General features: G+C 62.4%; 95 protein-coding genes, 4 tRNA genes and 1 other RNA gene (2 of these 100 cut by a window edge). 57 read left to right on the forward strand and 43 right to left on the reverse strand.

Annotated elements, in window-relative coordinates:
• The 7 genes from ACDC66_RS03225 to ACDC66_RS03255 form a co-directional block, all read left to right on the forward strand.
• A protein-coding gene (locus ACDC66_RS03225) for a hypothetical protein (protein ID WP_376695239.1) crosses the window boundary here: on the forward strand, nt 1–213 show its 3' end. 1,071 nt of this gene lie to the left of the window's left edge; the window shows 213 of its 1,284 coding nt (coding positions 1,072–1,284); its start codon lies off the left edge, out of view; its stop codon occupies nt 211–213.
• Entirely contained in the window at nt 210–1,757 is a 1,548-nt protein-coding gene (locus ACDC66_RS03230; protein ID WP_376695240.1) for a hypothetical protein, read from the forward strand. The genes ACDC66_RS03225 and ACDC66_RS03230 overlap by 4 nt, the downstream gene beginning before the upstream one ends.
• Nucleotides 1,758–1,790: 33 nt before the next feature.
• Nucleotides 1,791–2,822 carry an MraY family glycosyltransferase gene (locus ACDC66_RS03235; protein ID WP_376695241.1) on the forward strand — a complete coding sequence of 344 codons (1,032 nt, stop codon included), beginning with the start codon at nt 1,791–1,793 and terminating at the stop codon, nt 2,820–2,822.
• A gap of 184 nt (nt 2,823–3,006) precedes the next feature.
• Complete coding sequence (locus tag ACDC66_RS03240) at nt 3,007–8,664, forward strand: DUF7933 domain-containing protein (protein WP_376695242.1); 5,658 nt, start codon at nt 3,007–3,009, stop codon at nt 8,662–8,664.
• A gap of 60 nt (nt 8,665–8,724) precedes the next feature.
• Nucleotides 8,725–10,248, forward strand: a complete 1,524-nt coding sequence (locus ACDC66_RS03245; protein WP_376695243.1) for a hypothetical protein — start codon at nt 8,725–8,727, stop codon at nt 10,246–10,248.
• 113 nt (nt 10,249–10,361) lie between these two features.
• Nucleotides 10,362–11,420 (forward strand): hypothetical protein, encoded by a 1,059-nt coding sequence (locus tag ACDC66_RS03250; protein WP_376695244.1) that lies wholly within the window; start codon nt 10,362–10,364, stop codon nt 11,418–11,420.
• The gene (locus tag ACDC66_RS03255; protein ID WP_376695245.1) at nt 11,417–13,081 is read left to right on the forward strand and encodes a sulfotransferase family protein; all 1,665 of its coding nucleotides are present in this window, start codon (nt 11,417–11,419) and stop codon (nt 13,079–13,081) included. The genes ACDC66_RS03250 and ACDC66_RS03255 overlap by 4 nt, the downstream gene beginning before the upstream one ends.
• Nucleotides 13,082–13,551: 470 nt before the next feature.
• Here ACDC66_RS03255 and ACDC66_RS03260 read toward each other — a convergent pair whose 3' ends face one another.
• The 4 genes from ACDC66_RS03260 to ACDC66_RS03275 all read right to left on the reverse strand — a co-directional run bounded on the left by ACDC66_RS03260 (nt 13,552) and on the right by ACDC66_RS03275 (nt 17,801).
• Nucleotides 13,552–14,529: a hypothetical protein gene (locus tag ACDC66_RS03260; protein ID WP_376695246.1), complete on the reverse strand. Its 978-nt coding sequence runs from the start codon at nt 14,527–14,529 to the stop codon at nt 13,552–13,554.
• Nucleotides 14,530–14,583: 54 nt separating this feature from the next.
• On the reverse strand, nt 14,584–15,558 hold the full coding sequence (locus tag ACDC66_RS03265; RefSeq protein WP_376695247.1) for an IS30 family transposase: 975 nt from the start codon (nt 15,556–15,558) through the stop codon (nt 14,584–14,586).
• A 240-nt stretch (nt 15,559–15,798) separates the two neighbouring features.
• Nucleotides 15,799–16,713 (reverse strand): glycosyltransferase family 2 protein, encoded by a 915-nt coding sequence (locus ACDC66_RS03270; RefSeq protein ID WP_376695248.1) that lies wholly within the window; start codon nt 16,711–16,713, stop codon nt 15,799–15,801.
• A 1,001-nt stretch (nt 16,714–17,714) separates the two neighbouring features.
• Nucleotides 17,715–17,801 (reverse strand) — tRNA-Leu (locus ACDC66_RS03275).
• 404 nt (nt 17,802–18,205) lie between these two features.
• Between ACDC66_RS03275 and ACDC66_RS03280 the strand changes: the two genes are divergently transcribed.
• From ACDC66_RS03280 to ACDC66_RS03300, 5 genes are all read left to right on the forward strand, one after another.
• Nucleotides 18,206–19,369: an acyl-CoA dehydrogenase family protein gene (locus ACDC66_RS03280; RefSeq protein ID WP_376695249.1), complete on the forward strand. Its 1,164-nt coding sequence runs from the start codon at nt 18,206–18,208 to the stop codon at nt 19,367–19,369.
• Nucleotides 19,370–19,453: 84 nt separating this feature from the next.
• Nucleotides 19,454–24,400 (forward strand): NAD-glutamate dehydrogenase, encoded by a 4,947-nt coding sequence (locus ACDC66_RS03285; RefSeq protein WP_376695250.1) that lies wholly within the window; start codon nt 19,454–19,456, stop codon nt 24,398–24,400.
• Nucleotides 24,401–24,502: 102 nt separating this feature from the next.
• Complete coding sequence (locus ACDC66_RS03290) at nt 24,503–25,261, forward strand: NAD kinase (RefSeq protein ID WP_376695251.1); 759 nt, start codon at nt 24,503–24,505, stop codon at nt 25,259–25,261.
• A gap of 211 nt (nt 25,262–25,472) precedes the next feature.
• Nucleotides 25,473–26,402, forward strand: coding sequence for a 5'-nucleotidase (locus ACDC66_RS03295; protein WP_376695252.1), 930 nt, complete (start codon nt 25,473–25,475; stop codon nt 26,400–26,402).
• 125 nt (nt 26,403–26,527) lie between these two features.
• Nucleotides 26,528–29,851: an amidohydrolase family protein gene (locus ACDC66_RS03300; protein ID WP_376695253.1), complete on the forward strand. Its 3,324-nt coding sequence runs from the start codon at nt 26,528–26,530 to the stop codon at nt 29,849–29,851.
• 49 nt (nt 29,852–29,900) lie between these two features.
• Here ACDC66_RS03300 and ACDC66_RS03305 read toward each other — a convergent pair whose 3' ends face one another.
• The 4 genes from ACDC66_RS03305 to ACDC66_RS03320 form a co-directional block, all read right to left on the reverse strand.
• A complete protein-coding gene (locus ACDC66_RS03305) occupies nt 29,901–30,380 on the reverse strand; it encodes a hypothetical protein (RefSeq protein ID WP_376695254.1) in 480 nt (159 codons plus the stop codon).
• Nucleotides 30,381–30,424: 44 nt separating this feature from the next.
• Entirely contained in the window at nt 30,425–31,786 is a 1,362-nt protein-coding gene (gene rimO / locus ACDC66_RS03310) for a 30S ribosomal protein S12 methylthiotransferase RimO (RefSeq protein ID WP_376695255.1), read from the reverse strand.
• Between the two features lie 410 nt (nt 31,787–32,196).
• Entirely contained in the window at nt 32,197–32,964 is a 768-nt protein-coding gene (locus ACDC66_RS03315; RefSeq protein WP_376695256.1) for a cobalamin-binding protein, read from the reverse strand.
• A gap of 216 nt (nt 32,965–33,180) precedes the next feature.
• A complete protein-coding gene (locus ACDC66_RS03320) occupies nt 33,181–34,506 on the reverse strand; it encodes an MFS transporter (protein WP_376695257.1) in 1,326 nt (441 codons plus the stop codon).
• A 231-nt stretch (nt 34,507–34,737) separates the two neighbouring features.
• On the opposite strand from ACDC66_RS03320, the gene ACDC66_RS03325 reads away from it, so the two are divergent.
• Nucleotides 34,738–35,073, forward strand: coding sequence for a TraR/DksA family transcriptional regulator (locus ACDC66_RS03325; RefSeq protein ID WP_376695258.1), 336 nt, complete (start codon nt 34,738–34,740; stop codon nt 35,071–35,073).
• Between the two features lie 52 nt (nt 35,074–35,125).
• Entirely contained in the window at nt 35,126–35,923 is a 798-nt protein-coding gene (locus tag ACDC66_RS03330) for an SDR family NAD(P)-dependent oxidoreductase (protein WP_376695259.1), read from the forward strand.
• An 11-nt stretch (nt 35,924–35,934) separates the two neighbouring features.
• Here ACDC66_RS03330 and ACDC66_RS03335 read toward each other — a convergent pair whose 3' ends face one another.
• The 5 genes from ACDC66_RS03335 to pspF all read right to left on the reverse strand — a co-directional run bounded on the left by ACDC66_RS03335 (nt 35,935) and on the right by pspF (nt 40,817).
• Complete coding sequence (locus ACDC66_RS03335; RefSeq protein WP_376695260.1) at nt 35,935–36,417, reverse strand: ion channel; 483 nt, start codon at nt 36,415–36,417, stop codon at nt 35,935–35,937.
• Between the two features lie 22 nt (nt 36,418–36,439).
• On the reverse strand, nt 36,440–37,633 hold the full coding sequence (gene kbl, locus ACDC66_RS03340; protein ID WP_376695261.1) for a glycine C-acetyltransferase: 1,194 nt from the start codon (nt 37,631–37,633) through the stop codon (nt 36,440–36,442).
• Between the two features lie 236 nt (nt 37,634–37,869).
• Entirely contained in the window at nt 37,870–38,916 is a 1,047-nt protein-coding gene (tdh, locus tag ACDC66_RS03345; protein WP_459117380.1) for an L-threonine 3-dehydrogenase, read from the reverse strand.
• A gap of 85 nt (nt 38,917–39,001) precedes the next feature.
• The gene (locus ACDC66_RS03350; RefSeq protein WP_376695262.1) at nt 39,002–39,784 is read right to left on the reverse strand and encodes an SIR2 family NAD-dependent protein deacylase; all 783 of its coding nucleotides are present in this window, start codon (nt 39,782–39,784) and stop codon (nt 39,002–39,004) included.
• A gap of 40 nt (nt 39,785–39,824) precedes the next feature.
• Nucleotides 39,825–40,817, reverse strand: a complete 993-nt coding sequence (gene pspF / locus ACDC66_RS03355) for a phage shock protein operon transcriptional activator (RefSeq protein ID WP_376695263.1) — start codon at nt 40,815–40,817, stop codon at nt 39,825–39,827.
• Between the two features lie 278 nt (nt 40,818–41,095).
• On the opposite strand from pspF, the gene radA reads away from it, so the two are divergent.
• The 8 genes from radA to ACDC66_RS03395 all read left to right on the forward strand — a co-directional run bounded on the left by radA (nt 41,096) and on the right by ACDC66_RS03395 (nt 49,194).
• Nucleotides 41,096–42,463 carry a DNA repair protein RadA gene (radA, locus tag ACDC66_RS03360; protein ID WP_376695264.1) on the forward strand — a complete coding sequence of 456 codons (1,368 nt, stop codon included), beginning with the start codon at nt 41,096–41,098 and terminating at the stop codon, nt 42,461–42,463.
• Nucleotides 42,464–42,554: 91 nt separating this feature from the next.
• Nucleotides 42,555–43,136, forward strand: a complete 582-nt coding sequence (locus ACDC66_RS03365) for a YdbL family probable chaperone protein (RefSeq protein WP_376695265.1) — start codon at nt 42,555–42,557, stop codon at nt 43,134–43,136.
• 82 nt (nt 43,137–43,218) lie between these two features.
• Complete coding sequence (rlmD, locus tag ACDC66_RS03370; protein WP_376695266.1) at nt 43,219–44,544, forward strand: 23S rRNA (uracil(1939)-C(5))-methyltransferase RlmD; 1,326 nt, start codon at nt 43,219–43,221, stop codon at nt 44,542–44,544.
• Nucleotides 44,541–45,557 carry a beta-N-acetylhexosaminidase gene (gene nagZ, locus ACDC66_RS03375; protein ID WP_376695267.1) on the forward strand — a complete coding sequence of 339 codons (1,017 nt, stop codon included), beginning with the start codon at nt 44,541–44,543 and terminating at the stop codon, nt 45,555–45,557. The genes rlmD and nagZ overlap by 4 nt, the downstream gene beginning before the upstream one ends.
• Before the next feature lie 8 nt (nt 45,558–45,565).
• Nucleotides 45,566–46,885, forward strand: a complete 1,320-nt coding sequence (locus tag ACDC66_RS03380) for a mechanosensitive ion channel family protein (RefSeq protein WP_376695268.1) — start codon at nt 45,566–45,568, stop codon at nt 46,883–46,885.
• Nucleotides 46,878–47,432 (forward strand): phosphoribosyltransferase family protein, encoded by a 555-nt coding sequence (locus tag ACDC66_RS03385; RefSeq protein ID WP_376695269.1) that lies wholly within the window; start codon nt 46,878–46,880, stop codon nt 47,430–47,432. The genes ACDC66_RS03380 and ACDC66_RS03385 overlap by 8 nt, the downstream gene beginning before the upstream one ends.
• Nucleotides 47,429–48,166: an S-methyl-5'-thioinosine phosphorylase gene (locus ACDC66_RS03390; RefSeq protein WP_376695270.1), complete on the forward strand. Its 738-nt coding sequence runs from the start codon at nt 47,429–47,431 to the stop codon at nt 48,164–48,166. The genes ACDC66_RS03385 and ACDC66_RS03390 overlap by 4 nt, the downstream gene beginning before the upstream one ends.
• Nucleotides 48,167–48,270: 104 nt before the next feature.
• Complete coding sequence (locus ACDC66_RS03395; protein ID WP_376695271.1) at nt 48,271–49,194, forward strand: hypothetical protein; 924 nt, start codon at nt 48,271–48,273, stop codon at nt 49,192–49,194.
• A 32-nt stretch (nt 49,195–49,226) separates the two neighbouring features.
• Here ACDC66_RS03395 and dnaE read toward each other — a convergent pair whose 3' ends face one another.
• From dnaE to ACDC66_RS03420, 5 genes are all read right to left on the reverse strand, one after another.
• Nucleotides 49,227–52,724, reverse strand: coding sequence for a DNA polymerase III subunit alpha (dnaE, locus tag ACDC66_RS03400; RefSeq protein WP_376695272.1), 3,498 nt, complete (start codon nt 52,722–52,724; stop codon nt 49,227–49,229).
• Between the two features lie 127 nt (nt 52,725–52,851).
• Nucleotides 52,852–54,513: a Na+/H+ antiporter NhaC family protein gene (locus ACDC66_RS03405; RefSeq protein WP_376695273.1), complete on the reverse strand. Its 1,662-nt coding sequence runs from the start codon at nt 54,511–54,513 to the stop codon at nt 52,852–52,854.
• Nucleotides 54,513–57,188 carry a DUF349 domain-containing protein gene (locus tag ACDC66_RS03410; RefSeq protein ID WP_376695274.1) on the reverse strand — a complete coding sequence of 892 codons (2,676 nt, stop codon included), beginning with the start codon at nt 57,186–57,188 and terminating at the stop codon, nt 54,513–54,515. The genes ACDC66_RS03405 and ACDC66_RS03410 overlap by 1 nt, the downstream gene beginning before the upstream one ends.
• Before the next feature lie 73 nt (nt 57,189–57,261).
• Entirely contained in the window at nt 57,262–58,467 is a 1,206-nt protein-coding gene (locus ACDC66_RS03415) for a TraB/GumN family protein (RefSeq protein WP_376695275.1), read from the reverse strand.
• A gap of 67 nt (nt 58,468–58,534) precedes the next feature.
• Nucleotides 58,535–59,758, reverse strand: a complete 1,224-nt coding sequence (locus ACDC66_RS03420; protein ID WP_376695276.1) for a patatin-like phospholipase family protein — start codon at nt 59,756–59,758, stop codon at nt 58,535–58,537.
• Nucleotides 59,759–59,779: 21 nt separating this feature from the next.
• Between ACDC66_RS03420 and ACDC66_RS03425 the strand changes: the two genes are divergently transcribed.
• On the forward strand, nt 59,780–60,229 hold the full coding sequence (locus ACDC66_RS03425; RefSeq protein ID WP_376695277.1) for a peroxiredoxin: 450 nt from the start codon (nt 59,780–59,782) through the stop codon (nt 60,227–60,229).
• On the forward strand, nt 60,226–60,960 hold the full coding sequence (locus tag ACDC66_RS03430; RefSeq protein WP_376695278.1) for an FFLEELY motif protein: 735 nt from the start codon (nt 60,226–60,228) through the stop codon (nt 60,958–60,960). The genes ACDC66_RS03425 and ACDC66_RS03430 overlap by 4 nt, the downstream gene beginning before the upstream one ends.
• On the opposite strand, the gene ACDC66_RS03435 is transcribed toward ACDC66_RS03430, so the two are convergent.
• Together ACDC66_RS03435 and ACDC66_RS03440 are read right to left on the reverse strand one after the other, a co-directional pair.
• Nucleotides 60,951–61,892, reverse strand: coding sequence for an FHA domain-containing protein (locus tag ACDC66_RS03435; RefSeq protein WP_376695279.1), 942 nt, complete (start codon nt 61,890–61,892; stop codon nt 60,951–60,953). The genes ACDC66_RS03430 and ACDC66_RS03435 overlap by 10 nt on opposite strands.
• 23 nt (nt 61,893–61,915) lie before the next feature.
• A complete protein-coding gene (locus ACDC66_RS03440) occupies nt 61,916–62,875 on the reverse strand; it encodes a GGDEF domain-containing response regulator (RefSeq protein WP_376695280.1) in 960 nt (319 codons plus the stop codon).
• A 159-nt stretch (nt 62,876–63,034) separates the two neighbouring features.
• Here ACDC66_RS03440 and ACDC66_RS03445 point away from each other — a divergent pair, with 159 nt between their 5' ends.
• From ACDC66_RS03445 to ACDC66_RS03460, 4 genes are read left to right on the forward strand one after another with little or no spacing between them, the layout of a single operon-like run.
• Nucleotides 63,035–63,535: a pilus assembly FimT family protein gene (locus ACDC66_RS03445; RefSeq protein WP_376695505.1), complete on the forward strand. Its 501-nt coding sequence runs from the start codon at nt 63,035–63,037 to the stop codon at nt 63,533–63,535.
• Nucleotides 63,516–63,965 (forward strand): type II secretion system protein, encoded by a 450-nt coding sequence (locus ACDC66_RS03450; protein ID WP_376695281.1) that lies wholly within the window; start codon nt 63,516–63,518, stop codon nt 63,963–63,965. The genes ACDC66_RS03445 and ACDC66_RS03450 overlap by 20 nt, the downstream gene beginning before the upstream one ends.
• Nucleotides 63,965–64,426, forward strand: coding sequence for a pilus assembly FimT family protein (locus ACDC66_RS03455; protein ID WP_376695282.1), 462 nt, complete (start codon nt 63,965–63,967; stop codon nt 64,424–64,426). Before ACDC66_RS03450 ends, ACDC66_RS03455 begins: the two co-directional genes overlap by 1 nt.
• Entirely contained in the window at nt 64,420–65,358 is a 939-nt protein-coding gene (locus tag ACDC66_RS03460; protein WP_376695283.1) for a hypothetical protein, read from the forward strand. The genes ACDC66_RS03455 and ACDC66_RS03460 overlap by 7 nt, the downstream gene beginning before the upstream one ends.
• 152 nt (nt 65,359–65,510) lie before the next feature.
• Here ACDC66_RS03460 and ACDC66_RS03465 read toward each other — a convergent pair whose 3' ends face one another.
• From ACDC66_RS03465 to pilM, 14 genes are all read right to left on the reverse strand, one after another.
• A complete protein-coding gene (locus ACDC66_RS03465) occupies nt 65,511–67,463 on the reverse strand; it encodes a hypothetical protein (RefSeq protein WP_376695284.1) in 1,953 nt (650 codons plus the stop codon).
• Nucleotides 67,464–67,548: 85 nt separating this feature from the next.
• The gene (locus tag ACDC66_RS03470) at nt 67,549–67,914 is read right to left on the reverse strand and encodes a type II secretion system protein (protein WP_376695285.1); all 366 of its coding nucleotides are present in this window, start codon (nt 67,912–67,914) and stop codon (nt 67,549–67,551) included.
• 267 nt (nt 67,915–68,181) lie between these two features.
• The gene (locus ACDC66_RS03475) at nt 68,182–68,715 is read right to left on the reverse strand and encodes a hypothetical protein (RefSeq protein ID WP_376695286.1); all 534 of its coding nucleotides are present in this window, start codon (nt 68,713–68,715) and stop codon (nt 68,182–68,184) included.
• Nucleotides 68,715–69,848: a GGDEF domain-containing protein gene (locus tag ACDC66_RS03480; RefSeq protein ID WP_376695287.1), complete on the reverse strand. Its 1,134-nt coding sequence runs from the start codon at nt 69,846–69,848 to the stop codon at nt 68,715–68,717. The genes ACDC66_RS03475 and ACDC66_RS03480 overlap by 1 nt, the downstream gene beginning before the upstream one ends.
• Nucleotides 69,845–70,444: a hypothetical protein gene (locus ACDC66_RS03485; RefSeq protein ID WP_376695288.1), complete on the reverse strand. Its 600-nt coding sequence runs from the start codon at nt 70,442–70,444 to the stop codon at nt 69,845–69,847. Before ACDC66_RS03485 ends, ACDC66_RS03480 begins: the two co-directional genes overlap by 4 nt.
• Nucleotides 70,428–71,651 (reverse strand): type II secretion system F family protein, encoded by a 1,224-nt coding sequence (locus tag ACDC66_RS03490; protein WP_376695289.1) that lies wholly within the window; start codon nt 71,649–71,651, stop codon nt 70,428–70,430. Before ACDC66_RS03490 ends, ACDC66_RS03485 begins: the two co-directional genes overlap by 17 nt.
• Entirely contained in the window at nt 71,651–73,417 is a 1,767-nt protein-coding gene (locus ACDC66_RS03495) for a GspE/PulE family protein (RefSeq protein ID WP_376695290.1), read from the reverse strand. Before ACDC66_RS03495 ends, ACDC66_RS03490 begins: the two co-directional genes overlap by 1 nt.
• Nucleotides 73,414–74,574, reverse strand: a complete 1,161-nt coding sequence (locus tag ACDC66_RS03500; RefSeq protein WP_376695291.1) for a tetratricopeptide repeat protein — start codon at nt 74,572–74,574, stop codon at nt 73,414–73,416. The genes ACDC66_RS03495 and ACDC66_RS03500 overlap by 4 nt, the downstream gene beginning before the upstream one ends.
• On the reverse strand, nt 74,571–75,485 hold the full coding sequence (locus ACDC66_RS03505) for an ExeA family protein (RefSeq protein WP_376695292.1): 915 nt from the start codon (nt 75,483–75,485) through the stop codon (nt 74,571–74,573). Before ACDC66_RS03505 ends, ACDC66_RS03500 begins: the two co-directional genes overlap by 4 nt.
• A 22-nt stretch (nt 75,486–75,507) precedes the next feature.
• Entirely contained in the window at nt 75,508–77,262 is a 1,755-nt protein-coding gene (gene mshL, locus ACDC66_RS03510) for a pilus (MSHA type) biogenesis protein MshL (protein WP_376695293.1), read from the reverse strand.
• Nucleotides 77,263–77,270: 8 nt separating this feature from the next.
• Entirely contained in the window at nt 77,271–77,615 is a 345-nt protein-coding gene (locus ACDC66_RS03515; RefSeq protein ID WP_376695294.1) for a hypothetical protein, read from the reverse strand.
• A gap of 8 nt (nt 77,616–77,623) precedes the next feature.
• Entirely contained in the window at nt 77,624–78,277 is a 654-nt protein-coding gene (locus tag ACDC66_RS03520; RefSeq protein WP_376695295.1) for a hypothetical protein, read from the reverse strand.
• Nucleotides 78,274–78,879, reverse strand: a complete 606-nt coding sequence (locus tag ACDC66_RS03525; RefSeq protein ID WP_376695296.1) for a PilN domain-containing protein — start codon at nt 78,877–78,879, stop codon at nt 78,274–78,276. The genes ACDC66_RS03520 and ACDC66_RS03525 overlap by 4 nt, the downstream gene beginning before the upstream one ends.
• The gene (pilM, locus tag ACDC66_RS03530) at nt 78,876–79,763 is read right to left on the reverse strand and encodes a pilus assembly protein PilM (RefSeq protein ID WP_376695297.1); all 888 of its coding nucleotides are present in this window, start codon (nt 79,761–79,763) and stop codon (nt 78,876–78,878) included. The genes ACDC66_RS03525 and pilM overlap by 4 nt, the downstream gene beginning before the upstream one ends.
• Before the next feature lie 601 nt (nt 79,764–80,364).
• Here pilM and ACDC66_RS03535 point away from each other — a divergent pair.
• From ACDC66_RS03535 to ACDC66_RS03555, 5 genes are all read left to right on the forward strand, one after another.
• Nucleotides 80,365–81,219, forward strand: coding sequence for a glycine/sarcosine N-methyltransferase (locus ACDC66_RS03535; RefSeq protein ID WP_376695298.1), 855 nt, complete (start codon nt 80,365–80,367; stop codon nt 81,217–81,219).
• A complete protein-coding gene (locus ACDC66_RS03540) occupies nt 81,220–82,065 on the forward strand; it encodes an SAM-dependent methyltransferase (RefSeq protein ID WP_376695299.1) in 846 nt (281 codons plus the stop codon).
• 500 nt (nt 82,066–82,565) lie between these two features.
• Nucleotides 82,566–82,656: transfer RNA gene (locus ACDC66_RS03545), tRNA-Ser, on the forward strand.
• A 331-nt stretch (nt 82,657–82,987) separates the two neighbouring features.
• Nucleotides 82,988–83,077, forward strand: a tRNA-Ser gene (locus tag ACDC66_RS03550).
• Between the two features lie 168 nt (nt 83,078–83,245).
• Nucleotides 83,246–85,063, forward strand: coding sequence for a polysaccharide deacetylase family protein (locus ACDC66_RS03555; protein WP_376695300.1), 1,818 nt, complete (start codon nt 83,246–83,248; stop codon nt 85,061–85,063).
• Nucleotides 85,064–85,090: 27 nt separating this feature from the next.
• Here ACDC66_RS03555 and ffs read toward each other — a convergent pair.
• Nucleotides 85,091–85,188: signal recognition particle sRNA small type (gene ffs, locus ACDC66_RS03560), an RNA gene on the reverse strand.
• A 175-nt stretch (nt 85,189–85,363) separates the two neighbouring features.
• Between ffs and dnaX the strand changes: the two genes are divergently transcribed.
• From dnaX to recR, 3 genes are read left to right on the forward strand one after another with little or no spacing between them, the layout of a single operon-like run.
• Nucleotides 85,364–87,034 (forward strand): DNA polymerase III subunit gamma/tau, encoded by a 1,671-nt coding sequence (gene dnaX, locus ACDC66_RS03565; protein ID WP_376695301.1) that lies wholly within the window; start codon nt 85,364–85,366, stop codon nt 87,032–87,034.
• Nucleotide 87,035: 1 nt separating this feature from the next.
• Nucleotides 87,036–87,350 (forward strand): YbaB/EbfC family nucleoid-associated protein, encoded by a 315-nt coding sequence (locus tag ACDC66_RS03570; protein WP_376695302.1) that lies wholly within the window; start codon nt 87,036–87,038, stop codon nt 87,348–87,350.
• Between the two features lie 13 nt (nt 87,351–87,363).
• On the forward strand, nt 87,364–87,960 hold the full coding sequence (gene recR / locus ACDC66_RS03575) for a recombination mediator RecR (RefSeq protein ID WP_376695303.1): 597 nt from the start codon (nt 87,364–87,366) through the stop codon (nt 87,958–87,960).
• Between the two features lie 100 nt (nt 87,961–88,060).
• Here the strand turns inward: recR and ACDC66_RS03580 are convergent, their stop codons facing one another.
• Nucleotides 88,061–88,348, reverse strand: a complete 288-nt coding sequence (locus tag ACDC66_RS03580; RefSeq protein ID WP_376695304.1) for a ComEA family DNA-binding protein — start codon at nt 88,346–88,348, stop codon at nt 88,061–88,063.
• Between the two features lie 221 nt (nt 88,349–88,569).
• Between ACDC66_RS03580 and ACDC66_RS03585 the strand changes: the two genes are divergently transcribed.
• Nucleotides 88,570–88,815, forward strand: a complete 246-nt coding sequence (locus tag ACDC66_RS03585) for a hypothetical protein (RefSeq protein WP_376695305.1) — start codon at nt 88,570–88,572, stop codon at nt 88,813–88,815.
• Nucleotides 88,816–89,157: 342 nt separating this feature from the next.
• On the opposite strand, the gene sbcB is transcribed toward ACDC66_RS03585, so the two are convergent.
• Nucleotides 89,158–90,585: an exodeoxyribonuclease I gene (sbcB, locus tag ACDC66_RS03590; protein WP_376695306.1), complete on the reverse strand. Its 1,428-nt coding sequence runs from the start codon at nt 90,583–90,585 to the stop codon at nt 89,158–89,160.
• A 124-nt stretch (nt 90,586–90,709) separates the two neighbouring features.
• Here sbcB and msrA point away from each other — a divergent pair, with 124 nt between their 5' ends.
• Genes msrA through ACDC66_RS03610 form a run of 4 tightly spaced genes read left to right on the forward strand, consistent with a single transcriptional unit; the run spans nt 90,710 to nt 93,290 of the window.
• Nucleotides 90,710–91,183, forward strand: coding sequence for a peptide-methionine (S)-S-oxide reductase MsrA (gene msrA, locus ACDC66_RS03595; RefSeq protein WP_376695307.1), 474 nt, complete (start codon nt 90,710–90,712; stop codon nt 91,181–91,183).
• Entirely contained in the window at nt 91,158–91,886 is a 729-nt protein-coding gene (locus ACDC66_RS03600; RefSeq protein WP_376695308.1) for a histidine phosphatase family protein, read from the forward strand. The genes msrA and ACDC66_RS03600 overlap by 26 nt, the downstream gene beginning before the upstream one ends.
• Nucleotides 91,887–91,911: 25 nt before the next feature.
• A complete protein-coding gene (locus tag ACDC66_RS03605) occupies nt 91,912–92,670 on the forward strand; it encodes an SDR family NAD(P)-dependent oxidoreductase (RefSeq protein WP_376695309.1) in 759 nt (252 codons plus the stop codon).
• Between the two features lie 23 nt (nt 92,671–92,693).
• On the forward strand, nt 92,694–93,290 hold the full coding sequence (locus tag ACDC66_RS03610) for a transglycosylase SLT domain-containing protein (protein ID WP_376695310.1): 597 nt from the start codon (nt 92,694–92,696) through the stop codon (nt 93,288–93,290).
• 11 nt (nt 93,291–93,301) lie between these two features.
• Here ACDC66_RS03610 and ACDC66_RS03615 read toward each other — a convergent pair whose 3' ends face one another.
• Together ACDC66_RS03615 and ACDC66_RS03620 are read right to left on the reverse strand one after the other, a co-directional pair.
• Entirely contained in the window at nt 93,302–95,278 is a 1,977-nt protein-coding gene (locus ACDC66_RS03615) for an ATP-binding protein (RefSeq protein WP_376695311.1), read from the reverse strand.
• A complete protein-coding gene (locus ACDC66_RS03620; RefSeq protein WP_376695312.1) occupies nt 95,275–95,985 on the reverse strand; it encodes a response regulator in 711 nt (236 codons plus the stop codon). The genes ACDC66_RS03615 and ACDC66_RS03620 overlap by 4 nt, the downstream gene beginning before the upstream one ends.
• 158 nt (nt 95,986–96,143) lie before the next feature.
• Here ACDC66_RS03620 and ACDC66_RS03625 point away from each other — a divergent pair, with 158 nt between their 5' ends.
• From ACDC66_RS03625 to ACDC66_RS03645, 5 genes are all read left to right on the forward strand, one after another.
• Complete coding sequence (locus ACDC66_RS03625; protein WP_376695313.1) at nt 96,144–98,087, forward strand: marine proteobacterial sortase target protein; 1,944 nt, start codon at nt 96,144–96,146, stop codon at nt 98,085–98,087.
• Entirely contained in the window at nt 98,087–98,656 is a 570-nt protein-coding gene (locus ACDC66_RS03630; RefSeq protein WP_376695314.1) for a sortase domain-containing protein, read from the forward strand. The genes ACDC66_RS03625 and ACDC66_RS03630 overlap by 1 nt, the downstream gene beginning before the upstream one ends.
• 286 nt (nt 98,657–98,942) lie before the next feature.
• On the forward strand, nt 98,943–99,947 hold the full coding sequence (lipA, locus tag ACDC66_RS03635) for a lipoyl synthase (RefSeq protein ID WP_376695315.1): 1,005 nt from the start codon (nt 98,943–98,945) through the stop codon (nt 99,945–99,947).
• A gap of 6 nt (nt 99,948–99,953) precedes the next feature.
• On the forward strand, nt 99,954–100,313 hold the full coding sequence (locus ACDC66_RS03640; RefSeq protein ID WP_376695317.1) for a hypothetical protein: 360 nt from the start codon (nt 99,954–99,956) through the stop codon (nt 100,311–100,313).
• 239 nt (nt 100,314–100,552) lie between these two features.
• Nucleotides 100,553–101,761 carry an EAL domain-containing protein gene (locus ACDC66_RS03645; protein ID WP_376695318.1) on the forward strand — a complete coding sequence of 403 codons (1,209 nt, stop codon included), beginning with the start codon at nt 100,553–100,555 and terminating at the stop codon, nt 101,759–101,761.
• Between the two features lie 175 nt (nt 101,762–101,936).
• On the opposite strand, the gene ACDC66_RS03650 is transcribed toward ACDC66_RS03645, so the two are convergent.
• Nucleotides 101,937–102,029, reverse strand: a tRNA-Ser gene (locus ACDC66_RS03650).
• A gap of 192 nt (nt 102,030–102,221) precedes the next feature.
• On the opposite strand from ACDC66_RS03650, the gene ACDC66_RS03655 reads away from it, so the two are divergent.
• Complete coding sequence (locus ACDC66_RS03655; RefSeq protein ID WP_376695319.1) at nt 102,222–102,848, forward strand: class I SAM-dependent methyltransferase; 627 nt, start codon at nt 102,222–102,224, stop codon at nt 102,846–102,848.
• On the opposite strand, the gene mgtE is transcribed toward ACDC66_RS03655, so the two are convergent.
• The gene (gene mgtE, locus ACDC66_RS03660) at nt 102,819–104,174 is read right to left on the reverse strand and encodes a magnesium transporter (protein WP_376695320.1); all 1,356 of its coding nucleotides are present in this window, start codon (nt 104,172–104,174) and stop codon (nt 102,819–102,821) included. The genes ACDC66_RS03655 and mgtE overlap by 30 nt on opposite strands.
• A gap of 222 nt (nt 104,175–104,396) precedes the next feature.
• Between mgtE and rpsF the strand changes: the two genes are divergently transcribed.
• The 9 genes from rpsF to ACDC66_RS03705 all read left to right on the forward strand — a co-directional run bounded on the left by rpsF (nt 104,397) and on the right by ACDC66_RS03705 (nt 112,278).
• Nucleotides 104,397–104,903, forward strand: coding sequence for a 30S ribosomal protein S6 (gene rpsF, locus ACDC66_RS03665; protein ID WP_376695321.1), 507 nt, complete (start codon nt 104,397–104,399; stop codon nt 104,901–104,903).
• Between the two features lie 3 nt (nt 104,904–104,906).
• Nucleotides 104,907–105,131, forward strand: coding sequence for a 30S ribosomal protein S18 (rpsR, locus tag ACDC66_RS03670; RefSeq protein ID WP_376695322.1), 225 nt, complete (start codon nt 104,907–104,909; stop codon nt 105,129–105,131).
• A 16-nt stretch (nt 105,132–105,147) separates the two neighbouring features.
• Entirely contained in the window at nt 105,148–105,603 is a 456-nt protein-coding gene (rplI, locus tag ACDC66_RS03675; RefSeq protein ID WP_376695323.1) for a 50S ribosomal protein L9, read from the forward strand.
• 205 nt (nt 105,604–105,808) lie between these two features.
• Nucleotides 105,809–107,182 carry a replicative DNA helicase gene (dnaB, locus tag ACDC66_RS03680; RefSeq protein WP_376695324.1) on the forward strand — a complete coding sequence of 458 codons (1,374 nt, stop codon included), beginning with the start codon at nt 105,809–105,811 and terminating at the stop codon, nt 107,180–107,182.
• A 12-nt stretch (nt 107,183–107,194) separates the two neighbouring features.
• Nucleotides 107,195–108,304 carry an alanine racemase gene (gene alr / locus ACDC66_RS03685; RefSeq protein ID WP_376695325.1) on the forward strand — a complete coding sequence of 370 codons (1,110 nt, stop codon included), beginning with the start codon at nt 107,195–107,197 and terminating at the stop codon, nt 108,302–108,304.
• A 28-nt stretch (nt 108,305–108,332) separates the two neighbouring features.
• Nucleotides 108,333–109,676, forward strand: a complete 1,344-nt coding sequence (gene miaB / locus ACDC66_RS03690; protein WP_376695326.1) for a tRNA (N6-isopentenyl adenosine(37)-C2)-methylthiotransferase MiaB — start codon at nt 108,333–108,335, stop codon at nt 109,674–109,676.
• A gap of 266 nt (nt 109,677–109,942) precedes the next feature.
• Nucleotides 109,943–110,908: a PhoH family protein gene (locus tag ACDC66_RS03695; protein ID WP_376695327.1), complete on the forward strand. Its 966-nt coding sequence runs from the start codon at nt 109,943–109,945 to the stop codon at nt 110,906–110,908.
• Nucleotides 110,892–111,377 (forward strand): rRNA maturation RNase YbeY, encoded by a 486-nt coding sequence (ybeY, locus tag ACDC66_RS03700; RefSeq protein ID WP_376695328.1) that lies wholly within the window; start codon nt 110,892–110,894, stop codon nt 111,375–111,377. The genes ACDC66_RS03695 and ybeY overlap by 17 nt, the downstream gene beginning before the upstream one ends.
• A gap of 52 nt (nt 111,378–111,429) precedes the next feature.
• On the forward strand, nt 111,430–112,278 hold the full coding sequence (locus tag ACDC66_RS03705) for an HlyC/CorC family transporter (RefSeq protein ID WP_376695329.1): 849 nt from the start codon (nt 111,430–111,432) through the stop codon (nt 112,276–112,278).
• A 23-nt stretch (nt 112,279–112,301) separates the two neighbouring features.
• Here the strand turns inward: ACDC66_RS03705 and ACDC66_RS03710 are convergent, their stop codons facing one another.
• Nucleotides 112,302–113,498 (reverse strand): bifunctional alpha/beta hydrolase/OsmC family protein, encoded by a 1,197-nt coding sequence (locus ACDC66_RS03710; protein ID WP_376695330.1) that lies wholly within the window; start codon nt 113,496–113,498, stop codon nt 112,302–112,304.
• 78 nt (nt 113,499–113,576) lie between these two features.
• On the opposite strand from ACDC66_RS03710, the gene ACDC66_RS03715 reads away from it, so the two are divergent.
• A complete protein-coding gene (locus tag ACDC66_RS03715) occupies nt 113,577–114,731 on the forward strand; it encodes a lipoprotein N-acyltransferase Lnb domain-containing protein (protein WP_376695331.1) in 1,155 nt (384 codons plus the stop codon).
• 157 nt (nt 114,732–114,888) lie between these two features.
• Here the strand turns inward: ACDC66_RS03715 and cydC are convergent, their stop codons facing one another.
• On the reverse strand, nt 114,889–115,343 hold the 3' portion of the coding sequence (cydC, locus tag ACDC66_RS03720) for a thiol reductant ABC exporter subunit CydC (RefSeq protein ID WP_376695332.1). The gene runs 1,183 nt beyond the window's last position; only the last 455 of its 1,638 coding nucleotides appear in the window; the start codon falls outside the window, past its right edge; its stop codon occupies nt 114,889–114,891.

Raw genomic sequence — 115,343 nt, forward strand, 5'->3', positions numbered from 1 at the left:
ATCGCATGCCGTCGAAACCACAGTCTGCGGGTGCCGGTATTTACGGGGCTGGGCGGCGTCATCGCCCTTTTTGGAATTTATGCATTTTCGGACCTGGGGCATTCTGTTATCGATGGCACCAGCGTCAATCGGCTGCTTCTGCATCCTGTGCCCGTGCTCGGATTGATGTTGGCGCTGGTGGCGGAAAACTGGCGCCAAAGGCACTTCCCATGACCCCGGCGCGCTTCCTGACAGCCGCCGTTGCTTCCATGGCTAGTGTGTGGCTGATTTTTTGTCTCTGGTTTTACTGGGGAGACAACCATCGCAAGGTGCTCAGACCAATCAGTGTTCCGGCGGTAAGCTGGAGCATTCTATCCGGCGAAGGCGAGGCAGAGTCCGGTCGCCTGAGGTTGACTGGTGCCGGCAGCCGCGGTGGCATCCTGATGCAGGCACCGTTGCCGACGCCTCTGAGCGGCCAGGCGGTCGATCGGGTGGAGGTTCAACTCGACGAGCCCCGATCATTCCATGGCTTCTCGGTCGGACTGTCGCGGTCTCAAAGCGTGTCGGCGGGCAGGCGGGTGGCCGCTCGGTGGGTGGATGGCAGAACGGCTGTCGTGCGCGGACACAACCTGTTCATGGATAATCCGACACTCGCTTATGTAACGATTCAAGTGAGAACCGGGCTGAATGAGCCGTTCTCCATCACGAGTACCGAAGTTCACCGCGCGCGCCCGGATTTTGCCGGATTGCAGTCGCTCCTGGTGGACAGCCTGGTCGATTTCGGTGGCTGGACTCAGAGAAGTATCAACCACAACAGGCCGGAATATGCGCCGTTGAAGGTTTCCGCGGTGCCGGCGATCGTCGTTTGGGCCATATTGACCTGTATCTTGCTGCTCGGCCCTCGCATTCTTTCTCGTCGTATCGGCCGCAATCAGGTCGTGGCGACGGTGGTTGTGGTTCTTCTGCTCGGGACCTTTCTGCTCGATGCGGGCTGGCAGGTCACTCTCTGGGAGCGGCATGGCCAGGCTGTCGGTCGTTATTCAGTCGTTGACCCCCATGATCGACGTCGCAATAACGTCGATGGCGAACTGTATGGTTTCATTGAAGAGGTTAAGAGCAGGCTCGACTCCGACTCGAATCGCGTGGTGGTATTCGCTGATTCGCTGTTCGGATTTCTGAGGGCTCGTTACTTCGCTGTTCCGAATCCGGTCACCGGGCGGAAGGGCGCCCATCCACGGTGGCTTTATCGCATGCGGTCCGGTGATGTGCTTATTGCGATTGGGAACAATCAGAATCTGCATCGTGAATCCGTGGCAGAGACTCGCCGGGAGGCGCCTTCGGGGCGCTCCCGCCCCTGGCCGGTCGAATCGACCGAACGGAATGGGGAATGGGTGGCGCAATCGAACTGGATCGAGGGCGAAGGTTCGAATTTTGGTAAGCTGACATTGACGTTAACCGCACAGGCTGGTCAAGGGTGGGTCAGTGTTTTGATCGAAGGTCGGGGGGGTAATAACCCCGGACGCGTGCGGCGAGACGTTTATCTGACTGCGGGCAAGCAAACTGGCGTTACCCTGCCGTTCAAAAGCGAGGCTGGAGGGGAGTATCGATTCCGCGTCCGCGCTACGGACGCATTAAGCGTGAAAGCCGTCGAGAGTGAATTGTCTTTACTCAGCGACAACAGCGGAGTCGAACGGCTGAGCGTGGCCAGGAATTCACCTTACGTGCTGGCGCGCCGAATTGCCCTGGATTCGGAAAAGATCGCGTGGGAGATCCTGTAGATGGAGTGGTTGAGTCTCAACCTGATCGTAGCAATGACAACCGCTTTTCTGGTGGTTGTTTTCGTGATGCCGATTCTTCGCCCCGCGGCTCACAAGATCAACCTGGTGGATCGGGCCGGCGGGAGGAAACGCCACGAAACCGTCGTGCCCCTGATCGGTGGCCTGGCCATGTTCGCGGCCATCTGCATCGCGCTGATGCTCGTGGATGCGCCATTGCGCCCCTTCGCCAGTCTGGTCGCGGGCATGGGGATTCTGCTGATGATCGGGGTTGTCGACGACTTGATCGACATGACGGCGGGGGCCAAGCTGTTCGCGCAAGTGGTGGTCGCCGTCCTCATGGTGTCCTGGGGAGAAGTGCAGGTCCATTCGCTCGGCAATCTGTTTGGTGTCGTCCCGGTCGAGCTTGGTGAGTGGGATATCCCGTTCACGGTTCTCGCCACATTGCTGCTGATCAATGGCATCAATATGGCTGACGGCACCGATGGCCTCGCCGGCGGAATGACGGCGGTGGCGCTGGCGATGCTTCTGGCCGTGGCGGTTCTGGGCGGGGCGCATCGTTCCTACCTGGCGGTCAATGGCGTGTTTCTGGCTGCCGTAGTCGGTTTCCTCTGCTTCAATATCCGGGTTCCCGGTCGCCGCTTTGCCACGGTTTTCATGGGAGACTCGGGCAGCATGATGCTGGGCTTCGGGTTGGCCTGGCTGGCTGTCTATCTCAGCCAGGTCGAGGGGTTGGGCGTTTATCCGATATCCATCGCCTGGATACTGGTGCTTCCCATACTGGATGTGGTGATTCTCTATTTTCGGCGCCTGATGAAAGGGCGGAGCCCGTTTTCGGCCGACCGTGAACACCTCCACCACCTGCTGCTGCGCTCGGGTTTTTCCGTCACCCTTACTGTATGGCTGATTCTGGCGACCGCGGTACTGTTCGGTTTGATCGGCGTTCTGGGCTGGCAGTGGCGCTGGCCGGAATATGCGCTGTTCCTGGGGCTGGCCTTCGTTTTCGTTCTTCATTACGGGATATCCGTGTCGGCGTGGCGGATCATGCGGTATCTGAAGAAGCGGTAGTTTCGTCGTATCGTCGTTTTGTCGTTCCGGAAAAGTTCTCTCCGGGCCAGATTGTGCTCGCGAGTCTTTCCCCAAAAGCCCTGTAGTGGTACCTTAGATTCCAAGGGAGTAGAAATCTCGGGGCGATCGCGCAGGTTGCAGGCAGGTATGTATGCGACCGTCACTGCCGCAAGGCCGAGGGAACATGAATTACAAGATTTTCCGATCCGCACCCCGTGGCACGCCCAGTTTGGCCGTAGTTACCTTCCTGGCCCTGCTGGCGCTCCCAGGTTCGGCAGCGGCGCAGCCCTCGTTTTCAAAGTCTTTCGACCCCGCCACCATCGGGTCGGGCAGCGCGAGCCGTCTTGTATTCACGATCGAGAACGGCAGCGGCGCTCCGGTTACCGATATGGCCTTTACCGACATATTGCCGGCCGGGGTGACCCTGGCTGCCCCCGCGGTGCCGAACCACACCTGCGATAGTGGGACATTGACCGCGCCCGATGGTGGTTCAACAATCACCTTCACGGGTGGGGAGATTGCTGGCGAGGCCAGTTGTTCGGTGGAGGTTCTGGTAACGAGTACGGCTGCGGGTACGCACATCAACGTTTCAGGTGATCTGACATCGAACGCGGACAATAGCGGCAGCGCCACGGCTGATCTCACGGTAGTGACAGATCGACCGGGATTCACCAAGAGCTTCTCGCCGTCGTTAGTTCCATTTGGTGGCCGTAGCACCCTGACGTTCACGATCGACAACAGTGCCAACGGCTCTGCGGCGAGCAACCTCAGTTTCTCCGACGAGCTGCCGGCGGGCTTGGAGGTTGCCGATCCAGCCGGTGCCTCGACCACCTGTACCGGGGGAGTTCTCACGGCCAGTCCGGGATCGGCGACTGTGTCCTACAGCTTCGCCTTCTCCGGTGATGCAACGGTCGACGCCGGCTCGATCTGCACAGTGACCGTCGACGTCGTCCCGGTCGGGATCGGCTTCCTCGACAACTTATCCGACGACCTCGCCTCCGTAGTCAGCTTCACGGCCCGCTCTTCCGGCCTGGCCGTCGACACGCTTGAGAGCACGGCCGGCGACATCGTGCTTATCAAGGAATTCCTTGCCGATCCAGTACCGCCGGGCGACACCGTCGATCTCGAATTCACGATCTTCAACCGAACGCGTTCCGATGACGCCACCGACGTCAGCTTTGTCGACGATCTCGAAGCCGCCCTCTCCGGCCTGGAGGCCACCAGCTTGCCGATGTCGGCCTGCGGCGGCACGCTGAGCGGTACCTCTACCCTCACTTTCACCGGCGGCACGGTGGCGGCGTCAAGCGAATGTTCGTTCACCGTCACACTGCAAGTCCCCGCCGGGGCCGCCCCGGGTGTCTATCCCAATACGACCAGCAATATCGAGGCGGATTTCGGCTTCAGCGAGCCGAGTTTCGGCAACCAGGCAACGGACGATCTTTTCGTTTTCGCCGCACCCGTTCTGACCAAACGCATTCTCGACGCAGGCACCCTGAATCCGATTTCATCCGTGCCGGCCGGCGAGGATGTAATTCTGGAATTCGAGATCACCAACAGCAGCTCCACCTCCGACGCGACCGACATCGAGTTCGAGGACAATCTGACTGCATTCCTGCCCGGTCTCACCGTGGCCACGCCATTGGCTGAGGACCCCTGTGGTGGCGGGTCGGCGCTCAGCGCGTCCACCGACTTAACCGGAATTCTCACCCTCGCCCTGAATGGCGGCAGCCTCCCCACCGACGGCTCCTGCACTTTCCAGGTTACGGCACAGATTCCCGGCGAAGCCCCCGTCAATCTTTACACCAATGTCACGAGCGAGGTTACCGCCACGGTGGGCGGTGAGACGGTGGCGGGCCCGCCGGGCGAAGCCGACCTGACAGTGCTCGCGCCTCCGGCGTTCAGCAAGTCTTTTCTTTCCGGAGCGCCACCGGGTGGCACGGTGGACCTGCAGTTCAACTTGCAGCTCAGCGAGAATGCCCCGGGGCCGGCGACCGATATCAGTTTTACAGATGACCTTTTCGCCACACTGAACGGTCTGACCGCCGTGACCCTGCCGGCGGACGGCTTTTGCGGTGCCGGCTCCCAGATGACCGGTACCGACCTACTGTCGGTTACCGGAGTCACCCTCGAGCCGGGGGTGTCGTGCAGCTTTGAGGCAACGCTGCAGGTGCCGGTCGAAGCCATTCCCGGCGAGTATCCGAATACCACAAGTGCAGTCAGCGCCACCATGGATGGAACGGCGGTTGACGGGCCGGCGGCCACCGCCGACCTGCGGTTGATCGGCCTGCAATTGCTCAAGAGCTTCCCGGACAGCCCGTCGGTTGCCGGCGGTACGGCCACCCTCCGCTTCGTGCTCGACAATAGCGCCTCGTCCCTGGCCGCCAGCGGTATCAGCTTTAACGATGACCTCGGGAACGTCATTTCAGGCATGACTGCCACGGAATTGCCGGCGGACGACTTCTGCGGCACCGGCTCCCAGGCGACCCAGAGCGGCGATGTGGTGACGGTGAGCGGCGCGTCACTGGCTGTGGGTGACACTTGTACCTTCGAGCTGACCGTACAGGTGCCGGCCGGGACGGCGGCCGGTTTCTACAACAACCGGACCAGTCAAATCACAGCTAACATTAATGCCGAGACTGAGTTTCTGCCCCCCGCCGACGCCCAGTTAGAGATCATCGATCCGCTGGCTATTTCCAAGGCATTCATCGACGATCCGGTGGCCCCAGGGGAGACGGTGGCTCTGGAATTTACCCTGATGAACAATAGCCCGACGGACAGTGCCACGGGCCTGACATTTACAGACGATCTGGACGCCGTCCTGGCGGGCATGAGCGCCACCGGCGTGCCGGCCGACGGCTTCTGCGGCGCCGGTTCCCAGGCCACTGGTGGTGGCGTGCTTTCAGTTACCGGCGCCAACCTGGCGCCAGCAACTTTCTGCACTTTTCAGGTCACCGTGCTGGTGCCGGCGGGCGCTTCTGCCGGTACAACGGTAACCAACAACACCAGTGCCCTCTCCGGGGAAGTCGGCGGCACGGCGACATCCGCGTCGCCGGCCAGCGACGAGCTGCGCATCGATCTGGTGGATCTCTCCAAGTCCTTCGCCGGCCCGGTGGGCGCCGGTGGCACGGTGGTCCTGAGCTTTCAGGTCGAAAACCAGAGCACGTCGGCGGTAGGCGATCTCAGCTTCACCGATGATCTGGGCGCGACCCTGAGCGGCCTCCAGGCCGTCTCCCTGCCGGCATCGCCGTGCGGCGCCGGCTCCTCGATCACGGGCGCCTCAGTGCTGACAGTCACCGGCGGCTCCCTGGCTGCCGGGGAATCGTGCAGCTTTGACGTCACATTGCAGGTGCCCGCCGGGGCGGCACCGGGCATATACCCGAACACGACCAGCGGCCTTACCAGCCAGGGCCAGCCTCTGGGGACGGCGGCCAGCGCGGACCTCCAGGTCGAGCCGGCGCCGGCATTCGACAAGACCTTCAGCCCGACGACGGTGCTGGTAGGTGATGTTTCTGTGCTCACATTCAATATCGACAATGGCGCCAGCGTGATTTCCGCCGACGATCTGGACTTCACCGATAATCTGCCGGCGGGGCTTGAAGTGGCATCACCGCCCAGTGCGTCCACCACCTGCACCGGCGGTACTCTGACGGCCGTTGCGGGAGCGGCGAGTCTTTCCTATACCGGCGGTTCGGTGGCCGCAGGCGCCACCTGCACAGTATCGCTGGATATTGCCGGCAACACGCCCGGGAGCCAAATCAATACCTCTGGTGCCCTGACTTCGTCGCTGGGCAACAGTGGCACCGCCGGGGCCAGCCTCGAGGTGTTGGCGCCATTGCTCACGTTGCAGAAAGAGTTCCTGGGTACGCCCGTTGCCGGGGATACCATTGACCTGCGCTTTACCGTCACCAACGATTTTGCCGAACCATTGAGCGACATCGCCTTCAATGACGACCTGGATGCCGTGGTGCCGGGGCTGGAGGCGTCGGGTCTGCCGCAGACAGACGTCTGCGGTATCGGATCGCAGGTCGCCGGGACGTCGGTGATCTCCTTTACCGGCGGTGTCCTGCCGACAGGTGGCGAATGCAGCTTCACAGTCACCCTGCAGTTGCCGCCGGACCTGGCTCCGGGGCAGTACAGCAATGTCACCAGTGCGGTCAGCTTCATCCGCGAGGGCGTCGTGCTCGAAGTCGATCCAGCGGTGGCGGACTTGCAGGTCGAGCCGCCGCCGGCATTCACCAAGGCTTTTGCCCCCGATGTGATCGGTGTGGATGAAGTCAGCACATTGACCTTCACGATCGACAACGCCGAAAGTTCGATTGACGCCGGCGATCTGGCCTTCACCGACACGCTGCCCGCCGGCACCACGGTGGCTTCCACGCCTGAAGCCAGCAATGGCTGTGACGGCACCTTGACGGCGGCCGCCGATAGCGGAACCATCGAACTCAGCGGCGGCAGCGTGCCGGCCGGGGATGCCTGCACCGTATCGGTCGACGTGACGGCATCGACCGAAGGTAGCTACACCAATGTCTCCGATGCATTGACGTCTTCCCTTGGCGACAGCGGTACCGCCAGCGCCGTCCTGCAAGTTGCTGACACCGATATCAATGTCGGCAAGGCGTTCAGCAGCCAACCCGTCATTCCGGGTGGCCTGGTCGACCTGGAGATCACAATCGGCAACAGTTCCGAGTTTGCCCTGGAGGACATTGCGTTGAGTGACGACCTGGATGCGGTGCTTGCGGGCCTGGCTGCCGAAGGCCTTCCGCTGGACGACGTATGTGGAACGGGCTCACAAGTTACCGGTGCCGGCGTGGTGGATCTGGCCGGCGGCTCGCTGCAGGCCGGCGAGAGCTGCACCATCATCATTCCGGTGCGCGTGCCGGGCGATGCCGCTTCGGGTACCTATGCAAACACAACCGGCGCTGCTACAGGAACGCGCGAGGGACTGGCGGTTCAGGGGCCGACGGCCAGTGCCGATCTCGTCGTTGAAACCCTGGGCTTTGAAAAGACCATTGCACCGCAGGACGTGGGAGCCGGCGCCACGGTCGACATCACTTTCGTGATCAATAATCCGGACCCGGTCAACAGTGCCGAAGGCCTGACCTTCACCGATGATCTCGATGTCTTCGTGTCGGGAATGACCACCAGCGACATCCCGCAGCCCGATGCATGCGGTGCCGGCTCACTGCTTGACGGAAGCCCGGTTGTCCAGTTAAGCGACGGTATCGTTTCGCCGTCGAGCTCCTGCACTATCACCGTAACCACCAATGTTCCCGCTGACGCCACTTCCGGTGACTTCACGAATCAGACCAGTGCCCTTGAGGGGCAGGTCGGCGGGACGGCATTCAACGCCGCAAGCGCTTCCGCGCCCCTGGGCGTTCAGGGTGCGCCAAGCTTTACCAAGGCATTTACACCCGAGCAGGTCGGCCCGGGCGAGACATCGACCCTGACCTTCACCATCGATAACAGCGCCAGTACTTTTGACGCGGATTCGCTGGCTTTTGTCGACCCGCTGCCTTCCGGCATGCAGGTTGCGTCCGAGCCGAACGTCTCCAATGACTGCGGCGGAACGCTCAGTGCTACAGCCGGTTCCGGGTCAATCTCCTTGACCGACGGCAGCGTGGCCGCTGGATCGCAATGCACGATATCGGTCGACGTAATAAGCCGCGTGGGTGGAACCCGGGACAATGTGACTGATGATCTGACCTCCAGTCTTGGTAACAGTGGCTCGGCGTCCGCCTCGCTCGTCCAGTTCATTACCGTGCCGACCATCGACATCAGGTGGATGCTGGCACTGGCCATGCTGCTCATGTTCGCCAGCTGGATTCACATGCGCAAAAACTGACCCTTGATTTACCCACTGCCTTAAGCAGCGGGCCCTTACAAAGGAAATTGGGAGATCACTATGAAAATGAATAAAACAAACACACTGCTCTCGGCCATGGCGTGCGCGCTGATCGCCTCGGCTTCTGTTTTGGGTGCTACGCCGGAAGCGTCATCGTTCCAGACGCATATTTATCCGGAAACCCTTCTGATTGAACCTGCTGACGAACGGGCCTTCGAAACATCAGTAGACCTGATCGTCAAGGGACCGGACAATTTCCTGATGCGTCAACATTACCCGGCCGGTTCTCTTATTGAGTTCGATCCGCAGTCCCTGAATGACGGCACATACAATTACGAAGTCAGGGCTTCCGGGGCGACCGGAATGCGAACGCGTGGCGAGGAATCAAGCGGAGCTCAAAAGCCGAAATTTTCTACCCATAGCGGTGTTTTTACAATCAGCAATGGCCAGCTTGTGTCACCGGACTTGAAGGAGCCTGATACTGGATCCCAAAGCTATGAAAAGAGCAGCGGAAGCTCGACCCAGGCCGCTGCCACGGGCGGTGGAGAGCTGCTTGACCAGGTCATAGTCGATGACCTTATCGTCGACGGTAGCGCTTGCGTGGGCTTTGACTGTGTCAATGGTGAAAACTTTGGTTCTGATACCATTCGCCTTAAAGAAAATAACCTTCGCATTCATTTCAATGACACCAGTAACAGCGGCAGCTTTCCCGGCAATGACTGGCGTCTGGTCGCAAATGATCAGGCTAATGGGGGCGCTAACAAGTTCTCCGTCGAAGACGCAACAGCTGGCCGACCGCTCTTTACGGTGGAGGCTGGCGCTCCAAGCAATTCACTCTACGTCGATAATGGTGGCCGGATCGGTATGGGCACCAGCACGCCAGTTGTAGAAGCGCATGTCGTCGACGGCGATTCACCCACCCTGCGTCTGGAGCAGGACTCCTCTTCCGGCTTCCAGGCCCAGACCTGGGATATCGCCGGTAATGAGTCCAACTTCTTTGTCCGGGATGCGACTAATGGAAGTACGCTTCCGTTTCGGATTCAGCCGGGAGCGCCGAGTAGCTCTATTTATATTGCCTCTGATGGTGATGTTGGGCTTGGAACTCAAAGTCCAAAAGAGAGGCTACACATATTTGGTAGTGGCTCGATACTGCCCCGAGTTCGCTTCGACAATGATGATATCGGGCATGTATGGGATGTTGATGTAAGCGACAACGGAGACTTTCGAATTTCAGTTGACGGATCAGGTCAGCAGGAATTTTTATTAGAAGATGCATCAGGCGACTTGCGCATACAAGGAAGTTTTGTCTCTAGCGGCACAGCGTTAGACGTCCCTGACTATGTGTTCGCACCTGACTATAATTTGCGACCCCTTGAGGAAGTTCGGCAATTCATTTCAGAGCATCGTCATTTGCCAAACGTGCCATCAGCTAAGGATGTCGCAAAAAAAGGACTTGATCTCACCGAGTTCAATCTGCGCCTGCTTGAAAAAGTCGAAGAGCTCACGCTTTACACCATGCAGCAGGACCAGGAAATAAAGTCCCTTAAATCAGATCTCGAAGCTCTGGCCAAGCAAATCGATTAGGTGCAGCGCTAAGGGAGGGCCGGTCGGCCCTCCCTTTTTACCGCATCTCAACGCACTCAGTAACGCCACCTTTGACTGCCTAAGCAACCCCATGCACACTCAATGAATACCCGATGTCTAGCTCTATTTTATGGCTAATTGGGCCTGCGCTTGGCCACGTCAGCCGCTCGTGTCTGATCGCAGAAGCCCTGAAGGCCAACTGGCATGTGGAAGTTACTTTTGTTGGCAATGACAAGTTTGGATATATCAAAGAGCTTCTACCTCCCGATTTCAAATTTATAGAAGTTGAGCATCAGGATAGCGATGGCTTTTCAGCCGCCGTCGAGAAGGTGATTAGAAAACTTGGGCCTAGCGTGATTTGCCTCGACTGTTCGCCTATTCCATGGCTTGAGACATTGAGCACGTTCGATATTCCTACCGTCTATCTGACGAACTACTTTCTTACGAGATTGGGCGATGCAGAAACCTATCAAGATCAAGTCTTCAGGAACAGGTCGGATGAAATCAATGAACGAAGGGAAAGCAAAGGTCTTCCAATGCTGGACTCTGCGCGAGATTTATATGACCGAGATAAGATAATTCTTCTGGATCCTATGGAGCTTATCTCGCACAAAGAACTTTCGACGAACTACTTTCCAGCGGGTATCTGCTCTTGGGAGTTGAACGTAGCAATTCCGGCTGAACTGAGACGGTACACGCGGTTATTATTTGTCAGCACGGGATCGACAGGAAGAGGAGTTATGCCTCCCAAATTGTTAAATGGCATCGCGCGAGTGCTTAATGCTGAAAAAACTGTGCTCTTGGGTACAAGGCAGCGGTCCGATAATTATAGCGCCGAAATTCTGTGCTACAAACGGCTCCCTGCGAGACGTGTCCTTGAAAGGAGCGTATTCTGCCTGACCCACGGCGGGACGGGATCCGTTTACCAGTCCTTGACGGCACGATGTCCAGTCGGAATATGGCCTGGGCATAGGAATCATAGAATACTCGGGAGCGCAGTAAAAAACCGGGGGTTGGGTATGTATATTGACAGCGCAGATTCTATCGAACGGGAGCTTTTAGGACTGGAGCGGAATCTGGCCATGTATAAGAGTTCGCTTTCCAAACTAACCAGGACCAATTCCGATTTGAATGCCGCTTATGCGGCTCAAGAGATAGTTAAATTCGCATGAAATACGACTCGAAGACTTTTGTATTGATTGTTGGGTGCCAGCGCAGCGGAACTACTCTTTTAGGTGAGGTCCTTGGAGCGCATCCGAATGCTTTTCTGATCGATGAGAATGACGGTGTTATGCGTATTGTGAAGTCCATCACGGCAGGCGCTGGTCTGGAAAGAGCTATCGACTCATGCCTGGTTCATGCAAATGCTAAGTATAGAATGCCAGGCCGCGTTGAAGACGGCGTTTTACCGGATAAGGTCACTCACGTCATTCTAAAGGTTCCTAATGCGACATTTCTCGCGCATAGGTACCCGGATTTCACTTCATCAATAAAGTATGTTTTTGCGATTCGAGATGCACGCGCGGTGGTTGCTTCGTTTGCCCGTCTTACCCATATTCCGATGGTTGAAAATCAGCTACAAAGAATAAAAAGTGAATGCAACCAGGACAATTACAGGGAAGAGATTCGGGTTTTAGAGGATCAGAACACATCTGAGGCGATTAAGGGTTCTCTAATTTGGAGAATCAAGACGGGGTTATATCGTCAGTATGTCCAGAAGCCGTTTGACACATTAACGGTACGGTACGAAGACCTGGTTACTGGGCCCACAGCTTGGAAAACCAAGTTGCTTGACCATGTTGAGTTAGATCCATTCGCTGTTGATCATGGTCACGAAGATGAATTGCAGGGCGCAGGTCCAGGCTTTACGATGCGAAAGAGACCCATTGATTCATACACTCTAAACTCTTGGTCAAGGCGACTGACACAGCGAGAGCAGGGGGAGGTCTGGGGAATCTGTTGTAAACTGATGCATGAATTAGGGTATGAGATAAATTGCTATCCTATGCCATCCAGAGGGCATATATCAAGTTCTATAGTTTCCGCACCTGTATTGGCTATCGGCCGGGGAGGAAGTGGAACTCGTCTTCTTGCGGATTTGCTGCTTGGCTGTGACGTTTTCTTAGGTAACTCGCTCAACGGATCAAAAGATTCTATTGAATGGGTGGATCTTATTTATGAGCTATCTATTAAATCATTGCATGCCAAGAACAAGAACCCAGAGTCATTTTGGATAGAAGAGCTCCGGGAGCGCGCGAGGAATATTCTTGAACAGGCAGGCGTCTATAAATCGTTACATGCTAACGGATGGGGCTGGAAGTTGCCGGAGAGCATGCTAGTCCTCGAAACATTAATTGAGGCCTTCCCGAATGCTCGTGTTATACATCTTACGCGGCATCCGGTGAGCAGTAGTTTTCGAAGAACTCATATGACGTCTCGAATGAATAATCCGGTTGGGCGCGCTACGTTACTACGCGCATACTCTGATTTGGACTGGCAGGAGGATCCCGCTACCGACTCCGACTATCGACGGAATCTCGCATCATGGAAATTTCAGATGGAAAAAGTACGTGAACTTCGACCCAAGTTAGCAAATAGGTATTTGCAAGTAAGGTATGAGGATCTTTGTTCAAATCCTTATAAGGCTAGGGAAGAGATTGTCGATTTCCTGAACATTAATCAAAGTACAGGTGAAGAGGGATTGCCAAAAATTAATGTGAAACGGATGGTACCTTGCGATATTGACGATCGTCGGGCAAAAGAAGTATGGGACTACTGTCGTGAGACAGCTGCCGAGTTTGGGTATTATTCGCGCGATCCATTGAGGCACTAATACCCATTGGTCTTGAAAAAATGTTTATTGATTATGCCCTGGGAGATGGGCCGTTGCATACAAATATTAGTCTATCTATTTATTATGCTGTAAGGGCTTTCTGCGTGAGTCGACGTCAACCTCGTGCTTTCGGGCTTCAGCGACGTGAGATGATTCTTTTGCTCGGTTTCCGCGGTCTTCTATTGCCCTGTTGAGTGTTTATTTCCTGGCTTATCTAAAAATGCTGCGCGGTAGTTAAGGAAATGTCAGTTCAGGAGTGCCCCCGGGAGCCTGATGGTGGCATTTGGTCGTCTAAAACAGCTGCCGCCATTTGCGGCCCTGTTTCCCGGGGTATCCAGTTTATCGTCTTTCATTGCAGATCTATAAAACTGCGGTAATTCTTTTTTAGGGCGCTTAAAAAATCGCTCGTTCAATGCCCCGAAAACTGCAGTAATTCGGTTGATGCGCTTCTCTGGTAGGAGGCGGCGCCCTTAATCAAACGTGATAAAGTGCCGCTCCGTCGGATCAAGTGGCTCTGTGCTTGCCGTGTCAATACCGGTCGTGATCGGGTTATTAATCTTCACAGGAAGCCCTTCGGCTAGTGACTGGTTTGATTGACATGAACCCGTTACTCGCCGACTTCCAGTGCCGGTGCCCAAAGCTGTCCCGCTGAAGTCCGTCACATAGGTTGCGGTTTTAGGGATTGCGAAGATCCTATTGGCACCGAAGGGGTCTGATCTGTCCGTTGCACGGATCACCCATCCGGGCTGCCCGCCACTGACGAAGGCCTCGCCATCGCAGTATGCTGCAATACAGGTACAGTCACTCGATTGGTGGTAGATAATGTTGCCTCGCACGGATCCCCCGCTAACCAAACCTACGAAATAACCCTCTTTAGAAATTAGGCCATGATTAGAAGAGCCCTCCGTACCAGCATACCTCAATCCTAGAATTGAGATATCGATCCCATCCAGCTTTACAGTGTTTGACGATTCGAGGAAATAGCCGGAAACTATGAACATCAGGTGTGTGCCAGTGCGAAACGTCTTGACCTGAAAATCATTTGCCAGAGCTGGGTCACCCAGATTAACAACAACGCTACCGTTGTCAGCCGAATCATCTGTTGAGGTGTTCATGAATTTGGATGGTTCGGGTTGGCCCTCGGGCCATGCCTTGACGGCGCCATTACCGGTCGAACCATTTGCCACAACGTTAACCATGATAGCTCCGGCCTCGTCTGGCACTCCACGCCCGGTTGAACTTCCGCCCTGTGGAGAAAGATCCGTGGAGTCGCCTCGTATGAGAAAGCTACGACTCTCGTCAGCGCTAAATTCACCGCCCGATGAAGCAGTTCGCAGGACGGTGCAGGGCTCAATCGGGAAATAAGTCATTCCACTGGCCCAAGTAATTGTCGGAAGTAGAATGAGGAAGAGTAAGCTTAATAAGAAGTGACGTGCGATAATAGTCATGGCAGGGCTCCCAAGTACAATGCGCGTTGCACTGAAGAGAATGATACCGTGAATTCACACAATAACCGCGACACTCACGTTGTGGTGCACCTCGTAAGGTGTCTTCCATCCTAAGCACTTTCTCGGCTGATTGTTCATGCGCTCGACGGTCCGGCGAATCTTCTGGGGCCCAAAGGCACTCAGGTCCGTTGATCGCGGAATCCAGCGGCGGAGTCGGCCGTTGGTATTCTCATTGCTTCCTCGCTGCCATGACGCATAGGGATCTGCGAAGTAGATCTTCGTTGATGTCTTGGCCTCGATTCGCTGATGATCCGAGAACTCGACGCCGTTGTCGAGCGTTAGAGTCCTGCCAGGTTGATTGGCCAGCATGCTGATCACGGCTTTGGTGGTTGCCGCCTTGGTCCGAAGGGGAATGCGCCGAGCTAGCAGATACCGAGAGCGCCGATCAACGAGAGTGACCAAATGCCCCTGTTTGCCGTACATGGTGTCTCCCTCCCAGTCTCCGAGGCAGCTGCGCGTATTTGCTGATCCGTCTCGGTCGTGAATCGAGCGATTACCTTCGTAGCGATTCCGCCAGCGCGCCAGGCCATAGGCGCGTTTGTACGGTTTGAAGGCTCGCTGAAGGTGCTGATGCACTGTCCCGCCCTGTTGGTAGTCCCATCGTAGCCAGCGGTAGAGCGTGGCCGTCGAAACGCCGTCGAAAATGCCTTCAAGCGGCATTCGGCAGGCGATCATCTCAGGGCTCAACTGTCGCTCAATAGATCTCGTGACCGTGGCCCAGAGCTGGTCGTTGAACTTGGTTTGCTTGTAGGCGCACGTCCGACGGAGATCGCTGGCCTTCTGAGCTCTGCGCGCCCCGTAACAGGGGCCAGGGCATCGACTTAGCTCTCGGTACACCGTGCTCCGGTGACAGCCGATCCGGTTAGCCGTCTCGGAGGCGCTGAATCCTGCTGCTTTGTCGCTTTGTATCTGGTATCGTTGATCGAGAGTCAGTTGTCGGTAAGTGTTTGTCATAACACTTGAATCCATTGTGTGAGAGCTTTAGATTCTACCGGCGCTGGCTCTCATCGGTTCTGGTCTTCAAGTGTCGCGGTTATCCTGGGAATTCACGTACACCTTTGTTTGAGGACTAAAGGGGCAGTTGTTTGTAGTCTGATTGTCGCGAGCTGTTTCGGAGATACGCCCTAAATGTCTCTAACAAAGTCTCACACTATCACCCGGTACAGCAGCCCTAGGTGCCTCTTTCGTTTTGTTCTTGCTAAAGTCAAGTTATCTTGAATTCGAAATGAACCGCAAGGCGCTCTTTGGCATAGAACCAAAGTACAAGGGCTCCGGGGTGCTCGCGGCTTCGTAAGGCCTGCCATGAATCCGCTCATACTCGATTCGAAATTCTCGTAGTGGATGTCGTTCCTTGGGAACGTTGGTTGCGACTCCGCCATGGAACTGGTGGAAAACCCCTTCACCGAGTAGCATCAGGGGTTGGATCCTGGGAGTCATCATGAGTCTATTGCGAAAATCGTGGTTCACCATGCCACCGCCTTTGGAAGTAAATGCTTCGTTGAACCCTCCCAGAGTGGCGAATAGTGCCTTCCTTACGCAGATCCAACTGAATTCGCTGGGTACGCCTCCAAAAAAGCCACGTCCAGACGACTGGGCGAGAACCGATATATCAAAGAGCTTTCGGCCATTTTGTTTCCAGTTAACGGACTCCAGCAGCTCATCCTCAACCGACTGGTTATAGCCCGAAAGCATCGACAAGTTCTGAACCTCATCGCCCAGGTGCCAGGCTAGAGAAAATACCGCAGGCTCTGAAAGTTGCTTTGCCGACATCAGCGTTCGCGAAACAAGACCCGGTGAGGCCATGCGTGCACCGTCAACTATAATCGCGACATATGTTCCTTTTGCAAGTCGAATCCCTCTATTCACCGCAGCCGCAGGTGAAACTGAGGAAGTGTCGAAGTACTCATAGCGGAATTCCCCACCAAACGGCTCAACAAACCCTTTTCCCAGCTGTTTTTTCGAGCCATTGTCTATCGCTATCACTTCATACGGAACATCCTCGACGTACTCCTGGAACTTTCGGCTCAGCGAGAATAGCGTACGATTAGCCTCACGCTCCATTTCATGGAATATTACGACGATGGAAAGTTCCGGAATTTCGGTACCCGATTTATCTGTTGACATCAAAACGCCTAAGTCTCTTAATCAAATGTCTGCTAATCGCGGGTGACAGGTAATCTAATAGCTTCATTAGTTAGTTCTTGTTACTAACTGACCAATAACGTTGCTGCGCTCATTATACAGGCGTGGAGATTTGGCTGCGCCACTGGGGCTATCCTATTGTTGGGTGCCTTTATGCCGGTTACTATTCGTGTTCGCAACGTGCGGAGCGATATGAGTTTCTGAGGCATTGCGCCCAAAGAGACTTCAGTTTGTTTGGGCTTTTGAACTGAGAAGTTCGGTTACTGGCGGTTAAAGAGTTTCACCAACGCTCCTTCGTGCTGCACACGAAGGAGCGGCTAAGGAGCTATACGCGCGCTTCTTTGCGCTCGAGCGCGGAATCGCCCCTGCTCCGTGATCTGTTCAAGTCGCTTCAGGTGCACAAGGCTGCTGGAAGTGGGGGATTTAAGATGATGCCCCAGGGGGAGACTCGAACTGGGTTGGTGCTACGCGAGCCTTTCTTTGCGCTGTGCGCAAAACCAGACTCGCTCCGCCATCTGAATCATTTCCGGATCGAGTGGGTTCTCAACGGGGAGCGCTCGTATTGTGCGCAGATGGGGTAGTTGAGGGCCCACATCCTTTCGGACACCAGCGGTTAAAGAGCTACGCGCGCGCTTCGCGGTTTGTTCATGCAGCTTCAGGTGCACGAGGCGGAGAGCAGTGGGGGGATTAAATGGTGCCCAGGGGGAGACTCGAGCTGGGTTGGAACTTCGCAAGCGCTTTTTCGCGCTATGCGCGAAGCCGCACTTGCTCCATGATTTGAATCAAATCCGGATCCGACGGGGTTTATCTAGATTTGTGCCTGTAGACGCCTGAGGGGCTCCGAGAGGGCCCACATCATTTCGGATACTAGCGGTTGCGGTGCTCCGCGCGTGCTTCTTTGCGCTGGCGCGCAAAAGCGCCCGCGCTCCGCGATTAATTGATGGGCTTCAGGTGCAACAGGCGGAAAGCAGAGGGAAAAATAGTGGTGCCCAGGGGGAGACTCGAACTCCCACATCCTTTCGGATACTAGCACCTGAAGCTAGCGCGTCTACCAATTCCGCCACCTGGGCAGGTGGAAGCGCGGCATTATAGTGCAAGCTGCCGCGGTTTTCCAAATTTTTGTTCCCCCAAAATGAAAGCGGCCGGAGTGCGGGGACTCCGGCCGCCGTGATAGGTGTGGCCCGGGCAAGGGGGGAACCCGGGCCACGATCCGGATGGGGAAGGGGGGAACCCCGGTCCGGAGATTATGATTGTACGACGCTCGAAAGCCCTGTCAAGCGGGATTTTCGGCGTTCGTGAAGCAGTTCTCATTGGTGATTTGGGGCTGTCGAGGGGTTCAAGGAGTTCTTCAATGGCACGGTCTGGCGTCGGCGGTTCGAATTGGGGGGCTCGAACACGGCCCTGCCGCCTGCTCTTGATGCCCGGTGGCGTATAATCTGCGGCCTGTTCCCAACTTGCCAGGAAAGCGATAGTCATGGATTTTGCACTGACCGACGAGCAGCAGATGATTCAGGCTGCTGCGCGCGATTTCGCGCGTGACGAGATTGCCCCGATTGCCCCCGAATTCGACGCGTCCGGTGAGTTTCCCCTCGAAACGATCCAGCGCATGGGCGAGCTGGGCCTGATGGGCATCGAGGTGCCGGAGGAGTACGGCGGCTCCGGGCTGGACACGATCGGTTACGCGCTGGCGATGATGGAGGTCTCGGCCGCCGACGCGGCCCACGGCACCATCATGTCGGTCAACAACTCGCTCTTTTGCAACGGCATTCTCAAGCACGGCACCGAAGAGCAGAAGCAGCAGTACGTGCGCGCCATCGCCTCGGGCGAGGAAATCGGCGCCTACGCCCTGACCGAGCCGCAGTCGGGTTCGGACGCGGTCAACATGAAGTCGCGTGCGGTGCTCAGCGACGACGGCAGCCACTACGTGATCAACGCGCGCAAGTCCTGGATTACCTCCGGGCCGGTGGCGCGCTACCTGGTGCTGTTTGCCATGACCGATCCGGATGCCGGCGCCAAGGGCGTGACGGCGTTCATCATCGACGCGGAAACGGAAGGCTTTCATCGCGGCAAGCTCGAACCCAAGCTGGGCATCCGCGCTTCGGCTACTTGTGAAATCGAGCTCAACGACTACAAGTGCCCGGTCGAGTATCGCCTGGGCGAGGAAGGGCAGGGCTTCAAGATCGCCATGGGCGTGCTCGACGCCGGCCGTATCGGCATTGCCGCGCAGGCGGTGGGCATTGCCCAGGCCGCTCACGAGGCGAGCGTGGCATACGCGCAGGAGCGCAAGGCCTTCGGCCGGGAAATCGGCACGTTCCAGATGATCCAGTCGAAGCTGGCCGACATGAAAACGCGCCTGGAAGCCGCGCGCCTGCTGACACTCAAGGCGGCCTGGACCAAGATGAAGGCGATGGAGACCGGCGGGCGCTTTACACAGGAGGGCTCGATGGCCAAGCTGTTTGCCTCGGAGGCGGCCATGTGGATTACCCACCAGGCGGTGCAGATCCACGGCGGCATGGGCTACAGCAAGGAAATGCCGGTCGAGCGCTATTTCCGCGATGCCAAGATCACCGAGATCTACGAGGGCACCAGCGAGATCCAGCGGATGCTGATTGCGCGTATGGAAACCGGCCTCCGCTAGGAGCCTGTGGAAAACTACTGCGCGTGCGCCTGACGGCGTCCGGCAGCGTCATTCGGGGTAGACAAGAAAACAGGATGTGATGGGATGACCCAGCACAGCGAGAAGAAAGAGCAGATTCTGGAGCAGGTTGCCGGGATCGTGGCCCGGGGCGAGGGTCGCGAGTTGGGCCCCGGGTTCGTCCGGCGCTTCCTGCAGCGGGTTCCGGTCCACGAACTCGAAGAGCAGTCGACCGACGACCTGGCCGCCATGGCAACCGGCTTCCTCGACTTCGCCCGGCAGCGCGTGGGCGACGAGATTCGATTTCGCGTCTTCAATCCCCACGAAGACCGGCACGGTTGGGAGTCGAGCCATACCGTCATCGAGATCGTCAACGACGACATGCCGTTCCTGGTCGACTCGGTCGTGCTGGCCTTGTCCAATCTCGGCATTTCGGCCCACCTGATCATTCACCCGGTCATGCGCGTGGTGCGTGACCAGGGTGGCCACATGATGAAGCTGGCGGGTGAGGGCGACAAGGATACCGGCCACGCCGAGTCGATGATGCACCTGCAGGTCGACCGCCAGAACTACCCGGAAATGCTGGCGAAGATCGAGCGCCGCATTCTCGGCGCCCTGGCCGACGTGCGTCGCGCCGTGGCTGACTGGAAGCCGATGCTGGCGCGCTCGCGTGAAATCGCCGCGGAACTGCCGAAGAGCCATACCCACCTGTCCGAAGAGGCCCGCCAGGAAGCGCACGACTTTTTCGAATGGCTGGCCAATGATCACTTCACCTTCCTCGGTTACCGCGAGTACCTGATCGAGGACGGCGACGAAGGCCGCGTCCTTCGCGCCGTGGCCGACAGCGGGCTGGGCATCATGCACCCCGAGCACCGGGAAGCGCCGGTGCGTTCGCTCAAGGACCTGGGGCGGGGCAGCGACCGGCCTTCGGCGGACGATCCGATCATCATCACCAAGACCAATGCCACTTCCAGCGTCCATCGCGGTGGCTACATGGACTACATCTCGGTCCTGTACTTCGACAACGACGGCCACGTCACCGGGGAAAAGCGCATCATCGGCATGTTCACCTCCGGCGCCTATATCCGCCGCTGCCAGGACACCCCCCTGGTCCGGCGCAAGGTCGACGAGGTTGTCGAGATGTCGGGCCTGCAGGCCGGCAGCCACGCCGGCAAGGCGCTCATGCATATTCTGGAGACGCTGCCGCGCGACGAGCTGTTCCAGGCTTCCAGCGAGGAGCTGCTGGAGATGGCGATGGGCATTCTCGATCTGCAGGAGCGCAGCCAGACCCGCCTGTTCATCCGGCGCGAGCGCTTCGGCCGTTTCTTCTCCTGCCTGGTGTTCATTCCGCGCGACCGTTTCAACACCGAAAACCGCGAGAAGATCCAGAACATCATCAAGCGCGCGCTCAAGGGCGAGCGACTCGACTTCGCCGTGCAGGTCGGCGAGTCCAAGCTGGCGCGCGTGCACCTGGTGGTCCGGCCGAAGGGCGAAGCGGCGGTCGACTTCGACATCGAGGCCATCGAGGGCCGGATCAAGCAGGCCATCCGGTCCTGGGAAGACGAGTTGACCGAGATCCTCGTGCGCGAGCACGGCGAAGATCACGGCCTGGAGCTGGCGCGGCGTTTCGGCCGGGCCTTTCCGGTGTCCTACGCCGACGATGTCTCGCCCAACGTGGCCAGCTACGACGTGGTCAAGGTCTCGCAGCTGCGCGATCTCGATGATATGCGCATGAGCCTCTACAAGCCGCGTCGCCGCGGCTCGGGCCTGTTGCGTTTCAAGATCTTCAAGCACAGCAAGCCGCTGCCCTTGTCCGACGTGCTGCCCATGCTCGAGAACCTGGGCATGCGCATCGTCTCCGAGCGGCCTTACGAGTTGACCGTCTCGGACGGGCATCGGGTCTGGATCCAGGACTTCGACATGCGCCCGCCCAACGACAGCGATGTTCAGCTGGATCGCGTGCGCGACAAGTTCCAGGAGGCTTTTGAGCAGATCTGGCGCCGGCGCTGCGAAAACGACGGATTCAACCGCCTGATCATGGTTGCGGGGCTGGACTGGCGGCAGGTGAATCTGCTTCGCGCCTGCTGCAAGTACCTGCTCCAGACCGGCATGCCGTTTTCTCAGAACTACATGGAGCAGACCCTGGCCGCCTGGCCGCTGGTGGCCCGGCTGCTGGTTGAATACTTCGAATTGCGATTCGATCCGGCGCGCGAGACGGCCGGCAAACAGCAGCGCGCTGCGGCCGGCAAGCGCCTGCAGCAGGCCTGCGAGGAGCTTGCGGCGGCTTACGACGACGAGGTGCTCGATGAGTACCTGGGCAATGTTTGCAAAGCCCGCACTGCCGACGAGCCCGATCGCGGCGCCATGATCGTGCGCAAAGCCATTCTGCGTGCGGTCGACAGCGTCAGTTCCGCCGACCAGGATCGCATCCTGCGTGCTTTCTACGACATGATCCGCTCCATACTTCGCACCAACGTCTACCAGCGCGACGCGCGTGGCGAGTGGCACGAATATGCCAGCTTCAAGCTGGATTCGGCGATCGTTCCGGAGTTGCCGCAGCCGCGTCCCTGGCGCGAGATCTGGGTGTATTCGCCGCGGGTGGAAGGTGTTCACCTGCGCGGTGGCCAGGTTGCCCGCGGCGGCCTGCGCTGGTCGGACCGGCGTGAGGACTTCCGCACCGAAGTGCTGGGCCTGATGCGCGCGCAGAGCGTCAAGAACACCATGATCGTGCCGGTTGGCGCCAAGGGCGGATTCGTGGCCAAGCAATTGCCCGAGGGCGATGACCGCGAGGCGATGATGGCCGAGGTGGTCTACTGCTATCGAAGCTTCATTAACGGCATGCTCGACATCACCGACAACCTCGAAGGCGAAGCGCTGGTGCCGCCGCGTGAAGTCGTACGCCACGACGACGACGATCCCTACCTGGTGGTGGCCGCCGACAAGGGCACGGCGACGTTCTCCGATATTGCCAACGCGATTTCCGCCGAACACGGCTTCTGGCTGGGCGACGCCTTTGCCTCCGGCGGCTCCAACGGCTACGACCACAAGAAGATGGGCATCACCGCCAAGGGTGCCTGGGAGTCGGTCAAGCGTCACTTCCGCGAACTCGGACTGGACACCCAGAGCGAGGACTTCACGGTCGTCGGCATCGGCGACATGGGCGGTGACGTGTTCGGTAACGGCATGCTGCTGTCCGAGCACATCCGCCTGAAGGGTGCGTTCAACCACATGCACATCTTCCTCGACCCCGATCCGGATGCCGCGGCCAGTTACAAGGAGCGCAAGCGCCTGTTCGAGACCCCGGGGACGACCTGGGCGGACTACGACGAGAAGCTGATCTCCAAGGGCGGCGGCGTGTTCTCGCGCCAGGCCAAGACGATCAAGCTGTCCGATGAAGTGCGCGAGTGGCTGGGTGTGGAAGACGAGTCCCTGGCGCCGCACGAGATCATCAAGGCCCTGCTCCAGGCGCCTTCCGATTTGCTATGGAACGGCGGTATCGGCACCTACGTCAAGGGCGATGCCGAAGCGCACTCCGAAGTGGGGGATCTGGCCAACAACCTGGTGCGCATCAACGGCCTCGAGATCGGTGCGCGCGTGGTGGGCGAGGGCGGCAACCTGGGCCTGACGCAACGCGGGCGTATCGAATACGCCATGGCCGGCGGGCGGATCAATACCGACTTCATCGACAACTCCGCCGGTGTGGATTGCTCCGACCACGAGGTCAACATCAAGATCCTGCTCAACGAGGCGGTCGAGCGCGACATGATTACGCTCGACGAGCGTAACGACGTGCTGGCGGAGATGAGCGACGAAGTCAGCGACCTGGTGCTGCGTTCGAACTACCTGCAGAACCAGGCGCTGAGCATGATGGAGTCGATCACCAGCGATCGGCTCGGCGCCGAGGCGCATTTCATCGCCGTGCTCGAGCACCAGGGCGTCCTCGACCGTGATCTCGAGCAGTTGCCCGACGACGAGGAGCTGCGTGAGCGCGTCGCGCGCGGCCAGGGCCTGACCCGGCCGGAGCTTTCCCTGCTGCTGTCCTACAGCAAGATCACGCTCTACCAAGACCTGGTCGCCTCCGATGTGCCCGAGGACCCTTATCTCTCGGCCGAGTTGAAGGACTATTTCCCGACGCTGTTGCAAGAGCGCTTCAGTGATCTGATGCCGGAACATCGCCTGTGGCGCGAGATCATCGCCACGCGCGTGACCAACAGCATCGTCAACCGCATGGGCGCGCCGTTCGTGATGCGCATCCGCGAGGATACCGGCGCCAGTTCCGCCATGGTGGCCAAGGCCTATACGGTCGCGCGTGAAATCTTTTCGGCGCGGGATCTGTGGCAGAAGATCGAGTCGCTGGACAACCAGGTGCCGGCGCCGGTCCAGCTCGAAGCGCAGCTGGAGATGTGGAACCTGCTCCGCCAGGTCACTCGCCGGCTGATTACATTGCCCGGCGGCTATGCCATCGATATCTCCAGCAAGGTCGAGCGCTTCGCGCCGGGCATCGAGCGCTATCGTCACGCGCTGCCCGACATGCTCCACGGCGACCTCCGGGAAGCGCTGGATTCACGCCGGGACGAGCTGGTCGAGGCCGGTTTCCCGGAGGATGTCGCGCGCGAGGTCGCCGGCCTGCGCTATGTCTTCTCCGCGCTGGATATCGTCGACGAGGCGCGCATGCAGGAGCTCGAGGTCGAGGAGGTCGCGAAGGTCTACTTCCGCCTGTTCGATCACTTGTGCCTGAAATGGCTGCGGGCCCAGATCGAGGAACTGTCGGTCGAGCGCCAGTGGCACGCCCACGCACGCGGCCACCTGCGCGACGATCTTTACCGCTGCCACCGCGAATTGACCCGGCGCATTCTCGCCGAGGCCGGCGATAGTCCCGAGCCGGTCAAGGCCTGGATGGAACGCCACAGCGAGGCGGTCGAGCGCATCAGCCTGATGCTCGAGGAAATGCGCACGACCGGCACGCGCGACTACGCCGTGCTGCAGGTGGCGGTCAACGGGCTCGGTCAGCTGCTACACGCAACGTCTGAATGATCGGTTGGCTGGTTTGCTTGTTGGCTGGTTCGCTCGTTAAGACCAATGAGATAGACTGGTATTAGCGAACAAGCCAACAAGCGAACAAGCGAACAAGCCAACATGAAGTTCTCCATCCTCGCCAGCGCTCACCCCGGCTCCCAGGACGCCGCGCGGGCGCTGCGCGAGCGTTATGGCGAGGTCGAGCTCGACGACGCCGAGGTGCTGGTGGTGCTCGGCGGGGACGGGTTCATGCTGCATACCCTGCATGAGCACGTCGATCGCAACCTGCCGGTGTTCGGCATGCGCCTGGGCGAGGTCGGTTTCCTGATGAACCGCTTTGCCGAAGACGACTTGCCCGAGCGCATCGCCGCCGCCCGCGAGGTGGTGCTCAATCCGCTGCAGATGCTGGCCACCGACGAGGACGGCGCCGAGCATCGGGCGGTGGCCATCAACGAGGTCGCACTGCTGCGACAGACCAACCAGGCGGCGCATATCCGCATCCTGGTCAACGGCCGTGAACGCGTCGAGCAACTGGTCGCCGACGGCGTTCTTCTGGCCACGGCTGCCGGTTCCACCGCCTACAACCTCTCGGCGCACGGCCCCATCCTTCCGCTGGGCACCGAGGCGGTGGTGCTCACACCCATCTCGCCCTTCCGCCCGCGCCGCTGGCAGGGCGCCATCCTGCCGGCCTCCGCCGAGGTTCGTTTCGAAATCGTGCACCCCGAAAGACGCCCGGTCAGCGCCACCGCCGACTACGACGAGTTCCGCAACGTGGTCAGCGTCGACGTCAAACAGCAGCGCCATGTGACTCATCGGCTGCTGTTCGACCCCGAGCATTCGTTGGAAGAGCGGATTTTGTCTGAACAGTTCTTCCAGTGAAACGTTGGCTGGTTTGCTTGTTAGCTGGTTTGCTGGTTCGGCAAACGACAGCATTGCGGGGCGGCAAGGCCGCGAGAGCGTAAAGCCAGCCGACGAGCATCCGCCACTCATCCCGCGGCGAAGCCGCCCCGCAGACCTATCCGCGCCGAACCAGCCAACCAGCTAACCAGCTAACGAGCCAACCAGCGAACGCTGCCGTTATAATCGCTCCATGCCCGAAACCAAGACAAAGACTTCGGAAGTCCAGCCTGGCCCCCTGATCATCGGCATCTCCTCGCGCGCCCTGTTTGACCTGGATGAATCGCACCGGGTGTTCGAGAAGGAAGGTCTCGAGCGCTACATGGAGTACCAGCGTGAGCGTGAGGACGAGATCATCGGCAAGGGCGTGGCTTTTCACCTGGCCGAGAAGCTGCTGCGGCTCAACGACGACGGCATGGATCATCCCGGTGTCGAGATCGTGCTGATGTCGCGCAACAGCGCCGATACCGGGCTTCGCATCTTCAATTCCATCGAGCACTACGGCCTCAACATCGAGCGCGCGGTGTTCACCAACGGCGCCAGCCCGGCCGATTACATCGAGCCTTCGGGCGCGCAGCTGTTTCTCTCGGCCAACGAGGACGATGTCCGGCGCGTGCTGATGGCCGGCTACGCGGCCGCGACCATCCTGCCGACGGCCATTCGAGAAAACCGCTCCGAGCAGCTCAAGCTGGCCTTCGACGGCGATGCGGTGATCTTCTCCGACGAGGCCGAGCGCATCTACAAGGAACAGGGCCTGGAGGCGTTTTCCACCAGCGAGCGCACGCAGGCGGCCAGCCCGCTCTCGGCCGGCCCGTTCAAGCCGGTGCTCGAAGGCATCCAGCGCATCCAGGCGGCCTATCCGATGGAAGACAATCCGATCCGAACGGCGCTGATCACGGCACGCTCGGCGCCGGCGCACAAGCGCGTCATTCTCACGCTTCGCGCCTGGGGCATCCGCATCGACGAGGCGATGTTCCTCGGCGGACGCGAAAAGACGCCGTACCTGCGCTCCTTCGGCGCCGATATCTTCTTCGACGACCAGACCCTCCACACCGGCCCTGCCAGCCGTGAAATCGCCACTGGCCACGTCCCCCACGGCGTCGCCAACGAGACAAAAAGCTGAAAATCTTGAAACGCAAAGACGCGAAGACGCAAAGAATTCAAAAACTCCTTATTAACTTTGCGTCTTGGCGTCTTTGCGTTTAGAAAGGTTTTAATTCAACACATCTACTACCTGAGAGTTTAATAATGCTGTATAGGTTGCTACTGACGCTGTTCCTGCTCGTTCTGACAATGCCGCTTGCAGCCCAGGAGGACTGGGAGGGCGATGACGCCGATGGCGCCGACGAGAATCCGTATGCCGACTGGTCGGTGACCGAGCCGCCGGGGGACTGGGAGACGATCTCCATCGATACCGACGAGGTGACCTGGTCGGATGTCGACGTCCATCCCGACGGCGAGACGCTGGTTTTCCACATGCTCGGCGATATCTACACCGCGCCCATCGGCGGCGGTGAGGCGACGGCGCTGACCGGCGACCTGGCCTGGAATTTCCAGCCCCGCTACAGCCCTGATGGCTCGAAGATCGCCTTCGTCTCCGACCGCGACGGTGCCGAAAACGTCTGGATCATGGATGCCGACGGCGCCAACCTGACGCAGGTCACCGACGAAAGCGATCACCTGCTGCACAATCCGGCCTGGTCGCCGGATGGCGACTACATCGCCGCGCGCAAGGGCTATGTCTCAAGCCGTTCGATTCCGGCCGGCTCGATCTGGATGTACCACCGCGGCGGCGGTAGCGGTGTGACCCTGGTCGACCGCCTGCACGGCGAACAGTCGCAGAAGAACATCGCCGAGCCGCACTTCTCGCCCGACGGCCGCTACGTCTACTTCAGCCAGGACATGACGTCGGGCTCGGTCTGGGAATACAACAAGGACGCCAACAAGGGCATCTTCGCCATCCGCCGTCTCGATCGCGAAACCGGCGAGACCGAAACCGTCGTCTCCGGCCCCGGCGGCGCCATCCGACCGGTGCTCTCGCCCGACGGCAAGAAGCTTGCCTTCGTGCGCCGCAATCCCACCGAACTGGCTTCCCGGTTGATGGTCAAGGATCTCGAGTCGGGCATCGAGCGCACGCTGTTTGCCGAGCTCGAGCGCGACAAGCAGGAAACCTCGGGCGACATGGGCAACTTCCCCGGCTTTTCCTGGACGCCGGACGGCGAGTCGCTCGTGGTCTGGACCGGCGGCAAGTTCCATCGCATCGGCACCGACGGTTCGCATGAGCCGATCGAGGTTCGCGTTACCGCAGAGAAGAAGATCCATCCGGCGCTGAAACGCCAGGTCGAGGTCTCGCCCGATACCTTCCCGGTGCGCATGGCGCGCTGGACGCAGCGCAGCCCGGACGGGCGTTATGCCATTTCCCAGGCCATGGGGTACTTGTGGCTGCACGACCTAGAAAGCGACAGCCGGCGCCGCCTGACCGACCAGGACGAGCACTGGGAGTTCTACCCGCGGTTCTCACCCGACGGCCGTTCGGTGGTCTACACCACCTGGCACGATGAAGAGCTGGGCTCGGTTCGCGTTTCCCCGGTCGGTCGCGGCCGCGGCCGCACGATCACCGATGAGCCCGGCCACTATATCGAGCCTTCCTTTTCGGCCGACGGCGAGCGGGTGGTGTTCACACGCACCACCGGTGGCTACCTGACTTCGCCGGCCTGGTCCGAGCGGACCGGTCTGTACGTGGCCGGGGTCGACGGCGACGGCATGCAGCGGGTTCATGACGGCGGCAGCAATCCACAGTTCTCCGCTGACGGCGAGCGCATCCTGTTCTCGGAAAATGGCGGCGACGGCCTGGCGCTCAACAGCGTCAACCTGGAAGGCAACGACCTGCGCGAGCACCTGCAGGGCGAATGGGTGACGGAGTACCGAGTCTCGCCCGACGGGCGCTGGGTTGCCTTCACCGAGCACTACAACGCCTACGTCGCGCCGTTCTTCCCGGCCGGCGGCAAGCTCACGCTGGGCGGCAATGCCAAGGCCTTCCCCGTTCGCCAGGTTTCAGCACGGGCCGGCGATCACCTGCATTTCGACGACGACAGCTCGGCCATCGGCTGGTCGCACGGGGCGACGCTCTACCGGCGCGAGTTGACCGACGCCTTCGCTTTCCTGGAAGGCGCGCCCGAGGAGCTGCCCGAGCCCGAAACCGAGGGGATGGACCTGGGCTTCGAGGTCGAATCCGATCGCCATGACGGGCGAATCGCCCTGGTCGGCGGCCGCGTCGTGACCATGCGTAATGCGCAGGAAGAACAGGAAATCATCCTCGACGGCGTGGTGCTGGTCGACGGCCATCGCATCGAGGCGGTCGGCCCGCGCGAGGACATCGAGATTCCGTCGGGCTACGAAACCGTCGATGTGTCCGGCAAGACCATCGTGCCGGGCCTGTTCGACGCCCATGCCCACGGCCCGATGAGTTCGCGCCAGATCACGCCGCAGCAGAACTGGGCCCAGATGGCCAACCTGGCCTTCGGCGTGACCAGCATCCACGACCCGTCCAACGACAACGCCGCCATCTTCTCGATGGCCGAGCTGCAGCGTGCCGGCGAGGTGCTGGCGCCGCGCATCTGGTCCACCGGACGAATTCTCTACGGCGCGATTTCCCCTGGAGCGACGGCGAAGGTGGACGGCTACGAGGATGCCGAATTCCATGTCCGCCGCCAGAAGGAGCTGGGTGCGATTTCGGTCAAGAGCTACAACTACCTGCGGCGCGACCAGCGCCAGCAGGTGCTCGAGGCCGGGCGCAATCTCGACGTGATGGTGGTGCCCGAAGGCGGCATGCGCCTGGAGCAGAACCTCAATCACATCATCGACGGCCATACCGGGCTGGAACACAGCCTGTCGGTCAAGACCGCCTACGACGATATCCGACAGTTGTGGCGTCAGACCGAGGTGGTCTATTCACCGACCTTCGTCGTGGCCTACGGCGGCCTGATGGGCGAGGAGTATTTCTACGATCGCTTCGACGTGTGGAAAAACGAGCGACTGCTGAATTTCGTGCCGAAGTTCATCGTCTACCCGCGCTCGATCCGCCGCCAGAAAGCGCCCGACGAGCACTACAACCACATCTTCGTGGCCGAGCAGGCCAAGGCCATGAATGAGCTGGGTGTGCCGGTGGTCATCGGCGCCCACGGCCAGCTCGCCGGCCTGGGCGCGCACTGGGAAATGTGGTCGATGGTGCAGGGCGGGTTTTCACCCTGGGAAGCGCTCCGCGGCGCGACCATCGACGGGGCCGAGTACTTCGGGATGGGTGAGGACGTCGGCTCGATCGAGGCCGGCAAGCTGGCCGACCTGATCGTCATCGACGGCGATGTGCTCTCCGATATCCACCAGAGCCAGAACGTGGCCTACACGATGCTCAACGGCCGGCTCTACGATGCCGCGACCATGAACCAGGTCGCGCCCGAGCAGGTCGAGCGGGATGAGTTGTTCTTCGAGCGGGAGGGCGGTGACGCCTGGGTGCCGGAGACGATGGAGTACATCGAGAGTCTGGGGGAGAAGCACGGCTGGCACCATCATTGATGGGCAGAGACCCCGCCGGGGAGTCCCGGCGGGGTCGAATCGGTTTGGGCTAGTTACCCGAGCGTTCTTCGCGCTTTTTCTGTGCGCGTTCGATGATTTCCTCGCCGGTCATGCCGTCGAGCGTCTGGTACAGGTTCGGAAGGCCCTTCCAGGCTGCCGTGTCGTAGGTGCCCAGGAAGCGCAGGGCTGAGTCGAGTCGACGGTACTGATCTTTCGAAGTATCCATGGCGATCAGTTCCAGGCTTTCCTGGAACGCCTCCGGGGTGGAGCCGTCGACGACCATCGTCAGGCCGTAGCCTTCTTCTTCGGTCTCGCCTTGCACGCGGGGAATACGCTTTTCGGGGTCCTCTTCGCGGCGCGAGGGCGACTCCGGTTCTTCCTGCCTTTCGCTTCGGCGAACGATTTCCCGCTCGTTATCCGCCGTTTCTTCCTGGGCAGCCTGCGTGGTTTCCTCGGTCGGCGGCTGTTCGTCGGAGCCGCAGCCGATTGCCAGAAAGGCGACGCTCAGAATGCAGATGGTTTTCTTCACTGTGTTCTCCATGAGTTGGTGAATCGGGAAAGTGTTCAGATTGCTTAGATGGCTTCGGAGCGCTGCAGTTCCGACTCATCGACGGCCTCGGCCTGCAGGTCGTATTCGTCGGCGCGGGTGATGCGCACCATCAGGGCGTCACCGGGCCGCGGATCGGCCGCGCCGGAGACGATCACCTGGCCGTCGATTTCCGGGGCGTCGCCGTAACTCCGTGCGATGGCGGTGCTGCCCTCGACCGAGTCCACCAGGACCGGCTCGATGCCACCCACACGCCGCTGCAGGCGGCGGGCGCTGATGGCGGACTGATGTTGCATGAACCGGTGCCAGCGTTCTTCGGCGACTTCGTCGGGAACTGGATCGGGTAGTTCGTTGGCGGCCGCGCCTTCAACCGGTGAGTACTTGAAGCAACCGACCCGGTCGAGCTGCGCCTCGTCGAGCCAGTCGAGCAACTGCTGGAAGTCTTCTTCGGTCTCGCCCGGAAAGCCGACGATGAAGGTCGAGCGGATGACCAGCTCGGGGCACTGCTCGCGCCATTTGTGGATGCGCTCGAGCGTATTCTCGGCCGCGGCCGGACGACGCATTGCCTTGAGGACCGAGCGGCTGGCATGCTGAAACGGAATATCCAGGTAGGGCAGGATGCGCCCGGCGTTCATCAGTTCGATGATGTTGTCGACGTGCGGGTAGGGGTAGACGTAATGCAGCCTCACCCAGATACCCAGCTCGCCCAGGGCATCGCACAGGTCGTACAGGCGGGTCTGGTATTCGCGGCCGCGCCAGTAGTCGGTCTGGTATTTGAGATCGACGCCGTAGGCGCTCGTGTCCTGACTGATCACCAGCAGTTCCTGCACGCCGCGCTCGGCCAGTTGTTCGGCCTCGCGCATGACCATGCCGAGCGGCCGGCTGACCAGGCGGCCGCGCATCGACGGGATAATGCAGAATCTGCACTTGTGGTTGCAACCCTCTGAAATCTTTAGGTATGCATAATGCTGCGGCGTCAATTTAAGCCCGCCTGGCGGCACCAGATCGAAGCGCGGGTCGTGCGGCCGGGGCAGGTTCTGATTGACCGATCGCACGACCGCCTCGGCCTGGTGCGGGCCGGTCACGCCGAGCACCTTCGGATGGATGCGCGTGATGTCTTCGGGCTTTGCGCCCATGCAGCCGGTGACGAGCACCTTGCCGTTGGCATTGAGCGCCTCGCCGATGCTCTCGAGCGATTCGACCTTGGCCGAGTCGATGAAGCCGCAGGTGTTGACCACGACCAGGTCGGCGTCCTCGTGCGACGGCGCGATATCGTAGCCCTCGCTCTTCAGGCGCGAGACGATATCCTCGGAGTCGACCAGGGCCTTGGGGCAGCCCAGCGAGACCAGGCCGACCGACGGCCGCTTGTTGGAATGGGGTTGGGTCATGGGGGCGTATTCTACTCTGCTTGCGTGTGGTGTCGGCACCGGGAGGCGCCGTGAAAAATACCCCTCCCCAGGCTGACGCTGCTATTGGCGCGTCTGGCTATGGGGCTTTCTGGTGCCGTTGGCATTTCGGGAGTGCCGCGGGGATCGCTTTGGCTCAGGACGCCCGGTGCAAGCGGCTAGTGCGGTTGGACTGGAGCCTTCCGCCGAGCCTGGTCCGGGGCATTTTGCACGACACCACCCGGTGCTGAAAGGGTTGGAGTGTTCACGATTCAGGCCACGCCACCATTGCTGTCGTCCCGGCCGAAGAGCCGGGACCTCGCACCTCCGGACGCTGCACGGCCCTGGCTCATTGCCGTCCGAAACCTGCGAGGTCCCGGATCGGTGTCCGGGACGACCAATCGAGTAAGTGCTTAAAACGTAACACGTTCAACGAGTTCCCTCAGCTTCTTGATTCCGTCTATGAGCCTCGGTCCCGGCCTTCCCAACCACGCCTCGCTGATGGGAAAGATTCGCTCGTTCGCGATCGCAGGGATGTCCGACCAGCCCTCGCGACGGCGCACGACATGTGGCCGGTACTTGGCCTCGTCGACGCCGCACCAGCTCATCACCACGGCTTCGGGCGATGCGGCGCGGGCCATGTCGGTATCGACTTCCAGGCTTTCGGCGTCGCGGTCGTGCCAGGGATTGATGCCGCCGGCGAGCGCCAGCATCTCGTTCACCCAGGAGTGCTTGCCGGGGACGATCACGGGCTTGGGCCACCACTCGACCAGGATCGGAATCGGGTCGTGCGCCGGTGGATCGGAAGCCAGTGCAGCCTCGAATTGGGCTGCCAGTTCTTCGGCCCGGTGTCGGGCATCGATGGCCTCGCCGATACGCCGGATGTCGGCGACTACATCCGCCAGGCTGTGGGGGCGAGTCACCAATAACGGCAGCCCGGCTTTCTCCATTCGCTCGAGGCAATGCTCGTGGCCCGGCACCGTCAGGGAAGTGATCACCAGGTCCGGCTCGAGGGCGAGAATCTTTTCGACATCCACACCGAGGTCCGGCCCGATCCGCGGCAGGCGCTCGACCACCTCGGGCGGGTAATCGGAATGGTCGTCGACGCCGACGAGCCAGTCGGCCCGGCCCAGGGCGCAGACGATCTCGGTATTCGAACAAGTATGGCTGACTATCTTCATGTGGATAGTGTGAAGTGTTCAGTGTTAAGTGTGAAGCATGAGGAGTAAGAGCTACGATTCTGTCGTCCCGGCCGCAGCGAAGCGGAGAGCCGGGACCTCGCACGCAGCAAATCGGCACGGGCTAGGCCATTGCCATCCGGACAAGTGCGAGGTCCCGGCTCAAGGCCGGGACGACAGGATGAGGCCTCACGTTCTTCACACTTCACACTTAACACTTCACACCCTGAAGCTATCCGCAGCCCGATGCCCGCGGGCTTCGTCGATTGGCCAGGCGCAGGCGATCGCCGCGGCAAACAAGACCAGGCAGAAGACGATGGCGGTAGCCAGGCCGAGCCAGGCCTGGAGGAGGCCCAGGCCCAGGATGCCGAAGATGGCGGCGAGTTTGCCGGCGGTGCCCCAGAAGCCGAAAAATTCCGCGGCCTTGCCGCGTGGTGTGAGCATGCCGACCAGGGCACGCCCGGCCGACTGGGACGAGCCCAGGCTCAGTCCGGCCAGCAGGCCGGCGAACAGGAACACGTGTTGGGCCTGCCAGTTCAGGTCAAACCAGTCCCGGGCCAGGGCGGCCACCGTCGGCGTCTGCCAGATGGCGGCAATGGCCGCCAGCCAGAGGAAGAGCGTCAACAGGTAGGTGAAGCGAGCGCCCAGGCGATGCTGCAGAATGCCGAATGTGACTGCACCGAGTGCGGCGGTGACCTGGACGGTGACGAACATGGCGATGCGGATCGACTCGTCCCAGCCGATGACCTGGGCGCCGTAGATGAACGCGAAGCTGATGACAATGTATATGCCGGCCATCTTGAAGAAGATCGACAGCAGCAGCCAGCGCAAGTCGGGGAAATGCGTCGCCTGGGTGAAGGTGCTGGCCAGTCGCCGGAAGCCGGCTTTGACGGCGGAATCACCGGGTGCGAGTTGTCGTCGCCGGCCGCGGTCGCGCACCCAAAGGAAGGTCGGAATGGCCGTCACCAGGAAGAAAACGGCTGCGAAGGGCCCGACCCAGCGGACGCTGTCGTAGTTGGCCAGGCTGACCTCACCGAGAAAGAGCAGGGCGAAGGCCGTCGACACGAGCCCGCCGATGTAGCCGAGCGACCAGCCGAGTCCCGAGATCCACCCGATGTCCTTTCGCGGCCCCAACCCGGGCAGGAAGCTGGCGATGAAGCCTTCGCCGATGGCGTAGGCGAAGTTGGAGATGATCACCAGGATCATGGCCGTGGTAATCCAGCCCGGCTCGACGAACCAGAGCAGGGCGGTTGCGACCACGGTCAGGGCGTAGCTTGCGAACAGGAAGGCCTTGCGCCGCCGGCCGTGGTCCATGATCGCGCCGCAGATCGGGTTGGCAATGACCACCAGGGCGTAGGAGACGGCCAGCGCGATACTCCACAACAGGTTGCCCAGGCGGTAGTCGGGCCCGTCGCCGACGATCACGCGCGTGAACAGGTCGCCGAAGACCACCGTGATGATCAGCAGCGTATAGGCCTGGTTGGCGAAGTCGAACATGGCCCAGCCGAAGATCTCTCTGGCTGGCGCGCGTTTTCGGGAAACCATCGGTCGATTCCTTGAGGAGCTTGCCAAGCTTAACGGATTGAAATCTTAATCAGGGGCGTAATAACTGGAGCCACGGAAGACACGGAAAGCACGGAATGATTGAAAACCAAATGATGAGCAGGGATGTTCAGCAAATCGCTTTCGAGTAACCGTAGACTCGTTCCAGGCCACGTTTACTGGTTTTGCCGTGTATTCCGTGTCCTCCGTGGTTCTTGGTTTATGATTCCCTATATGTACGATTTCGATAAGCTCCTCCGCCAGCGCATTGCCGAACTCGAAGGCCGAGCCGAGTCCAGCAAGGAAGCGACAGCCACGGTGGAACTGGACCAGACGCGGCAGGGCCGACTCAGCCGGATGGACGCGCTGCAAGGGCAGGCCATGGCCCAGGCGGCAGAGCGGCGTCGGGGGCATGAGCTCCAACGACTGAAGGCGGCCCTGGCTCGTCTCGATCGCGGCGAGTTTGGCGAGTGCCTGGAGTGCGGCGAGCCGATCGCCGAGGCGCGATTGCGCGCCGATCCCGGGGCGACACTTTGCCTGGACTGCGCGAGCGAGGCCGAGGGCCTCTGAAAGGCAAACATTTGCGCCCGCCTATCACCCGATTTCGGAGACAACACTAACCATGAATTCCAAACGAGAACGAACCGCCCTGATCACGGGCGCCGCCTCGGGCCTCGGCGCGGCCATGGCGCGGCGCTTTTACGCGGCGGGGTGGCAAGTCGTGATTGCCGACCGCGACGACGAGGGGGCGCAGGTCCTGTGCGCGGAACTGGGCGAGCGTGCCTCGGCCATTGCCATGGACGTCACTCGCTGGGAAGACTGGGAGCGCGCACGGCAGGAAGTGGGTGCGCCCGATGTGCTCATCAACAACGCCGGGGTTGCGGTCGGCGGCTCGCTGGAGGAAACGCCGCTGGAAGACTGGCAGTGGGTGATGGATATCGACCTGATGGGCGTGGTGGCCGGTTGCAAGGCCTTTGCCCCGGTCATGCGCGAGCGCGGAAGCGGTCACATCATCAACGTCGCCTCGTTTGCGGGTCTGGCCGGTGCCCCGCAGATCAACGCATACGGCACGGCCAAGGCCGGGGTAATCGCGATGTCCGAGATGTTGCGCACCGAGCTGGCGCCGGCCGGCGTGCAAGTTTCCGCGCTCTGTCCGGCCTTCGTGCGTACCCGCCTGACCGAGACCATGCGCGCGCCGGACAGCGGGTACCACAAGCGCGTGGAGCGCTGGATGGACAAGTCGGGCGTTACCGTGGAGGACGTTGCAGAAACGGTTTTCCGCGCCGTGGAGAAGCCGCGTTTCCTGCTGCTGACCCATGGAAATACGCGCTGGTTGTGGCGACTGAAGCGGTGGTTTCCCAACCTGTACTACAGAATGATCATGCGCAGCGTTCGCAAGGCCATGCAGCGCAAGCGCTGATTGCGCTTTGGCTACAGCCCGCTGTCGTCCTCGCCCCAGGTGCGGGCCATGATCAGGTAGACGAACGAAGCCGACCAGGTGATCAGCATGAAGCCCACCAGCGCCTCGGTGCCGGCGAGGAAGCGGACCGGTCCGGTGGCGAACAGGTCGCCCCAGCCGACCGTGGTGTAGGTGGTTGCCGAGAAGTAGACGCAGTCGAGAAAGTTCAGCGAGGCGTAGCCTTCGATGGCGCCGAGTTCCGAAAAGGACAGCAGGCCCCAGTAGGCCAGGCCGAACAGCCAGATTTCGGCGATGTGGGCCAGCAGCAAGGCGAACATCACCAGCAGCAGCGTCGGGCGGTGGTGATGGTGCCTGCCGCCCCGGCTGCTGAGACGTTTACCGGCTCCCCAGCGGTTGAGCGCCGCGATAACTTCGAAGTGCAGCGTGATCGCCAGCATGACCGCCAGCGCGGTCGTCAGCACAACGGTCCATTCCGCGCTGCCGATTTCACTCATGCCATCTATGCGCTCATGCCGCCTAGTCGATAACGCCCAGACGTTTGCCGACCCGTGTGAAGGCTTCGACGGCCTGCTCGAGATGCTCGCGGGTGTGCGCCGCCGAGATCTGCGTGCGAATGCGCGCCTGGCCCTTGGGGACGACCGGGTAGAAGAAGCCGATGACGTAGATGCCTTCTTTCAGGAGCTCATCGGCCATCTTCTGCGCGAGCGGGGCGTCGTGCAGCATGACCGGCACGATCGGGTGCTCGCCCGGCAGCAGTTCGAAGCCGGCGTCGGTCATGGCCTGGCGGAAAAAGCGCGTGTTCTCGGCGACGCGGTCGCGCAGCTCGCTCGACTCGGTCAGCATCTCGAAGACGCGCAGGCTGGCGGCCACCAGGTGGGGCGCCAGGGAGTTCGAGAACAGGTAGGGCCGCGAGCGCTGGCGCAGCATGTCGATGACCGGCTGGCTGGCCACGGTGAAGCCGCCCATGCCGCCGCCCAGGGCCTTGCCGAGGGTCGAGGTGAAGATATCGACCTTGTCCATCACGCCGTGATGCTCGGCTGAACCGCGGCCGGTGGGGCCGAAGAAGCCGGTGGCGTGGCAGTCGTCGACCATCACCAGGGCGTTGTATTTCTCGGCCAGGGCGGTGATCTCGTCGAGCTTGGCGACATAGCCGTCCATGGAGAACACGCCGTCGGTGGCGATCAGGCGCGTGCGCTTGTCCTGCGTCTGTTTCAGGATGTCCTCGAGCGCGTCCATGTCCGAATTGGGATAGCGGTGACGCTCGGCCTTGCACAGGCGCACGCCGTCGATGATCGAGGCGTGGTTGAGCTGGTCGGAGATGATCGCGTCCTCCGGCCCCAGCAGTGGCTCGAACAGGCCGCCATTGGCGTCGAAGCAGGCGGCATAGAGGATGGCGTCGTCCTTGCCGAAGTATTCGGCCAGGGTCTTTTCCAGCTGCTTGTGCAGGTCCTGCGTGCCGCAGATGAAGCGTACCGAGGCAACGCCGAAGCCGTGATCATCCAGCGCTTCCTTGGCCGCGGCGATGACCTCGGGATTATCGGCCAGGCCGAGGTAGTTGTTGGCGCAGAAGTTGAGTACCTTGCCGCCCTCGAGCGTCTCGATCTCGACACGCTGCGGCGTGGTGATCTGCCGCTCGCGCTTGTACAGCCCGTCGGCCTCGATCTGCGCAAGTTCGTCCTGCAGTCTCTGAAGAGTCGCTTTATCGCTCATTGCCTGATTCCTTAAAACCTAATATGTCCACAGATGAACACAGATAAACACAGATAAATTCCAAAAAGAAAATAGAAAATAGAAGAAAAGAAAAAAAGAAGGTTCATTGGCTGTTTTGGCCTGCAAGCGCCAGACAATGCCCTATCTCTCGCCAGACGCTCGAGCCATTTTTGTTTTTCATCTGTGTTTATCTGTGTTCATCTGTGGACAATATTTCTTTTGACGAATCTCCGAAGTTACTCGATTTTGCCGGTCCAGTCGCAGACGACCTTGCCGCACTGGCCGGAGGCCATCAGTTCGAAGCCCTTTTCGAAGTCGTCGATCGGGATCTGGTGGGTGAGCACCTTGTGCAGCGGGAAGCCGGTGAGCACCATCTGCGTCATCTTGTACCAGGTCTCGTACATGCGCCGGCCGTAGATGCCGTGTACTTCCAGGCCCTTGAAGATGACCTGGTCCCAGTTGACGCCGGCATCCTTGGGCAGCAGGCCGAGCAGGGCAACCTTGCCGCCGTTGTACATCAGGCTGAGCAGGTCGCGGAAGGCGTGCGGGTTGCCCGACATTTCCATGGCGACGTCGAAGCCGTCGATGTTGAGTTCTTCGCGGATGTCGAGCAGGTTCTCGTTCTTGACGTTGACCGTGCGCGTCGCGCCCATGTCGCGGGCGAGCTGCAGGCGATAGTCGTTGACGTCGCTGACGACGATGTGGCGCGCGCCGACGTGTTTGGCGATGCCCGCGGCGATGATGCCGATCGGGCCGGCACCGGTGATCAGCACGTCTTCGCCCACCAGGTCGAACTGCAGCGCGCAGTGCGCGGCATTGCCGAAGGGGTCGAAGAAGGCGGCCAGTTCGGACGGAATCTCGTCGGGGATCGGCCACAGGTTGGTGACGGGCACAACCACGTACTCGGCGAATCCGCCGTCGCGGTTGACGCCGATGCCCTCGGTGTTGGGGCAGAGGTGCGGCTTGCCGGCGCGACAGTTCCGGCACACGCCGCAGACGACGTGGCCTTCGGCCGAGACGCGCTGGCCTTCCTCGTAGCCCGACACGCTCGCTCCGAGTTCCTTGATTCGCCCGACGAATTCATGGCCCAGGACCAGCGGCGGGCGGATGGTGCGTTGCGACCATTCGTCCCACTGGTAGATGTGCAGGTCGGTGCCGCAGATGGAGGTCTTCTCCAGTTCGATCAGGACCTCGTTCGGCCCCGGCGTCGGAACGGGAACCTCGCGCAGTTCCAGGCCGGGAGCGGCATCGGGCTTGACCAGGGCGCGCATGGTGCTCGTCATGGGCTAACTCCGCTTGAAATAAAGTCGCCCATTATAAGGGGAACCTCTGATCAGAGGTTCCTCATCGCCGAGGGTGCCCGTGAGTTCATTTACGAGCGTTTGCCAGTGAATCGACCAGCGCGGGCAGCCAGGTCGCCGACGGACCCGCGAGGTGCCAGTCGGCCAGCGCGGTCAGTTCGTTCGGCTCGGGGTTGATGTCGACAAGCTTCGCGCCGGCACGGGCGGCGGTCACCGGCAGGCTCGCAGCCGGCTGCACGGCGCCGCTCGTCCCGGCGGTGATCATGACATCGCAGCTTTCGGCGGCCGAGAAAGCCGCGTCGAGGATTTCGCTGTCGAGCGCCTCGCCGAACCAGACCACGTCGGGGCGGGCGAAGCCTTCCGGGTGATGCGGCGAGGGCGGTGGCTTGCAGTCATGGTGTTGCTCGATCCAGTCGGCGTCGATCGGCCGTTTGCTGCGCGAGCAGATGTTGCGCTGGATGTTGCCGTGCAACTCCAGCACGTCGGTGGAGCCGGCCAGGGCATGGAAACCATCGACGTTCTGCGTGACCGTCACCAGCTTCGGGACATGGCGCTGGAGCTGGGCCAGCGCCTCGTGGCCGGGGTTGGGGCGCGAGCGGGCGATGAGTTCGCGGCGCCACTGGTACCAGTCCCAGACGGTGGTCGGATCGCGCTCGAAGGCCTCGGGCGAAGCCAGCTCCATGGGGTCGTATCGGGCCCACAACCCGGTATGGGCCTCGCGGAATGTCGGTATGCCGGACTCGGCGGAAACGCCGGCGCCGGTGAGCACGGCAACGGATCGGGCCCGCGAAAGGCAGTCCAGGAGCTCGCGGGGGATGCTCTTTGCGTCGGTGCAGGTCGTGCGTGCCATGGTCGCTCCGTTGCTCCCGTGAGAATTGTTGTACGGGGGTTTATTTGTGGCCGATGCCGTGCTTGCGCAGGATGCCGCGAAGCTGGTCGTAACTCAGTCCCAGCCTTTCTGCGGCCTTGCCCCGGTGCCCGGCGACCGCGCTCAGGGCCGCTTCGGTCAGGCGCTTCTCCTGGGCGTCGAGCCAGGAGCGAAGATCGATCGGCTCCCGGGCCGGATCGGGCAGTGATCCAGGTTCGTCGGCCGATCGGCTGGGTCGCCAGGGCGAGTTGAACGGATCGAACTCGATCGTTTCGACCGGTTGTTCGGGATCGCCCAGCCGGTAGACTGCGCGCTCGACCACGTTCTTGAGTTCTCGCACGTTGCCCGGCCAGGGGTGGACGAGCATGGCTTCCAGCACGGGCCTGCTGAAACCGGCGAACAGTTCGCGTCCCAGCTCCCGGCTCATGCGCATGGCGAAGTGTTCGGCCAGCGGCAGGATATCCTCGCGGCGTTCCCGCAGCGGGGGCAGGGTGATGACGTCGAAGGCCAGGCGGTCGAGCAGGTCGGCGCGGAACCGGCCCTGTTCGGCCAGCTCCGGCAGGTCGACGTTGCTGGCGCCGACGAGACGGACATCCACTTCCAGCGGCCGCGTCGAGCCCAGACGCTCGAACTGGCCATACTCGATCACGCGCAGGATCTTTTCCTGCACCGCCAGCGAGGTGCTGGCCAGTTCGTCGAGAAACAGGGTGCCGCCGTCGGCCCGCTCGAATCGACCGGCCCGCTGGCGCGAGGCATCGGTGAAGGCACCGGCCTCGTGACCGAACAGTTCCGATTCGAGCAGCGATTCGCTGATGGCCGCGCAGTTGAGCTTGACCAGCGGTCCGTCCCAGCGGGGGGAGAGAAAATGCAGACGCTCGGCGATCACTTCCTTGCCGGTGCCGCGCTCGCCCACGATCAGCACCGGCCGGTTCAGACCCGCCGCACGCGAGACGTCCTCGAGCACGCCGAGGAAGGCGGGGGATTCACCAATAACGGGCTGATCAGTTGGGTTCATGACATCCGCCGGGTGGGTTGGGTGCCTTGAGCGTATCTTACCGGCAGCGGTCGGGTGGCAGGGGTTCCGGGTTCCGGCGGCAATCTTCGCGGACTGGTGGGCGGCTTCGCCGCGATCCTGCTGCGCCACCCGAGAGGCGTACATTTTTCAGGCTTGGCACGGCTGCCCGCGGCAATGCCGCCCCGCACTGCCTCCGGCTGCCGCCCCGAACCCCGAACCCTTAGTCTTTGAAGATAAATCCCGGCTCTGTAAAGGCCACAAGCCCTTACAATTCCCCAATGGCCAAGGCGAAGACGAATTACACTTGTCGCGAATGCGGCGCGAGTTTTCCCAAGTGGTCCGGGCAGTGCCCGGACTGCCAGGCGTGGAATTCCATGGAAGAGGGCGTGGTCGAGCCGGCCTCGGCCACGAAGGGGCCGAAGGGTCGCGGCAACTGGTCGGGCACGGCATCGGCGAGCGTCAGCAACCTGGCCGAGGTGCGTGCCGAGGCGGCTTCCGATCGCCTGCCTTCGGGGCTGAGCGAACTCGATCGCGTGCTTGGCGGTGGCCTGGTGCCCGGTTCGGTGGTGCTGCTCGGCGGCGACCCGGGCATCGGCAAGTCGACCCTGCTGCTGCAGGCGCAGGACGCGCTGGCGGCCACCCACGGCAGCCTGTACGTGACCGGCGAGGAGTCGGCCGCGCAGGTGGCGATGCGCGCACGCCGGCTCGGACTCGACCCCTCGCGCCTGGATTGCCTGACTGAAACCAGCCTGGAAATCATCCTCGCCACGGCGGCCGAGCGCCGGCCGGCCTTCATGGTGGTCGATTCCATCCAGACGCTGTGGACCGAAGCCCTGCAGTCCGCGCCCGGCGCGGTCGCCCAGGTGCGCGAGTGCGCCGCCCGCCTGGTGCAGTTCGCCAAGAAGACCGGCTGCGCGGTGGTTCTGGTCGGGCACGTCACCAAGGAAGGCGCACTGGCCGGCCCGCGCGTGCTCGAACACATGGTCGATGCCGTACTCTACTTCGAATCCGATTCCGGCAGCCGCTACCGGCTGGTCCGGGCGGTCAAGAACCGTTTCGGCGCCGCCAATGAACTGGGCGTGTTCGCCATGACCGACAAGGGGCTCAAGGCGGTTGCCAACCCCTCGGCCATCTTTCTTTCCGGCCAGGAAGAACCGGCTGCGGGCAGCTGCGTGCTGGTCACGCGCGAGGGCACACGGCCCCTGATGGTGGAAGTCCAGGCGCTGGTGGCGCCTTCCAACCTGTCCAACCCGCGGCGCGTGGCCGTCGGTGTCGATCCCAACCGCCTGGCCATGCTGCTGGCGGTGATGAACCGCCATGCCGGCATCGTCGTCGGCGACCAGGATGTGTTCGTCAACGTCGCCGGCGGCATGCGTATCTCCGAGACCGCCAGCGACCTGGCCATCGCCCTGGCCCTGAAGTCGTCCCTGCGGGAAAAACCCCTGCCCAAGGGTCTGGTGGCCTTCGGTGAGGTGGGCCTTGCCGGGGAGCTGAGGCCCGTCTACAACGGCGAAGAGCGCCTGCGCGAGGCGGCCGGGCAGGGCTTCGACCAGGCACTGGTGCCGGAAGCCAATCTCAAGGGTGTGAAGGCGCGCATCACCGCGAAGGGCTGCAGGACGCTTTCCCAGGCCCTGGATGCGATTTGAGGCTGTCTGAATTGCCGTACACTATTCAGACCGAATTCAGGCTTGCGGTGGCACTCTGTCACCCAAGCGATTCCAGCCAGGAGAAAACACCATGCAACGCTTTACATCCCTGACGGCCATTGCCAGTGTTTTCGTGCTGGCGGCCTGCGTGACGATCAACGTCTATTTCCCCGAAGCCGCCGCCGAAAAGGCTGCCGACCGTTTCATACGCGACGTGCTGGGCGAGGATGTGCCCGCGGCGCCGTCGACCGAGCCGCAGGCGGCACGCACCTCCTGGTTGCACGCGCTGTCGCCGGTCGGCACGGCGCATGCCCAGAGCCCGGATATCGACATCGATACCCCGCAGATCCAGGGCATCAAGGAGCGCATGGCCGAGCGCCAGCGCCAGCACCTGGCCGCGTGGTTCGACAGTGGCGCCATCGGTTTCACTCGTGACGGCCTGGTCGAGATCCGCGACCGCTCGGCCGTGAGCCTGTCCGAGCGGCGCAACCTCGAGCGCGTGGTCGGCGAAGAAAATTCCGACCGCAACGCCGTCTACCGCGAGATCGCCATCGCCAACGGCCATCCCGAATGGGAGGACGACATCCGCACGACCTTCGCCCGGCAGTGGGTCGCCAACGCGAGATCCGGCTGGTACTACCAGACGCCGGACGGGGAGTGGACGCAGAAGTAAGACAGTTCGCTTGTTGGCTGGTTAGCTGGTTCGCTGGTTAACCAGCCAACAAACCAACCAGCCAACCAGCAAACGAATTTTCATGGGAAGAAGACGTCGTCGCCTGCCGACCGAACCGATTACAGTTGAAATCAACGATCTCTCGCACGACGGACGCGGCGTGGGGCGGCATGAGGAAAAGGCCGTGTTCGTGCACGGGGCGTTGCCGGGGGAGAAGGTCTCGGCCAGGATCATCGGCCGCAATCGCCGTTTCGACGAGGCGCTTTGCGAGGAAGTGCTGGAAGCCTCGCCCGAGCGCGTCGAACCGGACTGCCCCTGGTTCGATCGCTGCGGCGGCTGCGCGCTCCAGCACCTCGATCATTCCGCGCAGGTCGAATGGAAGCACAAGCGCCTGGTCGACAATCTCGAGCGTATCGGTGAAGTCAGCCCGGATCAGTGGTGGTCGCCGATCTCGGCCGAGCCCTGGTACTACCGGCGCCGTAGCCGGCTGAGCGCGCGCCTGGTCAGGGGCAAGGGGCGCGTACTCGTGGGCTTTCGTGAACCGCAGGGGCGCTTCGTGGCCGATGTGGGTGACTGCCGCGTGCTGCACCCGGACTTCAGCGATCGGCTCCAGAGCCTCTCGGAGCTGCTTGGAGAAATGTCGGTTGACGATGCGGTGCCGCAGATCGAGACGGCCAGCGGCGACCGTGAGTCCGCCATTGTCATTCGCCACCTGCGCGAACTCACCGCCGACGATGTCATGAAACTCAAGCGCTGGTCGGACGACAACGGCATCGCCGTCTACCTGCAACCCAAGGGACCCGATACCGTCCACCGGCTCTGGCCTCAAGAGCACGAACTGAGCTATCGGCTCGAAGACTTCGATCTCGAACTGGCCTTTCATCCGCAGCACTTCATCCAGGTCAACGCCGACATCAACCGCGCGCTGGTCGCCCGGGCCGTCGAATTGCTCGATCCCGGTCCGGAAGACCGCGTGCTCGACCTGTTCTGCGGCCTGGGTAATTTCACGCTGCCACTGGCCACACGGGCCGGCCACGTCACGGGCGTCGAGGGCGCGGCCGAGTTGATCGAGGCGGCCGACGCCAACGCCCGCCGCAACGGCATCGAGAACATCGAACTGGAAGTCGCCGACCTGACCGAGGATGTCTCGGCCCGGCCCTGGTACCGGGCGGGTTTTGACGGTGTGCTGATCGATCCGCCGCGCAGCGGCGCCCTCGAGATTCTGCCGATGATCGCCGGCTCGGGTGCCAGGCGCGTGGTCTATGTTTCCTGCAATCCGGGCACGCTGGCCAGAGATGCCGGGGAGCTTGTCAATCAACACGGGTTCAGGCTTGCCGGCGCCGGCATTGCCGACATGTTTCCGCATACCGCGCACGTCGAATCCATCGCCCTGTTCGAACGCGCATGACTAGCGAGATGCCGCTCGGGCCGTTGATCGTGGGTATCGACGGCACCGCGCTCGACGAGGCCACGAAAGATACGCTGCGCCATCCGGCCGTCGGGGGCGTCATTCTTTTCTCGCGCAACTACGAATCGCCCGGACAGCTCCGCGCATTGACCGAACAGATTCGCGCCCTGCGTTCGCCCCGGCTGCTTCTGGCCGTGGACCAGGAGGGCGGGCGCGTGCAGCGCTTTCGCGAGGGTTTCACGCCGCTGCCGCCGCTGGGCCTGCTGGGGCGCTGGTATGCCTCGCATCCTGATCGCGCCCGCGACCTGGCCTATCGTCACGGCCGGGTGATGGCCGCCGAGGTGCTCGGTCACGGGGTGGATCTCAGTTTCGCGCCGGTGCTGGATCTCGATCGCGGCAGCAGCGTGATCGGCGATCGAGGCATGGCTTCGGAGCCGGCGGCCATTGGCGACCTGGGCGCTCATTACATCGCCGGCATGAAGGATGCCGGCATGCGCTGCTGCGGCAAGCACTTTCCCGGGCATGGCTCGGTCGAGGCCGACTCCCACCACGAAGTGGTCGTCGACCGTCGCGACCTCGATGCCCTGGAAGAAGATCTCGCGCCGTTCGCCGAATTGGCCGGGGCGCTCGACAGCGTTATGATGGCGCACGTTTGCTACCCGGCGCGTGACGCCGAGCCCGCTGGCTACTCGCGCGCCTGGATCATCGACATCTTGAGGGAGCGTCTGGATTTCCGCGGCGTGGTGATTTCCGACGACCTGGACATGGTCGGCGCCGGCCTGGCCAGCTCGCTGGCTGAACGCGTTTCCAGGTCCTTGAATGCCGGCTGTGACGCGGTGCTGGTGTGTCGCCCCGATTCGGCACGCGAGCTGCTCGTCGCTACCGATGAATGGACTGCGCCCGAGCCGGGCACGCTCGAGCGGCTCTATGGCCGCGCGATGGCCAGCCTGGATGAGCAATTGCTGGTGCCCGAATTCCGTTCGTGGCGTGAATCGCTACGGGCCCTGAGCTGAGGAGAGACATGCAGGAGTTGATCGACAATCTCGACGGTCTGGCGGGTATTCCCGCCTGGGTGATCAAGGCCTTCGCCATCATCCTTGCGGCACTGCTGCTGGAGCTGGTCTACCGCATTTTCGTCAATCACCTCGAGCGGCTGTCGGAGAAAAGCGGCCACATGTGGGACGACGCGGTGGTCTATGCCGGCAAGCGGCCGATTTCGCTGCTGATCTGGTGGCAGGGCCTGATCATGGCCGCACGGGTCATGGCGCCGAAAACCGATGTGGTTACTTTCGATACGGCCGTGTTGGGTATCGCCCAGCAGCTCGGACTGGTGGTGGCGGCCACCTGGTTCTTCTACCGGTTGACCAGCGGATTCGAGAAAGCCTTCGTCGAAGAGCGGCGCAAGCGCGACGAGCACGTCGATCTCACCACGGTGACGGTGCTGGGCCGCATCGTGCGTATCGCTTTCGTGTTGACCGGCCTCCTGACGGGGTTGAGCATTCTCGAGATTCCGATTTCCGGTTTGCTGGCCGCCGGCGGCGTGGGCGGCATCGCCGTGGGCCTGGCCGCACGCGACCTGCTGGCGAACTTCTTCGGCGGCTTTACGGTGTTCATGGACCGGCCGTTTTCGGTCGGCGACTGGGTGCGCTCGCCCGATCGCGAGATCGAGGGCACCGTCGAGCACATCGACTGGCGCGTGACACGCATCCGCAAGTTCGACAAGCGGCCGATGTACGTGCCCAACGCCACCTTCACCACGGTGACCCTGGAGAATCCCTCGCGCATGACCCATCGCCGCATCGCCGAGCATATCGGCGTGCGTTACGACGATTTTGGTCTGATGCGCAAGGTGGTCGGCGATATCCGCCAGTACATCATGAATCACGAGGCGCTCGACACCACCCAGACGACGATGGTGCACTTCGACCGGTTCGGCGCGAGTTCGCTCGACATCATGATCTATTGCTTCACCAAGACGGTGGTGTGGACCGAATATCACGAGGTGCGCGAGGATGTGCTGCTGGGTGTCGGCGAGATCATCGAGTCGCACGGCGCCGAGATCGCCTTCCCGACGCGCACGCTCAAGATCGACATGGCCGAGCAGCTGGCCGACGAAGTGCATGAAGCCATCCCGGCTACTTCCGGTGCACGAGGCGGGGCCGAGGCGGACAGCGACGAGGCCGACTCGAAAAAATCGTCTTCCGGGACGCGAAAGCGCTCGAAACGCAAGGGCAAGAAGAGCAGCAGCAGCGTCAAGACGGACGACAAGACCGACACGCGCGAGCCCAAAGGCGGCGACGTCGGCGGAGACAGCGGAGACGGTGGTGAAGGCAATGCCTGATTCCCCGCAAGCCAATCAATTCTGGCCTGACGGAGCAGAGTGTCTTTTCACACCGGAGGATGTGTCGCGCGCCCTCGATGCCCAGGCCGAACGCGTGGCGCGCCTTGTCGGTGAAGGCGAAGTGCTTTCGATTATCGCCCTGATGAAGGGCGGGATGTACCCGGCTGTCGAACTCAGTCGCCGCATCGATCAAGCCCTGCGTATCGACTATGTCCATGCGACGCGTTACCGCGAGGCCACCAGCGGCGGCGAGATTCACTGGCAACACTGGCCGGCGAATCTCTCGCCCGCCGATCACGTCGTGCTGGTGGACGATATCTTCGACGAGGGCCATACCATGGCTGCGGTCACGCAGCGACTGCGCGAGCAGGGTGTTGACCAAGTCACCACGGCCGTGCTGGTGCGCAAGCAGCACGATCGCGGCCTGGACCGGGACTGGGTGGACGACCATGCCCTGGAGGTGCCGGATCGCTACGTGTTCGGTTGCGGTATGGACTACCAGGGCCTGTGGCGCCAGCTCGACGGCATCTGGGCGTTGCCGTCATGAGCCTGGGTATCATCGGCGGTACCGGCGCGCTGGACCTGTTCGAGGTGCGCGAGGAAAAACGAGTGGACACGCCCTACGGTCGTCCGTCCGCGGCGCTTGCTCGGGTGCGCGCCGGGACACAGGAGGCATGGTTCCTGGCCCGACACGGCCGCCCGCACCGCGTGCCGCCGCATCGCGTCAACTACTGCGCCAATATCGATGCACTGCATCGCCTTGGTGTCGATCGGATCATCGCCGTCAACGCCGTCGGTAGTATGGATTCCGGTTGCGGTCCGGGTGCGCTGGTCGTTCCCGACCAGCTGATCGACTATACTTGGGGCCGAAAGCACAGCTTCAGCGACGACGATATCAGTCCATTGCGCCACATCGAATTTGCCGAGCCATTTGCCGGCCCGGCCCGAAGTGCCTTGCTGGCGGCAGCCGCACGCGCGGGTGTGGAATGCGTCGACGGTGGCTGCATGGCGGTCACGCAGGGCCCCCGCCTGGAAACGGCTGCCGAGATCCGGCGCATGAGCCGCGACGGGGCAAGCCTGGTGGGCATGACGGCCATGCCCGAGGCGGCCCTGGCGCGCGAGGCGGGTATGGATTACGCCAGCCTGTGCGTGGTCGCCAACGCCGCGGCCGGCCTGGACGAAGAGCCGATTTCAGAAGAAGCCATCCACGAGGTGCTGGCGTCTGCAATGGGTCGTGTGCGCAAGTTATTCGATGCCCTCGATTTGGAGGATGGCGGCTGATCACGGCCAAACTGTGATCCGTTTCTCCCTGATTATCATTGGGTTTTTCCCGGCATCGCCTTATCCTGTAAGTCATCGCTGAACCAGCCTGCGAGGACAATGGCATGCTAGAAACCCCCACCCTTTCCGTTCTGGAAACCGGCCAGAAGGAGCGTACCGTCATGCGGTCGCTGCTCAATCTCGCCGGTGTGCGCAATGGCGAGGGAGCATGGCAGGTCATCGAGGTGCCGGGGGGCGACGTCACGATCATCGACGTTGACTCCGAAGAAGGCGAATCCCGTTGGCTGGACCAGCGCGCGTCCGGCGACAATCCCATTGCCCTGACGAGCCGCCGCGACTTCGCGGCCGACTACGTGCTCAGAAAGCCGCTCGGTGCGCGCAAGTTTCTCGATCTGCTCGATCGTGTCAGTTCCGACGATGTCCCGGCACCGGAACCGGAAGAACTCGACGAGCCGGACCGGGGCGGTGCTCCGGAGTGGCTGCGGCTGGAGCAGTCCGATGACCCCGGCCATGCAACCCTGGCCGAGCATCTGCGCAGTCAGACCTGGAACAACCCTGTTGTCCTCGAGGTAAGCGGCTGGCCGCGCATGGTCATCGACCCCGGTTCAGGAAGCTGGTTCTATGACGGTGCCATCGTCGACATGCAGCCGGAGATGTTCGCGCAACCCCTGCCGGCTTCCGCCGGCAAGCCGGTATCGAGCGCCGACCTGGTGGACGAAGTGGACAAGGTCGTTCGTCGTCCCCTGAGCGAGCTGAAGTGGTTCGCCGGGCTGGCGCAGTCGCGCGGGCGCCTGCACCCGGACCTGCTCGGCAATGTCGAGTTCATGCTGACCCAGGCACCGAGTGAAGCGATGGAAAACGAGCGCTACGCTCAGCTTGCCCGCATTCTCATCCGTGCGCCGGTGGATATCGACGACTTGCACCAGCAGTCCGGGGAGGCGGCGGAGGATATCGCCGCCTTTCTCAATGCCTGTTATACAACCGGAAGACTGCTCGTCAATCGCGAGGCGAAAGTGTCAGGATTCTGACCGGCTTAAAGTCGAAATTCGAAGCGCCCAACCTAGTACTTCAACTTAACTTCCCCGATTCCCGTCACTCCACCGAGCGCGGCGAGCAGTTCCGTTGACGGTGTGACGTGCCACTGGGTGCCGAGGTGGAGCACGGCGCGGGCGGACTGGTTGCGGTACTTGACCACCACGGGCGTGCGGCCCGGGCGATACGGTTGCAGGGCGGCGGCCAGGTCGTGTTCGAGCATTTCCGGAGGCTGGCTGATCTCGATTTCCACGCGACTGGCGAACTGTGAACGCGCCTCGTCGACGCTCATGACTTCCTCGGCCACCATGCGGAAGCCGCCGCGGAAGCTGTCGACCTCCACCCGACCCCGGACCACCACGATCTCGTCGGCGACCAGGCGGTCGGAGATCTGCTGGAAGAGCCGGTCGAAGACCGCGACTTCCAGGCGGGCGGTGCCGTCGTCCAGGGCGATGAATGCACCCTTGCCGGGGCGGCGCCGGATGGCGGCGATCAGGCCCGCCAGGGTCATGGGTTTGCCCTGTCCGCGTCGGCCACCTTCTTTGCCGCCGTTGCCCAGCAAGCGCTCGATTCCTTCGAGCGTGGTGGTGGTCGTGTCGGCCAGTTCGTCGCGCAATTCGTCCATCGGGTGGCCGGACAGGTACAGGCCCAGGGTTTCCTTTTCGGCGCGCAGGCGCTGGCGCAGCGTCCAGTCGCGTACATCGGGCAGGGCACGTTCTTCCGGGGCGCTGCCTTGCTGCGCCGAGGCGCCGCCGAACAGGCTCGACTGACCGGCCTCACGGTCGGCCTGGAAGCGCTCGGCCTCGGAAACGATGTCGGGCAGGGCCTGCATCAGGGCGGCGCGGTTCTCGTGCAGGCAGTCGGCTGCGCCCGAGCGAAGCAGGGTCTCGAGCGTGCGGCGATTGAGCCTGGAGAGATCCACCTCGCGGCACAGGTGGGCCAGGGAGGTGAATCCGCCGCAGTCCGCGCGAACCTCGACGAGGTTTTCGACCGCGCTACGGCCCACGCCCTTGAGCGCGCCCAGGCCGTAGCGGATGGCGCCGTTTTCGACTTCGAAACGGTAGGCGGAGCGGTTAATGTCCGGCGGCAGGATCTCCAGGCCCATGAGCTTGCAGTCCTCGATCAGGTTGGCGATCTTGTCGGTCTTGTCGAGGTCGGCCGAAAGCACCGCGGCCATGAACTCGGCCGGGTAGTGCGCCTTCAGCCATGCGGTCTGATAGGCCACCAGGGCATAGGCGACCGAGTGCGACTTGTTGAAACCGTAGCGGGCGAAGGTCTCCATCAGGTTGAAGATCGATTCGGCCTCGCCGGCGTCGATGCCATTGTCGGATGCGCCGTTGACGAAGATCTCGCGCTGGCGCTCCATTTCCTCGACCTTCTTCTTGCCCATGGCCCGGCGCAGCAGGTCGGCGCCGCCGAGGCTGTAGCCGGCCAGTTCCTGGGCGATCTGCATGACCTGTTCCTGGTAGAGGATCACCCCGTAGGTCGGTTCCAGGATCGGCCCGGCTTTGGGATGCGGGTAGCGCACCGGCGCCTTGCCGTGTTTGCGGTCGATGTACTCCTCGACCATGCCGGCGTCCAGCGGACCAGGACGGTAGAGGGCGACGGCGGCGACGATGTCGTTGAAGCTGTCGGGCTTGAGCTTGCGCAGCATCTCCTTCATGCCCGGTGACTCGAGCTGGAACACGGCCGTGGTGTGAGCCGCGCGCAGCAGCTCGAAGGCCTTGCTGTCGTCGAGCGGCACGTCGTCGAGATCGATCGGCGCCTCGCCGGACCGCTCGCGCGAAGCGTTGACCGCCTTGAGCGCCCAGTCGATGATGGTGAGGTTGCGAAGCCCCAGAAAGTCGAACTTGACCAGACCGACCGATTCGACATCGTTCTTGTCGAACTGGGTCAGTACCGAATGGCCGTCCGGTTCGGTGTAGAGCGGGGTGTAATCGGTCAGCGGGCCGGGGGCGATGACCAGGCCGCCGGCGTGCTTGCCGGCATTGCGCGCCAGGCCTTCGAGCGAGCGGGCCAGGTCGAGGATGGTGCGGGTGTCGTCTTCCTTTTCATAGCGTGCCTTGAGCTCGGGCTCTTCGGCCAGCGCCTTGTCCAGCGTCATGTCGAGCTGGTTGGGAATGAGCTTGGCGATCGAGTCGACGAAGCCGTAGTTGTAGCCGAGCACGCGGCCACAGTCGCGCACGACGGCCTTGGCTGCCATGGTGCCGTAGGTGATGATCTGCGAGACCTGGTCGCGGCCGTAACGCTGCGCCACGTATTCGATCACCCGGTCCCGGCCCTCGACGCAGAAGTCGACGTCGAAGTCGGGCATGGAGACGCGCTCCGGGTTGAGAAAACGCTCGAAGAGAAGCTCGTAACGTATTGGATCTACGTCGGTAATGCCAAGGCACCAGGCCACGACGGAGCCGGCGCCGGAGCCGCGCCCGGGGCCCACGGGCACGCCGTTGTTGCGCGCCCAGGCGATGAAGTCGGCCACGATCAGGAAGTAGCCCGAAAAGCCCATGGACACGATGACACCGAGCTCGTGTTCGAGGCGCTGTTCGTAGTCCTCGCGCGTCATGTCCTCGGCCAGGCCGTGCCGCTGAAGGCGCTGGTCCAGACCCTCGGCGGCCTTGCGCCGGACGAAATCGTCTTCGGTTTCGCCCTCGGGCACCGGGAAGGCCGGCAAGAAATATTCCCCCAGGCGGAGTTCCAGGTTGCAGCGCCGGGCGAGATGCAACGTGTTTTCCAGCGCCACCGGAAGGTCGGCGAAGCGCTCGGCCATTTCCTCGCCGCTTTTAAGGTATTGCTCGTCGACGTATTCGCGCGATCGGCGCTTGTCGTCGAGCAAGCGGCTCTGGTTGATGCACACGCGCGCTTCGTGGGCGAAGAATTCCTCGCGCTTGAGGAACCGGACGTCGTTGCTGGCCACGACCGGCAGCTGGTGCTGTACGGCCAGGTCGAGCAGTCCCGACTCGATCGCGCGCTCGTTTTCGCGGCCCATGCGCTCGAGCGTGAGGTAGAGGCGGTCCGGGAAGAGGCTTTCCCAGTCTTCCAGGCGGTTGCGGGCGAGATTGCGGCGACCGTTGGACAGCGCCTCGCCGACGTTGGACTGGCGACCGATGAGCGCAATCAGGCCGTCGGTATGCCCGCGCAGCCAGGCCGGATGCACGCGCGGCTGGCCGCGGAAACGCCCCTCGAGAAAGCTGCGGGAGAGAATCCGGCAGAGATTGAGATAACCCGTCCTGTCCTGGACCAGCAGGGTGACCACGCCGAACTGCTCGGCATCGGCCGCATCCTGGACCCGAACGTCGGCGCCGACGATCGGTTTGATCCCCTTCGCGATCGCCGCCCGGTAGAACTTCACCAGCCCGAACAGGTTGTGCCAGTCGGTCACCGCCACCGCCGGCATACCCAGTTCCGCGGCCCGCTCGACCAGCTCGCCGATGCGCACCATGCCGTCTTCGAGCGAGTACTCGGTGTGCAGGCGGAGGTGGACGAAGGGACTCGGCGGTGCGGAGGGCTTTGGGGCTTCGTCGGGCATGGGGGGATTATAAACGGCGGGGGCCCGGATTGAGGGTTCCGGGTTCAGGGTTCAGGGTTCAGGGTTCAGGGTTCAGGGCGGGCTTCCGGTAGGTTTTCCCGAACCCCGAACCCCGAACCCCGAACCCCTATTCAACTTCAACCTTTCTCCCAACCATCCGGAATCCGACGATCAGCGCGATGGCGCCAACCGGCAGACACAGCCACCACGGAATTCCGAACCCGGCGGGCAGGGTGCCGAGGACGATGGCGATGACGCCGGCGAACATGGCGTAGGGCAGTTGGGTGCGTACGTGCTCGATGTGGTCGCACTGGCTGGCCATCGACGACAGGATGGTGGTGTCGGATATCGGCGAGCAGTGGTCGCCCCAGACGGCGCCGCCCAGGACGGCGGCCACCGAGCCGTAGAGAATCGGCATGTGCTCGACGCCGGTCATGCCGTTGTTGCTCATCAGCGCCCAGGTCAGCGGCAGCATCAGCGGCAGGAGAATGCCCATCGTGCCCCAGCTCGACCCCGTCGAAAAGGCGGTCGCCGCCGCCAGCACGAAAACCACCGTGGGCAGCAGGCCCGGGTGCAGTCGATCACCGAGCAGTTCGGAGAGGAAACCGGCCGTGCCCAGCGCCTCGGTAATGCCGGCCAGCGCCCAGGCCATGACCAGGATGACCACCGCCAGCAACATGCTGCGAAGGCCGGTGAACCAGGCGCCCATGAGTTCCGGGATGGACAGGCTGCGATGGAGCATCGTCATGATGACGGCCGAGACCACGCCCAGCAGCGAGCCCCACAGCAGGGCCTTGTAGGCATCGGCGCTCTCGAGCAATGCCTGGAGGGTCTCGCCCTCGCCACTGACGAACAGGCCGGCCACCACCGACACGACCAGGATTGCGACCGGTACGACCGCGTTCCGGGCCAGTCGGCGGGTGCCTTCGGCGGGCTGGACCTGCTTCATGTCGTCGTCGACCAGGGCGGTGCTCACCGCCTCCGGCGCCACCCGTCCTTCCTTGCGGGCGCGGCGTTCGGCGGTGTGCATGGGACCGAAATCGCGACCCGAGAGCACCACGGCGAAGACCAGCACGAGGGCAAATAGCGGATAGAAGCTGTAGGCGATCGAATTGAGGAAGACGAAATAGGCGTTCGCATCCAGGCCGGCGATGCCTGCCATGGCATCGCGAATGAGGCCGACTTCGTAGCCGACCCAGGTCGTCACCAGGGCCACGGAGGCGATCGGCGCGGCGGTGGAATCGACCAGGTAGGCGAGCTTTTCGCGCGAGACCTTCATGCGGTCGGTCACCGGCCGCATGGTGTTGCCCACCACCAGGGTATTGGCGTAGTCGTCGAAGAAGATCGCCAGGCCCATGGCAACGGTTGCCATGCTGGCTCGACCGGCCGAATCGGCAAAGCCGACGATGCGCTCGACCACGCCCTGGAGCCCGCCGTTTTTGGAGATGATGCCGACCATGCCGCCGATCATCATCGAGAACAGGATCACCGACGCATTGCCCGAGTCGGCCAGGGCGGAGACGACGTGAACCTCGAAGGACTCGAGCAGTCCTGTGAACAGTCCGACCAGCGTGAAATCATTGAGCGCCCAGGCGCCGACCCAGATGCCGACGAACAGGGCGGGTACGACCTGGCGAATGATCAGCGCCAGGGCAATGGCCAGTAGCGGCGGCAGGATTGAAACCCAGCCGTAATGGCCGGCTTCTTCGGCGGCGAACAGGGCAGGGCTGGCAAGCAGGGCAGTGCACAGCGCGAGGTTGCGCAACGCAGGGATGATTTTGTTATGCATTAGGTCCCCGACATCGACTCGAGTACATTCTGGCACTTCCGGAAGCGCTTTGCCATGTCGTCATGGCGCTCGACCGGCTGCGGGAAGCTGGCGTACCAGCGCCGGCGCAGCTCGGCCAGTTCCTCGGCCAGGCCGGGTGTTTCGGCACGCTCGCTCATGCGCCGGGACAGGCGCTCGACCTGGAAATTCATGCGTGCCTCGCGGTCTTCCGCCGGGGAATCCAGGCCGGCGAGAAACTCCATTTCGATGACGACCTGTCGCGCCCGCTCGCCGTTTTCGGCAACTTCTCCAGCGATCGTATCGGCGTCGGCGGATTCGTCGGCGAGCTTTTGGACAGCAGCCTGCAGGGACTGCGCGAGTTCGTCGTCCGGAGCCGTCTCCGGCATTTCGATGTCCGGTGACTGGCCGGCTTTTCGGGCCTGCCATGCGGACTGCACCCGGGCAGCGAGTTCGTCGAGTTGCTCGATGGCCTGGCGCCGCTCGGCCAGCCGACGATCTTCGAGGCGCTTCCCAAGCGCCAGCTCGGCCTTTTCGAAGCGCTCCACCAGTTGGCCTGGCCGGCGGCCGGCGGTCTCGAACTGCGAGCGTATCGCTTTCATCTTTCCCCCGGCCTGGTCGAGTTCGGGCTCGTCGACTTTTGCCAGTTGCTCTGCCTGGTGGACCAGATCGCGAAGCACCGCCAGCTCGGCTTCCTGCGCTTCGCGTTTTTGGTCCTGATCGCCGCGCAACTTTTCGAACAGCGGGTCGATCGGGGCGCGAAATTCCTTCCACAGCTTCTGTTCGACGCGTCGGCGGCCGGTGCCGGTTTTCTGCCAGCGGGCCTGAAGCGCTTTTGCCTGATCGATCGCGCTCTTGAGGTCGGATTCGTGCTCGAGTGCCTGGGCCTCGCGAACCAGCCGGCGCTTTTCGTTCTCGATGGCTTCGAAGGCCGCGTCCAGGCGGCTGGACAGGGCGTCCATGGTTTCTCTCAGCCGTGCGGCCGACTTGCCGCGTGCTTTCGGCGGCAGGTCGTCGAGCCGCCTGATGGCGAGCCGGGCGCCCTTGAGGAATTGCTTGAGCGTGTCGATATCGCTCTCGCTGTCGTCGGCCACGGCTTGAGCACGTTCGAGGTAAGCCTCGAGCTGCTCCAGGTTTTCGGCCTGCACCTCGTGGCGTTTTTCGAGAAACGGCTGGGCCTGTTCGAAGGCGTTCTTGCAGGCGGCCTGGAAGCGGCGCCACTGGCCGGCCGGCGCGGCATGCTGGCGCTTGTCGCCCGGCAATACTTCCAGGTCTTCGAGTTGCTGCCATTCCTTTCGCGCTTCCTTGAGCGCCGTGGAGATGGCGTCGGGGTGCTGACCGGATCCGGCCAGCTGCTCGATTCGCTCGATCAGCTCGTCGCGGTGCTTGTTGTTCGACCAGTGCTCCCAGTTGCGCATCTCGCGCAGGCGGCCTTCGAGCCGCCCCAGGCGTCCGGCGGCCTCGCGCGGTCGCTGCCTGGGCTGGAGGCGATCGAGGCGACTGCGCAGGTTTCGGAGGGTGGCCTGGGACTTGACGATGTTGCCGGCCTCGATCAGGCCGGCAGCGGTATCGAGTTCGGCCTGCCAGTCGGTCGAGTCCTGTTCCGGCCTTGCGGTGGGCGGGGGTGCTTGCTTCTTGCTGGACGCTTCGCGTCGTTTTTGCAGGGCTTTGAGGATGGGCAGCGCCCGCTCGCGAAGCTCAGTGTCGGCCGGGCCGGGTTCGTCGATGGCCTGCCATACGCGGTCGAACTGGCCCAGCAGCTCGGCTGCCCGATCGGCGCTGAGCGCTTCAATGTCCTTACTGGCCTCGAGTCGTTCGACCACCCCGGCCAGCGATTGATCAGCGGTCGGGGTATCGGATTCGGAGGCGTCTTCCTTGGGATGCCTGCCGCCGCGGGTGGGCGCTTCGAGCGATCGGCGGACAATTTCCATCGCGCCGAGAAAGCGCCGCGCGAGATTCTCCGGCGGCGATTCCATGGCCTGCCACAGGCCTTCGAGCTCGTCGCGTTCGCCACGGCGGTCGCCATCGAAATGCCCGCGCGCGAGGCGTTCGGCGCGTTCGACCAGGCGCGAGGCTGATGCCGAGGCCTCGTCGTATTCGCCGCTTTCGGCCTGCAGGCTGTGCAGGCGTTCCTCGACGGCGCGGGCTCGCCGCTTGCTTTTTCGACGCAGCGCCGTGTTGATGCGTGCCAGCGTCGAGGGCTGGTCGATTCGATCGACCAGTGACAGGGCCAGTTCGTCGTCTTTCTCTTCGACGATCCGGTCGCCCAGGAAACCGGGTGCGTCGATTCGTGACAGCGCTTCGGCGCGCAACGCACGGTCGGGCGCGCCGCGGGCGGCCCTGCGAATGAAATCGGCGTCGTCGATGCGGCGGAACCACTCCAGCCGCTCCTTGACGAGCTTTTCGTTCTCACGTTGCATCACGGCCTTGAGCAGATAGGCGTCGGCGGCCTGCATGATGGCCGGGTCGGTCTCTCGCAGGCGGGCATCGAGCCAGAACGGTTCGGTGTTGATGCGCTTGAGGGCGGCCAGCCGGACCTCGGCCGACTCGTCGTGCTCGGCGATGCGCCCGAGCTCGGCCTGCAGCTCCGGGTCGTCGCTTTCGGTCACGGCCCGTGACCGGACGGAAGGATCCTTCTGCTGCCAGGGCTTGCCGAAGAGTCGTGCCTTGATGCTCATTGCAGATACGGTTCGGGTTTGCGAATCAATCCGTATTATAGGGTTGGAAGCAGGGATCTGAACCCCGGGGACGTTAGTACAACTGTTGGACCATCCTGAATCCGGCTACCCAGGTGCCGATGGCCGAGCCCAGGTTGGAAAGGAAGAACACCAGCAACACGCGCGAAACGCGGTTTCGCCACCAGCCCGAGAGCTTGACGACGTCGTCGCGCAGGGTTTCGAAATCGCCCACGCGCGGCTTTCTCAGGCTGGCTTCCACCGCGCCGGTGACCATGCCGGCGCCGATGGTCGGGTTGAGGGAGGTCAGGGGGGCCGCAAGCAGGGCGGTGCCCACCGTGAGCGGATGGCCGCCTGCAATCAGTGCGCCCAGGGCCGACAGCGTGCCGTTGATGACCACCCAGGTCGTCACCAGCGCCCAGCCGAGCTCCGGCGAGCGCGAAAAACCGATGATGAAGCCGGTCGCCACCAGGGCCAGCACCAGCCAGGGCAGGGCCTTGAGCAGCTTCGACGCCGGCGGCATGAAGTTGAGCGACTCCACGGTTTCGGCCGGTTCGCTAGTGGCTTCGAGCGCCTCGGCCGTCCCTTCGAGATGCCCTGCCCCGAGCACGGCCAGTACCTTGCGTGGCGCGTGCTGCTCGTTTTCCTGCCGCAGGCGCGCGGCCATGAAGCGGTCGCGTTCGGCGATCAGGGATTCAAACAGCTCGGGTGCGGACTCGGAGAACTCGCTGAAGGTTTCGGTCAGCAGGTCGCCCTGCTTGAGCCGTTCGATGTCTTCCTCGCTTACTTCCTGGCGCGAGAACATCGACATGACCAGCCCGTTGAGCATCAGCCAGCGCTTCCACAAAGACAGTCGCCGGGAGGCGCGGCGCAGGGTGATGCCGATATCGCGGTCGATCAGCTGGAGGGGCACGTCGGCGCGCCGAGCGGCTTCGATGGCCGCCTTCATTTCCGCGCCGGGCTCGATACCGAACTGCTCTGCGATACGGCGCTGGTAGGCCGACAGCGCGAGCGAGGCCATCATCATGCCGGCCTTGCCCTGGCGAACGACCTGGAACAGGTCCATGTCGCGCCAGGCGTCGCGCTCGGTCAGCGTCTGGTAGCGCGGCGCGCACAGCTCGATGGCCACGGCGTCGTAATGGCCGCTGTCGATCAGTCGCTCCACGGCTTCGGCGCTGGTGCGTGAGACGTGTGCGGTGCCGAGCAGGGCGTAGTCCACGCCGTCGCGCTTGACGTGGCGAACGGGCTCGTCACCGAATAATTCTGGTTGTTCGGGGGTCATCAAGAACAGTCGGACGAATGCGATGGGGCAGTTTAGCCGATCGGGTGCACGTTCTGTCGCGGCCACGTCATCTCAGAAGGCGCTCGAGGCTGTCGAGCGTGCGGTCAAGCGAATTGCCGACCGGCGCGTAGTGCGGCTTTTCCCGGGCCAGGCTGTCGGAAAAACTGCGTTCGGCCGCCAGCAGTTCGCGGTTGAGCGTCAGCCCGAAGGGTTCCAGGAAGGGCTCGAGATCGTCGGCGCGCGCCAGCAGTTCCGCACGCGTGATCTGGTAGGCATGGTCGACCAGGTCGTTGCGCGATGAATAGCTGAAGACGTTGGTGTAGAACATCTTCTCGTCGTTGCGGTTGGGCTCGACGAGCATGATGGCCGATTCCGGATAGCTGGTCTCGTACTTGCGCATGCCGATCTGCATGCGCGACTGGATCAGCGACCGGAAGGTCTGTGACATCACGACCGGCAGACCGCCCTTGATCATACGTTCGCGCGCTCGCGCCAGGTTGGTCGCATCGCTGTCGGCGTCATAGGGCACCAGCGGGTTGATGGCGAACAGCAGGTCGGCACCTTCCTTCAGGGCCGCGGAGGCGTGCAGGGTGCGGCGTAGGGCACCGTCGACGTAGTAGCTGCCGCCGATCTCCACCGGTGGATAGAGGCCGGGCAGCGCGGCGGAGGCCTGCACGGCCAGCGAAATGGGGACTTCGTCGTAGCCCGGCTCCCCGAAACGCACCGCCTGGCCGGATTCCAGTTCCACCGCCACCACGCGCAGCTTGGCCGTCAGTTCCCGGAAGTCGTTGGTGCGCCCGGGCTTGTCCAGGACCTTGGCCAGGAAGCGGTGGATGCTCTGATTGTCGAAAATGCCGTTGGGAACCAGGCGGGACAGGCTCTCGATACTCTCCAGGCTGCTCAGCCGCTGGGGATGGCGGATGATCTCGGTGAGCATCTCGTAGATGACGGATGGAACGCTGGTCGCGCGATTGAAGTACTCGCGCAACGCCGGTCGCAGGAACTTCTCGGGATGGAAGGCGAATTCGGCATCCGAGGTGCTCATGAACACGCGCGCCATCTGGCTGATGGTGATGCGGTTGGCCAGGTTGGCCGACAGTACGGCGCCGGAACTGACGCCGACGTAGATGTCGAGATCGTGCATGTGCACGCCGTCGAGGGCCTCGTCGAGCGCCTGCAATGCGCCCAGTTCGTAGATGGCGCCCAGTGGGCCGCCGCCGGCGATGGCCAGCCCGATGGTCGGGTGACGGCTGGTTTCGCGAGGGGTACGTGCAGGAGTCAACTTGAGCATGCAGACATTATAATGCAGGTCATGACAATCCGAACCGGCGACGCCGCCCCCGATTTTTCGCTCTCCGATCAGGACGATGGCCAATTCACGCTCTCTGAGCACCTCGGAAAGCGATTGCTGCTGGTCTTTTATCCGGGCGACGATACGCCGGTTTGCACCCGCCAGCTTTGCGATTACCGCGACGGGATCGAGCAGTTCGCCGACCTGGACGTGCAAGTGGTGGGCATCAGCGGTGACGATGCCGCCTCCCACCGGCGATTCCGCGACAAGCACGATCTGCCGTTTACCTTGTTGAGCGATCCCGGGCTGGAAGTTGCCGCACATTACGGCTGCAAGGGCCTGATGGGTATGAAGCGCGGTGTTTTTCTTGTCGACGAGGACGGTGTCGTGCGCTACGCGCATGTCGAGTCCGTGGCGGTGTTCCGGCGCAGCCGCGAAGAGCTGATCGAGGTCATACGGCACCTGGAATGAGCGACTCGGAAGCGGTCCTGCACCTCGAACGCCAGGTCGAGCGTAGTCTGGCGATTGCCGAGCGGATTCCCGACGAGGGGACCCTGCGCGACTCGCTGGATCGTCTGCAACGCTGGCAGCGCGCGCGGCTCGACCAAACATACGCCGATCTCATCAGGCAGCCGCGCTTTCGCCCGGCCTGCCATTTCTTCCTGGATGAACTCTACGGCGGCGGTGACGTGCATGCCCGCGATCGTCAGCTCAAGCGGGTGCTGCCCGTGATGCGGCGCTTCCTGCCGGGCCATCTCCTGTATGCCATGGGCGAGGCGATGCGGCTGCAGGCCGTCAGCCTTGAGTTCGATTTTTCCCTGGCCGCCATTCTCGTGGATGTGCGCGAAATTCGGCAGCCCGATTATGCTCGCGCCTACCGCCAACATGACCAGTGGGCGGCTCGCCGGGAGCAGATCGAGTTGATCCAGAGCCTGGGCGAATTGCTCGATCGAACGGTCCGTCGGACCATGGTTCGGCGGCTGGTGCGCATCATGCGCCGGCCGGCACAGGCGGGTGGCGCGGGCCTGCTGCAGAGCTTTCTCGAACGCGGTCTCGATGCCTTTGCCAGGATGAACGGTGCCGACGAGTTCCTGGCGACGATTCGCAAGCGTGAGTCCCAGGCGCTCGAAGCGATGGCATCGGGCGATGACTGGCCGTTCGAGCCGTGGATCGGGTCAGGCCCGGGGTCCGTTCAGGAATAGTCGCCGAGTGGGCGTGCCTCGGAGCCGGCGGCGACCGTGAGTTCGGCGATGCCGGCTTGTCGGCAGGCCTGCTCATCCTCGGGCGCATCAAACCGCACCGTTAGTTTGATGCCAAGGCTGTCCAGGCTGTTCCCGAGCTGTTCGAGTGTTGTCACATCCAGTTCGGATGTCGCGACCCGGCAGGCCAGCCTCAAGCGGCGAAAGCGTGCGGCGAGCTCGCCCAATTCATGCAGCAACACGCCGGCGTCTTCGACTTCCAGAGCGTCGATGGGCAGAACGATCAGGGGGTTATCCAGACCGGCCCGGTCGGCGGCCTCCACCGCCACTTCACGAACAATGGCGTGATAGCGGGCTTCTTCACCGATCTGTCGGGCCATTCTCGCCAGCCGGTCGTGACCGGCGTTCAGCGCCGGGTGCGTGCTCCTGGCGCTCACCATCAGCGCGTCGTAGGGGTCGCCTTCGATGCTGGCTTCCACGGCCAGGGGTTCGAGAAGCGAATCGTTGAGCAGCTCGTAGAGCTGCGGGGCCTGGACCGGGAATCCGTCGGGGTCCTCGGTAAAGCCGGCGATGGTCTGCCCGGCCAGCGTCTGCGGCGCGCCCGCTCGCCGGTTGGCAGCCCGGTCGAGCTGGGCAAGGCTGTGCACGCTGAAGGCGTAGTCGGCAATATGCAGGCGATCGCCCGGTCTGAGCACGGCCGGGCCGGAAAGTCGCTCGTCGTTGACAAACGTGCCGTTGGTGCTACCCAGGTCTTCCACGATGACCCGGTCGCCTTCGAGTGCCAGCCGAAGGTGGCGACGGGAAATGCGGTGAAGATTCAGGCGCGGATCGCAATCGCGACTGCGGCCGATCGTGCTGGGAAACCGGGTAACGCGGATCGGCCCGGTTTCGTCCCGCGTGTCGTCGAGTGGCTCGAGCACGATTGATTCAGTCATGGTTACCGTTCCCCGCCGGGTCGTCAGCGATCCGTTATCTCGGTATGGGCAACGCGCTCGGGAGAGGTCCGCCAGTGCACGAGACGCAGGGCCTCGTCGAGGAGTATCTCCGGATCTTCTTCCTTGTGGAGGTCGGGAAACTGAACGGCGAAGCGCACGTCGATCGGCACCTCCATGCTGGAAAACCGCATGTGCGTATTGACCAGCCGCTGGCGCAGACGACGGGTCAGAATACGGGCGCCTTCCCGGCCGGTGCCCATCAGGATGATGCTGAACAGGTCGGCGGCGGTTCGATGGACGCTGTCTTCATCACGCAGTTCCTCGACCAGGATGCGGTCGATGTTTCGCATGACCGCATCGGCCCAGTGACGGCCGAAGCGCTTGTCGAGTTGTCGGTGGCCCTGGAATTGCACATGGAGCAGGGAAAGCTCGAGCTGCTGGCGCTGGTGAAAACTGAGTGTTTGTTGCAGCCGATGGCAATAGGTAGCCGGTTCCTGCGGTTGCTGGAATGGGCCGGCGCCGGAAGTTCGTGGCTCGTGTCCGGACGGCAAGCCGCGCAGTTGCGGGTTGGCGGATTGCGCTTTTGGGCGGTTGTCGGATGTCAGGGCGTGACGAAGATCGTCAGGTGTAAATGGTTTGGCGATGAAATCGCTTGCGCCTTCTTCCAGGGCCTGCTTGCGCGCGCTGCTTTCGTCGTCGCCGGTGACCACCAGCACGGGGAGCTGGCGAATGCGGCGATCGGAGGATCGACGGATGCGCCGAATCAGTTCGTGGCCGTCCATCACCGGCATCATCAGGTCGGTGAACACCAGGTCGATCTGGTCGTCGCCGGCCAGTGTGCGCCAGGCTTCGCGGCCGTCGCGGGCGAGCACGATGTCACAGTGGCCGTACAGGAACCTGCTGCCGGCATAGCGCATCAGCCGGGAGTCGTCGACAAAGAGTACCCGGCGCCGCCTGTTGAGTTGGTCGATTGCCTGCAGCATGTATTTCCGCCTGCCCGCTCTGGCGGGATAAACCCCGTTCCCGCAACGAATTCATTTTGCGTCAGGCCGAACCCGACTGCAAGCGCCGGCGCGGCCCAGAGGCTGCGTGACGGATGACAGGGGTGCTTCTGGCGCGTATATTGCATTAGTATCTTGCAGATGCAGGCAAACTCCAGCCAGGACATGACTTCAAGCCGCCTCAAGGTCACCTCGATAAGAATGCCGCCCCATGCGGCAGGCTTCACGATGATTGAACTGATTGTCGTGCTGATCATCCTGGGCGCCCTGGCGTTCGTGGCAATTCCCCGACTCAACCTGGGCTCACTGAAAGTCATGCCCGTGGCCGAGCAGATCGCTGCGGAAATTCGCTATACGCAGAGTCTGGCGTTGACGCGAGCGGAGCCCTACACCTTCGAGCTTGCCGGAAACACCATCTCGATCAGTTCGATCAGTGGCCCCGGCGCAACGTTGTCAACCGGAGATGTTTCGAAGACGTTTGATGGTGTGACGATCGGTGGATCGAGTATCACGTTCACGTCGCGCTTTGGAGCGCCAGAAGCGCCTGTTGCGAATCCGGCCATAACCGTTGCGGCCGGTTCGGGAAATGCCGTTGATATCGTGGTCGAAGGAGAGACAGGGTATGTCAACATTGTGGAGTAGGCGAATTCACCTCCGGGCGCAGGCTGGCCTGACCTTGTTGGAGATGATCCTGTTCATCGTCGTGCTCGGTGTAGCCGGCGTGGCGCTATTGTCGACCTTATCGGCTCCACTGACCGGCGCCGGTGAGCAGACCCGCGCGTTGACCGCAGCCCAGGTCGTGCAGGCGCGTATGGAACTGGTGCTCGGTCAGAAGCGCAAGGCGGGTTATCCGGAGGATGTCTCCGATTGCAAGGCGGCGCTCGATCCATGTCCGGGGGCCACTCTGAGCGCTTGCGCTCTTCCCGCAGGCTGGAGCGAGCCCGCGGTGTCCTGCGAGGCCTGGAATGCGAACCCGACCGACGAGTATGTAGTAGTGGTTGTCAGTGCCGCCGGCCCCGACGGAACGAGCGCCACCGCGCGCACCTTGATTACCAATCTCGGGGGTGGCTGATGAGCGCGCGCGGCTTCAGTCTGATCGAAATGATCCTGACCATCATTCTCGTGGGCATTCTGGCGATGGTCAGCTTGCCGATGCTAGTTAGTGGGTTCGGCGCTTTCAGTCAGCAACAGGAAACCGCCGCTATTGAACGGGAGGCCATGCTTGCGCTCGAGCGAGTCGCACGCGAAATTCGGATGAGCCGAAACTTTGCTATCAGCGCCGATCAGACATCGATTAGCTTTGACAGGTTTGATGACGGCGGAAATCTGGTCAACGTGACCATTGAACGTCAGGGTGATGAATTGGTCATTGATCGTGACGGGAATGTCGGGCTTCTCGCAGCCATTGATGGCGACCCGCAATTCATATCGGAACCTTACGAGAACGCTTGCTATATCACTGCGGAATTTTCAACGCCGGATATCAGCGAACCCTGGCGTGTAGTGACTTATACGAGGAATGATTCATGTTGACGGCCGCCCCTCGAAAACAGAATGGATTCATGGCCATTATTCTGGTTGTGTTCCTGGTCGCCTTTGTCGCCATTGCGGCCGCCATTGTTTCGATGTCCACCTCCGGTGCGCGCGGCGCCGGTGATCATGCGAATGCCTCACGCGCCCTGTTCATGGCCGAGAGCGGTATCGAGTGGCCGGCGCTTGAATTATTCGACAGCGCTGATCCTGAGAGTGCCTGTAACGACCTTCAAAGCAATGCGGTCCTGCCGGAGTCGGTCAATGGTGAGGGCAGCTTTGATGTAACCGACTCAGAATATGACACTGCGGATGGCGGTTGCCGATTGACCGCTGTCGGCATCGTGAATGAAACCCGGCGAGTGTTGAAGGGGAAGATTCCAGAAAGTGTGCTCGAGGGCGATACCGGCGGTGGTGATGATCTTTTTGAGGATACCGAGTTCAATTGCAATTCGAATAATGTTGAGTGTCAGGATGGTGAGCTGATCTTTAACCGACCGGGCGGAAAAGGACAAGGTCAGCCTCCGACTCAAGCGAATGGCGCTGATTTGATTTCTGATAATTTTGTGGTTGGTGATGAGGTCTATTTTACCGCCAACATAGATTGGGATGCGAGTCCGACAAACAACGTGTTTGGGCTGGAAATGAACATCGACACCGGTGCTAATGTAGATTGCGATGTTCCGCTTCCTGGATTGAATAGCACTTGTAGCGCACCGGCGGAAAATGAGCTGTATGAGAATTTTGACATTGTCCTGGCTTTAGGAGACTACTTCGCAAGCAACAATGTCGGACAAGTAAAGATTCGCCTGGACTGGGCGACAAACCCATCCAATCAGGTTTTTCTTGCTGATGGTTGCATCGGCCGAGCTGGATACTGCTCCGGCAGTGGAGATGATCCCGTTGATGATGGTACTTGGGACGAAAATCCTTAATTGAATATCAGGAGTGTTCGGTATTGTGCAAAGATTGCCAATGGACTGATCGACCCAGCCATTCTGCACAGGTCGCCGACGTGTCGACGACGGCATCTGAATAAGGGGCTTAACCGACTTTGAGTCCGAATTTGACGCCTCGTTAGAGTTGCCTATTGGTGCAAGGTGCACTCGAGACCGCTTTCTTGCGTAATATGCCTGGCCTGGCCCTTGAGTACGAGCCACCTGTTGATCCTGCGCGTTGGATTGAGCGGCGCTTCCACCCAGAGTTCTTGAAGCCTTCTGCAAGCTTTTTGAGCCAGGCCATCTTCCAGCTGCAGTCGTGTCCATAATTCGATCGTAAATGGGTCGAATCGCTGTTTCTGGGCGTTCAATAACTGCTGCTTTCTCTCTGCGCGATCTCCATCGTGAGAGGCGAGGCGCTCGCGAGCACGGTGTATCCAGTAGTGCGTTTCAGCGTGGCCTGAAAAGTCTGAGTTGGCGGCCAGGGCATCAATCATTTTCGAGGTATCGTGGAGATTGATGGCCTTGCACTCCGTGGAAACGCGAGTGCGGGCAAGCACATAGACAGCGTGACCGAGATTTCGGTCAAAATCGGCAGTGTTTAAAGAAGAGCTGAGTTCTTCGGAAATGTGCGATTCTGCGTCCGGACGGTAGGCGCATGTCAGGTAAAGCTGAGTGGTCTTCAGTCGTTCTGGAGCAACATCGTTCTCAATGGCCTTCTCGAGCAGACGCAGGGTCGGTTCAACTGCATTGATGGCGAGCAACTGCCCACCGAAATGCCCGATGGCTCTCGAGCTTTGCGGGTTGGCCAGATAGTGTTTTTGCGCCTCCCGTAGGGGTTCGCTCCACAGGTTGCTGACGACCCAGAGTGAGGTGGCCAGAAGAATGATGTAGGCGGTCGCCGCCATGGTGGTCAAAGCCGGACGTTTTTCGAATGCCTTTAGGACTATCCAGGCAAGAGACAGGCAAGGCCCTATGAGCGGCAGGTAGTTCCGATGCTCGAAATACAAATCCAGGGGTGCAACGCTTGACTCGACGGAATGACCTACGACAAACCAAAGCACGCCAAGGCTGAGGGCCGGGATCTTTTTCCTGAAGGTCCAGGCTAGTCCAATGAACAGAATCCAGGCGGCGGCGGCTAAAATCGTCAGGGGTTCGAATATAGAGCGGGTGGGCTCATAAGTGTCCTGAAATGGACCGAGATCAAGCGTGTCAATAGGGATAAAGGAATGAAAAAGGTATTCCCACAGGATGCGGGTTTGTGTGATCAGTCGCTCCCAGCCACCGAATCCGCGCATGGCGATTAGTTCCTGGCTGTAAGGAAGAATCGAGAGCAGATTGACAGCTACCGCGACGGTGGGGAGCCAAAGAAAGACGGCGCACCATCGTCGCCACACTTTTCGGCTAATGGATAGCGGTCTCGCAAGCAGGGTTGATTCGATCAAGAGGATCAGAGTGGGTAGCAGCGCACCGTTTTCCTTGGAAAGGGTCGCCAACACTGTAAAGAGTCCAATGCTGACTGCCATGGCGGCGAGCGCGAGGCGCGGTCGTTTCTCGATCTGTGATCTTAGTAGCAGGTGACTGATCAGCCCAAATAGCACGAACAGCGCCGAAAGACTGTTCATGCGCTGGATAACCAGCAGCGAAGTTGAAGCGAGAATGGGTAACAGCATCCAGATGCCGCTGGTCAGAACAGCGCCGGATGCCGCCATCCGCTTGGGAAAAGCGTAGGAGTGGAGGGCGCGAAAGGCGAGCCAGGCAACGAGCAGGCCGTTGAGCAGGTGGATCAGGATATTGGTGCGTAGAAAAGTACTCGGTGAGTCCGGCCAGGAGTGTCTTTCCGGCAGAAATGTGGCAAGTGATAGTGGTCTACCCAGTGGGCCGGCAGTGCCCCCAGTAACGAATCTAATAGCTGATTCTAAATCGCGGACCTTCTCAAGCCCCGATAGGTTGGGTGTGTCGTCATAGTGAAGCGCCGCATCAAGGCCGGGTTGTAAGCAATACCAGACGACGAGGAGAACAAGCAGGAGCAGAAGACTGGACGCCGCCTGGTGCTTGAAAGCAAAAAGGGTGTTGTATCCAGGGGGGCGGAGTCGCGGCATAGACTTGTGAATTCAAAACAAAAAAGGAAGCCCTCGCTCAATTATGAGCGAGGGCTTCCTTAAGCCCAGCTATCCAAAAGAGTTACTAGCAACCTGAAACGAGAGAGTCATCCAGAGTGATAGTAGTCGATTCGCCGCTGGAGGTAATTGTCACTTCAAATTCGCAGTCTGTACCAGTTCCAGCGGCAGCGCTCCATCCTTCTTGAATCACATTGTCCCGGATTTCTTGATTAGTTCCGGCTGTGCCGGGTGTTCCGTCGGCGATCAGGATGGCCGCTGTGCTGGCAAGGGCTCCGCGGATGCCATCGAAGGTGGCCTCTTCAGCTTGAGTGGTTAGGTCCACGTAACGTGGAATAGCCACGGCGGCAAGAATGCCGAGGATGACGATGACAATGACCAGTTCGATCAGGGTGAAACCGCCCTGGCTTTTTCTGATGTTCATGTTTTGCATTGGTTTGGACTCCATGTCAGGTCTGTTTGGCTCGGGCCGCGGCCCGGGTGCCGTTTGCTGGTGGCGGCAGTGCTGGCCGGGCCGCAGCCGGGCCTTGGCCGCCGAGGTTTTATGCAACCCGGGTGAGTATATGCATTTGGCGTGCCAGATGCACGGGATCCGGTGAAATGCCCCGGTTTGAGGGGGTTCAGCCGTCAATGGTGGCGTTGACATTCTGAACCGGACTTTTCGGTGACGCAGATTGTCAGATTTTGTCGCGGTTTTCGGTCAGTATGCGACCGTACACACGAGCAGGAGGCCGCTGGTCAGGGCGACGACAACGGCGACCAGGAGCAGCAGCAGGGCCTTGATTCTGGGCGGTATGCTGCGCCCTGATTCGAAGTCGCCGATACGGTGCCAGCGGTTGCTCAGCGTTTCCAGTGGCTTGAGCAGGCTGGGGCGTGTGACGATGACAATGCCGGCCGCCAGGTTGAGGGCTTGTCCACCCAGCAGTACACAGGCGGATACGCCCCAGGCATTGCTTGCAGCCAAGGCATTCAGCAGGTCAAGCTTGAGCAGTTGCCAGATGCTGACCAGCGCGGCCAGTACCACGAGTAGCCCGAACGGGCGGTGGTGTCGATAGATCCAGCGTTCGACGCGCCATTGCCTGTCGAGTTCGTGAAAGGCCTGCTGAAGCCCCGCGCGTTCGGTCTCCCCGGCTTTGCCAGCGGTGATCAGCAGGGCGAGCGAGCCGGCGAGCAGGGCGAGTGCGAGCACCAGGACAACGACCAGGGTGGTCAGCACGAGAATCTCGGATGTCATCAGGCGCTCCCGACCCGGTTTCTGCCGTCGTGCTTGGCCCGGTAGAGTGCTTCGTCGGCCCGCGCGATCGTGTGGTTGATCGATTCTCCCGGCTGGTGCTCGGCCACCCCGATCGAGGTCGTGCACTCGACCGACCCGGTCGTGGTTTCAAATACCTCATCGGCAATTGCCCGGCGCAAACGTTCGGCTGCCAGCCGGGCGCCGGCCAGGTCGGTATCCGGCAGGACGGCCAGAAACTCCTCGCCGCCGAAGCGGCCAAAATCGGCGACGGTTTCGTCGACCCGCACGACGGCGTCGGCGCCGCGAAGCACTCCGGATGCACGATTGGCCAGTTCAGTCAGTACTTCGTCACCGGCCTGGTGGCCATATTGGTCGTTGACGCGTTTGAAGTGATCCAGATCCAGTACGGCGACACTGAAGACTGCCCCGGAGTCGCGGGCAACTTTGGCGGCCGCCTCGAGCCGGGCGATCAGCCGCCGGCGGTTGGGCAGGCCGGTGAGTTCGTCGTGCTCGGCCAGGTGCTGTAGCCGGGCAGAAACTTCCCGCAGTTCCCGGTTGCGCCGGCTGAGTGTGCGCCGCATGCGGGCGATATAGGCGCCGAACCAGGCCAGCCAGACCATCATCATGGCAAAGCCAAGCAACTCGAGCACGATTACCTGGGTGGAAGCTTCGATTCGCTCGGTGAAAAGGTCGCGAATGGTGATGGCGGTATAGCCGGCAACGGCGATCAGGGCCACCAGCATGAACTCGCGCTGGCGCAGCTGAAAGGCACCGAAGAAGGTGGAAATGATGAACAGCAACAGCAGGATGGTGCGGGCTTCCCCGGCTCGGCTGATGACCCACAGGCCAACGAGCACGGAAAGCAGGATGTGGGCCAGGGTCATGCTCGGGTCGCGAAAACGATTCGACCAGCCACTGCGCAGCGCCACGTGGAAAAAGAGCAGGCCGGCCAGCACGATAAGCACCAGCGAGGCCAGTTCCAGCGCGCCCATCTCCAGAAGCCCCATCGCCCATGCGGCAGCTGTCAGAACCGCGGATAACGCCCAGGCAAGCGTGGCCATGCGCAAGCGGTTCATGCGCACCTGGTATTTTGCGGCCTGGCCCGCATCGCTGGTTTGATGTTGGTCGCTCATTGAGAGTTGCTGGTGGTTGCGGCCTCCGAAACGTTCATATTCTGCCATGTTCGATCGTGCAGGGACCGAAGGCCGATGCTGTGGGCCGAATCGATATCAGGATCATAGGCGCCGTTTTCGTTCTTGTCGTTGAAGCCGAGCGTTACGCGCCAGGCCAGGTGAACGGCTTCATCGTCCGGGTCCTGAAGATACTGTGGATAACGTACCCGGTAGCCGAGCTGGTTACTGTCGCGCTCGAAATACCAGCTACCCAGGGGCACCGTTTCGGAGTCGGCAGACTCGATTTCACCGATGTAATTGCCCGGCACTTCGTCAAGCAGGGCCATGGGGTTTTCGCCGGCCAGCCCGGGCAAGGCGGAGATGCCTTCGTCGACGACCCGTTCGGCCGTGGCCATTCCCAGCGCCGAGCGCAGGGTGCCGATGGTGCTGGCCACATGTGCCGCTTCGGCCTGGCCGCGAAGCGGCATCAGGCGGTCGAAGGCGACCAGGAAGAGCAGGATCACCAGGATGATGACGATAACGAGCTCCAGCAGGGAAAAGCCCCGCTGTGTCCCCCTCGGGCAGCGGCTGCTCGTTGTCTCAGCCCAGCGCGGCACTTCCCACATCCCACATGGGTAGAAAGACGCCCAGCGCCAGGATCAGGACCAGGATGGCGAGGAAAATCAGCAGGATGGGCTCGATCGAGGCGCTGAGATTATCGAGGTCGTAGTCGACCTCGCGTTCGTAGTATTCGGCCGTCTCGGTGAGCATGGAGTCGACGTCGCCCGTTTCCTCGCCGATGCCGAGCATCTGCAGCACCAGCGGCGAGAACAGGCCGGTAGCGGCGGCGGTCCGTGACAGCGGCTCTCCGCGCTCGATGCCGGTGCGCATGTCGTTGACCGCCTGGCCGATGTAGTCGTTTTCGATGGCACGGGCGGTCAGGGTCAGACCCTGGATGAGGGGGACGCCCGAGCGGTAGGTCATGGCGAAGGTCCGCGCGAAGCGTGCCATGATGCCCTGGAACAGGATATGGCCGACAACCGGGAAGCGAAGCTTGAGGCGGTCCCAGCGATAGCGGCCGGTGTCGGTACGGATCCAGCCGCGAAAGGCGAGCAGCGCGATGCCGATGACCAGCAGGATGACCCACCACCATTCAGCCGTGAAATTCGACGTCCCGATGATGATTCTTGTCGGCAGCGGCAGCTCGGCATCGTTGCGCGAAAAGAAGTCGGCGAAGACCGGGATCACCCAGACCATCAGGATGGCCACAGCGATGAACATGGCCGTGATTACCATGGCCGGATAGCGCAGGGCCTGCTTGAGGCGCGCCCTGAAGTCGCGTTCGAGTTCCAGGTAGTCGGTCAGTTGCGAAAAGGCCTGCTCGAGGTTGCCGGAGTTCTCGCCCACACGCACGATGCTGACGAACATGGGCGGGAAAACCTTCGGGTTCTGGCTCAGCCCGCTGGCGAGATCGCGCCCTGATTCCAGCGTTTCCACGACGTCCTCGATGGCATGTCGGAGCTGCTGGTTGCGGGTCGACTCGGCGACATTGCGCAGGCCGTGGATGATGGGAACGCCGGCCTTGGTCAGGGTGAACATCTGGCGGGTAAACAGGATCAGGTCATTGGTGCCGGGCATGTCCATGCCCAGGCGCTGACGCAGACTCCGGCCTTCGTCCCCGGCGTCGGGTGCTGACTCGATCTCGATCGGCGTGATGTCGAGCCGCATGAGCTGCTGGGCCACCGCATCGGTGGACTCGGCCTCCACGCGGCCGTCGACGAGCTGGCCGCGCGCATTGCGTCCCCGGTACTGATACGCGCTCATCAGGGCGCCTCGTCGGTCATGGTGATCGACTCCATCTGGCTGTCGAGCAATTCATCCAGCCCGCCGGCGAGGCGAACGACTTCTTCGAGCGAGGTGATGCCTTCGCGGGCGTAGTCGATCGCACAATCGATGAGGGGGCGGTAGCCCTTGCGGCTGCAGGCCAGCCGGGAGAATTCCGCGGTATCCATCTTTCGCAGGGCGTCGGTGAGTTCTTCGTCCATTTCCAGCAGTTCATAAACGCCGATACGCCCACGGTATCCGGTATTCGAGCAGTAGGCGCAGCCATTTCCGGCACGGAAGCGCATGCCTTCGGCTTTCTCCTTGCCAAGGTGGGAACGCACCCAGGCCAGTTGCCCGCTGTCGGGTTCGGTGTCCTCGCCGCAGGAGTCACACACGCGTCGAACCAGGCGCTGGGCCAGCACGCCGTCGAGTGCGGCAGCGACCATGAAACCCTGGGCGCCCATGTCGACCAGGCGCATGACGGTTGCCGGGGCCGAGTTGGTGTGAAGCGTCGACAGGACGAGGTGGCCGGTCATCGCCGCGCGCAGCCCGATTTCGGCTGTTTCCCGATCACGCATTTCGCCCACCATGATGATGTCGGGATCCTGTCGCAGGGCGGTGCGCAGCACGCGCGCGAAGTCCAGCTCGATCTTGGGGTTGACCTGCACCTGGTTGATCCGCGGCAGGCGGTATTCGACCGGATCCTCGACCGTGATGATCTTGCGCTTGGACTGGTTGATCTGGTTGAGCGCGGCATACAGCGTCGTGGTCTTGCCCGAGCCCGTGGGGCCGGTAACCAGAACCATTCCGGACGGCCGGTTGATGAGGCGACGGATGCGCGATTCCATTTCGGGCGGAATGCCGAGCCTGTCGAGTTCGAGCAGGCCGGCCGACTGGTCGAGCAGGCGCATGACCATCGACTCGCCGTACTGGATCGGCATAGTCGACAGGCGCACGTCGATGTTGTGGTCCTTGACCCGCAGCGAGAAGCGGCCGTCCTGCGGCAGGCGCTTTTCGCTGATATTGAGCGAGGCCATGAGCTTCAGGCGCGTGACCAGGGCAGAGGCGACGCGGCGTCCCTCGATGATCTGTTCCTGCAGTTCGCCGTCGACGCGCTGTCGAATGCGCAGCACCGACTCGTCCGGCTCGATATGGATATCGGAGGCGCCGATCTGGACGGCGTCTTCGAACATCGAGCGCAGCAGTTTGATGACCGGTGCATCGACCTGGCCCTCGTCGTCCTCAAGCTGGGAGATGTCGTAGTCACTGCCCGACAGTTCCTCGCCCAGCTCCTCGGCCAGCGAGGAGATTTCCTCGGTTCGGCGGTAGACGATATCGATGGTTCGCAGCAGATCCGATTCGCGGACCAGTACCAGGTCGACCGGTTTTTTGAGGATGCTCCTCAGCGCGTCGTAGCCGAAGATGTCAGTCGGGTCGGCCATGCCGACGGTCAGCTTGTCTTTATCCTCGGAGAGCACGATGGCCCGGTAGCGGCGGGCGTGCGTTTCCGGCAGCAGCCGCACCGTCTGGGGCTTGAAGTTGTAGTGCTTGAGGTCGATGACCGGAATATCGAGCTGGCGGCCGAGGAAATCGAGCAGGTCGTCTTCGGTGACGTGGCCAAGCTGCACCAGCACGCGGCCCAGTTTATGGCCGGATCGTTTTTGCTCGCCCAGAGCCTCCTGGAGCTGGCGTTCGGAGATGACCTTGTGCTGCACGAGCAGGTCGCCGAGGCGGATTTTCTGTCGCGGCTTGCGCAGGTTGCTCATTCCATCTCTCCGGTAATCGGCTCAAGGGCGTTGAGTCGCTGGCGCGCGAAGCGCGCCGCACGGGCATCATCGCCGCCCAGGGCTTGATTGTAGGCCTCGACCGCTTCTTGCTGACGTTGCAGTGATTCGAGCGAGGCGCCGAGGCCGATCCATGCAGCACCCCGTCGCGGTAGGATCCCGGTCAGTTCGCGGTAGAGCGCGGCCGCTACCTCGTGATCGCCGAACTGCCGATGGGCTGCGGCCAGGAGCAGATGATAGTCCGGTGCTTCAGACAAGGCCGGTGCGTGTGCTGCCAGCACGCTGCGCGCCCGCGCCAGTTCGCCGCGTTCCATCAGCAGGCGACCCAGAAGTGTGGCCAGCGGGGCGGAATCGCGCGCTTGGTCGAGGCCCGTTTCGAGTACCCGAATCGCGCTATCGTGCCGGCGCTGCCGGATCAGCGTGTTCGCCAGCAGTTCGTGGGCTTCGGTGAGGCCGGGTTGCTCGCCGATCAGTTCCCGCAGGCGTGACTCGGCTCGCTGGTGCTGCCCGCGGGCCAGGAAACGCTTGGCCGCGACCAGGGGATCGGAGGCGTCGGGGCTCTGGTTCGAGCGGCGGATCGAGATCGTGGGCTCTTCGTCTTTCGCCTGACTCTGACTCGTTGCCGGAGCCGGGTCCGGCCCGGGCGAAGGCTCCGATGTGCTGCGCTCTTCGGGTGCTGTTGCGCTTGCGGGTGCCGGTTGCTCCGTCCGGGTTTCGCCATTGCTTGCCGCAGATTGTTGCGGCGGTTGCTTTTCAACCGGCTCCACGGTTGTTTCCGGAGCCGGTTGCTGCGTTTGCGCCGGCGGTGACGTCGAAGCGTCCTGCTCAACCCGGGTCGCTGAATCCGGTTGTTCGCTCACGGCGCTCGGGTCAGGATCTGTAGCCGCTTGTGGTTCTTTAACCGGATCGGCTTGTGCCGTGAGTGGTGCGGTTTCCTGCGGGCGGACGGCCGGACCTCCTTGGTTCAGGCTCAGGTGCAGGACGATGCCGACGGCCAGTGCAGCAAACAGCCAGAGTGGCCAACGCCAGCTACGCAGCGTCGAGCCGGATCGGCGGTTCTGGACGGGGCGGGGCGTCTGCCTCGCCTCGGGGGCGTCACGGCGCTCCAGGTCCTTGAGAACGTCGTTGATCAGGCTCATCCACCACCTCGCAACATCTCCAGCACCAGGAAAGTGCCGACAGCGGCCAGGCTAAATGCCGCGACCCTCGCGGCCGGTTGCAGCCTGGGCCACCAAAGCTGGCCGGCCGTGTCTTCGGTGTCGCCGATGGCCCTTCGCACATCATAAGCGCCGACCCGTCCATGGCCGCGGCCCCAGGCCGATAAAAGGGCTTTGTCGGCCAGGATATTGACGAGCCGGGGAACGCCACCGCTGGCGCGTGCGATGCGCGAAAGGGCGCGGCTGGAAAATAATTGACCGTCGCCGCCCGCGCGCTCGAGTCGATGGGCGATGTAACCGATCACGCCGCCACGATCGAGCGGTTCCAGGTGGCAGGAGTAGGTGATGCGTTGCCGCAATTGCCTGAACTGCGGCATGGCCAGGCGACGATCCAGTTCGGGCTGACCGAACAGCACCACCTGCAGCAGTTTGCGCTGCTCGGTTTCGAGGTTGGTGAGCAGTCGGACGGTTTCCAGGGTGCTCGCCGGAAGCGCCTGTGCTTCGTCGATCAGCAGCACGGGCCGCAGGCCGCGCGAGGCCATGGCCGCCAGCTCGGTTTGCAGGCGCTCATGAATGATCTGCTGGGTCGGGCGCTTGGGCAGTTCGATGCCGAGGTCGCGGGCAAGGGCCGAACGCAGCGTGCCCGGCGAGAGGTGCGGGTCGGGCAGCCAGGCCGTGACGAAAGGCTCGTCGAGTTCATCGAGCAAGGTGCGGCAGAGCAAAGTCTTGCCCAGCCCGATCTCACCGACCACCTTGATGAAACCCTCACCCTGCTCGAGTGCCACGCGCAGGGTCGTCAGCGCTTCGGCCTGCGACGGTTCGGGGTAGCGGAATGCCAGGTGCGGCGTCAGCCGGAACGGTCGCTGATTGAGTCCGAAGTGCTCGCAGTACATATTCAGAGGATCCCGTGAACGATCAGCGCGGCCACCGATCGCTGCCCATCTCTCCGATCCGGTCAAGGGCGCCCTCGGCCTCCCGCGACCAGGTGCGCGGCGAGTCGATCACAACCGGTCGCAGCAGGATGACCAGTTCGGTCTTGACGGTTTCTTCCCGGCGACTTCCGAAGGCCTGGCCCAGTAACGGAATTCGGCTCAAGCCCGGTGTGCCGAAACGTCTCTGCTCGGACGATTCGCGCATGAGACCGCCGATCACCACGACCTGGCCGTTGCGGGCGCGGATGATGCTGTCGGACTGGCGCACGCTGGAGAATGCTAGCGGCAGGGATTCCTCTTCACCGCCGACGGTGAATGTCTTGGTCTGGTCCTTAACTTCGCTGACGGTGGGGTGGACGTGCAGGATGATGTTGCCCTCGCGGCTGATTTGCGGGGTGACGTCGAGCGCAATACCCGAGAAAAACGGTGTGAGTTCGACCGAGCTGGCCGCCGTGGTGCTCGCCGCGCCGGTCGAGGTTCGTCCGGTGACTCCGGTCACGAAGAACTCGTCGGTGCCGACCTTGATGACGGCTTTCTGGTTGTTGATCGTCGATACGCGCGGGCTCGATAGCACGCGTGTCACACCCTGGGTTTCGAGTAGCTCGATGAAGGCATTGAAGCTGCCCGTGTCAGCGGTGAGAACAGTGCTGCCGCCGAAGGCGCCCGTCTCGAAGCCCTGGACGACTTCACCCGGGGTGACCGTATAGGGCCGCTCTCTGATGGCTGAAGCGCTGTCGCTGAATGCGTTGGGACCGGAAACCTGGCCGAATCCAAGCAATCGCCCATCCACGTTTTCCAGGGCCTGCCAGTTGATGCCGGATTGATAGGCGTCGCGCAGCTCGACTTCAACCACCTTCGCTTCGAGGATGACCTGCCGCTGGACGCTGCCCTCGATGGCTTCAAGGAGCTCGGCAATGGCGCGATGTTCCTGCGGCATGGCGCGAACCGAAATGACACCCGATAGCGGGTTGATCATGATGCGGCGATCCTCGCTGTCTTCCAGCATGCCCTCGATGGCCACCTGCAGGCCGCCCCAGAAGTTCGCTTCCGAATCGGTGTTGATGGTCGTGCCCGCACTGCGGTCGCTTTGTCCGTTCTGGACGGTTTCGGTAACCAACCGGCCTTCATCATCCCAGGTGGTTCGATAGGCGGGCCCGGCATCCCCCTGGCTGTTCCGGTTTCTGTTCCTGTCGCCGCTTTCAAGGGCATCGGGGTTTTCGGTGGCCTGGCCCGAGCTGACCCTTGTCCTGGAGGAGCCGCGGCGATTGACGTCCAGGTAGTTGACCTCGTACACGCGGTTTCGCAGTTCGGGCGACCGAACGATGTAACCGGTTTCATTGCGCCGGTATTCGAGACCGTAGATTTCCTGCACGATCTGCATGACCTCTTCAACGGTTACGTCGCGCAACTCGAGCGAGATCGTCTGGTCGACGTCGGGATGGACCACCATGTTCATATCGGTGTCGGCCACCAGGCTCATCAGGAACTGGCGCGCCGGCGCATTATTGACCGTGACGTCGAAGCGCTCTTCCGGCGGGGGCTCGAAGGCCGGCTCCGTATCCGGAATCAGCAGGTCCCGAGTGTCTTCGACGTCCGGCGCTTCGCGGGTAGCCGCCGCTTCGAGTTCACTTTTGATGTTCCGGTCGATTTCCGCGGCCCGATCGCCGGTTGTGGCGCAGGCGGTCAAGCCCGTGGTCAATATCGCGAGGGCGATCAGGCGTAAAGATTGGTGTTCCATGGGCAGCATCAGTTTCCGGATCCGTCGTTGTTGTTGGTCAGGTGCGTCTCGATCGTCAGTTCGATTCTCTCGCCGTTGCGTTCGAGCACGACGCGGCCGGGTTCAATAAGCATGACCTCGGCATTGTCCACGGTCTCGCCCAGTCGCAGGCGCTGACCGTCGATGACGGCAATGCGACGCTTTGGGGCCAGCAGGATGGACTGAAGTTGAAATGGCGCGCTTTGTCCGGGGCCGGGGCCGTCGCCGAACCAGGCATCGATCTCGCCCTGCGTTGGTGGACGGGTGGGGTCGCGAAGCTCGCCCTGGCCGAGCGCCAGGGCCGGCGACATCATCAAAAGAGCAATCCAGGTCATTCGCATTTTCATACTCCCAGCCAGCGGTCGTCGAGCGTGACGCTGTAGAGAATCAATTCGATCCGGTTGGTGGGCCATTGATCGACGGTCAGCTCCAGCGACTCCCAGAATACGCCACGTGGCAATCCGGATGTCTGGTCGAGATAATTGCGGATGCCGTCGAAGTCACTTTCGATAACGACGCGGACCCGGTGCACGAACAGGCCGGGCACGGGGTTGCCGGAGGCGCTTTCGAGCCGTCCCGGCGGGATATTCTCCAGTTCGACGATGTCCACGCCCGCCCGCCGGGCCAGCAGTCCGGCCAGGACCGAGACCGATTCTTCAGGTGAGGCGATGCCACCATGCCGCTCAGCCAGGCGGGTCTCGAGTTCGTCGATTTCGGACTGCAGGGCATCGCGCTCGGTGATCAGCTGGCGATTCGGGTCGTGGCTCCGCTCGGCGGCGAGTTGCTGCAGGTTGCGGGTCAGATCGCTTACGCGTTCACGAACATTCTGCAGTTCCGTGCGTACCGCTTCCTGTCGCTGGCCCAGGGGCTGCATGGTGGAGAAATCCCAGATCAGAAAAATCACCGCGCACGCAGCCAGCAATAGCAGGGCTCGCTCGCGCAGGCTCAGGGCGTTGACGCGTTCGGCAATCTTTCTCAGGCGCGCACGCAGGGTCATGGCGTTTCCTCCGCCGCGGTCGAGATCGTGAACTGGACGCCTGGCTGCCCGTCCGACCGCTCTCTCAGCCGAATTTGCCGAAAGCCCAGGCCGGAAAATTGCTCCACGGCAGACAATTGGGTCAGCCAGGCCGGTACAAGCCTGGCTTCGAGGGCATTGCCGTCTACAGTGAGCGTTTGTCCCTGGTCGGCCATCAGCAGGCCGGTGAGCCAGAGACCGTCGGGAATTTCGGCGGATAGTGCATCGAGCCGCGCGAGCAGGTCGACTTCGGCTGCCGGCATACGGCGCTGGAGGGCAGTCAGGCTCTCCCGCAGGCCATCACGCCGGGCTTGCAGACGTTCGATCTGAGCCTGTAGCGCACCGTCGGGTTCTGTCGGCGGCATGCTCGACTGCAGTTCGGCGACTTGCCCGATCGCGCGCTGCTCGGCCTGTTGTTGCCGCTCGAGTTCGGCCTCGAGCCCGTTCACGCGCTGGCCGATCAATACCGACCAGAGCACCAGAAGAATGACCAGGCCCAGTGAAAGCCAGGCGATGGTCTGGGCCGAGAAGACAATCCGTTCCTTGCGGAATATCGGCTGGTAGAGGTTGATCTGCTGGCTCACAGACTCACCTCCTCTTGACGCAAAGCGCCGCCGAGCGCGATCAGGAACTCGGCCAGATGTTGGTTCGGCAACTCGACCTCGCTGGTAATCACGTTTTCCGGCTGATAGCCGTCGACCTGCAGGTTGAGGCCGTCGGCGAGCGACTCGACCAGCGCTTCGTGCGAGGCAAAGCCCGGCAGAATACTCAAGGCCGCAACCGGCGGCTGGCCGTAGTGGCTGTCGTAATAGTCGAGCGAGCGCTGGACTTCGAGGGCGATCTGATCGAATGATGCTTCGGGTTCTTCGAACAGCTGCGACGTGCCGGTTTCGAGCCGGCGGCTTAGATAGAGGCTGCCCTGGCGGGTAATGGTGAGGATGCCGTGGTTTTCGTCGAGGTAGAGCATGGCCACGCCGCGAACATCCTCATCGAGCCGTGCAGCCAGGTTGCGAAGCGCCATTTCGGTAATGTCGATGACTTTCAGATTGAGGTCCGAAGCCTCGACGAGATCGATGTGCTCGCGCAGTTCCCGGGAACGGGCTGCAACTGCGTACATCATGGCCTGGCCCTGGGGACGATTTCCCTGGCCGGGGATTTCGAACACGTCGATGACGGCGTCGTCGATGTGAAAGTCGATCAGGTTGCGCACTTTCCAGCGCACGGCGGCGCGCAACTCCGAGGGCTCGACGCGGGGGGCTTCGACCAGAAGCAGCTCGTACTGTCCCTCGGCCAGCACCAGGTTCACGGGCGCATGACGGCCGGGTGAGACGTTACGCAGCGTTTTGTCCAGGTCGTGGTTGCCGGTCAACTCCTCGCAGTTCGCGGACAGCAGGCGTGGCTTGCGTCCGCGCTGGTGGTCGACCGAAGCGGCAGTCAGCAGACGCGGCGTCAGGTGCAACCCTGTCACCGCATGGCTCCGGGCGCGCTTCCGAAACGGATTCAAGTCTATTTCCCCTTTAGTGCTGGCTTCGGATTCCGCAGCGAGGCGTGTCCGGATGCGGGCACATGAATAGTTGTTGCCATCGCTGTAACCCGAGCCAAAGCAGTAGTGATAAAAGCTTGGCAAGCAATTGATCAGGTTGTGAAATGTATCGCAAGGGCATGGGCGGGTCAATTGATATTCCCGACATGCGTCTTGCTGCCGACGGTAATCGAACTACTCTTTTTTCTACAAGAGATGTGCCCCCGGAGGGAAGTCAGCGCTTTGCCTCTCATTTAGCTTGTCTAAATGTGACGTGCAGCACTTAAAATGAGAGCTCATCGGCGCTCGAAGGCCCCAATCGATGACGCTCGACAGAACCCCTGGTCATTGAACGGCGGTGGGCGTCTGCAACTCCGGGGGCAACTTGTTAGTATCGCTGGCGTTCCGCCGGCTCCGGCGTCCGATTGCATTACGACCGCGCTATTCGTTTCGCCTCCAATGGGGTGAGTGCCGAGGCTTCGGCGGAATGCTGCTCCCGTGGCTGGCGGTGGATCTCACAGCGAGCAATCAGGAGAAAGCCAGAACTATGCCGCATCAGGCACATTCAACCGAAAAGCAGGATTTCGGCCGCGACCCGGTAGAGGTACGCGACACCAATCACTACCAGAAAGAATACGTGCACCGCTTCGTCGACAAATGGGACGAACTTATCGACTGGGATGCGCGCTACAAAAGCGAGGGTGACTTCTTCGTTCGCCTGCTCAAGGAACGTGGCGCCAAGCGCATTCTCGACGTCGCCGCGGGCACTGGGTTTCACTCGGTTCGCTTGATCGAGGAGGGTTTCGAGGTCTGCAGTGTCGACGGGTCGGCCGAGATGCTGGCCAAGGCATTCGAGAATGGTCGCAGGCGTGATCATATCCTGCGCGCGATCCAGGCCGACTGGCGCTGGCTCAACCAGGACGTGCATGCGACCTACGACGCGGTGATCTGCCTCGGCAATTCGTTCACCCACCTGTTTTCCGAACATGACCGCCGTAAGGCGCTGGCCGAGTTCTACGCCACGCTCAAGCACGACGGCTGCCTGATACTGGACCAGAGAAATTACGATGCCATGCTCGATCACGGCTTTTCATCGACGCACAAGTACTACTACTGTGGCCGCCAGGTCAGTGCCGAGCCCGAGTCGATCGACAACGGGCTGGCGCGCTTCCGATACACCTTTCCGGACGAGTCCGTCTTTCATCTGAACATGTTTCCGCTGCGTCGCGATTACACGCGCAGGCTGATGCGGGAAGTGGGGTTCCAGCAGGTCACGACCTATTCCGATTTCGAGGAAGACTCCGGCGCAACCGGCGAAGATCCGGACTTCTTCGTTCATGTCGCCGAAAAGCGCTATCGCAGCCCGGAAGAAGCGGACAAGGAAACAGACAAGGAGGAATGAATGAATAGCCAGGCTTACTCCCGGGTCGTGCAGACGGCCCGTGATTACTACAACAGCGAGGATGCCGACAATTTCTACTTCCACGTCTGGGGCGGCGAGGACATCCATGTCGGCATCTATCGCTCCGATGACGAGCCGATCGCCGACGCCAGTCGCCGAACCGTCCAGCGTATGGCCGAGGTTCTTGGATCGCTCGATTCGAGCCACCGCGTCCTTGATCTCGGGGCCGGCTACGGCGGTTCCATGCGTTACCTTGCCAGGCGGTTCGGTTGCCAATGTGTGGCGCTGAATCTCAGCGAGGTCGAGAATGTCCGCGATCGCGAGAAGAACCGGGAGCAGGGCCTTGCCGACCGGATCGAGGTGGTCGACGGCGATTTCACCAATCTCGACTATGACGAAGCCAGCTTCGACGTCGTCTGGTCGCAGGACGCGTTCCTGCATTCCGGCGACCGGGCCCGAGTGTGCGCCGAAGCCGCCCGGGTACTCAAGCCCGGTGGACGCCTGATCTTCACCGACCCGATGCAGTCCGACGACGCCGATCCGGCTCGCCTGCAGCCCATCTACGACCGGATTCATCTTGATTCCCTGGGCTCTCCGGGGTTCTATCGCGAGACGTTGACGAATCTCGGTCTCGAGGAGCTTGTCTGGGAGGATCACGGCGAGCAGTTGCCGCGTCACTATGCCCGCGTCAAGCGGGAGCTCGAAGCCAGCGAGAACGAACTCCGCGACCGCGGCGTCAGCGACGGCTACATCGAAAAGATGAAAGCCGGCCTGCAACACTGGGTGGATGGTGGCCAGCAGGGCGACCTGGAGTGGGGGATCTTTGTGTTCCGCAAGCCGGAGTGATTCTTGCCCGGACGCAGTAATTTTCAGATTCGAAGCACCAAGTACCCAACGATTGTGCCCATCGGGCTTGGTTTGATTTGCGCTGATTAGGTACAATGGTCGTTTGCGCCGAGTCGAGCCTTGAGTACCTGTGGGCTGCTAGAGATGCCAGAGCGGTCGAATGGGCTCCTGCTTCGGAATGCGGCCGGCTGCTTTGGAATGTGCCGGGCCCTTTTTTCAGCCCGTCTTCGACGGCCTGAACGCCGCTCCCGGCACATGATGAGGCGATCAGGCTCGCCCTTGAGGTGCTTCGAGGGGCGGAGTCAGTAGTTACAATTTAAGTAGTTTTAGGAGAGGTGCCAGAGCGGTCGAATGGGCTCCTGCTGAGGAATGCGATCGGCACTTCTTTCAGCCCGTTGACACGGTCTGAAAACCGCTCCGATCGCATGATCGGGTGAATGAGGCTCGCCCTTTGAGGAGATTCGAGGGCTAGATTCGGAAGTTACAATACGAGCAGTTTTGGAGAGGTGCCAGAGCGGTCGAATGGGCTCGCCTGGAAAGCGAGTGTACGGTTTTCCCGTACCGAGGGTTCGAATCCCTCCCTCTCCGCCATTAACGAAAAACCCGCCCATGTGGCGGGTTTTTTGTTAATCGGGGAGCGGGGATCCCGGATGAGAACCCCGGTTCGAACCGAGCCGCGCAACAGCGCGGCGAGCTCGCTGGATCGAAGCGACAGCCCGAAGGGCAAGCGGCCGAAAGGCCGCGCAGTAATCCTTCCCTCTCTGCGCTACGGGTCAGGACTTAGGGGTCAGGGGGCAGAGAGACCGCACGCCTGTACCTTCCCCGACCCCCGACCCCTGAATCCTCCTCAACCGGGGTCTGGGTGGGCACGCCTTCGCAGGAATTCACTCAAGCGTTTAGTTTACAATTCCCCCTTCAGGACGGAGAGGTGGCAGAGCGGTTGAATGCACCGGTCTTGAAAACCGGCAAGGGCTAGCGCCCTTCGAGGGTTCGAATCCCTCCCTCTCCGCCATCCTCAAAAATCCCGCTTTAGCGGCATTTTTGAGGATATGGGAGTGGGGAATACGGATGAGAATGCCGGTTCGAACCGAGCGAAGCGAGCTCACGAGCCGGCCGGTAGGCCGGTGTAGTAATCCCTCCCTCTCCGCCACCAGCACAAAAAAGGAGAACGAAAGGGGGCATGGGAACATCACGTCTATCGGCGGCCAGTTTGATGGCCTCGCTGGCGGCAATGCTGTGCAGCAATATCGCCTTGCCGGCGACTGCAACGTTAGTGCATGACTCGACAATGCCGGCTTCGGTCGCGGATTGTGACGGCATCGCGGCGGCACTCGAAGAAGTGCGCATGGCCAGACGACGCGTCGACCTGGCGACTACCGCTCTCTCCGACCTCGAATTCGACACTCCCGTGCTCGTTGCCTGTCACCTTGACATGGGGGACGATGAAGGCAGCGGTGCCGCACGGCTTGCCGACTGGGTGGAGCAGGGCGGTAATCTCCTGGCCACCGGACGGTCGGCAGAGGGGGTGCTTCCGGTTCTGGGGCTGCATTCGGTCAGTCTCGTAACCGGTGAAGCGTTCACCGACGTCCGTTTCGAGCCCGGTCACGCGATCACTCACGGGATCGGCTGGGCGGGACCGATTGCCTCCGGCCCGCCGCTGCCGGCTTCCCAGCTGCCGGCGATCGTGCGCCATTTCTACGATATCGACGAACCAAATGTCGATCGATGGCCCGGCTACGTGCCCAGTGTGGCCGGCGCTGAAGTCGTCGGCTACTGGCGCAACATGAACGATTCCTGGGCGGCGGACGATACGGCGGCCGCGATAACGGTCCATGATTACGGCCAGGGTCAGGCAATCTACAGTGGCGCGTTGCCGGGCATCTACAAGTCCTGGGATTGGCCGAGATCGTGGCGCACGGTGGTGGTCAATGCCGTCGAGTGGCTGGCCCGGCACGAGCCGGTGGTCGAACTGGGTTTCTGGCCGAACGGCCACACGGGCGCACTCAGCTGGACCGGCGATACCGAGAAAGCGGCCATGGTCACGGCGGTACCAGCGTTGCTGGCGGTGTTCGACAAACTCGGTCTGGAGCGATTCGGGACCTTCTACATTGTCGGCCGGCAGGGCGGGGATGCCGGTACCGAGGGTGCCCAGGAGCATCCCGGGGTGGTTCAGGCGATCATTTCGGCCGGATCCGAGGTCGGCGGACATGGCGACATCCACACCAGTTTCCTCAACGACGATGAAGCCACCCAGCGGCAGCGACTGGGCGATATGCTCGACATCATCGATCCCATGCTGGCAACGGGCGACGTGCGAGGATTTCGCGCTCCCTATCTATCGCAGAACCGGCATACGTGGAGCGTGCTTCAGGAGTTGGACATTGGCTATGATGCCGGCGATGCGGATGTCTGGAGCAACGTGACCTTGCCCTATGGGCTCGGTGGCCTGGTGCAGTTGCCCCCGTCGATGCCCATGGACTGGCACCTGTTCGAGAAATACGGCCTGTCGGACGAGCAGGCCGAGATCATCTGGAATGACAAGCTCGATTATGTGCTCGCGCGCCGCGGCATGTTTTCCTGGCTCAACCACCCGTGGGTAGTCGAAGATCACCTGGGCGTGGTCGAGAGCGTCCTTTCCCGGGCCATCGAGCGTGGCGACGTCTGGATGGCGCGTCAGGACGATGTGGCCGGCTGGTGGCGGCAGCGCCGTCAGCTCGAGGTCGAAACCGTTCCCGCCCCGTCCGGCAGGCTGGCTGTGCTTGCAGGCAATCCGGGTTCGCGAGCGGTCGAAGGCGTCTCGATCTGGATCCGGGCGCCGGCCGGCAATTACGGCTCGTGGGCGGCCCGCCTCGACGGCAGGCGTGTCCCGTTGCTGGAGCGCGAACACGGTCAGGCCCGGTTCCTCGTAGCGGTCATCGAGCGTCTCGAAGCCGGCGCAAGCGCCCGGCTGGAGGTGATCTTCGAGGACCGGCTGTTCAGGGACGACTTCGGTTCCTGAGCGGGGGCGCCGAGAAAAGAAGAAGGCCCCCACCAGCCCGACCCCAGCACCCGGTCAACCCGCTGCCGCTGCTCCCTTCCGGGCCTGACGGGGTTCGCGAGAAGACCAGTGTGGGAAGACCGGTGGAGGCCAGCGGTCATTATCCCACTGCTACTCGCTACCTGACAAGCCGATTGTGTTCCCGGACCCGGGCTTCGAGTCTCGCTGAAGATGTGATCGTGTAAACTCGGACGGGTTTCCGGGCGCGAACCGGAACCGGTCTTCGCAAGTAATAAACGACAGCAAAGTGATTTTATTTCAGTGAGTTATCAAGTCATAGCCCGAAAGTGGCGCCCCCGGAATTTCTCCGAGCTGGTCGGCCAGTCGCACGTGGTCAAAGTGCTCGGCAACGGCCTGTCCGAGGGGCGTGTCCATCACGCCTTCCTCTTTACCGGCACGCGCGGTGTGGGCAAGACCACCATCGCACGCATCCTGGCCAAGTCGCTCAACTGCGAGCAGGGCATCACCAGTACGCCCTGCGGTGAGTGCGAGAACTGTGTGGCCATCGACGAAGGCCGCTTCGTCGACCTGCTCGAGATCGACGCCGCCTCGCGCACCAAGGTCGACGACACCCGCGAGATTCTCGACAACGTTCAGTACGCACCGACCCGAGGGCGCTTCAAGGTCTACCTGATCGACGAAGTCCACATGCTCTCGCGGCACAGCTTCAACGCTCTGCTCAAGACGCTCGAGGAGCCGCCGGACCACGTCAAGTTCGTGCTGGCGACGACCGATCCGCAGCAGATTCCCGTCACCATCCTGTCGCGCTGCCTGCAGTTCAATCTGCGCCGGCTCAATACCGAGGAAATCGGCGGTCAGATCCGCAAGGTTCTCGAAGCCGAGGGCATCGGGGCCGAGGACGCCGCCGTCGATTTGCTGGCGCGTGCGGCTGACGGCAGCATGCGTGACGGATTGAGCCTGCTCGACCAGGCGCTGGCGGGCAGCGCCAAGCTCCTGGAGGACGATGTGCGAGACATGCTCGGCAGCGTCGAGCAGCGCCATGTTCACGAAATTCTGGAAGGTCTGGCCGACAACGACGCGGCTTCGGCCATTGCGTCCGTCGGCGAGGTCTTCGCCCAGGCACGTGGCATGGGCCAGCTGCTGGCCGACCTGGCGGAAGCACTGCATCGGATCGCCCTGATCCAGCAGCTGCCCGACTACCGTGACGACAGCCGGGCCGATTGGGACGAGCTGGTCGAGCTGTCCGGCCGGCTCGATCCGGAAGACGTGCAGTTGTGGTATCAGATCGCGATTACCGGCCGGCGTGATCTTTCCCTGGCACCGTCGGAGCGCAGCGGTTGCGAGATGACGATATTGCGCATGTTCGCCTTTCAGCCCGCGGAGCCGGTTGCTGGATCAGGTGAATCTCAGGGGGGTGCCAAAGCTTCGTCCGGCCAGGCCGCCGGAGCGTCTTCTGCCGGTGGTGCCCCGCCTCCCCGGGCTCAGGCGCAGGCCGGGGCTCCTGTCGAACAAGTGACGGAGCCCCAGCCGCCCGTCGAGCGTCCTGCTCGGGTATCGCAACCGGCTACGGCATTGAATTCCGATACCTGGCCGCAGGTGCTCGAGGAACTGCCCTTGACTGATTCTTTCCGGACGGTGGCCGCGATGCTGGTTGTCGATCACTTCGATCGCCCCAAAGTCGAATTTACGGCTGCGCGTGACGACATGGTGCTCATCAGTGAACGATTCCGAAAGGCGCTGGAAGAGGCCATGGCCGAGTGGGCCGGTGAGCAGCTGAGAATCACCATCCAGCCGGTTGACGACACTCAGCTGGCCACGCCCGCCATGCTCGAGGAAAAGCAGATTGCGCGGACACAGGCGGAGGCCGAAGAAGCCATCGACTCCGATCCTTTCGTGCAACGCCTTGTCGAGCAGTTCGACGCGGAAGTCGTGCGTGAGTCCATTCGTCCGATCAATACACGGAGCCACTGACATGAAAGGTAATATCTCGCAGCTGATGCAGCAGGCGCAGAAGGTCCAGGAAGATCTCAAGAAGGCCCAGCAGGAACTGGCCGAGCTGGAAGTGACCGGCGAGTCCGGTGGGGGCCTGGTGAGGGTGGAGATGAATGGCCGGCACGAGGTGCGGCGCGTCAGCATCGACCCGGAGGTCGCTGATGACCGCGAAATGGTCGAGGACCTGGTGGCAGCGGCAGTCAATGACGCCGTCAAGCGTATTCAGGAAACCACGAAGGAGCGCATGTCGGGGTTGACGGGCGGTTTGCCGATGCCCCCGGGCTTCAATCTCTGACTGAGATTCCGGAATGAGCGTCGATCCCTTCGACGAATTGCTTGAGGCCTTGCGCTGTCTGCCCGGCGTCGGCGCGCGCTCGGCCCAGCGGATGGCGCTCCAGCTTCTCGAGCGCGATCGCGAGGGCGGCCGGCGGCTGGCTGAGGCATTGGCGACGGCCATGCGTGATATCCGCCGCTGCCGCCGCTGCCGAAATTTCACGAGCGAAGTCGAGTGCCGCATCTGTGCTAGCCAGCGGCGCACGAGCGAGGTGCTCTGTGTGGTCGAGAGCCCCGGGGACGTGCTGGCCATCGAGGCGGCCACATCTTTTGCGGGGCGCTACTTCGTCCTGCTGGGCCGGCTTTCCCCGCTGGACGGCATCGGCCCGGAGGATCTTGGCCTGGATCTGCTGGGCGAGCGGCTGGACGAGGAAGGGGTGGCCGAGATCATCATCGCTACGAATACCACTGTCGAGGGCGAGGCGACGGCACAGTACCTGCGTGAGATGGCGGAGTCGCGTGGTATCCGGACTTCGCGCCTGGCCCAGGGCGTGCCCCTGGGCGGGGAACTCGAGCATACCGACCGTTCGACCCTGGCGCATGCCTTCAACTCCCGATTGACGCTGAGATAAAAAGCCACCCGCTCGCTACGTTTTCAGTGGCTTCCTAGATAGATTGCCTCCCCGTCGCCTTGGCAACGGGGAGGCTCGATCGCGGCTTTAGTGGTGAGACTCAGCCTTCCGATGCAGGGGCCTCGTCCAGATCGATGCGATCGCGATTCTGGTCGACGGTGCGCAGGCCGATGCCGCGTACGTTGACCAGCTCGTCGATGTGCTCGAATTCGCCGTTCTTTTCGCGGTAGGCGACGATGGCCTCGGACTTGGCCGGGCCCACGCCGTCGAGCGCTTCGGCCAGCTGCTCGGCGCTGGCGGTGTTGACGTCGACCGTCATCTCCTGGGCCATACCCGTCTGAACCACGGCCAGGGACAGGATGAGAGCAATAAGTGCGTTACGAATCATGATGTATCTCCTTCAAGAGTTGTTTGCCTTTCGAAGTTCCGCCGGGCGTCGCCCGACGTTGGGCACATTGTCTCGGGGAGCCGGGGTGGCGCGAATCGGCAAATCGCAACGACCTGGCGTAGTAGAAACGCTCTCTGGGCTATCGGAAAAATACCTTCTCAGGTTTTGAGAAATTGCCGTGGTGGAATGATCCTGCACTCACGAAACAGGAGAAACCGGACATGGGCAAGCGAGTCAATAGTCACGAATTCAGAGATGAAATCGTGGGCAAGACGATCAGCGGCGTCATCGCCAGGCCTGGACGGAAAGGGGAGCCCCCGGTGGTGATGATGATGCGCTTCGACGATGGCAGTGTTGTCGAATTCGTTTCGCCGCGCAGCGATCGCCTGCTGCGCCAGGCCACGCGAGCCTCCGACGCCGGCGCCGAAGTGCAGCCCCAACTGCAACTGGCCGGACTGGCCGCCTGAAAACCTGTTGTGCCAGGGTGAAAGCGGTCACAAAACAGCCGTTTGCGGGGCTTTGCCGTCTTTATCCACAAAAGCTGTGGATAACCTTGTGGGCAAAATACCGCCGGTCGGCTGGTCATCGGCATTCAAGCGTATTGGTCAAATTATGCCCAAGTCTGAAAAACACATATAAATCAACAATATGTTCGTTAAAAGGCTTTTCCGGCGGCGTCACGCGAACGTCAAGATTGTGTCAAGGAACGAATCAACCAGTTGTGCATAACATTCGAAGATACTGCTTCACGAAATGCTCGTAACTCATTGATTCTTCGTTTTGGACGAGCGGTGGCCCGAACGATTCGCTCATTCGATCCCCAGTTCGGCGGGCCAGGCTGCCAGTTGACGCAGAATCGGCTCGTCATCCGGGCGGTCGGACATCAGGATCTTGAGCTGCTCTTCGTATTCCGGCATGCGGATACTGGCCAGGTCCGGATCGCTGACCAGGCGGCGGTGCCGGTATCGCTCCCATTCCTCGTGCTCTCCGGGCGTGAGCGTTTCCGGCCAGATCCGTGCCCGGTAGCGAAAGAGCAGCTGATTCAGGCGCTCGTCCCGAAATGGGGAATCCAGCCGCGCCAGTTCTTTGCCGTTCAGGCCGCCAATGCGCTGGACGACCGGGCGATCGTCCCTGGGCGGAAATCCGCCGTAAAGATCGAGTTCGGGATCGGCTGCCTCGGACAGGCCACCCCGGCCGGCGAAAAGTGAACCCAGTCTTTCGACAAAGTCGGGTCGAGCGCGCAAGACACTGGCGTGGCCTTCAATCCCGCTGAAATCGATGCCCAGCGACTCGGCGCGTGCTTGCTCGAGTACCTTCAAGGGCGCCAGCATCGGGCAGCGATTGTTGCGCACCAGCTTGACGGGCACCCGGGCGACCCCCTCGGGCAGGTCCGCCGCGGGCGTCCAGTGGCGGTCGGCCAGTTCTTCGGGTGCCAGATCGAGGAAGGGTCCGGGGTCGACGTTTAGATTCCAGACCAGCCATTGGCTGGCGATCTGTGGGTGTTGGCCGAGCGGCAGAATGGGCGCGACGCCACAGCCGGGGAGGGCGGGGAATCGCGAAGAGGCGTGCAGAAGCGCTTCGCCCCGGGTGAGCATGTCGGTGACCCGGTTCTTGCTTCTCAGTCCCAGCGCCCAGTCCCACAATTTGGGCTGGTTTTCCTTCAGCAGCCGGGCCATGGCGATGGTGGCGTTCACGTCCGCGAGTGCATCGTGGGCCTGGCTGGTGTCCATGCCGTTGGCGGCCGCCAGGTCTTCCAGGCGGAAACTCGGGCGTCCGTCCTCATAGTCGGGCCAGGCGATGCCTTCCGGGCGTACGGCCCGGGCAAGCCGCATCAGGTCGATCAGGTCGAAGCGGCTGTTGCCGTTGGCCCACTCGCGCTCGTAGGGATCGATGAAGTTGCGCCAGAACAGGTGGCGGGTAACCTCGTCGTCGAAGCGGAAGTTGTTGTAACCCACGCTGCAGGTACCCGGCTGGCGCATCAATTCAAAAATGCGCGCGGCGAATTCGTTTTCCGGCAGCCCGCGCTCGCGGGCGGTCTGCGGCGTGATGCCCGTAATCAGGCAGGCCATGGGCTGGGGCAGCATGTCGTCGGCCGGCCGGCAGTAGAAGACTTCCGGTTCGCCGATCGGGTTCAGCGCCGAATCCGTGCGCCGGGCCGCGAACTGGGCGGGCCGATCCCGACGCGGATCGGCGCCGAAGGTTTCGAAGTCGTGCCAGAGAAAGGTTTCGTTTCGCATGGCGGGCATGATTCCACAGCTGTCGATGGGAGACCACACTCGCTCACGAATTTTTTGCCGGTGGTGTGGTCGGATATCATTCGGTATTCATGATGACCCGTTGCTTCGGGCAGGAGATCGCGCAATGTCTGCTAAGGCCACTTTCGGTGCCGGCTGCTTCTGGGGCGTGGAGATGCGCTTTAGGGAAATGCCGGGCGTGATCGACGCGACCGTCGGTTACATGGGCGGTCACGTCGACAATCCGAGCTACAAACAGGTCTGTTCCGACAGCACCGGGCATGCCGAGGTCTGCGAGGTGGCCTTCGATCCGGACCGGATCGGTTACGAGGATCTGGTGCGCGCCTTTTTCGAGCTCCACGATCCCACCCAGGTCAATCGTCAGGGTCCGGATGTGGGTACGCAGTATCGCTCGGTCGTTTTCGTCCATGACGACGAGCAGCGTCGGGTCGCCGAGCGCGTAAAATCCGAGCTTGATGCCGGTGATCGCTTCAGGGCGCCGATTGCAACCTCGATCGAACCGGCCGCCACCTTCTGGCCGGCCGAGGACTATCACCAGCAGTACCTGTCGAAGCATGGCGGAAGCAGCTGCGCGATCTAATTCCGGTGGCGATCCACCCAGGCTGATCCTGGTCCGGCACGGCCAGGCCAGTCTCGGCAGCGAAGACTACGACCGGCTTTCAGAGCGGGGACATCGCCAGGCCGAGCGCGTGGCCGAGCGGCTGTCGGCAGCGTTGAAGGAAAGGCCGTCAATTTGGTCGGGAACGCTCCTCCGGCATCGGCAGACGCTCGCTCCGCTGGCTCCAGGTGAGGAAGAAACGGCGCGGCTGACCGAGGATCTCAACGAGTTTTCGACTTACGGGCTTGTTCGCGCGGCGGTTCAGCAGGCCGAACGCCTGGGGCTGGCCCTGCCACCGCGTTACCAGTTGCTCGATCCGGTAGCCCATCTCGACGTGCTCCTGGCGTGGTTTCCGCAGGTCATGGCCGCCTGGCAGGACGAGACCCTGAAAGATGCGGAAATCGGCTCCTGGTCGGCCTTCCGGGAGCGGGTGTTGCGCGCTCGCGGCCGGTGGGAAGCGTGCCTGCGTTCGGGGCAGTCGGTGATCGTGGTGACCTCGGCCGGGGTGATTTCCACAATCGTTGCCGCCCTGGGCGGATGTAATCTTGCCTGGCAGCGTGAACTGGCCGTGAGTCTGTACAATGCCTCGATCAGCGAATTGTCGCTGTTCGAGGGCGCCTGGCGGATCGATTCCTGCAACTGCACGCGGCATCTCGATGCCGACGGGCTGCGAACCCTGGCCTGAACAAGAAACTCGAGGAACTTCCAGCATGACTGCATCCAAGGTAGCCATCATCACCGGCTCGAGCCGGGGCATTGGTCGGGCAGCGGCCGAACTGCTGGCCCAAAGAGGCTGGGCCGTGGTCATCTCCAGCCGCAACCAGGACAGCTGCGAAGCGGTCGCGCAATCCATTCGCAATGGCGGCGGTGATGCCCTGGCGGTGGCCTGCCATATCGGTCGCGAAGAGCAGCTTGCCGCCCTGGTCGAGAAGGCGGTCGCGCACTATGGCCGGCTCGATGCAGTGATCATGAATGCGGCCAGCAACCCGGTCTACGGCCCGTCCGACAACGTCGACCTCGAAGCTTTCGACGTGATCATGCACAACAACGTTTACGGATCGATGCGGCTGGCGCATTTGAGCCGGCCGCACCTGGCGAAATCCGGTAGCGGATCGGTCGTGCTGGTCTCGTCGATTGCCGGCCAGTTCGGCAACAAGCTCATCGGCGCCTACGGCCTGTCGAAGGCGGCGGAGAACCAGCTGGTGCGCAACCTGTCGCTGGAGCTCGGGCCCGACGGCATCCGCGTTAATGCGGTGGCGCCCGGCCTGGTTAAGACCGATTTCGCCCAGGCGTTGCTGGAAAACGAGCGCATGGTCAAGTATTTTGAAACGACAACGCCGCTGAGGCGACTGGCCGAACCCGAGGATATCGGGCGGGTGATCGCTTTTCTGGCCGGGGAGGATTCGGGCTGGCTGTCGGGTCAGGTCATCACCGCCGACGGCGGTCTTTCGGTCACCGGCGGCTTTTAGAAGACAAACAATCGGGACGACGCATGAAGGGGCTGACCATTACATTGCTGCTGACGGGCTTGTGCCTGGCCGTGTTCGAGGTCGAGGCGCAGGTCTATACCTATACGGACGAGAACGGCGTCACCGTCTATACCGATCGCAAGCCCGACAGCAATCGCTATCGCGTCCGGAATCTCGGTTGCCACGGCACCTGCCGCAAGGGCGTGGACTGGCAGCAAACGCCGCTGAAGATAACTGCATTCGACGCCGAGATTCGAGCGGCCAGCGAGGTTTACGGGGTCGACGATGCGCTGGTGCGCGCGATCATGCACGCCGAGTCCTGGTTCGAGCCCGAGGCCGTGTCGCATTCGGGCGCGCAGGGCCTGATGCAGCTGATGCCGGCTACCCAGCGGCGATTCGGCGTGGCCAACCCCTTCGATCCGCTCGACAACATTACCGCTGGCGTGGCCTACCTGGCCTGGCTTCAGGAGGAGTTCGGCGGCGATCTCGAGCGCATCATCGCGGCGTACAACGCCGGTGAGAATGCGGTCCGTCGCCACGATGGCATCCCGCCCTTCCCGGAAACCCGCGAGTACGTGCGCCGGGTCAATATCCTTTATCGGCGCTACGGAAGCAGCTGAGGCGTCCGGCCTCAGAGCCTTGGAAAATCCACCTGGAACCTGACGCCGTCGGGGCGATCGAGCGCCCTGACGCGGGCGCCGTGGCGTTGCGCGATCAGGCGCACGATATGCAGGCCCAGCCCCAGGTGCGCACCGTCGCCGCCGCTCCGCGACGAAACCATGGATTGGAACAGGCGTTGTGAGTGCCCTTCGGGCAGTCTCGAGCCAGGGTTGTCCACCTGGAGGGAAATTTCCCGGCCCTGCGGAATGACGCGCAGCGTGATGCGGCTGCCGGCCGGGCTGAACTGAACCGCATTTTCCACCAGCTTGTCGAGCAGCTGGGCCAGCTGCTCGGCCGAGCCGGCAATCCGGGCAGCCGTTCGATTGGGGACGATTGCGGCAAATCCATGGCTCTCGAAGGTCTGCCGGCAGCCGGCCACATAGCGCTCGATCAATTCACCGAGATTCAGCTCGGCCAGGGGTTCTTCAGCCAGGCTTTCCTCGATGCGCGCGGCCTGGCTCATGGCCTGGAACATTCGCTGCAGCCGAAGGCAGCCTTCTTCGGCGCGTTGCCGGTAACGCTCCCGGGATTGGGCATCGTCGACTTCGGCCAGGTTGTCCAGCGACGAGCGAATCATGGCCAGCGGGGTGCGCAGTTCGTGAGAGAGCTTGCTCGCCAGGGTCTGCAGGTAGTCCTGGTGCTGGCGCTGGCGTTCGACCATGTTCGAAAGGCTGTACCCCAGGTCCGCGATCTCGTCGCTGCCGCGCGGTGGCGGCAGGCTGGCGCGAACCCGTCCGTCGTCGCCGATGGCGTTCTCGGCGGCGTCCCGGAGCCGCCGTATGCGGGCCGACAGCGAGGCGGCGAAGCCGACCAGTACGGCGGCGACGAGCAGCATGCCGGCAAGTCCGAACACGAACAGTTGCAGAAGCGAGCGATAGGCGCTGGCCATGAAGTGATCGGCCGGACGTTCGATCACCACGTGGCCGGCGACGGCCCCGTCGCGCAGGATCGGGGCTCCGGCGCTGACCACGAAACCGTTGCCCGAGGGTAGTTGGTACCAATTGGCGGCGGGTTGTGCCGCCAGTTCGCCGCGGTCGAGGCGATCCCGGTCGGCGCCGCGCTGAGGCGACTTGTCGGGCAGGACACCGAGCAGGCGCGCGGCCGAGGTGGCGAGCAGCCAGCCAGCGTCGTCCGCCTCCGTGCTGGCCGGAGGCGCTTCGCTCCGGTCGGCGCGGGCCAGAATCCAGCCGTCAGGGCCGGTTACCCACCCGCGCGTGCGGTCGGGCAGCAAGGCGGCCAGTTGCCGCGCAATCGAGTTGGAGGGCCGGATCAGCGGGCGCGGCGCGTCAGTGACGAAAATCGAGGCTGCTCGTGAATCGCCCTGGCCATTGTCATCAATGTCGACCACCCGCAGCCCCAGCGCGGAAACCGAGAGGGGTTGCTCGAGTGCGAATTCCAGGGTCCAGCCACGGTCCCGGGGCTGCAGGGCGGCCTGACCCCGGGGCCAGCCTTCGCTGCCGCGGACCGAAAGCCATCCCGGGGCCATCGGGGCAATCGTCACGCCGCCACTGCGTTGTGGGGTGACGATCTCGAGCTCGACGCGGTCGCCCCGTTCATCGCCGGGGCCGCTCAGTACCAGGTCGTCGTCGTCCACCTCGATCAGAACATGAAGCCTGCCGCGGCGCTCGGCCGTGACGACGCGGGCCTCATCCGGGCTTTCCGCCTGCCCCGGCACAAGCTGGGCCTCCTCGAGCCAGGGCGTCCAGTCGCTGGTATGGCCGTCGATCACGATTTCCCGGCTGGCCTCGTGGACATAGAAGGTGTCGCTTTCCGGCAGCGAGACCGGCAGGGTCGAAATCTCGAGGGCGACCGAGCGGACGGTGTCGACCAGGGCTTGCTGGTAGCTGTCGCGCAGTGACTCCTCCAGCGAGCGGACCAGCTGCCAGCCGGCCAGGGGCAGGCTGAGCATCAGGGCCGAGATCAGGGCCAGTCGCGTGCCGAGTTTCACGCCGCTCGGGTGTTTTCCGGCTGCCAGCGGTAACCGGCGCCGTGGACGGTTTCCAGTCGGTCGAACTCGGGATCCAACGCCTCGAACTTTCGCCGGATGCGCTTGATGTGCGAGGTCACGGTGGTCTCGTCGACCAGCAGGCTGGCCGCCTCCATCAGGCGGCCGCGGCTCTTGACGTGGCCGGGCCGCTCGAGCAGGCAATGGATCATCCAGAATTCGGTGACCGTCAGCGCTACCGGCTGCGTCCGCCAGCGCACCTGCATGGTGTCGGGCTCGACCTCGACCGAGCCGACCCGCAACGGGGCATCGCGCCGCTCGGGTTCGCGTGCGGCTTCGATGCGTCGGAACAAGGCGAGAATGCGCGCCAGCAGGTGCTGGTTGGAAATGTCCTTGGTGAGATAGTCGTCGGCGCCGAGGCGCAGGCCCGAAACGGCGTCGAGGTCGCTCTCGCGTGCGGTCAGGAAGATGATCGGCAGGCTCGCCGAGCGCTGGCGCAGGTCGCGGCAGAGTTCGAAGCCGCCTTCGGGCTCGTCACCGAGCCCGACATCGATGATCACCAGGTCGGGCAGGGGGCCGGACAGGCCCGACTCGGCCTCGCGGCGGCTGGCATAACCGCGGGTGGCAAAACCGTAGCGCTCCAGCGCTTCGCGATAGTTCTCGCGAAGGCTGTCTTCGTCTTCGACGATGGCGATCAGTCGCTGGCTCATTTCAGGGATCCAAGGCGTTTTCCGGAGCGGCCCACCCTGGACGGGGCGGATGCCACAAGTTTGCCACATCCGGTCAGATATTCGACATCGCCGGGCAAGCTGCCTGCCACCCCGTCGCGGTGAAATGGCGCTCATCGATCACACGAGGAGTCTGTTTCATGTCGCGTTTTCCGGTTCTTTTGATGATGATGTTTCTCGGGCCGGTTATGGCCGCCGAGTCGGGGATGTGGCTGGACCGCCAGGAGGACGGCAGCCGGGAGGAGGCGGTGGCGCTGTCCACCGAGGTGGATATACAGGTTACCGGCATGCTGGCCACGGTCGAACTGCGCCAGCAGTTCTTCAACCAGACCGGCGGTTGGGCCGAGGGTGTCTACCGGTTTCCGCTGCCGGATCGGGCCGCGGTCGAGCAGCTGCAGATACGTCTCGGCCAGCGCCTGATCGAGGGCGAAATCCGGGAGAAAGAGGCCGCGCGCGCCACCTACGAATCCGCCCGCGACCAGGGACAGATTGCCGGTCTGGTCGAGCGTGACCAGGGCAACCTGTTTTCGACCCGCGTCGCCAATATCCCCCCCGGGGAGATGGTCGAGATCCGCGTCGGTTTCACCCAGCCGGTGCACTTCGAGCACGGGCGCTTTCGACTGACCTTTCCGACCACGTCCGCGCCGCAGTTCCGGCCCGCCGGCACGCTAGAGCAGGCCGTGCGCGAGCGCCTGGAAGCCGCCGTCGGCGATGCCCTTCCGCAACGCCCGGTGCAACTCACCGTCGACCTGCGCCCCGGATTGCGCCTGGGCGGCATCACATCGCCCCATCACGCAATCGATATCGATGAACTCGGTAGCGAATGGCTGGTTACCCTGGCCGACGGAGCGGACTGGTCGGGCCGCGATTTCGAGCTGGTCTGGACACCGGAGGATACCGGCGAGGCGGCGACCGCCGCCTTTGCCGAGTCGTTTCGGGGGCACGAGCACATCATGCTCACCCTGGTGCCGCCGCAGAGCTTCGAAGCCGACGATACGCCTCGCGAGGTGATCCTGGTCATCGACACTTCGGGCTCGATGTCGAACGAACCCATCGTTCAGGCGCGCGAGTCCCTGCACTACGCCCTGGCCAGTCTCAAGCCGGGCGATCGCTTCAACGTGATCGAGTTCGATCACCAGGCCCGTTCCCTTTATCCGCAGCCGCGGGCGTTCAGCGATCAACGGCAAGTCGAGGCCGCACAATGGGTCGACGATCTGGCTGCCGGCGGCGGTACCGACATGGGGCCGCCGCTGGCCCTGGCCCTGGCGGCATCGCCGGCCGGCGGCTACCTGCGCCAGGTGGTCTTCATCACCGACGGTATGGTCGGCAACGAACAGGCGTTGCTCGAGGGAACCGGCTTCGAGCTGGGGGAGAGTCGCCTGTTCACCGTCGGTATCGGCCATGGCGTCAACGGCACCTTCCTGCGCCGCCTGGCGAGCGCCGGGCGCGGCAGCTACACGGCCATCGCCGAGACCGGGCGCATCGCCGAGCGCATGAGCCAGCTGGTGCTGCAGCTCGAAAGTCCGGTGATCCATGACATCGAGGTGGACTGGCCGCAATCGGTCGAGGCGTATCCGGAAACCATTCCGGACCTGTACGTAGGCCAGCCGCTGAGCGTCATCGCCCGGGCCGATCGCCTGAGTGGTGACGTGATCGTGCGCGGCACCAGCAATGGCCAGTTCTTCGAGCGTGTGTTGCCCCTGGAAGATTTCCGGCCCGCACCGGGTGTGGCCGGCCAGTGGGGACGCGCGCGGATCGAAGCGCTGGAGAACCGTAGCGTGCCGTCCGGGGAGAAAGAATGGGTTGAGTCGGAGGTGCTGGACACGGCGCTGGACTATTCACTGCTCAGCTCACAGACGAGCCTGGTCGCCGTCGACCGCACGCCCGAGCGCAGTCGCGAGGCGGCCTTGCGGCGATACCGGCTGGACACCAGCCCGGCCCATGGGCGTGCCGGCAGCCTGCAGGCCATGCCGGCCACCGACGCCGGCAGCGTGCCGGCTGCATTGCGCGGCGCCCTGGCCCTGCTGCTGGTCGGACTGCTGCTGTTCCAGCGCCGCATCAATCGCGACGAGGGGGAGTCCTGATGCGGCGCTTTCTGGTCCTTTCGCTAATGCTTGTGGCCTTCTGGCAACTGGGTTCGGCCGGCTGGATTCAGGCCAAGGCCGGGCTTGGCCAGTGGCTACTCGAACGCGCCTGGCAGCGGACGCTTGAAGGCGGGGAAGCGAGCGAGCCCTGGCCCGGCGCGGTCAGCCATCCGATCGCGCGGCTGCGCATGCCGCGACTGTCGGTCGATCACCTGGTGCTCGAGGGCCTGGATACGCCGGTGATGGCCTGGGGGCCCGGCATGGCCGTGGGCCAGGGCGGACAGCATGTGCTTGCGGCTCACCGCGACACGCATTTCTCCTTCCTGCGCGATGTCGAAACCGGAGATCGCTTCGAGCTGATCGATGCCGGGGGACAAAGGCAATGGTGGCGGGTGGAGGCGATTCGGGTGGTGGACTCCCGCAAGACCGGTATCGACCTGGACAGGCCGGGCGCCGTCATGACGCTGATTACCTGTTATCCGTTCGACGCGCCCGTCGCGGGCGGCCCCCAGCGCCTGGTCGTGCAGTTGAGGCCGCTTGCGCCGCAAGCGGAGGAGCGTCGGATATGACCACGCTGTGCATCGATGAACTCTCGCGCTCGCTCAAGCGAAGCTGGGGCTGGCCATCCTCGGCTTCGCATGTGCCCGCCGATGCCGACAGTCCCCTTTTGGAGGTATCCCGGTCACGCTGTGGTGTGGGGGAGAGAACATCACGGCGGGCAGACGTTCCACGATGGCTTGAACCCCAAAGAGGGTTCGATCGGCCGCCCGGAATAGCCAACGTTCATGGCAAGGCCTCGCCATCAATGGGATAATGCGGGCAAGTGTGAACTGGAACGACAGGAGTCCGCCGAGCGTGACTGAAGCCAAAAGCATTCCGATCGCGGTCAAGAGTGGCCAGAAGATTCAAAAGCCGCAGGGCTTTACCGCCATTCGCGACGGTATCAAGGCGCGGGCCGGCACCGAGCCGGCGCCGATCGGCCGCAAGCCCTCGTGGTTGCGCGCCAAGCTGCCGCAGGGCGGCAAGTACGAGGAGGTGCGCCGCAACGTCAACGAGCATCGACTCGCCACCGTGTGCCAGGAGTCCAAGTGCCCTAACATCGGCGAGTGCTGGTCGAACGGCGTGGCCACGATCATGCTGATGGGCGATGTCTGTACCCGGGCCTGTCGCTTCTGCTCGGTCGATACCGGCAATCCGCGCGGCTGGCTGGACCCGGAAGAGCCGGCCAATGCCGCCGAGTCGGTCCGGATCATGGACCTCAAGTACGTGGTGCTGACCTCGGTCGACCGCGACGACCTGGCAGACGGCGGGGCGGGGCACTACGCCGAGTGCGTGCGCGAGATCAAACAGGTCAACCCCCGGACTGCCGTGGAAGCACTGACCCCGGATTTCCAGGGCCGCCTGCATGATGTCGAGGTCGTGGTCGATTCGGGCCTGGAAGTCTTTGCACAGAACGTCGAGACGGTGCGGCGTCTCACCCACCCCGTGCGTGATCCGCGTGCTGGCTACGAGCAGACGCTGAAGGTGCTCGAACACGCCAAGAAGCACAATCCGAAAGTGCTGACCAAGACGAGCCTGATGCTGGGCCTGGGCGAGACCACAGAGGAAGTCATCGAAACCATGGATGACCTGCGGGCCATCGGCGTCGATATCGTCACTTTCGGGCAATACCTGCGTCCGACGGTCAACCACTTGCCGGTCGATCGCTTCGTCACCCCCGAGGAGTTCCGCGAGTTGCGCGATATCGGTCTCGACAAGGGCTTCCTGGAAGTGGTCTCCGGGCCGCTGGTGAGATCCAGCTATCGTGCCGACCGGGTCTTCGAAAAGAACAACTGCGGCATCGATACCGACGTTGCCTGAGGGCTCATGACCGGCAACTTCACCGGTGAGGAGCGAGCGTACTATCTGCAACGCCTGGCCGCACTGCTCGACCAGGCGCGAGTGCAGCGGCGTACGCTAACCTACCTGGAGGCGGCCGATGCATTGGCCATTCCCGGCCCCAAGCGAATTCACAAGACTGCCCGCCTGCTCGAACTGCTGCTCAAGGAGGATGTCGATGCCGGCCGGCCGATCCGTGCCGCGCTGGTCACCAGCCGCGTCCCGCCGGGCCTGCCGGCGGCGGGTTTCTTCGACCGGGCACGCCGGCTGGGGCTTTACACCGGCGACGACCAGGCAGTTTTCCACGCTCGCCTGCTCGAAGAACTCTTCTCGGACAGCGGCCGGTAGGGCAAGATTCCTAGAACGAATACGCCGAGGCCATGCTGGCCGAGACCGAGAATCAGGCGGCGCTTTGGTTGCACAACCGTCCCTTGCAGACGGCATGTGCGTGACTTTGCATTTCACGCAACTTGTGTCACCCTTTTAAGTGCTGGAGCCGGCATCGCTCCAGTGGGTGCAGGTTCTCAATCTTGCGGTCTCGGGGCGTTATGATTTCAAAGAAGCTGCTTCGGCAAATGCCGAAAATCATGACTGCTGGCGCAGAGGCTGGTTGCGGCGGCGTCATCCTGGTCCGCTTCGACCGGGGTACGCTGCTGCGCGATCAACTCGGGTTCACCGGCCTGAGTAAACTCATCGACGGCGTCGTCGCCCAGACCGAAGAACTCGTCGGTGAAATGGTCGGCAACGACTACCGGCTGGTCCGCTTCGACTGGGAATGCCTTTTGCTTGTGCTTCCCGCAGCCTCCGCTGAGCTGGTAGAAGAGACCGCTGAAAACCTTTTCGATACCCTCACCGATCGCGTCTACGATATCGACAACGAAGCGGTCGCGGTGAGTGTCAGCCTTTCATTCGCACACTTCGATCACCGCTTCCGGCAAGTGGATGAGCTGCTGTTGGCTCTCGTTCACCGTGCCGAAGCCATTGGAATGTCCGGCGGCAACCAGTTCGGTGAGGCCCGGCCGGGCATTTCGGCGGACAAGGCCATTTCCTCGGCCGATCACATGCTGGGCCTGTTGATGGAGTCCCTGCGGACCGATTCGCTGAAGGTTGTTTTCCAGCACTTGCTTGCTACAAGCGAGAAGGCGACAGCGGAGAGCTACCAGATGTTTCCGCGACTCGTGGCCGGCGATGGCAGCTTACTCCCGGCCGCGGATTTCGTGCCACTGGCCCGGGAGGCTTCGCTGTTGCCGGTGCTTGATCGCTGGATGATCGTGCATGCCTCACGTTTGTTGCGTGGCCCGCTGCGAGAGAAACGCGTGCGGCTGTTCATCAACCAGTCCGAGGCGCTTCTGGTCGAGACAGACCGTCAGGACTGGCTTGCCCGTCACCTGGAATCCGAGTCCAAGCTGGTGGCCGGACGGCTTGTTCTGGAAATCCCGCTGGAAGACGCCATGGCGCACCTCAGCGGCGCGATAGAGCTGATCAAGATCTGCCGACGCTACGAGATAGGGTTCTGCCTCTCGCACGTGAATGAACAGAGCCGCTGGCAGTTGCTCACCGATAAGCTCAAGGCCGATTACCTGCGGATGTCGTCGGGCTTCGTCAAGCGCCTGACCCTCGATCCCGGGCTGGAGGAGCGTTATCTCGAAATCTCGAAGCCGGCGAGGGAGCAGGGCATTCGCATCATCATGCCGATGATCGAGGATTCAAAGACCGCAGCCAGTATGTGGCGGACCGGTGCCGACTACATGCAGGGCAACATGATTCAGGCGGCAGAGGATACGATTGCGTTGTAGGGAGAGGGAGGGATTACTGCGCCCGCCTGCGGCGGGCTTGCCCTTCGGGCTCGCCGGCCTTTGGCCGGCTCGTGAGCTCGCGCCTTGCGGCGCTCGGTTCGAACCGGGTTTCAAATCCGTAATCCCCGCTCCTCGATTAACAAAAAACCCGCCACTGGGGCGGGTTTTTCGTTAATGGCGGAGAGGGAGGGATTCGAACCCTCGATACGGGTATAAGCCGTATACTCCCTTAGCAGGGGAGCGCCTTCAGCCACTCGGCCACCTCTCCATAAAACTGATTTTCGAGCCCGCCCGGTGTTGGCCGGGGAGCGAGGCCGAGCATTGTACCGCATGCGTTTTTGCGGTGCTTGCCGACTGAGGCGCGAAAGGATAGCGGCAAATACCGATTTGGTAAACCCCGGAATCCCGGAATTTTCGCGATAGAATACGGCGTTGATCTGCTGATAACCAAGGAGCTTTCGTGGAAGGCAACGGCAAGGCGGCACCAAAGCGTTCGGCGCGCAGCATCGATTTCTTTCGGGGGTTTTTGCGCAGTCCCGAGCAGGTCGGATCGATCATTCCGAGTTCGCGCTTTCTCGAGCGCCGCATCATCAATACCTCCGCCGTGGCCTCGGCCGGTACCGTGGTCGAGCTCGGTCCCGGTACGGGCGGCACCACGCGCGCCATTCTGGCCGCGATGCCGGAAAACGCGCGTCTTCTGACGATCGAGCTCGATCCGCAGTTTTCGTCCATCCTCGAGGCGATCGGCGATCCGCGCCTGATTCCGCATACCGGCAGTGCCGTTGATCTGGCCGATATCCTGGCCGAGCACGGGCTTCCGGCGCCGGATGTCGTGATCTCGGGGATTCCGTTTTCGACCATGCCGCGTGAGATCGGGCTGGCGATCATCGCCGCCATCCGCGACAACCTGGCGCCGGGCGGGCGATTCGTCGCCTACCAGTTCCGCGGGGCCGTGGGGCGCCTGGGCAAGGAAGTCATGGGCGAGCCCGATGTCGAGATGGAAGTGCTCAATATCCCGCCCATGCGTTTTTACACCTGGCAGGTGGATGCAGCGGCGTCACAGGCTGAGCACCGCGCTGGCAATTGAAAAGTAGATCAGGATCCCGCCGACGTCGGCTACCGACGTGATCAATGGCGTGCTGGCAGTGGCGGGGTCGAGTTTGAGGCGCTGCAGGAGGAACGGCAGCAGGACACCGATCATCCCGCCCATGATCACCACCGCGAACATGGACAGGCCGACCACGATGGCCAGTTGAAGGCCGATCTCGGACCCGCCTCTCCAGGCGCCGATGGCGGCGACCGCGGCAGCCATGGTCAAACCCAGCATCACCGCGACCGATAGCTCCTTGATCCACATTTTCAGCCAGTCCGTGGCCGCCACGTCGCCGGTGGCCAGCGCGCGGACCATGAGCGTGGCCGACTGACTACCGGCGTTACCGCTGCCGGCGATGATCATGGGCAAGAAAAACACCAGGCCGATGACCGCCTCGATGGACGGCTCGTACAGGGCGATGGCCAGGCCGCTGAACAGGTTGACGACGATCAGGATCATCAGCCATCCGATGCGTTTGCGGTACAAAAAGGCCGGGCTGGCTTCGCGTATCGACACGTTGAGCCGGCTGCTGCCGCCGAACTTGTGGAAGTCCTCGGTGATTTCGGCCTCGGCAACGTCCATGATGTCGTCGACCGTGACAATCCCCAGCAGGACGCCGCTTCGGTCGGTCACCGGCAGGGTGCTGATGTCGTAATGCTGGATGGTTTGAACCGCCTGTTCACGGTCGGCGTCCGCCTCGATCCGGATCACGTCTTCGTCCATCAGCGCCTGGACGTGCGCGTCCTGCTTCGTGAGTATGAAGTCCTTCAGCCGGATGGCGTCGAGCAGCTTGCCCCGCTCGTCGGTGACGAACACGAAATTGACGGTTTCCCCGCGATGGGCTTCGTGGCGGATGTGGTCGAGGGCGCGGGTTACGGTCCACTCGGGCCGAACGGAAACGTAGCGCGTCGTCATCAGCCGGCCCACCGATTCTTCCGGGTAGCCGAGCAGCTTCAATGACTGCTTGAGATCCTGCGGGCCGAGCAGCTTGAGAAAGCCTTCGAGGTCCTGCGGGGCCAGGCTCTCCAGGAAGGCCGTGCGGTCGTCGGGCACCAGCTCGCGCAGGATGCGTCGGGCCTGGTCCGGATCGAGCTCGCTGATGACCTCCTGCTGGAGTCCGTGGTTCAGGTAGGAGAAGGCATCGGCGGCTCGCTCGTCGGGGAGCGCACCGAGGACCTCCAGGCAGTTTTCACGGGCCATCTGGGACATCGCCCTCGCGATGTCCTGAACGGCCAATTGCTCGAGCCGTTGTTCAAGTTCTTCTTTCCGTCCCAGACTCTGGAGGGTCAGCAGTTCGTCGATGACGCCTTTTTCGGTCATTCTCAGTGGCCTCCCGCTGGCTCTGGACGTGGCGGCATCAGATCGTGCCGTCAAGAACGCACGGCGACGGTGCTGTTGCCCGCGCCCTGCACGCGGTATACAATACCCGGCTTGTCCAGATTTGGGCAAACCCTTGCTCCACGGCGGCTGTTCATCGGCTCGGCCGGGGGCTTTGCAGGCCGGGACCGGATCCCGGACTTGGAAATCCACGAGGAGTCGACAATGCGACATTATGAAATCGTTCTCCTGGTTCATCCGGACCAGAGCGAACAGGTGCCCGGTATGCTCGAACGCTACCGAAGCCTGGTCGAGGAAAAGGGTGGCACTGTCCACCGCAGTGAAGACTGGGGTCGCCTGCAGCTGGCCTACACCATCGCCAAGCTGCACAAGGCGCACTACCTGATGATCAATATCGAGTGCGACAACGAAACCCTGTCGGAGCTCGAAAGCATCTTCAAGTTCAACGACGCCATCCTGCGTCATCTCATCGTCCGCAAGGACAAGGCCGAAACCGAGCCGTCGGTGATGCTCAAGCGCAAGGAAAGTAAGGACGAGCGCGAGAGCGCCCGTCGCGAGCGCACGGATGACAGCGACGACAGCACGGCTGGTGACGATTCTTCCGATAGCGATTCATCTGACGATGACTCGTCCGATGACGATGACTCGTCCGACGACAGTTCGGATGGCGAATCGGACGACAACGACGAAAAAGAGAAGGTGGAGGGCTGACCCATGGCGCGATTCATGAGAAGACGCAAGTTTTGCCGATTCACGGTCGAAGGAATCGAGGAAGTCGATTACAAGGACGTGGACCTGCTCAAGGATTTCATCGGCGAAACCGGCAAGATCGTTCCGAGCCGCATCACCGGCACCAAGGCGCGCTACCAGCGTCAGTTGAGCACGGCGATCAAGCGGGCACGCTACCTGGCCCTGCTGCCGTACACCGACAACCACTGATCGCTAGGGTGACGTCATGAAGCTGATTCTGCTTGAAAACATCTACAATCTGGGCGAGCTCGGCGACACGGTGACCGTGAAAGCCGGTTACGGTCGCAACTTCCTGCTGCCGCGCGGCCTGGCTGTGCCGGCAACCAAGGACAACGTCGAGAAGTTCGAAGCCCGCCGCGAGGAACTGCAGCGCCAGGCCGACGAACGCGAGGCCGCCTCCGAAGCCCGCAAGGAAGCCATCGACGCGCTCGAGGAAGTGCGCTTCGAAGTGCCGGTCAGCCCGGAAGGGCGCCTGTACGGATCGATCAATCCGCACGAGATTGCCGGAAAACTCACCGAGATGGGTTACCCGGTAGAGAAGTCCGAGGTCGACATGCCCGAAGGGCCGATCCGTGAGCCCGGGGAGTTCACCATCGGCCTGATCCTGCATGCCGAAGTGCAGACCGAACTGAAGATCACGGTCGTCGCTGCCGAAAGCTGATTTCCAGTGGTCTACTAGCGCCCGGCCGACCCGGCCGGGCGCGGTTCCTCCCCCGCGGGTCCGGTGCCAGCAGGCTGCCGTCGTACGCCAGGCCGCCGGACGCTCGGTGGCTTTCCTGAAAGCTGCAGGCAATTGGCCATACGTGCCGAATCGGGTCTATACTGATCGGCCGTTCGCGCAGTATTCGTTCCGGTGGTAGAGCATAGTGGCAGAACCCCGACTTTCCACACTCAGTAACGTCAAGGCGCCGCCGCATTCCAACGAGGCGGAGCAGTCACTGCTCGGAGCCCTGATGCTGGGGCCGGACGTCTGGGACCGGGTGGCCGACCAGGTCGACGAGGTCGATTTCTACCGCGAGAATCATCGCCTGATCTTCCGCGCCATTTCCGATCTGGCGCAGGACGGGCAACCCTGCGATGCCGTGACGGTGACCGAATGGTTTTCGCGCCACGGCAAACTCGACAAGGTCGATTCCGGCGCCTACCTGACCATGCTGGCCAACGAAACGCCCGGGCCGGCCAATGCCGCCGGCTACGCGCAAATCGTGCGCGAGAAGTCGATCCTGCGCCAGCTCATCCAGATCGGCACCGAGATTGCCGACAATGCCCTGCAGACGGCCGGTCGCAATTCCAAGGAAGTGCTGGAAGAGGCCGAGCAGCGCATCTATGCCATTGCCGATCAGGGCGCGCACCGTGCCTCGGGCTATGTCAGCGTGCGCGACGTGATGGCCAATGCCATGGACCTGCTGCACGAGTTGCAGCAGAACGAGGGTGACCTGACCGGCGTGCCGACCGGGTTCACTGCGCTCGATGAGCGCACGTCGGGCCTGCAGGACACCGACCTGATTATCGTTGCCGGCCGGCCCTCGATGGGCAAGACCTCCTTCGCCATGAACATCGCCGAACGGGCGGCAATCCGGCACAAGGTGCCCGTGGCTGTCTTCTCGATGGAAATGTCCGATACGCAGCTGGTCATGCGCCTGTTCTCGTCGCTGGGCCAGATCAACCAGGAGCGCCTGCGTACCGGTCGGCTCGAAGGGCAGGACTGGGTCAATCTCCGTTCTGCCATGACCCTGCTCAAGGGTGCGAACATCTTCATCGACCAGACGCCATCCCTCACGCCCACCGACATGCGTGCGCGTGCGCGCCGCATGAAACGCGAGCATGACATCGGGCTGATCCTGGTGGACTATCTTCAGCTGATGAAGGTGCCCGGAAGCGCCGAGAATAGAACCAATGAAATCAGTGAGATATCCCGGAGTCTTAAGGCGCTTGCAAAAGAACTGAAGGTGCCCGTGATCGCGCTTTCGCAGCTCAACCGCGCCCTCGAACAGCGCCCGGACAAGCGTCCGAAGATGGCCGACCTGCGCGAATCCGGTGCCATCGAGCAGGATGCCGACCTGATCCTGTTCATCTACCGTGACGAAGTCTACAACGAGGATTCGGCGGACAAGGGCAAGGCCGAGATCATCATCGGCAAGCATCGTAACGGCGCCACCGGCAAGATCGATCTGGCCTTCCAGGGTGAATTCGTGCGCTTTCGCGATTTCACACCGGATTTCTACGGCCAGGACGGCTAATTCAGTCAAGGCATGGCCCGCAATACCATTGCCCATATCGACCCCGATGCGATCGCCCATAATCTGGGTCGGGTACGCGAATACGCGTCCGACAGCCGGATCATGGCGGTGGTCAAGGCCGATGCTTACGGCCATCGCATCGATCTGTGCCTGCCCGCCCTCGAGCGGGCCGACATGCTGGCGGTGGCCACGATCGAGGAAGCCCGTGCCATCCGCCGCCTTGGTAGCGGCCTGCCGGTGCTGCTGCTCGAAGGCGTTGGAGACCACGGCGACCTGGCGGTGGCAGCCGATCTCGGCCTGGAGCTGACGGTTCACCATCCGCACCAGCTTGAGGCGCTCGAGCGCTTTGGCCGCTCGCCGGCGAGCCGGCTCTGGCTCAAGATCGATACCGGAATGCACCGGCTCGGCGTGCCGGCGGAGGCGGCTGCCGACATGCACCGTCGCCTGCGAGCGATTTCCGGGGTTGAGCAGGTCAACCTGATGAGCCATCTGGCTTGTGCCGAGGAGGCTTCCCATCCGCTCAATGCGCTGCAGATCGAGCGCTTTCTGCGGGCAACGAACGGCCTGGAAGGTGAGCGCTGCCTGGCCAATTCCGCCGGTCTGATCAGCCTGCCCGAGGCCCGCTTCGAGTGGGTGCGCGCCGGCCTGGTGCTTTACGGCATTTCACCCCTGCCGGGGCGGCCGGGCCCGGACCTCGGGATGGAGCCGGCCATGACGTTGAGCGCCGAACTGATGGCCATCAACCACGTTCCCGCCGGCGAGAGCATCGGCTACGGTGCGCGTTTCACGGCTGATCACGACATGCGCGTGGGCGTGGCGAGCATCGGTTACGGAGACGGCTATCCGCGCAGCATGGCCGACGGCGCGCCGGTACTGGTCGAAGGCGAGGCCTGCCGGATGTGTGGTCGCGTGTCGATGGACATGATCACCATTGATCTCGCGGCCTGTCCCGATGCGCAGGTCGGCGACGAGGTCGTGCTGTGGGGGCGGGGCCTGCCGATCGAGACGGTCGCCGAGTTCGCGGGTACCATTCCCTATGAACTGGTCTGCCGGATTACCCGTCGCGTGCGTTTCCGCGGACGCGCCATGGTCGGCAGCACCGGCCTTCGTGCGGTAAAATGACCAGTTCTTTCAAATCCTTGAGCAACTGATGGCGGGCAAGCTCTACATCCAGACCCACGGCTGCCAGATGAACGAGTACGACTCGGACAAGATGGCCGACGTGCTCGCGCACTCGCACGGGCTGGCGTTGACCGACAGCCCCGACGAGGCCGACGTGATTCTGATCAACACCTGCTCGATTCGCGAGAAGGCGCAGGAGAAGGTCTTTTCGCAGCTGGGCCGCTGGCGACCGCTGAAGGAAAAACGTCCTGATCTGGTCATCGGCGTGGCCGGCTGCGTGGCCAGCCAGGAGGGCGAGAACATCATCAAGCGCTCGCCGTTCGTTGACATGGTTTTTGGTCCGCAGACCATTCACCGCCTGCCGGGCATGCTCGACAGCGTGCGCGAGAGCAGTAAGCCGGCGATCGACATCTCCTTTCCCGAAATCGAGAAGTTCGACCACCTGCCCGCCCCGGGCAAGAAGGGCGGCAGCGCTTTCGTATCGATCATGGAGGGCTGCTCAAAGTACTGTTCATTCTGCGTGGTGCCCTACACCCGCGGCGAGGAGGTCAGCCGCCCACTCGACGACGTGATCGCCGAGGTCGCGGAGCTGGCCGCCCAGGGCGTGGTCGAGATCAACCTGCTGGGCCAGAACGTCAATGCTTACCGTGGTCCGATGCACGACGGCGGCACGGCCGACCTGGCACTGCTGATTCGCTACATCGACCATATCGAGGGCATCGAGCGCATCCGTTTCACCACCTCGCATCCGGTCGAGTTCTCCGACAGCCTGGTCGAGGCCTTCGGGGACGTGTCCAAGCTGGCCAACTACCTGCACCTGCCGGTGCAGTCCGGTTCCGATCGCGTGCTGTCGCTGATGAAGCGCGGCCACACCATACTCGAGTACAAGCAGAAGATGCGCCGGCTGCGCGAAGTACGCCCGGATATCGCGCTGAGTTCGGATTTCATCGTCGGTTTTCCCGGCGAGACCGAGCGCGACTTCCAGCAGACCCTGGATCTGGTGAAGGCCCTGGAGTTCGACCAGAGCTTCAGCTTCATTTACTCGGCCCGGCCGGGGACACCGGCGGCATCCTTCCCGGACAATGTTTCGCTCGAGGAAAAAAAGGACCGGCTCAAGCGCCTGCAGGACCAGCTCAATCACCAGGCCCGCGCCTATGCCGAGGCGATGGTGGGCACGCGCCAGCGCGTCGTGGTCGAGGGCGCCAGCCGCAAGCAGGCCAACGAACTGGCCGGGCGCACCGAGAACAACCGTGTGGTCAATTTTCCCGGTCCGCCCGAACTGGTCGGCCGGATGGTCGACGTCGTCGTCACCGAAGCCCTCGCCAACTCGCTGCGCGGCCGGTTGGATCATTCGCAGGAAGCAGTTGCCTGATGTATCCCGTCGTTGATCCTGCAACATTCAGAGCGTGCCTGAGCCGACAGTGCAAGGCGCGACCCGCAGTGAATGGCCAGCCCTTTACAAGGGGTGCAACGCCGCAATGTCGGCTCAGGCGCGCTCCCGCAGGGCGAGCCGGAAAGCGCTCATCTGCGGCGTTATGTCTCTTGAAAATGGCACCACCATTCCCGGCGAGACATGCCTTGCAGCTAAGCGCTTTCCGACTCGCTGAAAGTTACTGGATCAGCGACGGGGTACATTAAATGTCAGCCGCCCCCGAAACGGCCGTGACGCTCGAGCTCGAGCCGGTCGACAATGAACGCCTGGCCAATCTCTGCGGCCACCTCGACGAACACATCAGCCTGATCGAGAAAAGGCTGGGCGTGGCGATCGCTGCACGCGGCAACCTCTTCAGTATCGAGGGTGATCCCGACGCGGTTCGCGCCGCCCGGCGCGTGTTGCGCGAACTCTATCGCCAGTCCGAGGGCGAGGTCCTGAGCCCGGCGGCGGTCAACCTGCAGCTGCAGCAGTCCGGCCTGGACGAGCCCGAGAACGAGGAGATCGAGGTCGGCATCCGCACCCGCCGCGGCATGATCCGCGGTCGTGGCCCCAACCAGAAGCGCTACATCCAGCGTATCGGCAAGTGCGACGTCAACTTCGGCGTTGGTCCGGCCGGTACGGGCAAGACCTTCCTGGCGGTGGCCTGCGCCGTGGACGCGCTGGAGTCCGATCGCGTGCAACGTATCGTGCTGGTGCGTCCGGCCGTGGAGGCCGGTGAGCGCCTGGGCTTCCTGCCCGGGGATCTGGCCCAGAAGGTCGACCCTTACCTGCGGCCGCTGCACGACGCGCTCTACGAGATGCTCGGCTTCGAGAAGGCGGCGCGTCTGACCGAGCGCAACGTCATCGAGGTCGCGCCCCTGGCTTACATGCGCGGGCGCACGCTCAACGACGCGTTCGTGATTCTCGACGAGGCGCAGAACACAACCTCCGAGCAGATGAAGATGTTCCTCACGCGCATCGGCTTCGGTTCGAAGGCGGTCATTACCGGCGACCTCACCCAGATCGACCTGCCGCCCAAGGTCAGTTCCGGCCTGCGCCAGGCGGTGGCCCTGCTCAAGGAAGTCGAGGGCGTGAGCTCGACGTTTTTCGACGCCCGCGATGTGGTGCGGCATCCCATCGTGCGACGCATCGTCGAGGCCTACGAGAGTGCTGATGAGCGAAACGAGTGACCGACCGGCGGCAACCGCCGGGCTCTCCATTCAGCGCGAGTGTGAGTCGGGCTCGCTGCCCAACGACGAGGATGTCCGTCGCTTCGCCGCGGCGGCACTGGCCGAACTCGACGATCCCGTGCTGAACCTGCGCATTGTCGACGAGCCCGAGGGGCGGGCGCTCAACGAGCGCTGGCGCGGCCGCGACTATGCCACCAACGTGCTCAGTTTTCCGGCCGACCTGCCCGAAGGCACCGGTATCAAACTCCTGGGTGATATCGTTCTGTGCGCGCCGGTCCTCGAGCGCGAGGCCGCCGAGCAGGGCAAGTCGATTCGCGCGCATTTTGCCCATCTGCTGATACACGGTATCTTGCATCTGCGCGGATTCGACCACATGTCAGCCGAACAGGCCGAGGTCATGGAGTCGCGGGAAATCCGGCTCCTGGCCGATCTGGGTATTGGCAACCCGTACTTGACCCATGACAAATGAGAAATAGGATATTCGCCGCCCTTGACGGCATTCAGGCGGTATCCTCTCTGAGATGAACGACGAATCCACCGACAGTTCGAACGATAGTAGCGGCGCCAGCTCTCGCGGCTGGCTGGAAAAACTCGGGCGCGCCTTCGGCAGTGAGCCCAGGAGCCGGGAAGACCTGGTCGAGCTGCTGCGCGATGTCAGCGAGCAGGGCCTGATCGAGGCCGACACGCTGGCCATGCTCGAGGGCGCGCTGGAAGTCGACGAGCTCCAGGTGCGTGACGTCATGATTCCGCGCTCGCACATGGTGGTCATTCCCGACGGCACGCCGCTCGACGAGATTCTGCCCATGATCATCGAGTCGGGTCATTCCCGCTTTCCCGTCGTGGGCGAGGATCGCGACCAGGTCAAGGGCATTCTGCTGGCCAAGGACCTGCTCAAACTGGTCGCCAACGGCGACGGCCTGAGCCTGGACGACCTGGTCCGAACGCCGGTCATCATCCCCGAGTCGAAGCGTCTCAATGTCCTGCTGAGGGAGTTCCGCGTCAGCAAGAACCACATGGCGATTGTGGTCGACGAGTACGGCGGGGTTTCGGGGCTGATCACCATCGAGGACGTGCTCGAGGAGATCGTCGGCGATATCGATGACGAGCACGACGCCGACGCGGTCCAGGACATCCAGCGTCTGGAGGATGGCAAGTACCTCGTCCAGGCCTTGACGGCCATCGACGATTTCAACGAATCATTCGAAACCGATTACAGCGACGACGAGTACGACACCATCGGCGGCCTCGTGGTGGCCGAATTCGGTCGCCTTCCCGAGGCCGGTGAGTCGGTCACGATCGACGGCTGGACCTTCGTGGTGACCAGCGCCGACGATCGCCGGCTTCACGCCATGGAAGTCATGACCGACTGATCAGCGCTCCCTCGACTTCGAAATTACGTTAACTTCGAAGTCACCTGGATTTCTGATTCGAGCGTGCGGTGGACCGGGCAACGGTCGGCGATTTCCAGCATGCGCCGGCGCTGATCGGCATCGATATCTCCCTCGATCGAGATTTCGCGTTCGAGCCGGTCGATCTTCCCGCCTGTCGTCTCACAGCTCTCGCAGTCTTCGGCGTGAATCTTGTCGTGCCTGACCCGGCAGCTGACGCGCTCGACCGGCCAGTCCTTGTGGCGTGCGTACATGTTGAGCGTCATGACCGTGCACGCACCCAGCGCCGAAGCGAGGTACTGGTAGGGGTCTGGCCCATGATCCTTGCCGCCGTTGGCCGGCGGTTCGTCCGCGATCAATGCATGGGGACCGGCCCGCAAACGACACAGGAATCCGTCGGCTGTTCGGCCGTGCACGAGCACGCCTTGCTCGTCTTCCGGTTGATCGATCTCGAGGAAGTGACCGGCCCAGGCCGCGATCATGGTCGCGGCATACTTTGCGTCCTCGACCCGGCTGAGCAGATGATCGGCGTGGTCGAGGCTGACAAAGCTCTTGGGGTGCTTGGCCGCGCCAAAGATTCGCTGGGCGTGCTCGATCGACACGGTTCGGTCAAGGGGGGAATGGAGCACCAGCAACGCGCGCTTGAGTTGCGCCAGGCGTTCATCCAGGTCGTGCGAGCGGGCATCCTCGACGAAGTCGTGGCGAATGCGGAACGATCGGCCGGCCAGGTCCACCTCGGCGCTGCCGTTCTCGGCAATCTCGTCGAGCTGTTCGTCGAAATGCTTGAGCACGTTGGTCGGGCTGGACGGCGCCGCGAGCGTGGCCACTGCGCGCACGCTGTCGAGGCGCTCGGCCACTGCCAGCACGGCCGCGCCACCGAGCGAATGGCCCACCAGCAGTTGCGGGGCGTCGAGCTTTTCGGCGAGATAGCCGGCGGCATCCTCGAGGTCGTCGAGATTGCTGGAGAAAGTCGTGTCGGCGAAGTCGCCCTCGCTTTCGCCCAGACCGGTAAAGTCGAAGCGCAACACGGCGAAATCGGCGTCGGCCAGTGCGCGCGTAATCTCGCGCGCCGCCCGAATATCCCTGCCGCAGGTAAAGCAGTGGGCGAATACCGCCGTGGCGCGGTAGTGGCCACCAGGGGGTAATTCCAGGGTGCCCGTCAGGGTGACGCCGTCGCGATTGTCAAACTGGATTCGGGACATTTCCGGAGCCATATCGGGTGAGGTTGTGCGGCAGTATGGGGCACAATGTCGCTTTGCACGATACGGATTATCCGAGGGATGAAGGAATTGATCGCGGCCCGGCTGCGGCTGCTTGTCATGCTGGTGATCGGCTTCCAGGCGCTGCCCGCCGTTGCCCAGGAAGCCTGGCTGGTGACCTATGGGCCCGGCCAGGAAGTCTGGGAACGCTTTGGCCACAACGCGATCTGGCTGCGGGACGCCGAACTGGGTCTCGACCACGTCTACAGCTTCGGCTACTTCGAGATGGACCGCCCGGGTTTCTACAGCGATTTTGCCCGGGGCATCATGAAGTACTTCGGTTCGGCGTCTTCGCCGGAAGACGAGTTCGCCTACTACCGTATGCGTGACCGTTCCATTCGCATCCAGAAACTCGATCTTGATTCCGGGCAGATCAGCGAACTGCACCGCCTGCTGCACGAGAATATCTATCCGATTCCCCAGTACTACGACTACGATTATTTCTTCGCCAACTGCTCGACCTGGCTTCGCGACCTGATCGATCGCGTGGTCGCCGGCGAGGTCAAGGCTCAGCTCGAATCCACGCCGGCCAGGCTCAATTTCCGCGATCATATCCGGCGCTACAACGAAAGCCGCCTGGAGCTGCATTCCGGGCTGATGGCGCTACTGGGCCCCATGATCGACCGTCCCCGCACGGCCTGGGAAGAGGCCTTCGTCCCCGATGCCCTGGCCGACTCGATGGCGGCGGTCATCATCGATGGCGAGCCTCTGGTGGTCGAGAGCGATACGCTCTACGTCTCGCGCCAACACGACGCACCGGAGGAACCGTCCCTGCAGTGGTGGTCCTACAGCCTGGTTTCGATTCTGGCGGCCCTGCTGGTGGCGCTCGCCCTGCGCTTCGAGCCGGGCTTCTGGCCCCTGCTGCCCTGGCGTGTGGCCGCGCTGGCCACCGGCCTGGCCGGTGTCGTGGTGCTCGTGATGTGGTTCGCCAGTGGTCACGAAGTCATTGACGGCAACCGTGCCGTGCTCATGCTCAACCCTTTCTGGCTGCTGATGCTGCTGCCACTGCCCAGGCATGCCGGCACCGCGCTGTGGTGGTTGCTTGCCGCCGCTGCAGCCGCCGGCGCCGTCGTGCTCGCGTGGCCGGGCAGTCCGCAGTACCGGCCGCAACTGGTGTTCGGCCTGGCGCCGTTGCTGGCCACCATGCTCTGGGTCTGGCGGTCACGCTTGTCCTAGTGGGCCATGCGGCTAATTAGGTAACACTCAGAGCCACTGTGCCGGTGCGAATCAAGGCGCGTTTCGCAGGGAATGGTTGTTCCCTTTCCAAGAAGCGCAACGCCGAGTCGCGCCGGCACAGCGGCTCTGAGTGTTACCTAATTAGCCGCATGGCCCACTAGAGGCGAATCACCCGGTCGTAGCGCGGAAGCCATTCGGGCTCGTGGCTGATCATCACTACCGTCCGACCTTCCAGCCATCGTTCGAGGCTCGAGGCCAGGCCGATAGCCGTGGCCTTGTCCAGGCCGGTGGTCGGCTCGTCGAGGATCACCGCGGGCGGGTCGACAAGCATCAGGCGCGCCAGGCCGACTCGGCGCAGTTCGCCGCCCGAGAGGCCGGCGCCACCTTCGTCCAGCCAGGTCTCCAGGCTCTGTTCCAGGGATTGAAGCCAGTCGGCCAGGCCCGACGCGCGCAGTGCATCCTTCATCTGTGCGTCACTTGCCTCGGGCGCGGCCACCCGCAGGTTCGCCGCCAGGGTGTCGGCGAAGACCACCGGCTGCTGGGGCAGGTAGCCGATGTGGCGTCTGAGCACATCGGCATCGATATCGCGCAGGTCCAGGCCGCCCAAGCGGA

It is taken from the genome of Wenzhouxiangella psychrophila (assembly GCF_042310375.1).
Lineage (GTDB): Bacteria > Pseudomonadota > Gammaproteobacteria > Xanthomonadales > Wenzhouxiangellaceae > Wenzhouxiangella.

Excerpts from the sequence above, each read along its gene's own strand:
- ACDC66_RS03230 (WP_376695240.1), top strand. The coding sequence starts at position 210 with ATGACCCCGGCGCGCTTCCTGACAGCCGCCGTTGCTTCCATGGCTAGT.
- ACDC66_RS03235 (WP_376695241.1), top strand. The coding sequence starts at position 1,791 with ATGACAACCGCTTTTCTGGTGGTTGTTTTCGTGATGCCGATTCTTCGC.
- ACDC66_RS03240 (WP_376695242.1), top strand. The coding sequence starts at position 3,007 with ATGAATTACAAGATTTTCCGATCCGCACCCCGTGGCACGCCCAGTTTG.
- ACDC66_RS03245 (WP_376695243.1), top strand. The coding sequence starts at position 8,725 with ATGAAAATGAATAAAACAAACACACTGCTCTCGGCCATGGCGTGCGCG.
- ACDC66_RS03250 (WP_376695244.1), top strand. The coding sequence starts at position 10,362 with ATGTCTAGCTCTATTTTATGGCTAATTGGGCCTGCGCTTGGCCACGTC.
- ACDC66_RS03255 (WP_376695245.1), top strand. The coding sequence starts at position 11,417 with ATGAAATACGACTCGAAGACTTTTGTATTGATTGTTGGGTGCCAGCGC.
- ACDC66_RS03260 (WP_376695246.1), bottom strand. The coding sequence starts at position 14,529 with ATGACTATTATCGCACGTCACTTCTTATTAAGCTTACTCTTCCTCATT.
- ACDC66_RS03265 (WP_376695247.1), bottom strand. The coding sequence starts at position 15,558 with ATGGATTCAAGTGTTATGACAAACACTTACCGACAACTGACTCTCGAT.
- ACDC66_RS03270 (WP_376695248.1), bottom strand. The coding sequence starts at position 16,713 with ATGTCAACAGATAAATCGGGTACCGAAATTCCGGAACTTTCCATCGTC.
- ACDC66_RS03280 (WP_376695249.1), top strand. The coding sequence starts at position 18,206 with ATGGATTTTGCACTGACCGACGAGCAGCAGATGATTCAGGCTGCTGCG.
- ACDC66_RS03285 (WP_376695250.1), top strand. The coding sequence starts at position 19,454 with ATGACCCAGCACAGCGAGAAGAAAGAGCAGATTCTGGAGCAGGTTGCC.
- ACDC66_RS03290 (WP_376695251.1), top strand. The coding sequence starts at position 24,503 with ATGAAGTTCTCCATCCTCGCCAGCGCTCACCCCGGCTCCCAGGACGCC.
- ACDC66_RS03295 (WP_376695252.1), top strand. The coding sequence starts at position 25,473 with ATGCCCGAAACCAAGACAAAGACTTCGGAAGTCCAGCCTGGCCCCCTG.
- ACDC66_RS03300 (WP_376695253.1), top strand. The coding sequence starts at position 26,528 with ATGCTGTATAGGTTGCTACTGACGCTGTTCCTGCTCGTTCTGACAATG.
- rimO (WP_376695255.1), bottom strand. The coding sequence starts at position 31,786 with ATGACCCAACCCCATTCCAACAAGCGGCCGTCGGTCGGCCTGGTCTCG.
- ACDC66_RS03315 (WP_376695256.1), bottom strand. The coding sequence starts at position 32,964 with ATGAAGATAGTCAGCCATACTTGTTCGAATACCGAGATCGTCTGCGCC.
- ACDC66_RS03320 (WP_376695257.1), bottom strand. The coding sequence starts at position 34,506 with ATGGTTTCCCGAAAACGCGCGCCAGCCAGAGAGATCTTCGGCTGGGCC.
- ACDC66_RS03325 (WP_376695258.1), top strand. The coding sequence starts at position 34,738 with ATGTACGATTTCGATAAGCTCCTCCGCCAGCGCATTGCCGAACTCGAA.
- ACDC66_RS03330 (WP_376695259.1), top strand. The coding sequence starts at position 35,126 with ATGAATTCCAAACGAGAACGAACCGCCCTGATCACGGGCGCCGCCTCG.
- ACDC66_RS03335 (WP_376695260.1), bottom strand. The coding sequence starts at position 36,417 with ATGAGTGAAATCGGCAGCGCGGAATGGACCGTTGTGCTGACGACCGCG.
- kbl (WP_376695261.1), bottom strand. The coding sequence starts at position 37,633 with ATGAGCGATAAAGCGACTCTTCAGAGACTGCAGGACGAACTTGCGCAG.
- tdh (WP_459117380.1), bottom strand. The coding sequence starts at position 38,916 with ATGACGAGCACCATGCGCGCCCTGGTCAAGCCCGATGCCGCTCCCGGC.
- ACDC66_RS03350 (WP_376695262.1), bottom strand. The coding sequence starts at position 39,784 with ATGGCACGCACGACCTGCACCGACGCAAAGAGCATCCCCCGCGAGCTC.
- pspF (WP_376695263.1), bottom strand. The coding sequence starts at position 40,817 with ATGAACCCAACTGATCAGCCCGTTATTGGTGAATCCCCCGCCTTCCTC.
- radA (WP_376695264.1), top strand. The coding sequence starts at position 41,096 with ATGGCCAAGGCGAAGACGAATTACACTTGTCGCGAATGCGGCGCGAGT.
- ACDC66_RS03365 (WP_376695265.1), top strand. The coding sequence starts at position 42,555 with ATGCAACGCTTTACATCCCTGACGGCCATTGCCAGTGTTTTCGTGCTG.
- rlmD (WP_376695266.1), top strand. The coding sequence starts at position 43,219 with ATGGGAAGAAGACGTCGTCGCCTGCCGACCGAACCGATTACAGTTGAA.
- nagZ (WP_376695267.1), top strand. The coding sequence starts at position 44,541 with ATGACTAGCGAGATGCCGCTCGGGCCGTTGATCGTGGGTATCGACGGC.
- ACDC66_RS03380 (WP_376695268.1), top strand. The coding sequence starts at position 45,566 with ATGCAGGAGTTGATCGACAATCTCGACGGTCTGGCGGGTATTCCCGCC.
- ACDC66_RS03385 (WP_376695269.1), top strand. The coding sequence starts at position 46,878 with ATGCCTGATTCCCCGCAAGCCAATCAATTCTGGCCTGACGGAGCAGAG.
- ACDC66_RS03390 (WP_376695270.1), top strand. The coding sequence starts at position 47,429 with ATGAGCCTGGGTATCATCGGCGGTACCGGCGCGCTGGACCTGTTCGAG.
- ACDC66_RS03395 (WP_376695271.1), top strand. The coding sequence starts at position 48,271 with ATGCTAGAAACCCCCACCCTTTCCGTTCTGGAAACCGGCCAGAAGGAG.
- dnaE (WP_376695272.1), bottom strand. The coding sequence starts at position 52,724 with ATGCCCGACGAAGCCCCAAAGCCCTCCGCACCGCCGAGTCCCTTCGTC.
- ACDC66_RS03405 (WP_376695273.1), bottom strand. The coding sequence starts at position 54,513 with ATGCATAACAAAATCATCCCTGCGTTGCGCAACCTCGCGCTGTGCACT.
- ACDC66_RS03410 (WP_376695274.1), bottom strand. The coding sequence starts at position 57,188 with ATGAGCATCAAGGCACGACTCTTCGGCAAGCCCTGGCAGCAGAAGGAT.
- ACDC66_RS03415 (WP_376695275.1), bottom strand. The coding sequence starts at position 58,467 with ATGACCCCCGAACAACCAGAATTATTCGGTGACGAGCCCGTTCGCCAC.
- ACDC66_RS03420 (WP_376695276.1), bottom strand. The coding sequence starts at position 59,758 with ATGCTCAAGTTGACTCCTGCACGTACCCCTCGCGAAACCAGCCGTCAC.
- ACDC66_RS03425 (WP_376695277.1), top strand. The coding sequence starts at position 59,780 with ATGACAATCCGAACCGGCGACGCCGCCCCCGATTTTTCGCTCTCCGAT.
- ACDC66_RS03430 (WP_376695278.1), top strand. The coding sequence starts at position 60,226 with ATGAGCGACTCGGAAGCGGTCCTGCACCTCGAACGCCAGGTCGAGCGT.
- ACDC66_RS03435 (WP_376695279.1), bottom strand. The coding sequence starts at position 61,892 with ATGACTGAATCAATCGTGCTCGAGCCACTCGACGACACGCGGGACGAA.
- ACDC66_RS03440 (WP_376695280.1), bottom strand. The coding sequence starts at position 62,875 with ATGCTGCAGGCAATCGACCAACTCAACAGGCGGCGCCGGGTACTCTTT.
- ACDC66_RS03445 (WP_376695505.1), top strand. The coding sequence starts at position 63,035 with ATGCAGGCAAACTCCAGCCAGGACATGACTTCAAGCCGCCTCAAGGTC.
- ACDC66_RS03450 (WP_376695281.1), top strand. The coding sequence starts at position 63,516 with ATGTCAACATTGTGGAGTAGGCGAATTCACCTCCGGGCGCAGGCTGGC.
- ACDC66_RS03455 (WP_376695282.1), top strand. The coding sequence starts at position 63,965 with ATGAGCGCGCGCGGCTTCAGTCTGATCGAAATGATCCTGACCATCATT.
- ACDC66_RS03460 (WP_376695283.1), top strand. The coding sequence starts at position 64,420 with ATGTTGACGGCCGCCCCTCGAAAACAGAATGGATTCATGGCCATTATT.
- ACDC66_RS03465 (WP_376695284.1), bottom strand. The coding sequence starts at position 67,463 with ATGCCGCGACTCCGCCCCCCTGGATACAACACCCTTTTTGCTTTCAAG.
- ACDC66_RS03470 (WP_376695285.1), bottom strand. The coding sequence starts at position 67,914 with ATGCAAAACATGAACATCAGAAAAAGCCAGGGCGGTTTCACCCTGATC.
- ACDC66_RS03475 (WP_376695286.1), bottom strand. The coding sequence starts at position 68,715 with ATGACATCCGAGATTCTCGTGCTGACCACCCTGGTCGTTGTCCTGGTG.
- ACDC66_RS03480 (WP_376695287.1), bottom strand. The coding sequence starts at position 69,848 with ATGAGCGACCAACATCAAACCAGCGATGCGGGCCAGGCCGCAAAATAC.
- ACDC66_RS03490 (WP_376695289.1), bottom strand. The coding sequence starts at position 71,651 with ATGAGCGCGTATCAGTACCGGGGACGCAATGCGCGCGGCCAGCTCGTC.
- ACDC66_RS03495 (WP_376695290.1), bottom strand. The coding sequence starts at position 73,417 with ATGAGCAACCTGCGCAAGCCGCGACAGAAAATCCGCCTCGGCGACCTG.
- ACDC66_RS03500 (WP_376695291.1), bottom strand. The coding sequence starts at position 74,574 with ATGAGCCTGATCAACGACGTTCTCAAGGACCTGGAGCGCCGTGACGCC.
- ACDC66_RS03505 (WP_376695292.1), bottom strand. The coding sequence starts at position 75,485 with ATGTACTGCGAGCACTTCGGACTCAATCAGCGACCGTTCCGGCTGACG.
- mshL (WP_376695293.1), bottom strand. The coding sequence starts at position 77,262 with ATGGAACACCAATCTTTACGCCTGATCGCCCTCGCGATATTGACCACG.
- ACDC66_RS03515 (WP_376695294.1), bottom strand. The coding sequence starts at position 77,615 with ATGACCTGGATTGCTCTTTTGATGATGTCGCCGGCCCTGGCGCTCGGC.
- ACDC66_RS03520 (WP_376695295.1), bottom strand. The coding sequence starts at position 78,277 with ATGACCCTGCGTGCGCGCCTGAGAAAGATTGCCGAACGCGTCAACGCC.
- ACDC66_RS03535 (WP_376695298.1), top strand. The coding sequence starts at position 80,365 with ATGCCGCATCAGGCACATTCAACCGAAAAGCAGGATTTCGGCCGCGAC.
- ACDC66_RS03540 (WP_376695299.1), top strand. The coding sequence starts at position 81,220 with ATGAATAGCCAGGCTTACTCCCGGGTCGTGCAGACGGCCCGTGATTAC.
- ACDC66_RS03555 (WP_376695300.1), top strand. The coding sequence starts at position 83,246 with ATGGGAACATCACGTCTATCGGCGGCCAGTTTGATGGCCTCGCTGGCG.
- ACDC66_RS03570 (WP_376695302.1), top strand. The coding sequence starts at position 87,036 with ATGAAAGGTAATATCTCGCAGCTGATGCAGCAGGCGCAGAAGGTCCAG.
- recR (WP_376695303.1), top strand. The coding sequence starts at position 87,364 with ATGAGCGTCGATCCCTTCGACGAATTGCTTGAGGCCTTGCGCTGTCTG.
- ACDC66_RS03580 (WP_376695304.1), bottom strand. The coding sequence starts at position 88,348 with ATGATTCGTAACGCACTTATTGCTCTCATCCTGTCCCTGGCCGTGGTT.
- ACDC66_RS03585 (WP_376695305.1), top strand. The coding sequence starts at position 88,570 with ATGGGCAAGCGAGTCAATAGTCACGAATTCAGAGATGAAATCGTGGGC.
- sbcB (WP_376695306.1), bottom strand. The coding sequence starts at position 90,585 with ATGCGAAACGAAACCTTTCTCTGGCACGACTTCGAAACCTTCGGCGCC.
- msrA (WP_376695307.1), top strand. The coding sequence starts at position 90,710 with ATGTCTGCTAAGGCCACTTTCGGTGCCGGCTGCTTCTGGGGCGTGGAG.
- ACDC66_RS03600 (WP_376695308.1), top strand. The coding sequence starts at position 91,158 with ATGGCGGAAGCAGCTGCGCGATCTAATTCCGGTGGCGATCCACCCAGG.
- ACDC66_RS03605 (WP_376695309.1), top strand. The coding sequence starts at position 91,912 with ATGACTGCATCCAAGGTAGCCATCATCACCGGCTCGAGCCGGGGCATT.
- ACDC66_RS03610 (WP_376695310.1), top strand. The coding sequence starts at position 92,694 with ATGAAGGGGCTGACCATTACATTGCTGCTGACGGGCTTGTGCCTGGCC.
- ACDC66_RS03620 (WP_376695312.1), bottom strand. The coding sequence starts at position 95,985 with ATGAGCCAGCGACTGATCGCCATCGTCGAAGACGAAGACAGCCTTCGC.
- ACDC66_RS03625 (WP_376695313.1), top strand. The coding sequence starts at position 96,144 with ATGTCGCGTTTTCCGGTTCTTTTGATGATGATGTTTCTCGGGCCGGTT.
- ACDC66_RS03630 (WP_376695314.1), top strand. The coding sequence starts at position 98,087 with ATGCGGCGCTTTCTGGTCCTTTCGCTAATGCTTGTGGCCTTCTGGCAA.
- ACDC66_RS03640 (WP_376695317.1), top strand. The coding sequence starts at position 99,954 with ATGACCGGCAACTTCACCGGTGAGGAGCGAGCGTACTATCTGCAACGC.
- ACDC66_RS03645 (WP_376695318.1), top strand. The coding sequence starts at position 100,553 with ATGACTGCTGGCGCAGAGGCTGGTTGCGGCGGCGTCATCCTGGTCCGC.
- mgtE (WP_376695320.1), bottom strand. The coding sequence starts at position 104,174 with ATGACCGAAAAAGGCGTCATCGACGAACTGCTGACCCTCCAGAGTCTG.
- rpsF (WP_376695321.1), top strand. The coding sequence starts at position 104,397 with ATGCGACATTATGAAATCGTTCTCCTGGTTCATCCGGACCAGAGCGAA.
- rpsR (WP_376695322.1), top strand. The coding sequence starts at position 104,907 with ATGGCGCGATTCATGAGAAGACGCAAGTTTTGCCGATTCACGGTCGAA.
- rplI (WP_376695323.1), top strand. The coding sequence starts at position 105,148 with ATGAAGCTGATTCTGCTTGAAAACATCTACAATCTGGGCGAGCTCGGC.
- alr (WP_376695325.1), top strand. The coding sequence starts at position 107,195 with ATGGCCCGCAATACCATTGCCCATATCGACCCCGATGCGATCGCCCAT.
- miaB (WP_376695326.1), top strand. The coding sequence starts at position 108,333 with ATGGCGGGCAAGCTCTACATCCAGACCCACGGCTGCCAGATGAACGAG.
- ACDC66_RS03695 (WP_376695327.1), top strand. The coding sequence starts at position 109,943 with ATGTCAGCCGCCCCCGAAACGGCCGTGACGCTCGAGCTCGAGCCGGTC.
- ybeY (WP_376695328.1), top strand. The coding sequence starts at position 110,892 with ATGAGCGAAACGAGTGACCGACCGGCGGCAACCGCCGGGCTCTCCATT.
- ACDC66_RS03705 (WP_376695329.1), top strand. The coding sequence starts at position 111,430 with ATGAACGACGAATCCACCGACAGTTCGAACGATAGTAGCGGCGCCAGC.
- ACDC66_RS03710 (WP_376695330.1), bottom strand. The coding sequence starts at position 113,498 with ATGTCCCGAATCCAGTTTGACAATCGCGACGGCGTCACCCTGACGGGC.
- ACDC66_RS03715 (WP_376695331.1), top strand. The coding sequence starts at position 113,577 with ATGAAGGAATTGATCGCGGCCCGGCTGCGGCTGCTTGTCATGCTGGTG.